The 115,343-nt window shown below is 48.6% G+C and carries 98 protein-coding genes and 1 pseudogene (2 of these 99 cut by a window edge); 66 read left to right on the top strand and 33 right to left on the bottom strand.

What is annotated here, in order from left to right:
* Together PIL01S_RS10680 and PIL01S_RS10675 are read right to left on the bottom strand one after the other, a co-directional pair.
* Positions 1-35, bottom strand: the 5' end (the start) of a protein-coding gene (locus PIL01S_RS10680; protein ID WP_127537518.1) for a cellulase family glycosylhydrolase. It extends 1,726 nt beyond the left edge of the window; only the first 35 of its 1,761 coding nucleotides appear in the window; the start codon lies at positions 33-35; the stop codon falls past the left edge of the window.
* Between the two features lie 111 nt (positions 36-146).
* Complete coding sequence (locus PIL01S_RS10675) at positions 147-611, bottom strand: DUF4385 domain-containing protein (protein ID WP_127537517.1); 465 nt, start codon at positions 609-611, stop codon at positions 147-149.
* A 159-nt stretch (positions 612-770) separates the two neighbouring features.
* Here PIL01S_RS10675 and PIL01S_RS10670 point away from each other — a divergent pair, with 159 nt between their 5' ends.
* The 3 genes from PIL01S_RS10670 to PIL01S_RS10665 all read left to right on the top strand — a co-directional run bounded on the left by PIL01S_RS10670 (position 771) and on the right by PIL01S_RS10665 (position 3,166).
* On the top strand, positions 771-1,238 hold the full coding sequence (locus PIL01S_RS10670) for a YfbM family protein (RefSeq protein ID WP_127537516.1): 468 nt from the start codon (positions 771-773) through the stop codon (positions 1,236-1,238).
* Between the two features lie 118 nt (positions 1,239-1,356).
* Positions 1,357-1,482, top strand: coding sequence for a hypothetical protein (locus tag PIL01S_RS30030; RefSeq protein ID WP_281280784.1), 126 nt, complete (start codon positions 1,357-1,359; stop codon positions 1,480-1,482).
* A 253-nt stretch (positions 1,483-1,735) separates the two neighbouring features.
* Positions 1,736-3,166 carry a copper amine oxidase N-terminal domain-containing protein gene (locus PIL01S_RS10665; RefSeq protein WP_246058165.1) on the top strand — a complete coding sequence of 477 codons (1,431 nt, stop codon included), beginning with the start codon at positions 1,736-1,738 and terminating at the stop codon, positions 3,164-3,166.
* Between the two features lie 139 nt (positions 3,167-3,305).
* On the opposite strand, the gene PIL01S_RS10660 is transcribed toward PIL01S_RS10665, so the two are convergent.
* From PIL01S_RS10660 to pdxR, 3 genes are read right to left on the bottom strand one after another with little or no spacing between them, the layout of a single operon-like run.
* On the bottom strand, positions 3,306-3,764 hold the full coding sequence (locus PIL01S_RS10660; protein WP_246058164.1) for a GNAT family N-acetyltransferase: 459 nt from the start codon (positions 3,762-3,764) through the stop codon (positions 3,306-3,308).
* Positions 3,761-4,681 (bottom strand): D-alanine--D-alanine ligase, encoded by a 921-nt coding sequence (locus PIL01S_RS10655; protein ID WP_127537515.1) that lies wholly within the window; start codon positions 4,679-4,681, stop codon positions 3,761-3,763. Before PIL01S_RS10655 ends, PIL01S_RS10660 begins: the two co-directional genes overlap by 4 nt.
* Positions 4,682-4,713: 32 nt before the next feature.
* On the bottom strand, positions 4,714-6,165 hold the full coding sequence (pdxR, locus tag PIL01S_RS10650) for a MocR-like pyridoxine biosynthesis transcription factor PdxR (protein WP_127537514.1): 1,452 nt from the start codon (positions 6,163-6,165) through the stop codon (positions 4,714-4,716).
* Between the two features lie 247 nt (positions 6,166-6,412).
* On the opposite strand from pdxR, the gene PIL01S_RS10645 reads away from it, so the two are divergent.
* The 12 genes from PIL01S_RS10645 to PIL01S_RS10590 all read left to right on the top strand — a co-directional run bounded on the left by PIL01S_RS10645 (position 6,413) and on the right by PIL01S_RS10590 (position 26,044).
* Positions 6,413-7,648, top strand: coding sequence for an MFS transporter (locus tag PIL01S_RS10645; protein WP_127537513.1), 1,236 nt, complete (start codon positions 6,413-6,415; stop codon positions 7,646-7,648).
* A gap of 846 nt (positions 7,649-8,494) precedes the next feature.
* Positions 8,495-8,851, top strand: a complete 357-nt coding sequence (locus PIL01S_RS10640; protein ID WP_095290710.1) for a nucleotide excision repair endonuclease — start codon at positions 8,495-8,497, stop codon at positions 8,849-8,851.
* A gap of 262 nt (positions 8,852-9,113) precedes the next feature.
* On the top strand, positions 9,114-9,863 hold the full coding sequence (locus PIL01S_RS10635; protein ID WP_127537512.1) for a Bax inhibitor-1/YccA family protein: 750 nt from the start codon (positions 9,114-9,116) through the stop codon (positions 9,861-9,863).
* A gap of 278 nt (positions 9,864-10,141) precedes the next feature.
* Positions 10,142-11,356: an AraC family transcriptional regulator gene (locus PIL01S_RS10630; RefSeq protein ID WP_127537511.1), complete on the top strand. Its 1,215-nt coding sequence runs from the start codon at positions 10,142-10,144 to the stop codon at positions 11,354-11,356.
* 49 nt (positions 11,357-11,405) lie between these two features.
* Entirely contained in the window at positions 11,406-12,458 is a 1,053-nt protein-coding gene (locus tag PIL01S_RS10625; RefSeq protein ID WP_127537510.1) for an ABC transporter substrate-binding protein, read from the top strand.
* Positions 12,459-12,734: 276 nt separating this feature from the next.
* A complete protein-coding gene (locus tag PIL01S_RS10620) occupies positions 12,735-13,595 on the top strand; it encodes an alpha/beta hydrolase (protein WP_127537509.1) in 861 nt (286 codons plus the stop codon).
* A gap of 136 nt (positions 13,596-13,731) precedes the next feature.
* A complete protein-coding gene (locus tag PIL01S_RS10615) occupies positions 13,732-14,517 on the top strand; it encodes a 2,3-dihydro-2,3-dihydroxybenzoate dehydrogenase (RefSeq protein WP_127537508.1) in 786 nt (261 codons plus the stop codon).
* A 23-nt stretch (positions 14,518-14,540) separates the two neighbouring features.
* Positions 14,541-15,875 carry an isochorismate synthase DhbC gene (gene dhbC, locus PIL01S_RS10610; protein WP_127537507.1) on the top strand — a complete coding sequence of 445 codons (1,335 nt, stop codon included), beginning with the start codon at positions 14,541-14,543 and terminating at the stop codon, positions 15,873-15,875.
* Between the two features lie 5 nt (positions 15,876-15,880).
* A complete protein-coding gene (locus PIL01S_RS10605) occupies positions 15,881-17,494 on the top strand; it encodes a (2,3-dihydroxybenzoyl)adenylate synthase (RefSeq protein ID WP_127537506.1) in 1,614 nt (537 codons plus the stop codon).
* Between the two features lie 64 nt (positions 17,495-17,558).
* On the top strand, positions 17,559-18,554 hold the full coding sequence (locus PIL01S_RS10600; protein WP_127537505.1) for an isochorismatase family protein: 996 nt from the start codon (positions 17,559-17,561) through the stop codon (positions 18,552-18,554).
* Positions 18,555-18,568: 14 nt separating this feature from the next.
* Entirely contained in the window at positions 18,569-25,795 is a 7,227-nt protein-coding gene (locus tag PIL01S_RS10595) for an amino acid adenylation domain-containing protein (protein WP_127537653.1), read from the top strand.
* Between the two features lie 12 nt (positions 25,796-25,807).
* Complete coding sequence (locus PIL01S_RS10590; protein WP_127537504.1) at positions 25,808-26,044, top strand: MbtH family protein; 237 nt, start codon at positions 25,808-25,810, stop codon at positions 26,042-26,044.
* A 158-nt stretch (positions 26,045-26,202) separates the two neighbouring features.
* Here PIL01S_RS10590 and PIL01S_RS10585 read toward each other — a convergent pair whose 3' ends face one another.
* The 3 genes from PIL01S_RS10585 to PIL01S_RS10575 all read right to left on the bottom strand — a co-directional run bounded on the left by PIL01S_RS10585 (position 26,203) and on the right by PIL01S_RS10575 (position 28,381).
* Positions 26,203-26,517, bottom strand: coding sequence for a hypothetical protein (locus tag PIL01S_RS10585; protein WP_095360236.1), 315 nt, complete (start codon positions 26,515-26,517; stop codon positions 26,203-26,205).
* A gap of 222 nt (positions 26,518-26,739) precedes the next feature.
* Positions 26,740-27,426, bottom strand: a complete 687-nt coding sequence (locus PIL01S_RS10580; protein WP_127537503.1) for a 4'-phosphopantetheinyl transferase family protein — start codon at positions 27,424-27,426, stop codon at positions 26,740-26,742.
* Positions 27,427-27,511: 85 nt separating this feature from the next.
* Positions 27,512-28,381 carry an arylamine N-acetyltransferase family protein gene (locus PIL01S_RS10575; RefSeq protein WP_127537502.1) on the bottom strand — a complete coding sequence of 290 codons (870 nt, stop codon included), beginning with the start codon at positions 28,379-28,381 and terminating at the stop codon, positions 27,512-27,514.
* Between the two features lie 235 nt (positions 28,382-28,616).
* Between PIL01S_RS10575 and greA the strand changes: the two genes are divergently transcribed.
* The 3 genes from greA to rlmN all read left to right on the top strand — a co-directional run bounded on the left by greA (position 28,617) and on the right by rlmN (position 32,021).
* Complete coding sequence (gene greA / locus PIL01S_RS10570; protein ID WP_127537501.1) at positions 28,617-29,096, top strand: transcription elongation factor GreA; 480 nt, start codon at positions 28,617-28,619, stop codon at positions 29,094-29,096.
* A 297-nt stretch (positions 29,097-29,393) separates the two neighbouring features.
* Entirely contained in the window at positions 29,394-30,749 is a 1,356-nt protein-coding gene (locus PIL01S_RS10565; protein WP_127537500.1) for a sodium-dependent transporter, read from the top strand.
* 177 nt (positions 30,750-30,926) lie between these two features.
* On the top strand, positions 30,927-32,021 hold the full coding sequence (gene rlmN / locus PIL01S_RS10560) for a dual-specificity RNA methyltransferase RlmN (RefSeq protein WP_127537499.1): 1,095 nt from the start codon (positions 30,927-30,929) through the stop codon (positions 32,019-32,021).
* Between the two features lie 99 nt (positions 32,022-32,120).
* On the opposite strand, the gene PIL01S_RS10555 is transcribed toward rlmN, so the two are convergent.
* A complete protein-coding gene (locus tag PIL01S_RS10555; RefSeq protein WP_127537498.1) occupies positions 32,121-32,561 on the bottom strand; it encodes a GNAT family N-acetyltransferase in 441 nt (146 codons plus the stop codon).
* A 176-nt stretch (positions 32,562-32,737) separates the two neighbouring features.
* Here PIL01S_RS10555 and PIL01S_RS10550 point away from each other — a divergent pair, with 176 nt between their 5' ends.
* The 6 genes from PIL01S_RS10550 (at position 32,738) to PIL01S_RS10530 (ending at position 37,725) form a co-directional block, all read left to right on the top strand.
* Positions 32,738-33,214 carry a MarR family winged helix-turn-helix transcriptional regulator gene (locus PIL01S_RS10550; RefSeq protein WP_127537497.1) on the top strand — a complete coding sequence of 159 codons (477 nt, stop codon included), beginning with the start codon at positions 32,738-32,740 and terminating at the stop codon, positions 33,212-33,214.
* A gap of 101 nt (positions 33,215-33,315) precedes the next feature.
* The gene (locus PIL01S_RS10545; RefSeq protein WP_127537496.1) at positions 33,316-34,434 is read left to right on the top strand and encodes a glycosyl hydrolase family 8; all 1,119 of its coding nucleotides are present in this window, start codon (positions 33,316-33,318) and stop codon (positions 34,432-34,434) included.
* A gap of 113 nt (positions 34,435-34,547) precedes the next feature.
* Complete coding sequence (locus PIL01S_RS10540) at positions 34,548-35,423, top strand: diguanylate cyclase domain-containing protein (RefSeq protein WP_127537495.1); 876 nt, start codon at positions 34,548-34,550, stop codon at positions 35,421-35,423.
* Positions 35,424-35,445: 22 nt separating this feature from the next.
* Entirely contained in the window at positions 35,446-35,589 is a 144-nt protein-coding gene (locus PIL01S_RS29470) for a hypothetical protein (RefSeq protein WP_164764216.1), read from the top strand.
* Positions 35,582-36,877: a glycosyltransferase family 2 protein gene (locus tag PIL01S_RS10535; RefSeq protein WP_127537494.1), complete on the top strand. Its 1,296-nt coding sequence runs from the start codon at positions 35,582-35,584 to the stop codon at positions 36,875-36,877. Before PIL01S_RS29470 ends, PIL01S_RS10535 begins: the two co-directional genes overlap by 8 nt.
* Before the next feature lie 119 nt (positions 36,878-36,996).
* Entirely contained in the window at positions 36,997-37,725 is a 729-nt protein-coding gene (locus PIL01S_RS10530; protein WP_246058163.1) for a class I SAM-dependent DNA methyltransferase, read from the top strand.
* Positions 37,726-37,837: 112 nt separating this feature from the next.
* On the opposite strand, the gene PIL01S_RS10525 is transcribed toward PIL01S_RS10530, so the two are convergent.
* Positions 37,838-38,617 carry an ABC transporter ATP-binding protein gene (locus tag PIL01S_RS10525; protein WP_127537493.1) on the bottom strand — a complete coding sequence of 260 codons (780 nt, stop codon included), beginning with the start codon at positions 38,615-38,617 and terminating at the stop codon, positions 37,838-37,840.
* A gap of 167 nt (positions 38,618-38,784) precedes the next feature.
* Here PIL01S_RS10525 and PIL01S_RS10520 point away from each other — a divergent pair, with 167 nt between their 5' ends.
* The 3 genes from PIL01S_RS10520 to PIL01S_RS10510 all read left to right on the top strand — a co-directional run bounded on the left by PIL01S_RS10520 (position 38,785) and on the right by PIL01S_RS10510 (position 43,887).
* A complete protein-coding gene (locus PIL01S_RS10520; RefSeq protein WP_164764215.1) occupies positions 38,785-39,819 on the top strand; it encodes a pectinesterase family protein in 1,035 nt (344 codons plus the stop codon).
* A gap of 391 nt (positions 39,820-40,210) precedes the next feature.
* Positions 40,211-41,785 (top strand): chitinase, encoded by a 1,575-nt coding sequence (locus PIL01S_RS10515; protein ID WP_127537491.1) that lies wholly within the window; start codon positions 40,211-40,213, stop codon positions 41,783-41,785.
* Entirely contained in the window at positions 41,785-43,887 is a 2,103-nt protein-coding gene (locus tag PIL01S_RS10510; RefSeq protein ID WP_127537490.1) for a glycosyl hydrolase family 18 protein, read from the top strand. The genes PIL01S_RS10515 and PIL01S_RS10510 overlap by 1 nt, the downstream gene beginning before the upstream one ends.
* A gap of 152 nt (positions 43,888-44,039) precedes the next feature.
* Here the strand turns inward: PIL01S_RS10510 and PIL01S_RS10505 are convergent, their stop codons facing one another.
* Positions 44,040-44,885 (bottom strand): aldo/keto reductase, encoded by an 846-nt coding sequence (locus PIL01S_RS10505; RefSeq protein WP_095290736.1) that lies wholly within the window; start codon positions 44,883-44,885, stop codon positions 44,040-44,042.
* Positions 44,886-45,108: 223 nt separating this feature from the next.
* Entirely contained in the window at positions 45,109-46,296 is a 1,188-nt protein-coding gene (locus tag PIL01S_RS10500; protein ID WP_127537489.1) for an MFS transporter, read from the bottom strand.
* Positions 46,297-46,463: 167 nt separating this feature from the next.
* Here PIL01S_RS10500 and PIL01S_RS10495 point away from each other — a divergent pair, with 167 nt between their 5' ends.
* From PIL01S_RS10495 to PIL01S_RS10485, 3 genes are all read left to right on the top strand, one after another.
* Positions 46,464-46,862 (top strand): winged helix-turn-helix transcriptional regulator, encoded by a 399-nt coding sequence (locus PIL01S_RS10495; protein ID WP_095290738.1) that lies wholly within the window; start codon positions 46,464-46,466, stop codon positions 46,860-46,862.
* On the top strand, positions 46,859-47,536 hold the full coding sequence (locus PIL01S_RS10490) for a TIGR00266 family protein (protein WP_127537488.1): 678 nt from the start codon (positions 46,859-46,861) through the stop codon (positions 47,534-47,536). The genes PIL01S_RS10495 and PIL01S_RS10490 overlap by 4 nt, the downstream gene beginning before the upstream one ends.
* 82 nt (positions 47,537-47,618) lie before the next feature.
* Positions 47,619-48,074 (top strand): MarR family winged helix-turn-helix transcriptional regulator, encoded by a 456-nt coding sequence (locus PIL01S_RS10485; RefSeq protein ID WP_127537487.1) that lies wholly within the window; start codon positions 47,619-47,621, stop codon positions 48,072-48,074.
* Positions 48,075-48,218: 144 nt separating this feature from the next.
* Here PIL01S_RS10485 and PIL01S_RS10480 read toward each other — a convergent pair whose 3' ends face one another.
* On the bottom strand, positions 48,219-49,193 hold the full coding sequence (locus PIL01S_RS10480) for an aldo/keto reductase (RefSeq protein ID WP_127537486.1): 975 nt from the start codon (positions 49,191-49,193) through the stop codon (positions 48,219-48,221).
* A 112-nt stretch (positions 49,194-49,305) separates the two neighbouring features.
* Here PIL01S_RS10480 and PIL01S_RS10475 point away from each other — a divergent pair, with 112 nt between their 5' ends.
* Together PIL01S_RS10475 and PIL01S_RS10470 are read left to right on the top strand one after the other, a co-directional pair.
* Positions 49,306-50,352: an LCP family protein gene (locus PIL01S_RS10475; RefSeq protein WP_307720987.1), complete on the top strand. Its 1,047-nt coding sequence runs from the start codon at positions 49,306-49,308 to the stop codon at positions 50,350-50,352.
* Between the two features lie 172 nt (positions 50,353-50,524).
* The gene (locus PIL01S_RS10470; RefSeq protein ID WP_127537485.1) at positions 50,525-53,101 is read left to right on the top strand and encodes a DUF2339 domain-containing protein; all 2,577 of its coding nucleotides are present in this window, start codon (positions 50,525-50,527) and stop codon (positions 53,099-53,101) included.
* Between the two features lie 213 nt (positions 53,102-53,314).
* On the opposite strand, the gene PIL01S_RS29465 is transcribed toward PIL01S_RS10470, so the two are convergent.
* On the bottom strand, positions 53,315-53,470 hold the full coding sequence (locus PIL01S_RS29465) for a hypothetical protein (RefSeq protein WP_164764214.1): 156 nt from the start codon (positions 53,468-53,470) through the stop codon (positions 53,315-53,317).
* A gap of 211 nt (positions 53,471-53,681) precedes the next feature.
* On the opposite strand from PIL01S_RS29465, the gene PIL01S_RS10465 reads away from it, so the two are divergent.
* The 4 genes from PIL01S_RS10465 (at position 53,682) to PIL01S_RS10450 (ending at position 59,930) form a co-directional block, all read left to right on the top strand.
* Positions 53,682-54,353, top strand: coding sequence for an FHA domain-containing protein (locus PIL01S_RS10465; protein ID WP_127537484.1), 672 nt, complete (start codon positions 53,682-53,684; stop codon positions 54,351-54,353).
* 187 nt (positions 54,354-54,540) lie between these two features.
* Positions 54,541-57,393: a nuclease-related domain-containing protein gene (locus tag PIL01S_RS10460; protein WP_127537483.1), complete on the top strand. Its 2,853-nt coding sequence runs from the start codon at positions 54,541-54,543 to the stop codon at positions 57,391-57,393.
* Positions 57,394-57,407: 14 nt separating this feature from the next.
* Complete coding sequence (locus tag PIL01S_RS10455) at positions 57,408-59,240, top strand: DUF7017 domain-containing protein (RefSeq protein WP_127537482.1); 1,833 nt, start codon at positions 57,408-57,410, stop codon at positions 59,238-59,240.
* A gap of 111 nt (positions 59,241-59,351) precedes the next feature.
* Positions 59,352-59,930 carry a class I SAM-dependent methyltransferase gene (locus PIL01S_RS10450; protein WP_127537481.1) on the top strand — a complete coding sequence of 193 codons (579 nt, stop codon included), beginning with the start codon at positions 59,352-59,354 and terminating at the stop codon, positions 59,928-59,930.
* Between the two features lie 161 nt (positions 59,931-60,091).
* Here PIL01S_RS10450 and PIL01S_RS10445 read toward each other — a convergent pair whose 3' ends face one another.
* The 3 genes from PIL01S_RS10445 to PIL01S_RS10435 are packed head-to-tail and all read right to left on the bottom strand — an operon-like array spanning position 60,092 to position 63,954.
* Positions 60,092-62,425 (bottom strand): carbohydrate-binding domain-containing protein, encoded by a 2,334-nt coding sequence (locus PIL01S_RS10445; protein ID WP_127537480.1) that lies wholly within the window; start codon positions 62,423-62,425, stop codon positions 60,092-60,094.
* Between the two features lie 37 nt (positions 62,426-62,462).
* Positions 62,463-63,143, bottom strand: a complete 681-nt coding sequence (locus tag PIL01S_RS10440) for a DUF4956 domain-containing protein (protein ID WP_095290753.1) — start codon at positions 63,141-63,143, stop codon at positions 62,463-62,465.
* On the bottom strand, positions 63,136-63,954 hold the full coding sequence (locus tag PIL01S_RS10435) for a polyphosphate polymerase domain-containing protein (protein WP_127537479.1): 819 nt from the start codon (positions 63,952-63,954) through the stop codon (positions 63,136-63,138). The genes PIL01S_RS10440 and PIL01S_RS10435 overlap by 8 nt, the downstream gene beginning before the upstream one ends.
* A gap of 253 nt (positions 63,955-64,207) precedes the next feature.
* Between PIL01S_RS10435 and PIL01S_RS10430 the strand changes: the two genes are divergently transcribed.
* The 3 genes from PIL01S_RS10430 (at position 64,208) to PIL01S_RS10420 (ending at position 66,543) form a co-directional block, all read left to right on the top strand.
* Positions 64,208-64,885: a response regulator transcription factor gene (locus tag PIL01S_RS10430; RefSeq protein ID WP_127537478.1), complete on the top strand. Its 678-nt coding sequence runs from the start codon at positions 64,208-64,210 to the stop codon at positions 64,883-64,885.
* Positions 64,885-66,177, top strand: coding sequence for a sensor histidine kinase (locus tag PIL01S_RS10425; RefSeq protein WP_127537477.1), 1,293 nt, complete (start codon positions 64,885-64,887; stop codon positions 66,175-66,177). Before PIL01S_RS10430 ends, PIL01S_RS10425 begins: the two co-directional genes overlap by 1 nt.
* 81 nt (positions 66,178-66,258) lie before the next feature.
* Positions 66,259-66,543, top strand: a complete 285-nt coding sequence (locus PIL01S_RS10420) for a hypothetical protein (RefSeq protein ID WP_371859949.1) — start codon at positions 66,259-66,261, stop codon at positions 66,541-66,543.
* A 161-nt stretch (positions 66,544-66,704) separates the two neighbouring features.
* Here the strand turns inward: PIL01S_RS10420 and PIL01S_RS10415 are convergent, their stop codons facing one another.
* Positions 66,705-67,469 (bottom strand): SDR family NAD(P)-dependent oxidoreductase, encoded by a 765-nt coding sequence (locus PIL01S_RS10415; protein WP_095360204.1) that lies wholly within the window; start codon positions 67,467-67,469, stop codon positions 66,705-66,707.
* Between the two features lie 199 nt (positions 67,470-67,668).
* Between PIL01S_RS10415 and PIL01S_RS10410 the strand changes: the two genes are divergently transcribed.
* Positions 67,669-68,304, top strand: coding sequence for a TetR/AcrR family transcriptional regulator (locus PIL01S_RS10410; protein WP_164764213.1), 636 nt, complete (start codon positions 67,669-67,671; stop codon positions 68,302-68,304).
* 18 nt (positions 68,305-68,322) lie between these two features.
* Here the strand turns inward: PIL01S_RS10410 and cobA are convergent, their stop codons facing one another.
* From cobA to nirB, 4 genes are read right to left on the bottom strand one after another with little or no spacing between them, the layout of a single operon-like run.
* Positions 68,323-69,093 (bottom strand): uroporphyrinogen-III C-methyltransferase, encoded by a 771-nt coding sequence (gene cobA / locus PIL01S_RS10405; RefSeq protein WP_127537475.1) that lies wholly within the window; start codon positions 69,091-69,093, stop codon positions 68,323-68,325.
* Positions 69,090-69,971: a formate/nitrite transporter family protein gene (locus PIL01S_RS10400; protein ID WP_127537474.1), complete on the bottom strand. Its 882-nt coding sequence runs from the start codon at positions 69,969-69,971 to the stop codon at positions 69,090-69,092. The genes cobA and PIL01S_RS10400 overlap by 4 nt, the downstream gene beginning before the upstream one ends.
* A gap of 50 nt (positions 69,972-70,021) precedes the next feature.
* A complete protein-coding gene (nirD, locus tag PIL01S_RS10395; RefSeq protein WP_095360200.1) occupies positions 70,022-70,339 on the bottom strand; it encodes a nitrite reductase small subunit NirD in 318 nt (105 codons plus the stop codon).
* 16 nt (positions 70,340-70,355) lie between these two features.
* Complete coding sequence (nirB, locus tag PIL01S_RS10390; RefSeq protein WP_127537473.1) at positions 70,356-72,797, bottom strand: nitrite reductase large subunit NirB; 2,442 nt, start codon at positions 72,795-72,797, stop codon at positions 70,356-70,358.
* A gap of 597 nt (positions 72,798-73,394) precedes the next feature.
* Between nirB and PIL01S_RS10385 the strand changes: the two genes are divergently transcribed.
* Together PIL01S_RS10385 and PIL01S_RS10380 are read left to right on the top strand one after the other, a co-directional pair.
* A complete protein-coding gene (locus tag PIL01S_RS10385) occupies positions 73,395-73,988 on the top strand; it encodes an ANTAR domain-containing response regulator (RefSeq protein ID WP_127537472.1) in 594 nt (197 codons plus the stop codon).
* Between the two features lie 18 nt (positions 73,989-74,006).
* On the top strand, positions 74,007-75,083 hold the full coding sequence (locus tag PIL01S_RS10380) for an anthranilate phosphoribosyltransferase (protein WP_127537471.1): 1,077 nt from the start codon (positions 74,007-74,009) through the stop codon (positions 75,081-75,083).
* A gap of 8 nt (positions 75,084-75,091) precedes the next feature.
* Here PIL01S_RS10380 and PIL01S_RS10375 read toward each other — a convergent pair whose 3' ends face one another.
* The gene (locus tag PIL01S_RS10375; protein WP_127537470.1) at positions 75,092-75,640 is read right to left on the bottom strand and encodes an acyl-CoA thioesterase; all 549 of its coding nucleotides are present in this window, start codon (positions 75,638-75,640) and stop codon (positions 75,092-75,094) included.
* Positions 75,641-75,816: 176 nt separating this feature from the next.
* Positions 75,817-76,440 (bottom strand): acetate uptake transporter, encoded by a 624-nt coding sequence (locus tag PIL01S_RS10370; RefSeq protein WP_127537469.1) that lies wholly within the window; start codon positions 76,438-76,440, stop codon positions 75,817-75,819.
* 503 nt (positions 76,441-76,943) lie between these two features.
* Between PIL01S_RS10370 and PIL01S_RS10365 the strand changes: the two genes are divergently transcribed.
* Positions 76,944-77,120, top strand: coding sequence for an aspartyl-phosphate phosphatase Spo0E family protein (locus PIL01S_RS10365; protein WP_127537468.1), 177 nt, complete (start codon positions 76,944-76,946; stop codon positions 77,118-77,120).
* A gap of 138 nt (positions 77,121-77,258) precedes the next feature.
* Here PIL01S_RS10365 and PIL01S_RS10360 read toward each other — a convergent pair whose 3' ends face one another.
* Positions 77,259-78,188, bottom strand: coding sequence for a response regulator (locus PIL01S_RS10360; protein WP_127537467.1), 930 nt, complete (start codon positions 78,186-78,188; stop codon positions 77,259-77,261).
* Positions 78,189-78,622: 434 nt separating this feature from the next.
* Between PIL01S_RS10360 and PIL01S_RS10355 the strand changes: the two genes are divergently transcribed.
* Positions 78,623-80,059, top strand: a complete 1,437-nt coding sequence (locus tag PIL01S_RS10355) for an alanine/glycine:cation symporter family protein (RefSeq protein ID WP_127537466.1) — start codon at positions 78,623-78,625, stop codon at positions 80,057-80,059.
* 142 nt (positions 80,060-80,201) lie between these two features.
* On the opposite strand, the gene PIL01S_RS10350 is transcribed toward PIL01S_RS10355, so the two are convergent.
* Positions 80,202-81,044 (bottom strand): methyl-accepting chemotaxis protein, encoded by an 843-nt coding sequence (locus tag PIL01S_RS10350; protein WP_127537465.1) that lies wholly within the window; start codon positions 81,042-81,044, stop codon positions 80,202-80,204.
* 287 nt (positions 81,045-81,331) lie between these two features.
* On the opposite strand from PIL01S_RS10350, the gene PIL01S_RS10345 reads away from it, so the two are divergent.
* On the top strand, positions 81,332-82,024 hold the full coding sequence (locus tag PIL01S_RS10345) for a Crp/Fnr family transcriptional regulator (protein WP_127537464.1): 693 nt from the start codon (positions 81,332-81,334) through the stop codon (positions 82,022-82,024).
* Positions 82,025-82,135: 111 nt separating this feature from the next.
* Here the strand turns inward: PIL01S_RS10345 and pepT are convergent, their stop codons facing one another.
* Positions 82,136-83,374, bottom strand: a complete 1,239-nt coding sequence (gene pepT, locus PIL01S_RS10340) for a peptidase T (protein WP_127537463.1) — start codon at positions 83,372-83,374, stop codon at positions 82,136-82,138.
* 495 nt (positions 83,375-83,869) lie between these two features.
* Between pepT and PIL01S_RS10335 the strand changes: the two genes are divergently transcribed.
* The 9 genes and pseudogenes from PIL01S_RS10335 (at position 83,870) to PIL01S_RS10300 (ending at position 95,874) form a co-directional block, all read left to right on the top strand.
* Positions 83,870-84,904 carry an NADH:flavin oxidoreductase/NADH oxidase gene (locus PIL01S_RS10335; protein ID WP_127537462.1) on the top strand — a complete coding sequence of 345 codons (1,035 nt, stop codon included), beginning with the start codon at positions 83,870-83,872 and terminating at the stop codon, positions 84,902-84,904.
* 279 nt (positions 84,905-85,183) lie between these two features.
* Positions 85,184-85,606: an SRPBCC family protein gene (locus tag PIL01S_RS10330; protein ID WP_371859948.1), complete on the top strand. Its 423-nt coding sequence runs from the start codon at positions 85,184-85,186 to the stop codon at positions 85,604-85,606.
* A 234-nt stretch (positions 85,607-85,840) separates the two neighbouring features.
* On the top strand, positions 85,841-88,924 hold the full coding sequence (locus PIL01S_RS10325; protein WP_127537460.1) for a hybrid sensor histidine kinase/response regulator: 3,084 nt from the start codon (positions 85,841-85,843) through the stop codon (positions 88,922-88,924).
* A 126-nt stretch (positions 88,925-89,050) separates the two neighbouring features.
* Complete coding sequence (locus PIL01S_RS10320; protein WP_127537459.1) at positions 89,051-90,214, top strand: response regulator; 1,164 nt, start codon at positions 89,051-89,053, stop codon at positions 90,212-90,214.
* A 25-nt stretch (positions 90,215-90,239) separates the two neighbouring features.
* Positions 90,240-91,583 (top strand): cryptochrome/photolyase family protein, encoded by a 1,344-nt coding sequence (locus tag PIL01S_RS10315; RefSeq protein WP_127537458.1) that lies wholly within the window; start codon positions 90,240-90,242, stop codon positions 91,581-91,583.
* Between the two features lie 322 nt (positions 91,584-91,905).
* The gene (locus tag PIL01S_RS10310) at positions 91,906-93,081 is read left to right on the top strand and encodes an acyltransferase (protein ID WP_127537457.1); all 1,176 of its coding nucleotides are present in this window, start codon (positions 91,906-91,908) and stop codon (positions 93,079-93,081) included.
* Positions 93,082-93,276: 195 nt separating this feature from the next.
* Positions 93,277-93,432, top strand: a complete 156-nt coding sequence (locus PIL01S_RS29460) for a hypothetical protein (RefSeq protein ID WP_164764212.1) — start codon at positions 93,277-93,279, stop codon at positions 93,430-93,432.
* Between the two features lie 1,097 nt (positions 93,433-94,529).
* Positions 94,530-94,967 (top strand): annotated as a pseudogene (locus PIL01S_RS30230) (HNH endonuclease); the annotation flags it as partial.
* Between the two features lie 250 nt (positions 94,968-95,217).
* Positions 95,218-95,874, top strand: a complete 657-nt coding sequence (locus PIL01S_RS10300) for a TVP38/TMEM64 family protein (protein WP_127537456.1) — start codon at positions 95,218-95,220, stop codon at positions 95,872-95,874.
* A 131-nt stretch (positions 95,875-96,005) separates the two neighbouring features.
* On the opposite strand, the gene PIL01S_RS10295 is transcribed toward PIL01S_RS10300, so the two are convergent.
* Entirely contained in the window at positions 96,006-96,521 is a 516-nt protein-coding gene (locus tag PIL01S_RS10295) for a cupin domain-containing protein (protein ID WP_127537455.1), read from the bottom strand.
* A gap of 166 nt (positions 96,522-96,687) precedes the next feature.
* Between PIL01S_RS10295 and PIL01S_RS10290 the strand changes: the two genes are divergently transcribed.
* The gene (locus PIL01S_RS10290) at positions 96,688-97,689 is read left to right on the top strand and encodes an NAD-dependent epimerase/dehydratase family protein (protein ID WP_246058162.1); all 1,002 of its coding nucleotides are present in this window, start codon (positions 96,688-96,690) and stop codon (positions 97,687-97,689) included.
* A gap of 169 nt (positions 97,690-97,858) precedes the next feature.
* On the opposite strand, the gene PIL01S_RS10285 is transcribed toward PIL01S_RS10290, so the two are convergent.
* Positions 97,859-98,032, bottom strand: a complete 174-nt coding sequence (locus tag PIL01S_RS10285) for a CsbD family protein (RefSeq protein ID WP_082704104.1) — start codon at positions 98,030-98,032, stop codon at positions 97,859-97,861.
* Between the two features lie 681 nt (positions 98,033-98,713).
* On the opposite strand from PIL01S_RS10285, the gene PIL01S_RS10280 reads away from it, so the two are divergent.
* From PIL01S_RS10280 to PIL01S_RS10240, 9 genes are all read left to right on the top strand, one after another.
* Positions 98,714-99,160: a DUF1641 domain-containing protein gene (locus PIL01S_RS10280; RefSeq protein ID WP_127537453.1), complete on the top strand. Its 447-nt coding sequence runs from the start codon at positions 98,714-98,716 to the stop codon at positions 99,158-99,160.
* Positions 99,161-99,183: 23 nt separating this feature from the next.
* Positions 99,184-100,365 (top strand): NAD(P)/FAD-dependent oxidoreductase, encoded by a 1,182-nt coding sequence (locus PIL01S_RS10275; RefSeq protein ID WP_127537452.1) that lies wholly within the window; start codon positions 99,184-99,186, stop codon positions 100,363-100,365.
* Between the two features lie 313 nt (positions 100,366-100,678).
* Entirely contained in the window at positions 100,679-101,323 is a 645-nt protein-coding gene (locus PIL01S_RS10270) for an SDR family oxidoreductase (RefSeq protein WP_127537451.1), read from the top strand.
* Between the two features lie 48 nt (positions 101,324-101,371).
* Positions 101,372-102,115, top strand: coding sequence for a response regulator transcription factor (locus PIL01S_RS10265; RefSeq protein WP_127537450.1), 744 nt, complete (start codon positions 101,372-101,374; stop codon positions 102,113-102,115).
* Positions 102,112-103,500, top strand: coding sequence for a sensor histidine kinase (locus PIL01S_RS10260; protein ID WP_127537449.1), 1,389 nt, complete (start codon positions 102,112-102,114; stop codon positions 103,498-103,500). Before PIL01S_RS10265 ends, PIL01S_RS10260 begins: the two co-directional genes overlap by 4 nt.
* Positions 103,501-103,577: 77 nt before the next feature.
* Positions 103,578-104,369, top strand: coding sequence for a PepSY domain-containing protein (locus PIL01S_RS10255; protein ID WP_127537448.1), 792 nt, complete (start codon positions 103,578-103,580; stop codon positions 104,367-104,369).
* Positions 104,370-104,528: 159 nt separating this feature from the next.
* Complete coding sequence (locus PIL01S_RS10250; RefSeq protein WP_164764210.1) at positions 104,529-105,158, top strand: PepSY domain-containing protein; 630 nt, start codon at positions 104,529-104,531, stop codon at positions 105,156-105,158.
* A 251-nt stretch (positions 105,159-105,409) separates the two neighbouring features.
* Positions 105,410-106,195, top strand: coding sequence for an ABC transporter ATP-binding protein (locus PIL01S_RS10245; protein WP_127537446.1), 786 nt, complete (start codon positions 105,410-105,412; stop codon positions 106,193-106,195).
* 1 nt (position 106,196) lies between these two features.
* A complete protein-coding gene (locus PIL01S_RS10240; RefSeq protein WP_127537445.1) occupies positions 106,197-107,894 on the top strand; it encodes a hypothetical protein in 1,698 nt (565 codons plus the stop codon).
* Positions 107,895-107,986: 92 nt separating this feature from the next.
* Here PIL01S_RS10240 and PIL01S_RS10235 read toward each other — a convergent pair whose 3' ends face one another.
* Positions 107,987-109,087 carry a Leu/Phe/Val dehydrogenase gene (locus tag PIL01S_RS10235; RefSeq protein WP_127537444.1) on the bottom strand — a complete coding sequence of 367 codons (1,101 nt, stop codon included), beginning with the start codon at positions 109,085-109,087 and terminating at the stop codon, positions 107,987-107,989.
* Positions 109,088-109,402: 315 nt separating this feature from the next.
* On the opposite strand from PIL01S_RS10235, the gene PIL01S_RS10230 reads away from it, so the two are divergent.
* Both PIL01S_RS10230 and PIL01S_RS10225 read left to right on the top strand, forming a co-directional pair.
* Complete coding sequence (locus PIL01S_RS10230) at positions 109,403-109,918, top strand: DUF2179 domain-containing protein (RefSeq protein ID WP_127537443.1); 516 nt, start codon at positions 109,403-109,405, stop codon at positions 109,916-109,918.
* A gap of 293 nt (positions 109,919-110,211) precedes the next feature.
* Positions 110,212-111,639: a pectate lyase family protein gene (locus PIL01S_RS10225; protein WP_127537442.1), complete on the top strand. Its 1,428-nt coding sequence runs from the start codon at positions 110,212-110,214 to the stop codon at positions 111,637-111,639.
* Positions 111,640-111,776: 137 nt separating this feature from the next.
* Here PIL01S_RS10225 and PIL01S_RS10220 read toward each other — a convergent pair whose 3' ends face one another.
* The 3 genes from PIL01S_RS10220 to PIL01S_RS10210 all read right to left on the bottom strand — a co-directional run.
* Positions 111,777-112,790, bottom strand: coding sequence for a LacI family DNA-binding transcriptional regulator (locus PIL01S_RS10220; protein ID WP_127537441.1), 1,014 nt, complete (start codon positions 112,788-112,790; stop codon positions 111,777-111,779).
* Between the two features lie 202 nt (positions 112,791-112,992).
* Positions 112,993-114,177: a glycoside hydrolase family 130 protein gene (locus tag PIL01S_RS10215; RefSeq protein ID WP_127537440.1), complete on the bottom strand. Its 1,185-nt coding sequence runs from the start codon at positions 114,175-114,177 to the stop codon at positions 112,993-112,995.
* A 2-nt stretch (positions 114,178-114,179) separates the two neighbouring features.
* On the bottom strand, positions 114,180-115,343 hold the 3' portion of the coding sequence (locus PIL01S_RS10210; RefSeq protein ID WP_127537439.1) for an AGE family epimerase/isomerase. 18 nt of this gene lie beyond the right edge of the window; only the last 1,164 of its 1,182 coding nucleotides appear in the window; the start codon falls outside the window, past its right edge — the gene reads right to left on this strand; it ends in the stop codon at positions 114,180-114,182.

Here is a 115,343-nt window from a genome sequence, read left to right as displayed (position 1 = left end):
AGTGTGATGGAGATAGGGCGACTAGGTAATTTCATGAAGGCTCCTTTAGCTTAAGTGATCTCATTATGTTTTCGTCCTGTAGATCGACGTAAAGCATTATATCAAAAGGAGTATCGGGATGAGCCATGTATTTTTTACCCAAGTTTCTATTCGTTCTCCGATTCATACTTTTCCCGGTGCTGCTTCTTCATTTCAATATAATCCGGGTCAGTCTTGGCAATCTCCCACTGCGCCTTGAAGATGGCTGCAGCTTCCGCTTTCACTTTGTCATTCTGATAGGGAAGAATTGAACCGTCCTCTTTCGAATATTTGCGTCCACCTTTATGGTTTGTATATCTCCGGGCCCGTGTATATCCCATCTGCAGAAACTTGCGCGCCATATCCATGCCAACGAAATCATCCTTTTTCTTATATTCCAAAAAAAGCTCGTAGATCTTTTCCGATGATTCGGTCGCGATCTCGGGTGTTTTAAAACGCCAATAGGGCAGAATCTCGCTCTTGTAGGGTTCCACCATCAGCACGCCCTGCTCCCCCCGTCCGACGGTATATAGCTCTGGATGTTTGCGCAAATCGAGCTCTTCGTAATTCAAGGTGTAATCGAATTTTTTCATCGGTGTGGTCCCTCCTTGAGATAACATGTATGGTATTGCCATGCTTGATCATGGAATTTTGTAATCGTAATATGACTTCTACCTTTTTTACCCCGATTCTTTTGGAACATGCACGGTTAATGGGGGACAGAGGATTAAAATCATAGGAGGGATCATGATATGGGAATGTCCGGTAGATATCTTGTGGTGACTAACGAGTTGATTGAATCAATCAAGTCAGGCGAGATCAGTGTGCATGATTGTTCCGTTGATCTGGATATTGATAAAACGTGGCAGATGCTTCAGTTCACCTTAACTGGTAACCTGGTGGACGGAGAGCCGCCTCTCGGATATGTGGTGCCGATGTCAGGGGAACAATATTGGGGGAATTATTCGGACATGGATCTGTTTCTGCTCTCCAACGAACAGGTGCTGGAAGCCTATATGGCTCTGGAGCAGCTGGACCCCGATGAACTGAGGGCACGTTTTGACCTGGACCAAATGGTTACGGAGGGCGTCTATCCGGTCATGGAAGGCTGGGATGCAGAGGAGACGTTCAGGGAGATCGTTCAAACAATGAATGATGTTCAGGCCCTATATCAGGCAACTGCAGCCGCCGGGAATGGAATCGTCTTTTATATTTTCTGAAACTGGTCCAAATTGACGCCTCATCATGTTTGAGCTGCTTCGGTTCGGGTTATTGATAGAACAAGGCTAATGCCTAGAAGATAATCACGAAAATCCGCTAGAAGAGAGGGATTGCGATATGACACAGGACCAGAATGAAGAGAACAAAGCCATTCAAGACGACGAGCCGGATCAATTTGAAACCCCTGTAACGACAGAGGACAAGGAACCGACTGAAGAGGTTGCCGAGGAAACCAAAGAGTAATGTACGAAGTCGTCTAAAATAAATTCTTATCCAAAGGTCGGACACATTTCCGGCCTTTTTTGGCGTTTTTACGATCCACTGGTTTACAACATTTGCCTGATGGCCTCATAATAGGAATGAACCACATTTTTCCTAAGGAGGAGATCGTATCAAAAATCGAAGGTTAGCCAAGTGGATCGCTGTACCACTCGTTTTGATGATGGTTGCGCTTACGGGATGTCAGGCTGTTGGTGGGGTGGATATTAGTAAAGCCATGGCCAACAGTACAAACGTAAAATCCGGTGAATCGAAACAGTCCATGCACATTAACATAGAGCCGGCTAAAGAATTCGTTACCGAGAAAGACAACGAAATGATTGATCTTATTAATTCTGTATCCCTGGACATTGAAAATGCCAAGGTGAAGGATGCCCAAACGGCATCGATCCAAGGTTCTGTGAGTTTCCAAGGAACTAAATTGCCTTTCCACCTTTCCATGGACGAAACCCAAATGGTGATCGACCTGGACGGTGCGCAGAAGCCGCTGTACATATCACTTGAGGCTCTGGAAGGCGCGCAAACGCTTCCGATGATGGACACCAAGGCTCTGGAAAAGCAGATCGAGGAGCTCTCTCCCAAATTGCTTTCTTTTGTCCTGAAGCATCTGTCCAATCCAAAAAATATTTCCGTTACGCCTGTACAGGAATCGGTTAACGGTGAGTCCCTCAGCCTCTCCAAGCTCCATATGGAGATCACTGGAGAAGAGATTCTTGCTATGGTTAAACCGTTTCTGACAAGTGTTGCCCAGGATGAGCAAGGACTCAAGGATCTGATCGGCGATCTATATGAAGTGTTCTATCCACTGCTGACAGCAATGAATCAGGTGGAAGAAGTGGACGCTGGAGCCATAACCTCCTTGATGCCAGAATCCAAAGAGGCAGCTGTTGCAACCATGTACCCGATGATCAAGGCAGGACTCGACGAGCTTCTGGTTAACTATGATCAAGGGTTGAACGAATTGTTGAATGAAGTGCCCGAACTGAAGACGGTATTTGGCACAGATACAACGTTTAAGCTCGATTTCTATCTCGACAGTGCGCTGAACATCCGCAAGCAGAATGCTGAGTTGAAAGTGGCACTGCCTGCCTCCGAGGATCTGCCTTTGCAATCCGTGACGCTATACGCAGACAGCGAGCAGTGGAATATCGGTGGGCCGGTAACCGTGGATGCGGTTGATACAACAGGTGGCGTAATCGATCTGATGAAGGAAGACATCACTCCGGGACAGATGCTGCGCAACTTTGATTCCAATTCTGTCGTGTATCAGCTGCTGAAAGACGAAGCCGGCATCACTCGGAAGAGCATTATGCTGTATCCGGAAGATGAGATCTATGGTGCCATTACGGTGAAAAATACAACATTCGTTCCTCTGCGTTACCTGTCCGAGGAATTGGATGCTGAGGTGAAATGGACCAAGGGATCAGATACCATCGTTGTTATTGACGATATTACAGGCAATGAGATTGTTCTAACTGTGGGTTCCAAGAACGCAACGGTTGCGGGCAAGGAAGTAACCATGGTTGAATCGGCCTATGTGGGCAAAAATGGAAAAACTTATGTTCCACTGCGCTTCATGGCTGAGTCTCTTGGAGCGAGCGTGGATAAGGAAAAAGAAACCGGCTGGATCTTTATCGATCGACCATAAGTCATAACATCTGTACGACATCTGTATGTGCGAGAGGGGATTTCAGAGTATGCCAGATTCCTTGTAACCTCCGTCATCAGAAAGCGCCTGATCCCAGCAAGTTGTTGGGGACAGGCGCTTTTATTATTATGATCGAATATTAGGCAGGCTGAAGAGCCTGCGGCTTTTTGCTGAATCCAGTACTTCCGGCGGTAAAGCCCATCTGCCGATAGAACTCATGAGCTGCTTCACGGTCGGGACGGTTACCGCTGTTCAAAGAGAGCGAGTCTATGCCTTGGCTGGCGGCCCATTGCTCTGCTGACAGAATCAGCTGACGGCCTATCCCGGTGCCTCTGAACTGGTCATGCACGATGAGTGCAAGGATGCGGCAGTGCTGTCCGTTTTTCTCATACAGGTAAGATGTCTGCATGCCAATCAATCCGATCACACGTCCACGGACCTCGGCGACGAGCGTATTAAAATTTGCATCAGCTGCAATGTGGGCATAACGCTCCTGCATTTCAGCGTACGTCGTAGGATAGCCCAGTTGGTCCATGAGAATGACCATATCCTGCAGATCTTCCGTTGAACTGCTGCGCATTGTTACATCCTGGCTCATGATAGCTGTGCCTCCTTATTTCGTTCCTTCAGTGAGAGTTCAATGATGGTATCCAGCAGCTCCGTAAAGGAAATACCTGCAGCGGCTGCACTTTTGGGCAGCAGACTGTTTCGTGTAAGACCTGGAAGCGTGTTGACTTCTAGCACATAAGGCATGCCATCACGGATGATCATATCCACGCGTGCATAGACGCTGCATTTCAGCGCACGGTAACAGGCAAGTGCGGCATCTTCCACGCGCTGGTGAATGTCGGCAGGCAGCTGAATCACCTGTTCTTCGGCACCGCCATCATTATATTTGGAGCTATAGTCGAAGAACTCGGCGCTTGAACGAATGGAGATGATCGGGAGCATCTTGCCATCTACAATGGCACAGGTAATTTCATCCCCTGCGATATATTGTTCAATCATGACCGTGTCATCCCATTTGAGTGCGGCTTCAACCGCGGCTTGAAGAGATGAAGGCTCTTGAACAACCTGGGTGCCAATGCTGGAGCCGCCGGAGTTGGGCTTCACAACGACCGGATACGTCAACTGCTGCACCACCGTAGATGACAGTTCTTCCAGATGGTTCACCTGCACCCACGCTCCAGTAGGTATGCCCGCATGGTGCATGAGCTGTTTGGACATATCCTTATCCATACATACGCTGCTGGACAAGACGCCGCAACCGGTGTATGGAATGCCAAGCGAGTCCAGTGTACCTTGAACTGTACCGTCTTCGCCGTATTTGCCATGCAGCGCGAGTAAGGCCACATCAATACCCGCCGACTTGTCGATCAGATCCCGTTTGCTGCTTAGCTCAATGGGAATGACCTCATATTTATCTCTGTCCAAGTGGGCAATCATCTCCTGTCCGGTGAGCAGGGAAATATCCCGCTCGGAAGATGTTCCGCCCATAATCACGCCAACCTTCATGTGTAATCCTCCCATGTTGTTATTCAACCGTTTTAGCTCATCTGAGCCGCAGTCTCACCAATGATACGGATACCTTTGCGAATATTCTCATCGCTGACCCTGGAGAAGCCCAGGCGCATCGTATTTAACCCCTGACCTGGTTCCAGATAAAAGGTATCGCCGGGCGTGAAGGTCACACCCTTCACCTTGCAGGCAGCCAGCAATTCCCGGGTCCGGTATCCCGGGGGGAATTGTACAAATAAATGCAAACCGCCCTCGCCGGAGATCTGGCACATCGGCAGATGCTTGCGCAAGCAGCGCACGACCAGTTCGTATTTTCGCTTATATTCAGTGCGGGCCCGCTTCAGATACTTCTCAAAATTACCGTTGCTCAAGTATTGGTAGAGCAGGGATTGGTCCAGTGTTGAGGTGTGAATGCTGCGGGCCCGTTTCATGCTTTCCAAATAATCAATCAGTGCTGCATCTGCAATGACCCAGCCTACTCGCAGTCCGGGAAAGAGTACCTTGGAGAAGCTGCCCAGATAGACGAGTCCATTACCCTTGCCCGCACTAGCGATGAGAGGGGAGACGTGGGAACCGGAATAACGTAGTTCCTCATTGAACCCATCCTCGATAATGGGCACTTCGTATTGATTCATTAACCGGATAATCTCTGCCCGTTTGGCAGGAGAAGTCACCGTTCCGGTTGGATTGTGATATGAAGGTACCAAATAGGCCAGATCATACGGACTTGTGATGAGTTCATGCTCCAACTGCTGCAGATTGAGTCCGTCCGGCTCCATGTCCACGCCTGTGAGGCTGAACTCATGAAGCTTCAGATTTTTGATGGCCGTATGATGGGTAGGGTTCTCACATAGAGCTCTGCCGCTTTGTCTGCGCAAGGCACCAAGCACCAGATCGAAGCCTTCCGTGAATCCGTTGGTAATTAGAATATCCTTGCCGGTAAGGTCAACACCTTTGTTCTCCATGTACCGGAGCAGATAGTTCATCAAAGGACGGTAGCCTTGTGCATATCCGTAGTTCAGCAGCACTTCGCCTTCGAGAGACATGCGATCAAGGAAGGCCCGTTTCACATTATGCAGATCGAACAGCTTTTCATCCGGGGCAATACTGGTAAACGAGATCTCGCCACGTTCTGCACCGGAACCATGTTTCATCAGATCATATTGTTCCGCCTGAATTGCATAGTCGCTTACGCGGCTCTTCCAATCCAGCTGCCAGCCATTGGTTGGCTCAGGCGCTTCAATCAGGGGACTGACGTAGTTGCCTTTGCCTTTCACCGCATAGATCAGACCTTCTTCTTCAAGCTCGGCATAAGCGAGCAGAACGGTGCTGCGGCTAACCTTCATCAGTGTACTGAGTTCACGGGTGGAGGGCAGCTTTTGCTTCGCTTGCAGTCCGCCTTTGAGCATCAATCGCTTCATATAATCTTTGACTTGTATATATACAGGGCGGTCCTCCGTCAGTTGCAGATCGGAATACATCCCATCACTCCCTCTGTTTGCTATCTTGCCATATTATAAACCCGACCGAAAGAACCACAATACCTCTGTTTCCATCACGAGGTGGTTGGAACCTGGAACCGATAGCTGTCGTTCCATCCAGCCGCATTTAGTCACGTTAATTTTTTTTCAATGCCTCTATTTTTCATGATTTTTCTATAGTAACCTATATTTGAACATGACCCAAAATGCTTTAATTCCAATATGACGACACCGGAGGAAATCCCGCATGGCAAGAACGCTTTTCCCGAGACTTCGCGGCAACAGCCGGGGCTGTCTCGCTTTTGAACCGTTTTTCTTGATTCCGTACAGCATGATGGCAACTTACGCTACGCTGTACATGTATGAGCTGGGCGTTACCGAGACCAATATTGGCTGGATTACGACGCTCGGGCTGATCGTGCAGGTGCTGTCATCATTCATGAGTGGGTATTTGACCGACCGAATGGGACGCAAACGCGCCATCCTCACCTTCGACGTGCTTAGTTGGAGCGTGGCGATGCTGATCTTTGCCTTTTCCCAAAATGTCTGGTTTTTCGTTATCGCGACATTCATCAACGGGCTTCAGCGAGTTCCGCATATCGCCTTTTACTGTCTGATCGTCGAGGATACGCCAAAAAAGGATCGGACTTACGTTTTCACGCTGCTTCAGATCATCGGCGTCGTCGGTGGTTTGTTCGCTCCGCTTGGTGGTCTGTTGGTCGATTATTACGGACTGGTGGACGGCACTCGGATCATGTATGTGCTGTGTTCGGTGCTAATGACCTTTCAATTCATCGGGCGGCACCTGACCACGAAGGAAACAGAAATGGGCTATCGGAAAATGAAAGAGACGAAGGAACTCGGGCTTAAAAAGAGTTTGATCGACTACAGCGGCGCGATCCGAGACCTGTTTGCCAGCCGCAGCCTGATGCTGATCTTCGTCGTTTATATCCTGTTCAACTTCCAAATGACGCTAAAAACGACCTATCTTTCGCTGTATCTGGCCGACTATCTGAAAGTGGACAGCGGACTAATCTCGCTCGTTCCTGCTGTTTCCTCTATTATTATGCTGCTCGCGCTGTGGTTCATCATGCCGAAGATTCCAGCCGAAGGAGAAACGCGCTCGATGATGGCTGGCTTTGTACTGTCGTTGCTTTCGAACGTGATGCTAGTGCTGTGGCCGACGTCGAATCTGGTCTGGATTGGTTTGAGTACCGTGCTTGCCGCCGTCGGATTGATGATTAGCTCGCCGTACCTCGAAGCGGCCGTCCAGAACGCGATCGACGACGAAAAAAGAGCGAAGGTATTCTCGATGCTTTCCGTCGTCATCCTGCTGCTTACTTCCCCGGCCGGTATCGTGGGAGGCTGGGCATACGCGCTCGATCCACGGATTCCGATCTGGATCATTACAGCTTCTTTTGCCGCTGCGTTTGTGTTTTTAATGATTTATTTGAGTCGGGGAAGAGGAAAGGCTTATTTGTAGGGAAGCTGACGCGATCACCGCGCGTAGATGGACCTTTCTGAAGTAATTTAAGGGATGCCGCTTGGTCGGCGTCTCTTTTTTTCTTTTAAATATACTGCGAACTCAAGATTCAATGAAGGTAGATAGGAGTATACGGGGGCAGTTACAAATGGTTTAAGGCAGGGGGGAATTGCTTATGAAAAATAACGATGATCGGTTGATTACGAGGGGTTGGGATATCAGTGGGACAACGTAAAAAAGCCCTGGCTTCGTGCCGGGCTGTGGGTGTAGCTTGATCCAATTCTATATAGATCTGCTGTTATGAAGTTATGACTTACTAAGATTGCATGGCATGACCATTCTTCTCTTTGCTAGGATCGATAGCTATCGGTTCTTCTACGTGGATCTCGTTGGTCCTTGCTGACTGAATTGCAGGCTTTCTAATTCAAATCCACTTCTTACTTCTACATCTACTTCTTTTTCTACGTTACAATCTACAATGAATCTCTTCCTACATTTGCTTGCTGCAAGGGTCGTATTGATGATGAATCCTAAAAGCTACAGACTTGCAATACGTGCTAACTGTCCTCTTGTTGTGGTGCGCACATTACAGAATACAGTATGAAAAAGATCATGATTCATAGGGTACAATAGACTGAAGTAGATATAAAGACATATGTCTTAGTGCCCAATTTCTTCCTCATACCCCTATAGTACCACTTTGAATCAGGGAAGTTAACCTTTTTTTTGAAATTATTGTCGTAATAGTTGAAAATAGCGTGAATTGTGCATCTTATAGAATGAAATGGTTTCCTGTAATAATGTATGATAGGATGTAAGCCTATAGATAATGAGGAAGTGAGCCCAATGATTCAGATTACCGTACCAACACCGGATGTAACCATCACCAAGCAGGCAAACCCGCAGCTTAGCCACATCTATGGTTTCACCGATTTTCACCTGATCACACGTGAAAAGGGTGGAATCTTCATGTTTTACAATGCCGATGGGGAGCTGTTATTTGTCGGGAAAGCAAGAAAATTGAGACCTCGGATCAAGAAGCATTTTGAGGATACCGTTTCTCCAATGAAGAACCACCGGGAAGAAGTGGCGACCATTGAGGTTTGTCTGGTGGAAGATGCCGTAGACCGTGAAATTTATGAGACCTATATCATTAATACGATGCGTGCGAAATACAATGTAGACAAAGTGTTCTATAACTAAGTCTTCTGCCTAGTAACTGCAGCAACAACTAGCATTTAAATGTCTGTATCAAGCTAAAAAGAGATTTTACAGCCCGGGACATATGTCCTACAGGGTTATAACGATGGATAAGGATGTGATCGACCGATTGCATCCAAGTCTGTACTTGAACATCGAAAGATATGAATAGCAGTTCACTGGAAATGTAGTAGAACATGAGGAACGCAAAGAACGTAAAGAGTGGTTTCAAAGATTGACCCAATACATAGAAGAGGTGATTGTTTTGATCGGACGCAGTGGTAACCCCACACTCAAGGACAGTACATTTGAAAATGCCGGTGGATATGGAGATGACCGGTACCAGCGTTACATGACGATTAACGGCACAGTGAACAAGTCATTCATTACGCTGGTCATCCTGCTCGGCAGTGCATTTGCGACATGGATGATGTTTTTTAACGGTCAGGAAGTGCTTCCTCTCGCCATCGGAGGTGCCATCGTCGGATTTATTCTGGCATTGATTATCTCGTTCAAACCTGTGGCAGCACCATACCTGGTTCCCATCTATGCCATCGCGGAAGGCATGTTCCTTGGCGCACTCTCCGCAACCTACGAGTCATTGTACAATGGAATCACTTTGCAGGCTGCTTTGCTGACTATGGCAGTGTTCATTGCCCTGCTGGTCGCTTACAAAACGAGACTGATCAAAGCTACGGAGAACTTCAAGCTGGGAGTGGTAGCGGCAACAGGCGGCATTATGATCATGTATCTGCTCAGTTTCGTGCTGGGATTGTTCGGAATTACCGTTCCCTATCTGCATGACAACAGTCTGATCGGAATTGGGATTTCTGTCGTGATCGTTATCGTGGCGGCACTGAATCTGGTGCTTGATTTTGACTTTATTGAGAGTGGTGCTGAACAAGGTGCTCCAAAATATATGGAGTGGTACGGCGCATTTGGGCTTATGGTTACCCTGGTATGGCTGTATATCGAGATTTTACGTCTGCTCAGCAAGCTGCGGAGCCGGGACTAGGAACGAATAAATACAATTGAGATAACGAATTAAATCCAAGAGCTAACGCATGCATCTTCACGACGTTAGCTCTTTTTTGTGTATATGGATGACGATGATCATTCGAACTAAAACGGGTGCACATATTTCCATATATGGATTGACTGAGAGGAAAAGAGTATGATACCTTAATTGATAATGATTATCATTGTCGATAAATGATGAATCAGTCAACTGACCTCAACGTACGCTGTACGCTTCATATTAAGATAATCAAACAGATCGAGAGGAGTGGCCTCATGTTACTGGAGAATGAATTGCACCGTGCTGTGCGAGCCCCCGTTATGAGTCGCAGCCCCAAGACGGACCTTGCTGAAGTAAAAACCTATATGGACGAGCATTACAATGAAGCATTGTCTATTGCTGATCTTGCTCAGAGAGCAAATATCAGTCCGAAGTATTTTGTTGATCTATTCAAAAAAACCTACGGTCTCAGCGCGATGGAGTATCTGACAGATCTCCGTATTAACCGGGCCAAGCGTTATCTGAAGGAATCCGGGTATAAACTGCGTGATATTGCACTCAAAGTTGGATACAGCGATGAATATTATTTCAGCCGCAAATTCAAAAAGGAAGTCGGCGTTTCTCCTTCCGATTATGCCAAGAACGCCAGAAAACGCATTGCCACCGGCTCCTCCAGCGTCATCGGACATCTGCTGGCCCTCAATGTCATGCCCATTGCTGCGCCCATCGATCCGAAATGGACAGCGTATTATTATAACGCGCATCGCACGGAAATCCAGTCCCATCTTAAACTAACAGATCCTTATACAAGCTGGAGATTCGAAGCGAACGTGGAGCGGCTTGTGCACATAAGGCCGGACGCCATCATTGGTACCGATCAACTCAGTGAAGAGGATCAAGCTGGACTTGCCGAGATTGCGCCTTGCTGTTTTGTACCCCAGCATCAGACCGATTGGCGTGCACAGCTGCGCATGATTGCTGCGTTCCTGGAACGGGAGGAACAGGCAGAACAGTGGATCGGACTATATAACAAGCGGGTAGAGAAAGCGCGGGAATCGATGCAGAAGGAAGTGGGATGCGAGAAGGTGGCTGTGATCAGGGTATATGGTCAGCGCCTCTATCTCTATAGTAATCCGGGGATCGAGGAGGTGCTCTATGGCGCATTGCAGCTGGAGACCTTCCCCGATGTTAGTACCAATACACCGCTGACGCTGGAACAATTAAATGTAATGAATCCGGACCGGATCCTGATCATGGTATGTCCCGAGGCCGTATCTCGGGCATACTGGCTCAGTCTGCAGCACTCGCCAGTATGGAGACAGCTGAACGCTGTGCGTCAGTATCAGACACACCTGATCACCGGCGATCCCTGGTTCGATTATTCTGCAGTAGGCGTTATGCGCATGCTGGATGAGGCATTGCTCATTTTCACGGGATATTGTCCAAATATATATCTGGATAACGTCCATGGTGATTCACGAGCGACATGACATATAATCCATCTATCTAAATGAGAATGTTTATCAAGGGGGAACTATCATGCATCAGCAGGAAAAAGAGAACGGGCAGCGTTTCGCTCCAAGTAGATGGATTAATCATCGGCTGTCAGCCTTGATTGTGCTCGTATTAATGGTGGGATTACTGGCAGCCTGTGGCTCCACATCAGAACATGAAGGAGCAGCGCAGCAGGAGCAGAAGACAGCCGAGGCCTCCACAACAGCCTCATCAGAAACGGCCGTACAAGAAGAAGAGACTGCAGAAACAGCGGCTGGCGAACGGACTGTAAAAGACGAAATGGGACATGATGTGGTGGTTCCTGCCAAAGTGGAGCGTGTATTTGCACCTTATCTCGAGGATTCTCTGCTTACACTCGGCGTCAAGCCCGTTGCTCAATGGGCCAGCGGCACCCAAGGGCATGTTTACTTACAGGATCAGCTAAGTGACGTACCTACACTCGATTTCTCCAGTGGGCTGCCTTCGCCTGAAGCGCTGATGGCATACAATCCCGATTTTATTATCCTGCACACGGCGAATTATGCCGAGAATGGTGTATATGAGAGTTACTCGAAGATTGCACCAACCTATGTATTTAACAATGCATCGGGGGATGTAGAGAAGTCACTGGAGATCATTGGCGATCTGCTTGGCAAAACGGTTGAGGCAGAACAGGCCATCAAGACATACCACGCCAAGGTAGACGCTGCGAAGGCAGAGATCGCCAAGGTAGCGGAAGGCAAGAAAGCGGCCATTATCCGCTTTGCTCCCCGCGGAATCAGCATGATGGGCGGAAACTACTTCAGCGGCTATGTTGTATACGAACAGTTGGGACTCGGGAAGCCTGCGCTCGTCGAGACGGAGAACAGTGCGATTGTATCCACCGAAGTGCTGCCCGAGATTGACGCAGATTATATCTTCACCGTGGAACAGGGACCAGGAAGTATGAAGGAGATGACAGATACCAAAGTGTGGCAGAGCATGCCAGCCGTTAAAGCAGGAAATGTATACGCAGTTGAACCAGCACCATGGCTGGGCGGTGGATTGATTGCCTATGGTCATGTCATTGACGATACATTGAAGGCATTGACCCAATAATAGCGATGAATCAGCTCCTTCTCGGAGTGCCTCGAACCGGATATTATTTCTGTGTTTGAGGTGTCACGGGGAGGAGCTGTTGTTTTTTTGCCAAGGCAAAGTGGATCAAGAAAAATATGTAAATATGGAGATAATCAAAATGAATTCTGGATATCGTCCATGGGACAGCCGAAATCACTCTTTTATAATTGGTAATGAGAATCAATCTCATATAAAACAATATGATCTATATACACATAGCAATGTGAGTTGAACAACGAGGAGGATCCATCCGTAATGACGTTTCAGCATAATCAATCAGCCTCAGGGACCCTTGAGCAGATGACACGCAGTGCTGTTCCCATTCCCCGTTCAGAACAGTGGACGATGAAATCACGAGCGGGCAATCATGCCTATCAGATCATGGTATATCAGCCCGCAGAGGCCGCCCCGCCGTCTGGATATCCTGTGATTTACCTGCTCGACGCTAACTCTGTGTTCGGCACGATGGTAGAAGCGGCTCGCATACAGGGACGCAGACCCGAGAAGACCGGGGCACTCCCGGCCATCATTGTTGGAATCGGGTACCCGACTGCCGCCCCGTTCTCGCCTCATCGATATTACGATTTTACTCCGCAGGCCACGACGGAATATACCCACAAGTCGGATGGAACAATTTTGCCTGAGCAGGGGGGAGCTGATGCTTTTCTGCAGTTCATTGAAGAGGAACTGAAGCCGGACATGGAGCAGCAGTTCAACATCGATCGGAACAGACAGGCCATTTTTGGCCATTCACTTGGCGGGTTGTTCGTTCTGCACACCCTTTTTACCAAGCCGGACGCTTTCCGTTACTACATTGCTGGAAGCCCTTCGCTTCATTGGAACCAGAAGGTGATGCTGGCCGAGGAACAGGAGTTCATCGCAGGTCTGGAGCAGTATCCGGTCAACGTTAAGGTCTGGGTTGGCATGGGCGAAAGGGAGAAGAACCATCCTGCCCGCAACAATGACAAGGCATCGGCTTTAACGGAACGTCTAACTGCACTGAAACAGCCGGGGCTTGATATCCAATATACCGAGTTCGAAGAAGAGAATCATGTCTCGGTGCTACCGTTTCTGATCAGTCGTACGATACGTTTGGCCTGCAGTCCTGAAGCGTAGGGGCGGAGGAATAGATGTTTGTTTGATTAAGGTGTGGTAGGCCGCTTTCGGATTAGCTGAGATGTCATGGATGATCCAATCGAGTTCAACAATGAATCAACGTTCAACAGGCAGTAAGTCAGGGGAGGTATACAGCGTGAGCTATACAGGAATTCATGGAAAGGTGGCTCTGGTCACCGGTGCAGCACAGGGAATCGGCGAAGCGGTTGCCAGAGCTCTGGCTGAACAGGGGGCAGTTGTAGCGGCAGTAGATATTCGGGAAGAGCAGCTCGATCAGCTGGCTGTGGATCTAAATCATCAAGGCCATCAGGCAGCTGCTTATCCTGCTGATATTGTGAATCGCCAATCGGTAGACGATACCGTACAGCGAATCGAGGCAACACTTGGACCGATTGGCATTTTGATCAATGCAGCTGGTGTGCTGCATACAGGTACAGTGGCATCCCTGAGTGACGAGGAATGGACAAGAACGTTCGATGTTAATACCCACGGTGTATTTTATATGTCACGTGCGGTTGTACGAAATATGGCGAGGCGCCAATCGGGAACGGTGGTTACTGTTGGCTCGAACGCCTCGGGCGTACCCCGGATGCACATGTCGGCTTATGCAGCCTCCAAGGCGGCGTCCACCATGTTTACCAAATGTCTTGCACTTGAATATGCGGAGCAGCATATCCGCTGCAATATTGTATCTCCAGGGTCGACGGACACCCCCATGCAGCGGGCCTTATGGCAGGATGATCATGGCGCGCAGGCCGTCATTGCAGGATCGCAGCAGGCGTACCGTCTCGGCATTCCTCTGAACAGGCTGGCATTGCCTTCCGATATCGCGGATGCCGTACTCTTTTTGGCTTCAGACCAGGCGAGGCATATTACCATGCATGATTTGTGTGTGGATGGAGGCGCCACACTCGGCGTCTGAATCAAGATAAGGAGATGATGAATATGTCAAAAGCGGGTGCAATCGCAGCAACCTCCGCCTTACACCTTCTGGAACAATATCGGGAGGGGACGTCCTTTTTCTGGTCTTCACCGCAACATACCTTGCTCGCTCAAGGCGAGCGAATGAGGTTTCCTGTCTCCGCTGTTCAGCAGCAGGTGGTATCTGATTCCTCAGGAAACATGGATCATGCCCATGATTACCACGTGGAAGGAGTACATTTTGTTATCGAACAGGTTCGCCAAATGATTCAGGAAGCGCAGCAAACGGGCCTTCGGAAACCAATTGTGGTGGGAGCGATACCTTTTGATCCGAGTCAGTCCTCAGCCGAGCTGTTGATCCCGGAAACGGTGCAATGGGCAGAACCTCCAAGCCATGCTGCAAACGGATTATACGAGAGGCGCCCGGCTGCGGCTGGCTGCGAGATTGAGGAAGTGCCTGGGGCCGAGATGTATCAACGAAGTGTCAATCATGTGCTGAGGCAGATGGAGCAGGGAGAACTCGATAAAGTTGTGTTATCCCGCACACTGCGTGTGGTCTCAGAGGGTCTTGTGGATACACATCAGCTTCTGCGTAATTTGTTCAGGAATAATGCACACGGGTATACGTTTGCGGTTCCCATGAGGAAAGTATCCAAAACAGAAAGTATTATAACAACGGTAAATCGCGACGATGATAAAGTCAATCACCAAGGCACACGTACGTTTATTGGCGCAAGTCCGGAGCTGTTGGTTACTCGAAAAGGCACCATCATACGGGTGAATCCGCTGGCTGGCTCCGCTGCTCGTAGTGATGACCCTGCTGAGGATCGCCGCCGCGCAGAGGCACTGCTGGCTTCAGCCAAAGATCGGCATGAGCATGCTGTCGTCATTGATGCTGTTGCTGCTGCACTCCGACCTCTTTGCAAACAACTGATCGTTCCGGCAGAGCCCTCCTTGATCCAGACAAGCACGATGTGGCATCTGTCTACCGAGATTCATGGAGAATTGCTGGATAGAGATATTTCGTCACTGGAGGTGGCCTTTGCTCTCCATCCGACCCCGGCTATCTGCGGAACGCCTGTATTAACGGCCAAAGAGGCCATTGGGTTACAGGAACCGTTTGATCGCGGACTGTTCACCGGCATGGTTGGTTGGTGCGACAGCGAGGGAGACGGGGAATGGGCTGTGACCATCCGCTGTGCGGAAGTGGAGGGCAATGAACTTCGATTATTCGCTGGGGCAGGCATCGTAGCGGGCTCCACACCGGAAGCGGAACTGGCAGAGACCTCCGCCAAATTCAGAACAATGCTGCTTGCCATGGGTTTGGACTCCACCGTATCCCATTTGAAGGAGGAATAAAAAAGATGCTGCCAGGATATCAGGCTTGGCCTGAAGAGTTTGCAGAGTTTTATCGTCAGGAAGGTTGCTGGGAGGGCATTACATTTGGAGAAATGCTCCGGCAGCGTGCGGATGGTTATGGCAATCGTACTGCCATTATTAGCGGTGGAGAGCAATTAACCTATGCAGAGTTGGACAGACGAGTCGACCAATTGGCGGCAGGGTTGTATGCCAAGGGAATACGGCAATATGACCGCGTTATTGTGCAGCTGCCGAACATAACGGCTTTTGTTGAAGTGATCTTTGCCCTGTTCCGTCTGGGAGCACTGCCGGTGTTTGCACTGCCTTTGCATCGGAAAAGTGAAATCGAGTACTTCGCCCGCTTCTCTGAGGCTGTTGCTTATCTGATCCCGGATCAGGATGGGGGATTTGATTATCGCAAACTTGCAGCAGAAGTTCAGGCAGAGGTGCCGAGCCTTAGACATATTATTGTGGCGGGAGAAGCCGGTGCATTTACTAATCTGGAGGATTTATATATTGATCCCGTTCAGCTGCAGGATGATCAACCAGTCTCTTCGGATGTAGCCTTTCTTCAGTTGTCTGGTGGAAGCACCGGACTGTCCAAGATGATCCCGCGCACCCATGATGACTATATCTACAGTCTGCGGAGAAGCGTCGAGGTCTGCGGACTCGGCCCGGAAAGTGTATACCTGGCTGTTCTGCCTGTAGCGCATAATTACCCTCTAAGTTCGCCAGGAATACTAGGCACGCTATATGCAGGAGGTACGGTTGTGCTGTCACGGGGGTCAAGCCCGGATGAAGCTTTCCCGCTCATGAAGGAGCATCAGGTGACCATCACGGCGCTGGTGCCCCCGCTCGCCCTGATCTGGCTGAACGCGGCCGCTGCGAGAGGAACCAAGCTGACATCACTGAAGGTTCTCCAGGTTGGTGGAGCCAAATTCAGTGCGGAGGTGGCGGGACGCGTCAGACCAGTCTTGGGCTGCACACTGCAGCAAGTCTTTGGCATGGCCGAGGGGCTTGTGAACTATACCCGTTTGGATGATCCCGAGCACATCATTATTAACACACAGGGTAAACCGATGTCCCCCTACGACGAGGTAAAGATTGTGGATGACGAGGACATTGAAGTGGAGTTGGGGCAATCCGGGCATCTGCTGACCCGGGGGCCCTATACCATTCGTGGTTATTACAAGGCCGAAGAGCACAACGCGAGATCCTTCACCACAGATGGGTTCTATCGTACAGGAGATATTGCGAGCTTAACACCCGAGGGTTACCTCATTGTGGAGGGCCGGGCGAAGGATCAGATCAACCGTGGCGGAGACAAGGTAGCTGCTGAAGAAGTGGAGAACCATCTGCTGGCTCATCCGGGTGTTCATGATGCAGCACTGGTGTCTATGCCGGATGAATATTTAGGCGAGCGCTCCTGTGCGTTTATCGTACCCAGCGGCGAGAATCTGGCTGCTGCCGAAATCAAGTCCTATCTGCGCAGTCGCGGCCTGGCGAGCTACAAAATCCCGGATCGGGTTGAGTTTGTCCAATCTTTTCCCAAGACGGGTGTCGGCAAGGTTAGCAAGAAGGCACTCCGCGAGATGCTGACGATGAAGCAGCCCATATAACGATCTTGATGCAAGGCTATGTTGAAACGGTTTGAAATAAATAACGCTGAAAAGAGGGATATGGATGGCACTTCCAGTGATTAAGTCATATGCAATGCCTGCAGAGTCGGAGCTTCCGGTCAATAAGGTAGCGTGGACGCCGGATGCGAAGCGTGCAGTACTACTTATTCACGATATGCAGCAATATTTCATGGATGCTTTTACGGCAGGGGAATCACCTGTAGTGGAGCTGATTGATCATATTGGACAACTTCGTGCAAAGTGTCATGAACTGGGCATACCTGTGGTGTATTCTGCCCAGCCGGGTGGACAGACACCGGAGCAGCGCGGACTGCAGCTGGACTTCTGGGGAGCGGGCATTAATGGGGGACCTACGCAAAAGCAAATCATTGAACCACTGACACCTGCTCCGCAGGATACGTTTATGACCAAATGGCGGTACAGCGCCTTCCAGAAGACGGAACTGCTTGAATTGATGCAGGAGCAGGGCCGGGATCAGCTGATCGTATGCGGCATCTATGCTCATATTGGTTGTCTGATGACCTCCTGTGAGGCATTTATGAAGGATATTCAGGCCTTCCTGGTTGCTGACGCGGTAGCTGATTTTTCAGCTGAGAAGCACCGTATGGCACTTACCTATGCGTCCGAGCGCTGCGCAGTAACGCTGACCACCGGGCGATTGCTTGAATTGCTCGGGGCCTCTGCTAAAGGAAGCGATTCGGTCGGGGCAAGCTTCTCGGAGGCAAGATCACACACTGCTGCAGCGATGGAGTCTGCTGAGACGAGTACTGGCAGCGGTGCTCAGGCGAGACTTGACGCGCTGCGAGTACAGGTTGCCGAACTGCTGCAAGAGCAACCATCCCGGATCGGGGAGCATGATGACCTCATTGAGATCTGGGGGCTCGATTCCATACGCATTATGAGCCTGGCGGAGCGTTTTCGGGTGGAAGGAACAGAGGTAACCTTTGTCGATCTGGCCGAGCAGCCAACGCTAGCCTCGTGGGCGGTGCTGTTGAGTGCACAGCCTCATAGGGTCATGCCGAACGGAGATTACTTTTGAGCGGGGCGGTGAACTTGTCGCAGCGTCGGAATGGAACGTGGCCCATGTCGGCTGCCCAGTCCGGGATCTGGTTTGCTCATCAGCTGAATCCGGACAACCCCATGTACAACACAGGTGAATACGTGGTTATTCACGGGCATGTTGATGTACAACAGTTTGAACAGAGTGTTCGTCAAACCGTCTCGGAGGCCGAAACCTTAAACATGGTTTATGGCGAAAATGAACACGGCCCTTACCAAACCCTCAACCAGGAGGGCGATCATTGGACATTTCATATACTGGATGTTCGCGGCGAACAGGATCCCCATGCGGCGGCAATGGCCTGGATGCATCAGGATCTCGCCAGCCCCGTCAATCTAGCAACTGGACCGGTATTTACAGAAGCCCTGTTCCAAGTGAGTGAAGGGTGCTGCTACTGGTACCAGCGTGTGCATCATATTGCGATTGACGGATACGGCGTATCGCTAATTACCCGTAGAGTAGCAAGTCTGTATACTGCCAGGGTTAAGGGTGGATCAGGTGAGAGTGTCATGGAAACACGAGCATTTGGACCGCTTTCCTCTGTCATTCAGGAGGATGAGGCTTATCATGCATCTGCTGCAAGGGAGCAGGATCGCACGTTTTGGCTGGAACGTTATGCTGATGAACCGGACGTCGTAAGTTTGGGCGAAAAGGCTTCCCGGACAGCGGATCATTTCCTGCGGCAGAGGTTTGAACTAACACAGTTCGATCGGGATCGCCTTCAGGATGCGGCCGCCCGGTACGGGGTAACCTGGCCTGATCTGTTTATTGCAGCAGCAGCCATTTATGTGCATCGGATCACCGGCACGCAAGATGTGATACTGGCTTTGCCTGTCATGTGCAGGCTGGGATCGACAGCCTTGCGTGTGCCAGGCATGGTTATGAACGTGCTCCCGCTGCGCTTGAAAGTTGAGTCTGATATGCGTATATCTGCCCTGGCCGAACAGATTGTGCAGGAGATCCGTGCCGTTCGCAAGCATCAACGTTACCGGCACCAGGATCTGCGGCGTGATCTGAAGCTGCTGGGGGAGAATCGCCGACTATTCGGGCCGATGATCAATGTCATGCCATTCCTTCATGAGCTGAATTTCGCGGGTCAGCGCGGGATGATTCATAACTTGTCTACGGGTCCGGTCGATGACCTGTCCATCCATGTCGTGGACCAAGGGCACGGTCATGGACTTCAGATTGACTTTGATGCCAATCCTTCCGTCTACAGCGAATCGGATCTGCTGAGTCATCAGCTCCGTTATATGCAACTGCTGAATGTAATGATGCAGCAAGGAATCGAAGAGCAGTACGTAGGTCAAATGGAAGTGCTGTTACCTGAAGAACGAGACCAGGTCCTGAACGTGTGGAATCAGACACAGCACAAGGCTCCTGAGCGGAACTCGGCGGCCATGTTCGAACAGCAGGTTCGGCGCACCCCATCTGCCATGGCTGCAACGTTTGAAGCTGAATCTCTGACCTATGCCGAGCTTAACGAGCGTTCAAACCGTCTGGCTCACGAGCTGATCCAGCATTATAAAGTGGGACCGGAGCAGATCGTAGCCATTGCCATGCCGCGATCTCTGGAGGTCGTGGTTGCCATTCTGGCTGTTCATAAGACGGGAGCAGCTTACCTTCCGCTGGACCCGGATTACCCTGAAGAGAGACTAACCTACATGCTAGAGGATGCCAGACCGGCATGTCTGATTACGGTGAAGCACAATCTGTCCCATTTGCAGCACATGTCCGATGTCCCCATGTTGGCCTTGGATGAACCGAAGGTTGCGGCGAGAATAGGCCGTCAGTCCGGGAGCAATCCCGAACCAGAGGATCTCATAAAAGCTGCCTCGCAGCTGAACCCCTCCTATATCATCTATACCTCCGGATCAACAGGTAAACCGAAGGGGGTTGCCGTTACCCATCTCGGCCTGTCCAATCTGCTGGAAGATATGAAGCTGAGACTGAAGGTCGGGCCGCAGGATCGCTGGTTATCGGTCACTACAATTGCTTTTGACATTTCTGTTCTTGAGGTATTTCTGCCTCTTACGACCGGAGCAAGGCTGGATATAGCTCGCAAAGAAACCATTCTTGATCCGGTGGCTCTGGCTGCACAGATGAGACGGCAGGGGACAACGATCATGCAAGCCACACCAACGTTGTGGCAGTCTCTGGTGACCAGCAAGCCTGGGACATTTGACGGTTTGACGGTCATTACCGGCGGTGAAGCCCTCTCTGAGGAACTGAAGCTTTCCTTGCAGGAGATGGGATGTCACGTTCATAACCAATATGGACCGACGGAGACCACGATTTATTCAACGGCTGCTGCGATGGTTGCTGAATCAACGGGTAAACCCTCTATTGGCGGACCGGTTCGAAACACGCAGCTATTCGTGCTGGATGGGAGTCTGAATCCAGTCCCACCGGGTGTTGTCGGAGAATTATATATTGCGGGAGACGGGCTGGCACGAGGTTATCTGGGAAGACCCGACCTGACCGCCGAGCGTTTTGTTTCGAATCCCTTCGGACAAGCAGGCAGCCGCATGTATCGTACAGGAGACTTGGCGAAGTGGCTGCCTGACGGATCGATTGACTATTTGGGCAGGGCAGACCACCAGATCAAAATCAGAGGATTCCGCATCGAATTGGGTGAGATTGAATCCGTCATTTCCAGATATCCGGGCGTAGCCCAGGTTACTGTTATGGCACGCGAGGACCAACCTGGGAATCCGCGTCTCGCCGCGTATGTGGTTGCAACCTCTGAATACTCGTCAGGCCTGGATCTGTCGTTGCTTCGGGCACATGTGGCGGATGAACTGCCGGATTACATGGTGCCAGCTGCCTTCATGAACCTTGCCGAAATGCCGCTGACTCCCAATAAAAAAATCGACCGCAAGCAGCTGCCTGTCCCTTCCGTACTGTCCCATGCCAGCGGACGTGAGGCCAGAACCCCTCAGGAGGAGATGCTGTGCAGTTTATTCGCTGAGATTCTGGGTGTCGCTCGTGTAGGGATCGACGATGATTTCTTCGAGCTGGGTGGACATTCCCTGCTCGCAGGCCGTATAACAGCAAGGATTCGGGATGTGTTTGGAGCAGAGCTGAACATTGGCAGTGTATTCGAGTCACCAACGGCAGCAGGCCTCGCCAAGAAATTGGATCAGGTAGGGTCAGTCCGACCAGTAATAGAGGCTTTTGCCCGTCAAGGTGAGATTCCTCTCTCCTTTGCTCAGCGCCGGCTCTGGTTTCTGTATTGTCTGGAAGGACCGAGCCCTACGTACAATATTCCGCTTGTGGTGCGGTTAACCGGCAAACTTGATATATCTGCGCTCCAAGCCGCCATTCAGGACATTGTTGATCGCCATGAGACGTTGAGAACGTTATATCCGCCAGAGCTTGGTTCTGCAAGCCAGACCATTCTGGATGCCGAAGACGTTCGTGTGAACTTACATGCAAGCTACGCTGCAGAGAATGAGCTGTCGGAACTTCTGACCGAAGCTTCCCAGTACAGCTTCGAGCTCTCAAGCGAGCCGGGTATCCGTACGGAGCTGTTTACATCCGGTCCGGACGAGCATGTTCTGTTGTTACTGCTTCATCATATTGCTGGAGATGGTTGGTCCCTGTCACCTTTGATGCGGGACTTGTCCCAAGCATACAGGGCACGTGTTCAGGGGGCGGCGCCTTCCTGGGAACCTCTGCGCGTTCAATATGCCGATTACGCGGTGTGGCAGGATCGACTGCTTGGAGACGAAGGGCAGCCGGACAGCCTGATTGCAAGGCAGCTTGAGTTCTGGAGCCGTCAACTGGAAGGCTTGCCGGAACAAGTGACGTTTCCAGCCGATTATCCGCGTCCGGTGGTCTCCAGCTACCGGGGCGGAACGATCCCTTTTACCATTAGTCCGAAACTGCATGAACAGCTCTTGGCTGTGGCACGGGAAAACAAGGTCAGTCTCTTCATGGTTTTGCATGCCGTATTGTCGGTACTGCTTACACGTATGGGAGCGGGTACGGATATTGCGATTGGGACCCCGATTGCCGGCAGAAGCGACGATGCACTGGACGAAGTGGTGGGCATGTTCATCAATACCCTTGTGCTGCGTACAGACACTTCCGGGGATCCGACGTTCCGTGAACTGCTGGCACGTGTGCGGGAAGTGGATCTGGCTGCTTACGAACATCAGGACCTGCCTTTCGAGCGTTTGGTTGAAGTGCTGAATCCGTCCAGGTCCCGCTCCAAGCATCCACTGTTTCAGGTGATGCTGGTCCTGCAAAATACGCCAGACGTTCAGCTGGATCTGCCAGGTGTCGTATCGCAAATGAGTATGCAGGGCGTGGGTTCCTCCAAATTCGACCTAACTGTGGAGCTCACGGAACAACGCGAACACAATGGTTCGCCAGCAGGAGTCGAAGGTGTGCTGGAGTACAGTACGGATCTTTTCCGGAAATCAACGGCAGCAGAGCTTGTGGTCCGATTGATCCAGGTGCTGGAGGATGCCGTCCAGCAGACGGATGGGCACATTAGCTGCTTTGACGTGGTAACTCCCAAGGAACTTGCCCTTCTGGAGCAGCAGTGTTATGCCGCAGGGGATGAAGATTCTTTATCTGGAATGACTATTGTTGAACGCTTTGAAATTCAGGCTGCAGCTACCCCGGATACCCCTGCTGTGAGCATGGGAGACACGGTCATTAACTATCAAGAGCTCAATGCAAGAGCCAACAGGCTGGCAAGATTGTTGATTGCGGAAGGTGTGGGGCCAGAGCAGATGGTTGCTCTTGCACTGCCACGTTCCACTGAGATGGTGGTCGGTATTCTGGCTGTGTTAAAAGCAGGGGCGGCCTATCTTCCGCTTGATCCGAATTATCCTTCGGATCGATTGACGCATATGCTGACAGACGCAGCGTCGAGCGTGATGATTACAAACGAGGAAGTAGCGTTCCTACTGCCTCAGATGGAATCCGTACAACGGTTAAACCTGGACGACGCTCAAACCATTCAGCGGCTGTCTGCTCAGGATGAACGAAATCCCGCAGATGGTGAACGCAATGGATGCGTATCTCATCTCAGTCCGGCTTATATGATCTATACCTCGGGTTCCACAGGCAAACCAAAGGGAGTGGTTATTCCCCATGCTAATGTGATCCGGTTATTTGAGGCTACACAGCGCTGGTTCCAATTTAATGCGAGTGATGTATGGACGTTATTCCATTCTTACGCCTTTGACTTCTCGGTCTGGGAGATCTGGGGACCACTGCTGCACGGGGGCCGGTTGGTCGTTGTGCCGCATGAGATTAGTCGCTCACCAGGTGCATTCCTGCAGCTGCTTGCTGAGCAAGAGGTAACGGTGTTAAATCAGACGCCGTCAGCATTCTACCAGCTGATGCAGGCAGATCGGGAGCATCCGGAGTGGGGGCAGAAGCTTGGACTCCGCTACGTGATCTTTGGAGGAGAGGCACTGGAGCTCGGGCGATTAGAGGGTTGGTATGAGCGCCATCCAGATGATGCACCAAGATTGATTAATATGTATGGCATTACGGAGACCACCGTTCATGTCAGCTATCAGGAACTGCATGCAGGCAGTGCCGCAGAAGGAGCCAGCAGCTGGATCGGCTGTGCCATTCCGGATCTGCGCGTATACGTGCTGGATGATCATCTCCAGCCTGTGCCTGCAGGTGTGACAGGTGAGATGTATGTGGCCGGGGCAGGCCTTGCCCGCGGGTATTGGGGCAGACCGGATCTTACGGCAGAGCGTTTCGTCGCAGATCCATACGGTCCTGCAGGAACACGCATGTACCGGACGGGAGATTTGGCCAAACGACTTCATGATGGGTCACTTGATTACTTGGGCCGGGCGGATCAGCAGGTAAAAATACGCGGTTTCCGCATCGAGCTTGGCGAGATCGAAGCGGTGCTGGCCAGACATCCGGAGGTTGCACAAGCTGCGGTCATCGTCCGCGAAGACCAGCCGGGAGATAAACGCCTCGTGGCGTATATTGTGCCAAACTCGAAGACGGGTTCCGGACCAGAATCGGCTATGCTTCGTCGTCATGCTTCAGCGAGTCTGCCTGATTACATGGTTCCATCAGCGGTGGTCACCATGGAGGCTATACCACTAACGGCCAATGGCAAGCTGGACCGCAAAGCTTTGCCTGTACCGGAAATGCAGCTGACTTCCGGTGGCCGGGCACCGCGTAATCCGCAAGAGCAGATTTTGTGTGATCTGTTTGCCGAAGTGCTGGGATTGCGAAGTGTCAGCATCGATGATGGGTTCTTTGACCTTGGTGGACATTCCCTGCTCGCTGTTCGTTTGATGAGCCGAATCCGGGAGGCTATGGGCAAGGAACCGGGCATTGGCATTTTGTTTGAAACGGCAACGGTTGCCGGACTGGCTGAACGGCTTGAAATGGATTCGGATACGGGAACAGGTTCGCTGCAAGTGCTGCTGCCTCTTCGGACTCACGGAGCCCACCTCCCGCTGTTCTGTGTTCATCCTGCCGGAGGATTAAGCTGGTGTTATGCCGGGTTGATGAAGCATCTGGGTATGGAATACCCGATTTATGGATTACAGGCTCGCGGCATTGCCCAGTACGAGGATCTTCCGGCTACGCTGGAGGACATGACAGCAGATTATATCCGTCATATTCGCTCAGTACAGCCTGAGGGACCTTACCGATTGCTGGGCTGGTCTCTTGGAGGCAATGTAGCTCAGGCCATGGCTGTACAGCTTCAGTCGGAAGGGGAGGAGGTAGAGTTTCTCGCCATGCTGGACGCCTATCCGAGTCATTATCTTCCGATTCGCGGGGAACCGGATGAGGAAGAGGCGCTGACCGCCTTACTTGCCCTTGGTGGATATGATCCGGACAGTATTGGGGAAGGTCCGCTGGATATGGCAGCAGCCATGCGTATTCTGCGGAGTGAAGGAAGTGCGCTGGCCAGTCTGGATGAGGAGACGATCATGAAACTGCGGAAAACGTATGAAAATTCCGTGCGGATTCTGGGAGCATACACGCCTTCCCGATTCGAAGGGGATCTGATTTTCTTCCGTTCTACTGTCATTCCGGACTGGTTTGACCCCATTGAACCAGAGATGTGGAATGCCTATATTGGAGGCCAAATGGAAAGGCATGATATTGCCTGCCGCCACAAGGATCTCTGCCAGCCTGGACCACTGGCTGAAATATGCCGGACGCTGACGGCCAAGCTGGAGATGCTGAATCAGCGCCAAGTTCATCTTAAATAGGAGGATAAGCCGATGAGCAACCCTTTTGAACAGGAAGACAGCAATTATCTGGTATTAATGAATGAGGAAGGGCAGTATTCGCTCTGGCCTGCATCCATTCCAGTCCCTGCAGGCTGGACCCAGATGCTGGGCAAGGCCAAACGCCGGGTGTGTCTTGATTATATTGCGGAGCAGTGGACGGACCTGAAGCCACTAAGCCTCTGTGATGAAACGGGGATGCCGGGTGTGGTCCAAGAGGCTGGCGGATGAGACTCCGGCTGCATCCCAAGGCCATTGTCAGTATAAATAAATATCAAAAATCCCTGGCTTATTTGCCAGGGATTTTGGTGTTTCTACATACTTACTATTTACTATCTACAAGTTGAATCTAGAAAAACGGTATTGCTAAGCTTCTTTTAAAGGATAGATTAGGCTGCTGGGGCAACAATTTGAGTTCTCTCAAGAACGGCTTGAGATTCAGCATTTGCAGGGCGGTAGCCTTTTTCGAGCAATTCTTTGATATAAATTTTGTTGTAGACGAACGAGAATACGATTCCGCTAACCCAAGCCCCGATACCAAAAGTGAAGGCTCCGATAGCTGCAGCGATTAAAAACATAATAACAGCCCATTTCAAATCACCACGGAACAGAGCAGGGAGAAACCCGAAAAAGAATGTTGTCCAGCTGAAACCAACTTTGACGTTTTTGGTTACACCGGCACTGTTTTGCAAAAAGATATGCATTTGTCCACTTCCTTCTAAAATAATGAATCGGAGAGATAATCGGGGATCGACAAAAGTATGTAAGGTATAATCTAGTTATAAAAGCCTGATCTGTTTTTCCTATTTCTCGTCCAAGTGGTTCTATAGTACCATTAATTGGACAAGATGTAATCATTTTTTTTGAAAATTTATGTGTTTAAAGGTGAAAATAAAAAAAGAAGGAAGGAATGAAAATTCCCTCCTTCACAGTATGAATGAATATAATTCCTCAATCGTAATCACATCAGGCTGGGTTGGCAGTTCCATTGCCGCGGAACTGGTCGCTGCCAGCATATGTCCCTCATCCAGACGCTGGCTGAGGAATTGATACGTCGGTGCTTCGGGACAATACCAGTGACCGCCCATGTCACGCAGCATGGAAAAGGAGTCTAGCGGCATGGATAACCCCATACCGATGGCCTTGATATAACTTTCTTTCAGCGTCCACAGCCGATAAAAGGTTTCCAGCTGCTGATCCGCGGGCTCTGCTGCCAGATTTTTGCTCTCCAACGGAGAGAAGAAACGTTCGGCAATCGCCATATCAATGGGGGATATTTTCTCTACATCCACACCGAGTGGAGCGTGACCTCCTGAAATGACGGCAACCCAATCACCGGAATGGGATACATTGAAGGGCAGGTCAGGATGGCTGATAAGTGAAGGCTTACCGTATGTATTGCGGATAAAGGCAAGATCGCCCGGTCTCGCACCAGTCCACTTGCTGAGTGTCACACGAGCCAGCGTCTCCCCAAGCACCGAACGATAGGCGTCGGCCTGATGGACAAAACGTGACGCTTGCTGCCGCCGCTCAGCCGAGACGAGCGCGAGGAGCGAATGCCAAACTTCATTGGGAATTTCTGCTGGAATGCGCAGAACTTGAATGTTTATCATGATTTATCACCTGACAAGATATTCGGCATGTTCAGCGAGATTCCCTTTATATTCCTTTGTACTCCCGTTGAGTTTTCGCCTTCTCTTACACCTGTTGTGTTCTCTTCCACTCCTCATGTCCAGCTCGAATGCGTTCCCACATCTCCACGCGCTCCAGTTCACTGTAGCGTACCAACGGTTCATAAAAGACTCCTTCCAACACCTCTCTCCAGGCTGTATAGCTCTCTATTTCGGTTTTATGAATGCCTTCTGCGGTATGGGTTCGCAGCATGCATCCACGCAGCTCGTTGCTGGCCACAGCATTCCGCTGGCGAAGCAGGAAAACATTATGCCATGGCGATTCGGCTGATTGACTGTAGAAATGATGGTTGGTGATAAACTCATCCAGGGTATGGATTACCTCTGGAGCATAGTCTACGCCCTCACTGGGTCCATGAGGTTCGTATTCAAGTCGCCATCCCTCAGAAGCAACGCTGGATGAGGTTAAGTTGTAGGTGAAAGGAGCCTCTCCATAAACCTCATAACGAAGTGGCAGAGGCTCGAAGGGCATGCCACCCAGGCCAACATCGACGATCCAGCGTTCGGTCTCAGGTCCAGCTTCAGGTAGGAGTACGGACAGGCCAAGATGGAACGAATTCACACGCGGCTGCTCTCCATGGGGCTGCACTCCCGCGCGATGCCACTGTACTTCATAGCCGAGAGAACGAAGCAGGATGCTAAATGCGCCATTGAGATGGAAGCAGTACCCGCTGCGTCCTTGCAGGACAAGTCGGACTGAATTGACAAGATCGATTGCCTCCGGGCGTCCTGTAAAGATATCTATCGTTTGCCATGAAAGGTATTGTACATGTGCACGATGAAGTTCTGACAAAAATTCCAATGTTGCCGGTTTAATATCATCAATGTGGATCCGTTTCAGATAGGACTTCAGTTCTGAATCTGTCAATGTGTTCAAGCGGGATCACCTCAAATCGGTTAGTCGGCCATTCTTAAAGGAAGCGAAAAGGCCATGATTTTATTGTAGAAGTGACAAGTGAAAATGGATACTCACGTTTACTCAGATTGTACCGGTACAATTGAGACAGCATCTATATAGTGGAGGATGAAATTCTTTTTTCGGGGGTATGTTAACCGTTTGGAGGGGATATAGGTTAGAATATAGATAGAAAGCAGGATTAGGAGATGGAAAAATGGCTAATGATGAAGTAATTTTGACACAGGAAGGCTTGGAAAAGCTGGAGGACGAACTGAGGGAATTGAAGACGGTGAAGCGTAAAGAGTTGGCCGAGCGTCTGAAGCTTGCGATCAGTTACGGTGACCTGAAGGAAAATAGTGAGTATCATTCAGCCAAAGATGATCAGGCATTTATGGAAACCCGCATTTTGATTCTGGAGAAGATGCTGACCAAGGCAAGAGTGATTAGTTCGGATAATATCGACTCCAACAAGGTGAGCATTGGCTCAATCGTGCTGCTGAATGATATTGAATTTGCAGAAAAGATTGAATATCAACTGGTTGGTCCAGCCGAAGCCGATGTGGCAAATAACAAAATTTCCTACGAAAGCCCACTCGGCAAGGAGATTGTGGGCAAAGAAGTAGGCAGCGTCATTCATGTCAATGCACCGATGGGTGTTATCAAATATGAGTTGCTTGAGATCAGATCGAACTAACAACTGATCAAATAAGGATTACGTTGCTGCCATGTGAATGGCGGGCGCAATCCTTTTTTTGTGCCCAAAAACAGTCATTTAAAAGGTTATCGGAAGTCTTCATGATGTGTAATATAATGCAAGGGGTTGGAGTGTCTGAATTTATCCCATACTGATATGTAGGGGAATATTTAATAAAAATAACCTTTCTCTCGAATGTAAATAAATAACATTTCGATAAATTTCGATTTTCGAATGACCTGACACGAGGAGTGTTATATAATTACGGGAAAACTTTAAAGTGATGGAGTAGATACGATGAATTTTAGTAAGTCAAACCTGGAGCAAGACAATACTGGCAAAGGTGAGCGCTTCTCACGCGCCGGGTTTATCCTAGCCGCCATCGGTAGTTCGGTTGGTCTGGGCAACATGTGGAAATTCCCTTATATTACGGGGGAAAATGGGGGAGCTGCGTTTTTCCTGCTCTTTATCGTCTGTCTATTGCTTATTGGTCTGCCCGTTCTGCTTGCAGAGCTTGCCATCGGACGCAGTGGCAGAGGCAGCGCCGCTACGGCATTTATCAAGGCTGGTGGACATAAGGGCTGGCTTGCGGCAGGATTACTGCAAGTACTGACACCGTTTATCATCCTTTCCTTCTACGTTATTATTGCAGGCTGGACGCTGCAGTACGCTGTGACCTCTTTTAGCGGTACATTGTTTGATAATCCGGATTATGCCGGGCAGTTTGGTTCCTTTGTAGGCGGATATCTGCCGATCATGTGGCAGCTGATTTCAGTCCTGATTACAGGCTGGATTGTAGCCAAAGGGGTATCCAACGGAATTGAGAAATTCAACAAGGTGCTGATTCCAGCCATGCTGGTTCTGCTCATTATCCTGATGATTCGGGCAGTGACTCTGCCTGGAGCGGGTGCGGGAGTTTCCTTTTTCCTGAATCCCGATTTCTCGCAGCTTACGACTGAGTCAGCGCTGGTTGCGCTTGGACATGCCTTTTTCTCCCTGTCGCTCGGAATGGGTATCCTGGTGACTTATGGTTCCTATGTTGATAAAAATCAATCGCTGGGTGCGGCAACTGTCGCTGTCGGCGCGGGTGACCTGATCTATGCATTTATTGCTGGTCTGATCATCTTCCCAACGACATTTTCGTTTGGTATTGCACCGGACCAAGGGCCTTCGCTTATTTTCGTAGCTCTTCCAGCTGCGTTCTCGGCTATGCCGCTCGGGTTCTTGTTTGGTGGACTATTCTTCATCCTGCTGGCAATCGCAGCACTGACATCGGCCGTATCCTTGCTTGAGGTTCCGGTGAAATACTTCATGGAACGGTTGTCCTGGAGCAGAAGCCGTGCCGTATGGGTGATCTCGCTGGCTGTTTTCATCGTCGGCTTGCCTTCTGTATTGTCACTGGGCTTGCTGCCTGAATGGACCATTGGTTCGAAGAGTGTGTTCGACTGGATGGACTTTGTGGCGTCCAACATTCTGCTGCCTATCGGCGGATTGCTTGTGACGATCTTTGCGGGTTACTTCTGGAAAAAGGCTGCAGAGGCTTCAGGCCTGAATGCAGGCTGGTTCCGGATTTGGTTGTTCATGCTGCGTTATGTGGCACCCATTCTCGTCGTTCTCGTGCTGCTGCACACATCCGGTATCATTCACTTCTAATCGTGAAGACCGGGTAAGGGGAAACGATGTGCATTGTGCAGATTTGCCATAGCTAAAACCTCTTGGAAGAAATGCAAAAGCCCTTGTGTTCCCTCGATAATTTTGGGACAATACAGAGTAGAGGTTTTTTGGTAGGACCGATAAGCCATATGCTTTTTGCGAAAAGAGGACTATACAATGAACAAATCATCCATTTATGGATTAACATTAGAGCAACTTCGTTCCTGGTTACCGGAGCATGGGCAGAAGAAATCCCGTGCTTCCCGGATCTGGGAATGGTTATATCAAGAGCGCGCACATGATTTTTCCGAGATGAACGATGTGCGTCAGGAATGTCTGGATGTTCTCTCTGAACACTTCACGATGAACTCGATGAGCGAACACGTGAAGCAGGAGTCGGCAGACGGTACGGTGAAGTTTCTGCTGCGAATGCAGGACGGCAACCTGATTGAGACGGTATTGATGCGTCAAAAATACGGTCTTACCGTCTGTGTAACGACCCAAGTGGGCTGTAATATTGGCTGCAGCTTCTGCGCAAGCGGATTGATTAAGAAAAGCCGTGACCTGTCCGCAGGAGAGATTGTGGAGCAGATCATGCATGTACAGCGGCACCTGGATGTAGCGGGTCAAGGCGAGCGGGTAACCAACGTTGTCGTGATGGGGATTGGTGAACCGTTTGATAATTTCGAGAACATGAGTAATTTCATCGAAGTGATCAAGGATCGTAAGGGGCTGGCCCTTGCTGCCAAACGTATCACTGTATCCACAAGTGGTTTGCCTGACAAGATTAAGGAATTTGCAGACAGCAGTTTGCAGGTTAATCTGGCAATCTCCTTGCATGCGCCGAATAACGAACTGCGAACACACATCATGAAGATTAACCGGGCCTTCCCGATTGAACAGCTGATGGATGCAGTGGATTATTATTTGGCTACCACGAACAAACGCATCATGTTTGAATATATTTTGCTTCGGGATGTTAACGATCAACGGGAGCATGCAGCCGAGCTGGCTGAACTGTTGTCCAGCCGTAAGAGCATGGTTAGCGTCAATCTGATTCCATACAATCCGGTTGATGAGCATAGTCAGTATCAGCGGAGTACGGAAGAATCGATTCTGGGCTTCTATGACACACTTAAGAAAAATAACATCAACTCCACGGTACGTATGGAACACGGTACCGACATTGATGCTGCCTGCGGTCAACTGCGCAGTAAACAGATGAAAAACAATGCCGCTGAATCACAGCCAGATCGCCTGGCTATGGGGTAACTCCCCTTGAGATGATTGGTGCGGCATCGTTATAGTGCACGTAGGCAAAACGCCTCCGTATCTCACTGAAAAAGTGAGTACAGAGGCGTTTTTTAATATCTATTTGAGCTGTTTGGTCATTAACAGATGGGGAATGCCATCCTCCATAAACACATCGGAGGCTGCGGCATATCCAAGACGTTCATAGAACCCGGAAGCTTGAACCTGGGCATGCAGCTTGGCCTTCTTCAGCCCTTGATCCAGAGCCATTTGCTCGAGTTTATCGATCAGCACACGGCCGAGGCCATGTTTGCGATAATCCATCATCACACAGATCCGTTCCAGCTTGGCGACATTCTCCACAATGCGCAATCTGGAGGAAGCGGCGGGTACGCCGTCCACGTAGAGGAGAATATGACGGGCTTCAGTGCCGAGCGCATCATAGGCGTCGAATTCATCTTCGGCAGGAACCCCTTGCTCTTCCACAAAGATAGCGGTACGAATGCCGAAGCAGGCATCGAGCAGTTCCTGATTATCAACTTCTACAATAGTGGTATTCATGAATGTTTCTCCTTTGGCCGATAGTAATGTCATTCTGGCATGGTAAACTGGTACAAAAGCAAATAAGATCCTCAAAAGAAGCAAAATTTCATCGTTCACTTTTAAGATGAGTTAATTTTAGTTATATCACTAATTATGTTGCGAATGCAACAAAATGATAAGAGGGTGTGCGTACAATGATTGAGAAAAAAGAAGTGCTGCGCGAGATCGGCATGATCGCACGTTGTTTGGATTCCATCAGCAATGTTGAATTTCAACATTTGAACCTCTCTCGTGGACAGTATTTGTATCTGTATCGCATATGCGAGAACCCTGGCATCATTCCTAACCAGCTGGCTGAGATGATCAAGGTGGACCGAACCACGGCAGCCAGAGCGATCAGCAAGTTGGAGGCGGACGGGTTTATCGTCAAGAAGTCGGCATTGGGTAATAAAAAGAACAAGCAGTTATATCCAACAGAGGCCGGACTGGATGCCTGGGCTTTTATTCAAAAAGAGGGAGTGCATTCTGACCAGGTTACGCTGGAGGGACTGACAGAGGAAGAGATTGAGCTGGCGGTCAACCTTCTGCGGCGGATGCGTCATAATATCGAAGTCGATTGGAAGTTTGTCAAAAAGGGCGGCCGCCGGGCCTACATGAACGAGTCCGAATGAGCAGAGCCCCTATCCTTGATTCCTGCATCCCAGACCATAGCCGAGCTTATTTCAAGGAAAAGAATCAACATTCCACAGGATTAATCGCACAGGAGGCAATCATGAAGAGCATCAAGCGTAGAAGACTGACGTGGCTGGTGGCACTATCCGTTATTGCAGTCAGTATTATTGCCTTGTCATTTCTGTACATGAAGGAGAGGTTTGTGATGAACGAGGTGTCCCCGACGGTGGCATTTGTTCAGAACCATATGACCAATCCGAACAGCACGCTGGCTTCCTATTTGCAGGATGCTGCTTCAGAGCAGGCAGACATTGTTGCCGGCAGGGAGGCATTGTCGGAATCACTGGGTTTGTGGATGCAATATGCGGTGGCCAAGAACGATCAGTCATTGTTTGAACAGAGCTATGATCTGCTGACGACTTACTTTCTGATGCCTCAAAAGTATATTGCCTGGAAACTGGACAAGGAAGGCAAGTCCCACGTAACGACGAATGCACTTGGTGATGATTTTCGAATTATAGACGCCTTATTGAAGGCTGCGGATAAATGGCAGCAGGGCAGAGATGCGAAGTTGACCACGGCTGCCGAGATCTCCCGTACCTTGAGCCAATCTGTACAGAATGAAGGATATTTTGTTGATTTTCATGACTTTGCAGGAGGGTATTCCCCGGATACGTTGAGCTTGGTATATGTGGACTTGCCGGCACTCGAGCAGATGGAAAAACACGAGATGCTGCAGCCTGGGACATACGCCAAGTATGAGAATTTGCTTCAAAATATGCCCGATGACGGAGTGTTCTATCCCAAAACATTCAACGTTGTAACCCAGGAGTTTACATATGATGACAAGGTAAACCTGATTGATCAGCTCATCGTAGCGAACCATCTAGCCCAGACCAGCCGGAAACCGGATAAGCTGATTTCTTTTTTGAAAAAGGAATTCCAAGACCGTCATCAGCTGCCCGGACAGTATGTTCGTACCAATCGTACACCTGCGGTAAACTATGAATCGCCTTCCGTATATGGACTCGCCATCTTGCTTGCCGTGCGCACCGGTGATCCAAAATGGGCCAAACAGCTGTATAACCATATGATCACGATGCGTGGTCAGGATGGGGCTTATCCGGGAGGATATGTGTTTGATGGGAACACCCATATGTTTGATAATCTGTTCCCTTTACTTGGAGAGACTGAATTACAGAAGTTCCTTAAAAAGTAATAGATTTGTATTCTTATTTGGGTATAGATATGGTAGGATACCATTGTCTAATGATGTCATATATTGGCGGATTACTAGAGGACATAACTTAAACCATCGGAGAGAAGGAAACTATGAGAAACAAAGCACCTATCCAGCGTATCGCATGGGGATATGCCAGTCTGATTGGATTAGCTGTTATTCAGCAGCTCGTCATTTATCTCAAAATCTACATGAATCAGAGCTTTACCACGCTTGATGTCATGCTTAGCATTGTGTCGCTTGGCGCGCTGGTCCTTGGTTTTGTGATACCTGTCGGAGTGTCTGTTGTTGCCGGGTTTGTATACCTGGTTTCTTATTTTGTATGGCTTGTGACCTACGCGAACGTGGATGTACTGACGTTCTCATGGTGGCTGTTAATTCCGGCCAATGTGGCGGTTGCCGCCTTCATTAAAGCCAGTCTGGTTCGAAGCGCACGTGTGATGGAGCGGCTGCAGGAACTGCAGGATCGCAATCCGGAGCTGGATCTGGATACCACCCTCGGCAATAAGGAGGCCCTTGCAGATACGGTTATCAAGCAGAGTAACCTGGCAAGAAGATACTCGGAGCAGTATGGATTCAGCATGGCCATGTTCAAGATTGAGTTTCTGCCGCTGGTTCTTGAATCACTCGGATCCGTCCGGTATGCACAGTTTCTGCTTGAGCTGTCGAACACCATTCAGAAGCAAATTCGGTTCGAAGATTATAAATTTTTTGTAGACCGGGGACGGTTCGTCATTATCTGTCCGATGACCAATGTGGAATATTTGCCTGTGCTCACAGCACGGATCAAGAAGGCCATGATGGATCTGCAATTTATCGATAAAAAGGGAAACGAGCTGCAGACGGTTATTCGCTCCGGTGCACTAGTTTTCCAGAAGGAACAGTTCAGTAAGTACGAGGATATCGATGCTGTAATTGCTGCACTAGAACGGAATACAGAGACAGATCTCATTGGAGAATACATCTAGATGCAGGAGGAGGCATAGTCCGGTGAATTATTTAACATGGTTTGTTCCGCTCTGCATTATCGTCAGCAGCTTCTTCATGATTACCATACTTATTTTAACCGTTGCAACGCTGCGTTTTCGAGGGAAAATCAACAGGAAATATGATCGGAGGAAGTTGAATGGCTGATTTCCTGCTGCTGATGTCCATTCTTAGTATCTGGATATCGGTCACTGAATCTATTGTCATTATGGCCGGGGCTATTCGATTCATTAATAAACAAGAGAAAAAGGGAATTCAAATCCCGGAGAGCATGGATGACTATCCAACGGTAACGGTTATGGTGCCTGCACATAATGAAGGCGTAGTTATCGTTTCCACGGTTGAGCATATTCTGCGTCTGAACTATCCCGAACATAAAGTTCAGGTCATCGTCATCGCAGATAATTGCACGGATGATACAGCTGAACGGCTTAAGGAGCTCAAGGCAAAGAGTAGCTATGCAGACCGGGATTTCACGATTCTGGAGCGGAAAGGCACTGGAGGGAAATCCGGTGCACTGAATGATGGTCTCGAACTTGCCTGGGGTGAATGGATCTGCATTTATGATGCAGATGCGGCGCCTGAACGAAATGCATTAATGTTTCTGACACAGAAAGCGCTGGAGAACCCAGAGAAGCATGGTGCTGTATTTGGACGTAATAAGGCTCGTAACCGGGGGCAGAATTTTCTCTCCCGCTGCATTAATCTGGAGCTTGTAACCGTTCAGCGCGTTCACCACACCGGGCTATGGGAGTTATTCAAGCTCGGGACGATTCCAGGCACCAACTATATCATTAAGGCCAATCTGATACGTGAAATTGGCGGATGGGATCCCGATGCCATTACTGAAGATACGGCTGTGTCGTTTGATATCCTTACCCGTGGTCAGCTTATTGCATTGGCGCCGCAAGCGGAAGCCTATCAGCAGGAGCCGGAGCAGCTGAAAGTGTATATGAAACAGCGCCAGCGCTGGTCCAAGGGAAACTATCAGGTCGTTATTGATAATATTAAGCATCTGTTCGACCGTACAAGCTGGAGAATTAAACTCCATGTCCTGTACTATGCTGCGAGTTATTTCTGGTTTATGATCGCCATTATTGTTTCGGATATTATCTTTGTTTCTAACCTTGTATACCAAGTTATCGCACTGTTTAATCCCAACGTTATTTCTCCATTTCAATTCTCCGGGGACGTATACGTGTATCTGGTTATCGCTTGGGCACTTATGTATTACATTTATGTACTGCAAATTAATCTGGCACTCTCCGCGGATATTGGACAGAGCAATACCCAAAACTTCATTGTGGCTTGCCTTTCCTACTTCACATATGCCCAGTTGTTTCTGGTTATCTCTGTTAAGGCATTTGTCTCTCTCATTGGGGACAAGCTGTTCCGCAGAGAAACCAAATGGTATAAAACGCAGCGATTCGGCTGAGTCCATTCATACTATGATAAGGACTGTTTCTGACCTGTTCAGAGGCAGTCCTTTTGTTATGGAAGATCACTCGTACAATAGGTATAATCTTTCGGAGAATGGAAACGGAGGGCTGCGCAGTGAGCGAACATGGATCCGATTTTTATGACAATAACGCCAACTTTGAAAAGTATATGGAACGACGCCAGTGGCAGGAGAATGCCAATGATACGCTGGAGAAACCCGTCATGCTGGAGCTGATGGGAGACGTTACAGGTATGAGCATCTTGGATCTGGGCTGTGGCGATGCGAGATTCGGGACAGAATTACTCAGTTCTGAGCATCTCGCTTCGGAATACACGGGGATTGAGGGATCGGACAATATGTTCCGTACAGCCGTAGAAACGGTTAAGGGCCAAAATGCACAGATTGAACAGGCATTTATGGAAGACTGGACGTACCCGCCGAATCAGTATGATCTGGTTATATCCAGACTGGCTATTCATTATGTAGAGGATGCGGACCTATTATTTCACAATGTACATAACACGTTGAAGGAGAAGGGGAGATTCATTTTTTCGGTGGAACACCCGGTGATTACATCCACACTGCAGCCATCCGGGATGCGAACCAACTGGATTGTCGATCAGTATTTTGTGGAGGGATATCGCGAGCAGCAATGGCTGGGAGGTTCAGTGAAAAAGATGCATCGCTCCATTGAATCGTACTATATGGCCTTGCAGAAGGCGGGCTTTCAGGTAGAGCATCTGCGAGAGTCCAACCCTCAGCGCCAATATTTCGTGAATGAGGAAACCTATCTGCGCAGACAGCGAATTCCGCTGTTTTTGTTCCTCTCTGCAAGCAAATAACACACAGCATGCTGTGGATAGGTGGAATAACCTAAAGCAGCCAAGAAACCTATCCACATGTGGATAAGTTTCTTGGCTTTTTAAGTACTCAGGCTGTGTGCAGAGGAGCTGTTTATTTATCGGCAGCCCTCACATAGACACGATCCCCATGTTGTTCCACATCTACAGGCGCTTCAAAAAAGTTACTCAACACTTCGGTGTTCATCACCTCAGAGGTTAACCCACTGCTTACAACCTCACCTCGCCGAAGTAGGAGACTGTGACTGAACACGGGCAGAATCTCTTCGGTATGGTGGGTTACGTAAATTAGAGAAGGTGAGTCTGGTCTTTGTGATAATTCACTGATACTCTCCAGCAGCCGCTCACGGGAGAACAGATCAAGCCCATTGCAGGGCTCGTCCAAAATAAGAATACGCGGATTCGCCATCAGGGCTCTGGCAATAAGAAGCTTCTGCTTCTCGCCCTGGGAACAGGTTCGATATTCGCGATCCCACAAGTGCTGACAGCCAAGAGTGGTCATCAGTTCCCGGGCCTGATCCAGATCCTCATCGGATAACTTATCATATAAACCGATCGTGGCATGCTTGCCGCTAATGACGACATACTGAGTACGATCCGTCCCATGTAATTTCTCCTGGAGGGAAGAACTGACCCAACCGATGGTTTTACGCAGTTCACGCAGGTCGACCTCTCCATACGGATGTCCAAGCACCGAAATCGAGCCTTCGGTAGGCCAGAGGTAACCGGTGATCATGTTAAGCAGCGTGGTCTTGCCGGAGCCGTTGAGGCCAAGCAGTGCCCAGTGTTCTCCATCATTAACCCGCCAGCTGACATCGTTCAGCAGGGTGATCGGTCCCCTTTTCCAAGTCACGTGTTGTACATCAATAATCATGTCATATTCCTTCCTTCTGTTTTCCGCTTGTATATCCTATTAGTATTGTAGTCACAGATATTTTGATATTGTCAAGCCACGTGGACTCTGCTAAGATGGGACAAATTTGTTGTAAACGCATTCAATGTGAAGTGTACGGACCTTGAAAAATAAGGAGGCCGATGGTCATGAAAGTGCCGATATCCAAGGATAAGAACAATCGCTTATATACGGTTTCACTCGATGGGAGCGGTGATTTCCCCACTATCCAGGCTGCAATCGACGCCATACCGGAACCTTGTACCGAGATATTCATTATTCGTATTAGACAAGGTGTCTATGTTGAGAAGCTGCACATCGAGAAACCAGGGGTTCATCTGATCGGTGAGGGAGCAGACCAGACCCTTATTACTTATGATGATTATGCCCTCAAGACGTTCCCTAACGGGGAGCCCTATCATACATTTCATTCGTATTCAGCCTTCGTTGGCGCGGATGATTTCACTGCAGAGGGGCTTTCCTTTGTAAATTCGGCCGGTCCCGGCAAGGATGTTGGGCAGGCTCTTGCTGTGTACGTGGATGGGGACCGGGCCGTTTTTCGCAAATGTCGTTTCATCGGACATCAGGATACGATCTTCACCGGGCCGCTTCCGGACCAGCCGATCGACAGAAGTTCTTTCGGTGGTCCGCGTGACGGGGCAGAGAGGCGGAAGCTCCGGCAGTACTATGAGGATTGTTATATCGAGGGCGATATCGATTTTATTTTCGGCTCGGCTACAGCCGTATTCAAGGGTTGTGAGATTTTTGCGAAGAAACGCTCGTTTGATGACACTACTGCCTTTGCAGAGGAAGTTCATGGCTGGATCACTGCGGCTTCTACACCAGAAGATGTCCGGTACGGTTATGTGTTCATCGACTGTTCCCTGACCAGCGATGCACCTCCGCAATCGGTATACCTCGGCAGGCCGTGGAGAAATCACGCCAAAGTATGTTTCCTGCATTGCTGGATGGGTGCTCATGTGAAGCAGGAGGGCTGGCATAACTGGAACAAACCTGATGCAGAGGCCAGCGTGGTGTTCGCCGAATATAACAGTAAGGGTCCGGGAGCAGGGAGCTGGGCGGGGCGAGTGCCGTGGGCAACCATTCTGAATGAGCAGCAGGCAGAGGAATATTCATTATCTCGGGTGCTATTCGGAGAGGATGAATGGCAACCTTTTGGCTGAAGCTTAACAATCCCTAGTGCCTCAGGGGGCAACGTTTTACTGCCTGTTTGCAGGAGCTTATGCAAGGCTGTCTTTCAAGTCCGTTAGGGGCTTGGCAGACAGTCTTTTTTTGCAGCATATTCAATTTTCGCCCTCCAAAAGAATAATTTATCCCTTATCTCATTTGCAGTTTACTGATTAAATACAGATGAGGATCTGTAAATTCCCTGTAAAATCTGGATGTCATAAATCTTAAACGTAAATGGAGGGCAGATCCGATGTCGAAGAGAGAGGGGGAAGCTGCAAACGTAAATATGGATCACGATTAAATTCCTACAGTCGCAGATCACATGCCAGTGCACGGAGAAGCTTTTGCAAGGTGAAAACAAGCTGAGTACAGGAGGGATTTTGCTTGAATCAAGCTGTTCGAGTCCGCCCGGTTATCATAGTCGCTTTGGCATTTCTTCTGATCATTTCGTGGTTTGCACCAAGAGCAGACGCCGCTGCCCAGTGGCAGGCCGGCACCGCATATAAGAAAGGAGACCTCGTAACATATCAAAACAAGAATTATGAATGCATTCAGTCCCATACGGCTTTGAACGGCTGGGAGCCTCCTCTAGTTCCTGCACTGTGGACTTATGTTGGGGATGGTCCCGGGGAGGGAGGAGAGACACCTGTTCCGGATACAACCCCACCCTCCATTCCTGCAGGCTTAGCCTCATCCTCGATTACGGGGACCTCAGTCCAGCTTACCTGGAACGCATCCACGGATAATGTGGGGGTGAGCGGATACGACGTGTACCAAAATGGGGCTCTTGTGACGAGTACCTCAGCTGTAACAACGACAATAAGTGGGCTAACCAGCGGCACGGCTTATGTTTTTACAGTAAAAGCAAAAGATGCTGCAGGCAATGTGTCTGCTGCAAGCAATCCCCTGAGTGTAACAACTTCCACTGGAACTCCGAATCCGGGGCCAATCGGTAACAAATGGCTGATCGGCTACTGGCACAACTTCGACAATGGCTCTACCAATATCAGACTTCGCAACGTATCCACCGCCTACGACATCATTAATGTCTCCTTTGCCGAACCGGTTTCGCACGGCAGCGGCACGCTCGCTTTTACTCCATATAACGCAACGACAGCCGAATTCAAATCGGATATTGCCTATCTTCAGAGTCAGGGAAAAAAAGTACTGCTGTCCATGGGAGGAGCCAATGGAACGATTGAGCTTACCGATGCAGGCAAGAGGCAGCAGTTCGAGGAGTCACTGAAATCCATTATTTCAACTTACGGTTTCAATGGTCTTGATATCGACCTAGAAGGAAGCTCCCTCTCCCTGAATGCAGGGGATACCGATTTTCGTAATCCGACGACACCCAAGATCGTTAATCTCATCCAGGGTGTAAAGGCGGTCAAGTCACACTTTGGCAGTGAGTTTATACTTACAGCAGCACCGGAGACGGCCTATGTCCAAGGTGGTTATCTGTCCTATGGCGGTCCCTGGGGGGCATATCTGCCGGTAATTCATGCCTTGCGTAACGACCTGACGTTGCTCCACGTGCAGCACTACAATAGTGGCTCCATGGTCGGGCTGGACGGACGCTCCTACGCTCAAGGGACAGCAGATTTCCACGTAGCCATGGCCGAGATGCTGCTTCAGGGCTTTCAAGTAGGTGGAAGCTCGGGTTCATTCTTCAGTCCATTGCGTCCGGATCAGATTGCGATCGGTGTACCGGCATCCCAGCAGGCAGCCGGTGGGGGCTATACAACACCTGCCGAGCTGCAGAAGGCATTGAATTACTTGATCAAGGGTGTATCCTACGGTGGTTCTTATACCTTGCGCCAACCCGCGGGATATCCGGGCCTTAAGGGCATTATGACCTGGTCCATTAACTGGGATGCATATACGAACCATCAATTTTCAAACGCACATCGTTCGTATTTGAACGGGCTCATGCAAACGACGAAGGAGGTTGTGTACTAATGTCATATAAAGCCAAACACATGGATTTCAAAAAAGTCGGTAAGGTTCTTCTCGGTCTGGTCCTGCTCTTATCTGTCATCATCCCTTCCTTCACACTTCAATCTCGAACGGCCGAAGCAGCAGATGCCTATAAAATTGTCGGTTACTATCCTGCCTGGGCGGCATACGGACGAAACTACAATGTAACGGATATTGATCCCACCAAGGTGACGCATATCAACTATGCCTTTGCCGATATTTGCTGGAACGGCATTCATGGAAATCCAGATCCTTCTGGTCCCAATCCGGTGACTTGGAGCTGCCAGAATGAGAAGAGCCAGACAATCAACGTACCGAATGGAACGATTGTTCTTGGAGACCCCTGGATCGACACAGGCAAACAATTTGCAGGGGACACCTGGGATCAGCCCTATGCAGGGAATATCAATCAGCTTAACAAGCTGAAGCAGATCAATCCGAATCTGAAAACGATCATCTCCGTTGGAGGATGGACGTGGTCCAACCGTTTCTCTGATGTAGCCGCAACATCAGCTACCCGTGAGGTCTTTGCAAACTCTGCCGTCGATTTCCTGCGGAAATACAACTTTGACGGGGTGGATCTCGACTGGGAATACCCGGTATCAGGCGGGCTGGACGGTAACAGCAAACGTCCTGAAGATAAGCAAAATTATACCCTGCTCCTGAGCAAAATCCGCGAGAAGCTGGATGCTGCGGAAGCCGTTGACGGCAAAGAGTACCTGCTTACGATTGCAAGCGGAGCATCTCCAACCTATGCTGCCAATACGGAGCTTGCGAACATCGCTTCCATTGTTGACTGGATTAACATCATGACCTACGATTTTAACGGAGCCTGGCAGAAAATCAGTGCACACAATGCACCGCTGAATGCGGATCCTGCCGCTGCAAGTGCAGGAGTACCGGATAGCAATACATTTAATGTGGCTGCCGGAGCACAAGGGCATCTGAATGCAGGAGTACCGGCTGCCAAGCTGGTGCTGGGTGTTCCATTTTACGGTCGAGGCTGGGATGGATGCGCACAGGCGAGTAACGGCCAGTATCAAACATGTTCGGGTGGTTCTTCTATTGGAACTTGGGAGGCAGGTTCCTTTGACTTTTATGATCTGGAAGCGAACTACATTAATAAAAATGGATACACACGCTATTGGAACGATACAGCCAAAGTACCGTTTCTGTATAACGCCTCCAACAAGCGCTTCATCAGCTATGACGATGCAGAGTCCATCGGACACAAAACCGCATATATCAAGAGCAAAGGGCTTGGCGGAGCGATGTTCTGGGAGCTCAGTGGGGACCGCAACAAGACACTCCAAAACAAGTTGAAATCGGATCTGTCGACCGGGGGCACAACGCCTCCTGCGGATACGACGTCACCGAGTGTGCCGGGCAATGCCCGTTCGACAGGAGTAACGGCAAGCTCGGTAACCTTGGCCTGGAATGCTTCGACGGATAACGTTGGCGTTACCGGTTATAACGTCTACAATGGCACTAGCCTTGTGACTTCCGTTACCGGAACAACCGCAACAATTAGCGGGCTTGCACCAGGTACTTCCTATACCTTCACGGTAAAAGCAAAGGATGCCGCAGGCAATCTATCCGCAGCTAGTAATAGCGTTACAGTAAGCACTACTGTTCAGCCGGGGGGAGATACCCAAGCACCAACCGTGCCGACGAACCTCACATCAACTGCAAAAACCTCATCCACGATCACCCTTAGCTGGGCAGCCTCCACGGACAACGTTGGTGTATCCGGATATGAGGTATACAACGGAACCGCTTTGGTGACAACCGTTAGTGGAACATCGGCGACTGTTACAGGCCTGGCGGCAGACACCTCTTATACGTTCACAGTAAAAGCGAAGGATGCGGCAGGCAACCTGTCTGCTGCGAGCAGTGCCTTGACTGTGAAAACCGATGTGGGTACGACGAATCCCGGCGTTTCCGCTTGGCAGGCTAACACGGCTTATGTCGTAGGGCAGCTGGTTACGTATAATGGCAAAACGTATAAATGTCTGCAATCCCATACCTCCTTAACGGGGTGGGAACCTTCCAATGTGGCTGCACTGTGGCAGCTTCAATCGTAACAACCTGTAAAAGAGGACACTCCTGATAAACTCGGGAGCGTCTTCTATGTAATAAGCCTTCCATCATACCCGAAGGATTCCATACCGCAACACACAAAAGCCCCCATACCCCGCATATAGCGAGGGAATGGAGGCTTTTTGCTTCATTTAAATTAGAAATCAAAGTTGTCCGGGTCTGGTCCCACACGAACATCTTCGTTGAGGGCGCTGATCCGATCCATCTCATCGTTGGACAATTCAAAGTCGAAGATGGAAGAGTTCTCAATGATCCGATTTTCCTTAGTGGACTTCGGAATGGTGATAACACCGTTTTGCAGATCCCAGCGCAGGATGACTTGTGCAACGGATTTGCCTTTGGCAGAAGCAATCTCGGTAAGCACCGGGTTGTCCAGCAGCTGACCTTGCATCAGCGGGGACCAGGCTTCAAGCTGAATACCATGTTTCTCGCAGAAGGCTTTCAGTTCAACCTGAGTAAGGCGAGGATGATACTCGACTTGGTTAACCATCGGTTTCACTTTGGCATCCTGCATCAGGTCTTCGAGGTGATGGATCTGGAAGTTGCTTACACCAATCGCTTTGATTCGGCCTGCAGCATAGAGCTCTTCCATCGCTTTCCATGCACCTTTGTATTTGCCTGCTTTTGGCCAGTGAATCAGGTACAGATCCAGATATTCCAGACCGAGCTTGTTCAAAGTTGTATCGAAGGCTGCAAGAGTCTCTTCATATCCAAGGTCTGCAGTCCAGGCTTTGGATGTAACAAACAGTTCTTCGCGCTTCAGGTTGTTTTCTTTCAACGCTTCGGCAATCGCCTGTCCAACACCGGATTCGTTACCATATATAGCGGCAGTATCAATGCTGCGGTAGCCATGCTGGATTGCTTTTTTGACCGCTTCGATCAATTCTGCGCCTTCTTCTACCTTGAATACTCCTAGTCCGAACCAAGGCATTTGAACGCCGTTATGCAAAGCTACTGTAGATTGTAAGTGTTGTGCTGTCATGTGATGTCCTCCTAAGTGTGTTCGTAATTCACAGAAAGTAACTCTCGAATCGTTCAATCCGATCCCCCAAAATTAAATGAGGGTAGATTAAATAGGGTCCAACGTACTATAATACTATACCATGCGAAACCGGTTCCTTTAAATAAGGGCTTCATGAGTCACTGAACGTGATCAGTCTGGGAATTCAATTTTTTCAGGTGCAGCCTGTTCTTATATCGAATGCTTATGCGGCTGATGATCTGCGTTCAAGTACTCTGGCCCATCCTGTAAGAAGAACGGCGGCAAGAACCATAATTGCACCAACCCAAGTCGTATGCACGAGCCCAATGGAGTCGGTAATGACCCCACCCAGGTAGGCGCCTATGGCAATACCCGCGTTAAAGGCAGCGATGTTGAAGGCAGAAGCCACATCCTTAGCCTGTGGCGCATAGCGTTCTGCAAGTGTGACGACATACATCTGAAGTCCGGGTACATTCATGAAGGCAAGCAGACCCATGCCGAGAATGGTGAGCAGTGCTGCCAGCTTGAATGGTACGGTAAAGTACAGTATGCCCAGAATGATGGTCTGAACGATAAACATATAAAATAATGCCTTCAACGGATTACGGTTGGCGGCTTTGCCCCCAATGATATTGCCGATCGCGATGGCGATTCCGTATAACAACAGAATGGCTGCCACGGTTTTCTCGGAATATCCGCTGATATCATGCAGAAGCGGAGACAGGTACGTGAAGACGACGAATGTACCTCCATACCCGACCGCTGTGATCGCAAACGCCAGCAGCAGCCTTCCTCCTGTTACAAGCTTCAATTGGTCACGGAATGCTGTGCGTGTTCCGCGCTGCAGGGTGGAAGGAACAAGTACCATATTACCAATAAGGGCAATGATGCCGACAATAACAATGAGAATAAAGGCAGCACGCCAGCCTAAATGTTGACCGATGAGCGTACCGAGAGGCACCCCGGTAACGGTAGCGATGGTCAGGCCCGAGAACATAATCGCAATGGCACTGGCCCGGCGGTTTGCTGGCACGAGGTCAGCCGCAATAGTGGAACCGATGGACATAAACACCCCATGTGACAGGGCTGAAATAATCCTGGCTATAAGCAGCATGGTGATGCCACTGGATAGCGCGGCCATCGTATTGCCTGCAATGAAAACAACCATGATGGCCATCAACAGTGTCTTGCGTGACACGGTTGAAGTTAATGAGGTCAGGATGGGCGCCCCGAAGGTTACACCGAGCGCATATAAAGTAACGGTCAGTCCCGCTGTAGTTACGGAAATGCCCAGGTCACCCGCAATGAGTGGCAGCAGTCCAACACTGATAAACTCAGTGGTGCCGATGGCAAACGCACTAATGGCTAGTGCGAGCAGGGCCCAGGTGCTGCGTTTTGAATCTTGTACCATGTTTCTTGTTCAACTCCCCGAATGTAGATTTACGTACCGGCAAATGCTATTATGAATTATTCGATATAAAATGAATAGTACGTACTTTTTAGTACCATACGTACTTTTTGGTGCCTATATAAATAAGCTCGGCAAGTTCATCAGATGATTAGGGGAGGAAGCATATAATGAACAGAAAAAAATACAATATCTCGGTCGAGGCAACGCTGGAGGTGATCGGCGGTAAGTGGAAGTGTGTCATTCTCTGTCATCTCACACATGGCAAAAAACGCACCAGTGATCTTAAGCGTATTATGCCCGCCATTACCCAAAAGATGTTAACCCAGCAGCTTCGTGAGCTGGAGGATGACGGAATCGTGAACCGGATCGTCTATAATCAGGTCCCGCCCAAGGTAGAGTATGAGCTCAGTGAATATGGCTGGAGTCTGGAGCCGATTCTGAATGCACTATGCAATTGGGGAGAGCAGCACATCGTGAAGGAGTACGGAGACAAATCCGCAATGCTCGAGGATAATGGGCTGAACCATTTTGATTCGGATGAGAACAAGGAGCTGATCAAGCAATGAATTACGAGATTTTGCATGAGGGTGCTTTTGCCATGCTCAAGGTTCGTTTACAGCGCGGAGAGCGATTCAAGGCTGAGAGCGGCGCCATGGTATCCATGACGCCGACGGTTCAGCTAAAGGGATCTGCGGAGGGTGGCATGTTTGCCGGAATTGGAAGAATGATCAGCGGGGAGAAGTTCTTCTTTCAAGAGTTAACCGCTGCAGGAGGACCTGCAGAAATCTTGCTGTCACCTTCCACCATGGGCGGTGTGGAGGCTGTTGAACTGGATGGCTCCTATTCGCTGTATGTGCAGAAGGATGGCTTTTTGGCGGGGACGGAAGGCATCCAGGTAAATAGTAAAATGCAAAACCTGAAGAAGGGCCTCTTCTCGGGGGAGGGTTTCTTCATTATTGAGATCAGCGGAAGAGGCACGGTATTCCTGTCTTCTTATGGTGCAATTCACGCCATTCATCTGGCAGCGGGAGAAGAAGTCATTGTGGATAACGCGCATCTGGTTGCCTGGCCTCAATATATGGAGTATCATATCGAAAAAGCATCGCAGGGCTGGTTATCCAGTGTGACCAGTGGTGAAGGACTGGTATGCCGATTCAGAGGTGAGGGCACAGTCCTGATCCAGAGCCGCAATCCGCAGGGATTCGGACAATGGGTGAAGCAGATCATCCCTTCCCGCTGACGATCAGTCAGTCATCCGATTATCTCTACAATGCACGGCATACAACAAGTCCCAAGGCATCAGTGATGGAGGAATAAATGAGATGAGTTCACAGTATAAAAACGCACATGAAAGTCCAGGACACCTGCTGTGGCAGGTTACAACGATGTGGCAGAAGGAAGTGCGCAGGGTGCTTGATCCATTGGGATTAACCCTGCCGCAATTTGTACTTCTGCATGGCTGCTTATGGCTGAATGAGAGAGATACGGAAGGGAAGGGCGTAACGCAGGTTCAGCTTGCGCATTTTGCCAACGTGGATGTGAATGTGACCTCTCAGGTTCTTCGAGCGCTTGAAAAGCGGGGATTGATCCATCGCAGTCGCCATCAGACCGATACCCGTGCGAACATTATTACTACAACGCCCGAAGGCACGGAACTGGCCAATCGGGGAATCCAGCTAGTTGAAGAGGCTGACAGACAATTCTTTGACCTGGTAAGCGATCATAAGGAAGAGTATATGGAGATTATGCGGGAGCTTATCAAACATAAATCGGAATAGTCGCTCTATGGCATCCCACCATTTATTGAACTCATAGATGATATACCCATCGAAGCAAGGTAAGATGAGTTGGCACCTGGCCTTCTACATACAGACAATGAAAACCTCCCCGAGAGTGAGCCGGGGAGGTTTTTTTGTAAACTTCTATTCCAGTCGATATGCCGCGAACGGCTCGCCATGACGGAACGAGTCACTAAGTTGATCCAGCTCCGTGATCATGTCTGGCGTAAGCTCCAGGCTTAAACTAGCCAGGTTATGCTCCAGCTGCTCGGTACGCGTGGCCCCAACGATAACCGTTGAAACAGCTGGCCGAGCCAGCAACCAGGCAAGTGATAGAACACTTGGAGAGCAGCCGTATTCTAATGCTTTCTCACTTATCTGCTCTCCTAATCTGACATTGTGTTCCAATAGGAACCGGTTGAAGGATGGATCCGTATCCGCTCGGGAGCCCGAAGGAATACCTGCTTGTCCATTATATTTGCCAGTCAGAATGCCGCCCGCAAGTGGGAAATAGGGAATGATTCCGACACCTTGATCAAGACACATTGGGACAAGTTCCAGCTCTGGGGTGCGGTCTGCCAGGGAGTAGCTGGTTTGAGTGGAAATATAGCGCACATGACCTTTCAGTTCGCTGATGCCAAGAGCTTTCATGAGTTCCCAGGCTGCATAGTTGGAGGCCCCGATATAGCGAACTTTACCGGAGGACACCATATCGTCCAGCGTTCGCAAGGTTTCCTCCAGCGGAGTGTGCGGATCAAACGTGTGGATCTGATACAGATCCACGTAGTCCGTCTGCAGACGCCGGAGGCTCTGTTCCAGTTCTTGCTGCAAATGATAGCGGGAGGAACCCCGCCCATGCGGACCATCATGCCGGGGAAGTCCGGCCTTGGTTGCAAGCACAGCGTTTTCCCTCCGCCCCTGCAGGGCCTGTCCAATAATCCGTTCCGATTCGGTTCCGGCGTAGATGTTGGCGGTATCGATAAAGTTGATTCCCTGATCCAGTGCTGCATGAATAATACGGGTCGAAGCCGCGTCATCTGCACGTTTACCAAAAGCATTCGTGCCGAGTCCAAGTGCAGATACACGCAAGCCGCTGTTGCCCAAACGTCGATATTCCATTCATCATCGCTCCTTCTGTGTCAGTTCTTGTATAGCAGATTATAACGCAATCTATTGAAAACGTGTTATTAATATAGTTAAATGATTCTAAGAACCCGTTATTAAAGGAGATATGATGGAAAACAGTGCTGCACATTTAACCCGCCGGAAGCCGAAGAAACCGAAGAAGAGATGGAAGAAACCTCTAATCATTACCCTAAGCGTGCTGATCGTGCTGGGAGGACTCGGATATGTCTACCAAAAACAACTTGTACTGCTGGCATTTAACCTATTTGCCTCCGGTACGGTGAAGGAAGCGCTTGATGATTCCTTCAAACCGGTTGGAGATCAGAACGCAGAAGTCCCTGTGGTACAACACACTGACCCTTTCTCGCTACTGCTGCTGGGGATTGATCAACGGGATAATGAACCAAGCCGTTCGGATACAATCATCTATTCCGTCGTGCGTCCGGAAGACAATAAAGTGCTGCTGCTGTCCATTCCGCGAGACTCCTATACCGAGATTGTCGGTCGGGATGTGAAATCGAAGATTAATTCAGCCTATGCCCATGGCGAAGCCAAGATGGCTATGGATACGGTGGAGAATCTGCTGGGGAACAAGGTGGACTTCTATGCCGCGATTAATTTTAACGGACTCAAGGATATTGTCGATGCGGTTGGCGGCGTTGAGCTGCCGATCAAGAAAAATATCGAGAACAAACTCAAGAGTCATGAGAAGCTGTTTGTGGAAGCAAACAAACCCATCTATAGCGGCGAAGAAGCGCTTGGCTATGTCAGATACCGGGAAGACTCCGATTTTAACCGGACGATGCGTCACCGGATTTTCCTGAGCGCGTTCATGAATCGTGCATTGGAGGTCAAAAATCTGACCAAGATCCCGGACGTCATCAAGATTGCCGGATCGAATTTTACAACCAACATGAGCTCGGATTTCATCGTGAACTTTGCCGAGTCCTTATATATGAAAGACAGCGCGCCAACAATCAGCAACTATATGCTGAAAGGTGAAGGCTCAACCCGCAGTGGAACTTGGTATTATGATCTATCGGAGGATGATCTGCAGCATGTACGGACCATGCTAAGCAATTGGCTGGACCCGGATGCCACCGAAATCATCGAACCCGAATCCGCAGATGGGGAAGAGAAAGATGCCGCATAAAGCGTTTATCATGTAGAATTATTTTAAATGGTGTAACCCCGAGAAGCGTGCTTGCTTCCCGGGGTTTTTGCTGTGCATTTATTGCACCAATCTCAATCTATAAGATCATTTCATGGCATATATATAGTAAAATATAGGTAAACACATCAACATCAACCAATGGAGGAGCCTTATGAAGGACTTCAAGGACCGACTTCGCCAGGTTCAGCAACAGCAAAGGCAGCTGGTGAAGGAATACAACACGCTGCTTCAGGACTATGAGTCGGATGACCTGATTGTGCAGAATGAACAGCTTCGTGAGCAGGTGGGTGCACACGAGCTGAAGCTGCTTCAGATCGAGGCACGTGCACGCAAGATGGAGGAAGAGAATGCCCGGCTTCGGATGGCGTTGTCCGAACAGATGCTGGATGAGAAGCTGAATCTTATTCGCGTATCCCAGGAGAAAATGGAGACATACTTCCGCGGAAAAACAGGTGTACATAATGACCGGTTGGAAGCTCACGAACATCGTACCCAAATCAACATGAACGCTCTATTCAATAAGGCTTCGGAGGAGCTTCAGGAAGATGCGATGGAGTTCAAGGAGAGGATTGCTTATCTTGCCGCAGAGGTGAAGGAACGCATCGAACGGCATAGACAAACGCTGCAGGAACGGGAAGAAGCGGTTCGGCAGCAGATGCAGCTTGGCTATGAGCATATGGCGGAGGAAGGTTTGAGTGAAGAAACCATTCAGCGCCGGATTCGTCAGAACCGGATGGAGATGAAGATCGGGCTAAGCTGGATCAACAAGGTCGCCATCCTGCTTATTATTCTTGGCGTTGGTGCAGCGTTCCAGTATTCGTATTCCACGTGGTTCAATGATGAAATGAAGGGCGGTGCGTTCTTCCTGCTCGGCATGCTGATGCTCGCCGGGGGAGAGTGGCTGTTTCGGCGGAAAAGTCAGACGTTTGCGATGGGCTTGCTTGGAGGCGGAATTTCGGTACTCTTCGGCTCTATTTTTTACAGTTATTTTCTGCTCCATATTATCGGTCTATATACGGGTCTTGGACTTTCTGTCCTTGTATCGGCGGTGTCCGTCCTGTTATCGCTAAGATATAAGTCGAGGACGATCTGTTCACTTGGTCTGGTAGGCGGTTATCTACCTTTGTTCTCGTATATGGCCTATTTCGGTCTCAGCGGGAACTCCGTATATGTTGCCATGGTCTATTTGCTGCTTCTTAACGGCATTATTGTACTTATTTCCTTCGGCAAACGTTGGCCGATCGTGCATTATATCAGTTTTCTGTTTAATACACCGTCCATGTTAATCCTCTTGTGGCTATCGCCGAACAACATTGTGGGCATGGTGTATTCGGTTGCTACGTTTGCATTATATCTGGGAATTACACTCGCGTATCCATTCAAACATCGGGTTAAGCTGACCTGGTGGGACTTCGCCCTGCTGGCCATGAATACGAGCATCAGCTGTCTGATGCTGTATGTACTCTTTGACGCAGAAGGCTGGGAGGATGCGCAGGGATTGCTGGCGCTTATATTCTCCCTGGTGTATCTTGGACTCGCCGGGTGGGTACAGCGCAATATGGTTCAGGAGAAACAAACCATACTATTGTTCTATATCACGTCTTTGACCTTTGCCATCCTCATGATTCCGTTCCAATTTGGGGCAAAGTGGCTGTCCATGGGATGGCTAATTGAGGGGATTTTGCTTGTTATCCTAGGTCATCTGAAACAGTTCAGGTCGGTAGAACGTGCAGGATGGGGCGTTGTGCTCCTGTGCGTGTTCACTTTCGTATATTATGATGTGCTGGTGCTGTACATGGTGGGAGAGCAATCCTATTTTATGCTGAAATACTCCTGCATTACACTGGGTGCGCTTTTGATTACATCGTATTATGCCATGGTTGGCAGCGGGAAAGGGATATTGTCCAAAACCAATATTCATCACAGTGTGTTGGAGCTTGGCGCGCTGAATATATTCAAGTACGTTACCCTCGGCAACCTGTGGATATATGTTCTATACGAGTCTAATGAACTCTATACCCGAGCGGTGGATGGGACCTTCCTGCTCTACTTGTTCTACAAATGGCTGATGTTTGCTGCATTAACCATCGCGCTGGCATATGGCTTAAGCAAAGCTAAGTTATTTCATGACCAGATGGTGAGGTACTACACAACCTTTCTGCATGCAGCAGGCTGCTGTATTGCACTTGCTGTAACGTTGTCCATGCCGGCACTCGGTCCGGGAGCTGAGCAGCATACGGCTGCGGAGATTGTGGGACTGCTGGTTTTGATTATTTTTAATATTGGTGTGTTTTTCGCTGGAAGAGACTTGCTGATTGCGGGCATACGCGGACAGTTCAAGAGCGTGGAGTGGTACCCGGTCATTGCGGGAATCTACCTGCTGGGTGTCATCACGGTCTTCCTGACGGTGCAGTTTCAATGGGGAGACATCGGTCTGATGTTCAGCTTGATGTATCTGCTGCTTGCGATTCTCTATATTGCGTACGGATTCCGTAGAAGGTACGTCATGATTCGTCGTCTCGGACTCGGTCTGACCTTGTTCTCCACGGGGAAAATGGTGTTCTACGATGTTGGTTTGCTGACAACGGGCAGCAAAATCATCGCCTACTTTAGCTTCGGTGTGTTATTGCTGGGCATTTCGTATCTGTATCAGAAGGTATCCAGTCGGATGGAGGAAGCTCAGGCCAAAAAGACCCCACAGGTGGAAGAATCCGATCGGGCTGAGTAATTACTTTTTTTAAATATGAACAATCTTCAGAACGCATTTTCAATTGTACAATTCTAAGCAAACAGGCCTCTTCCCGCTGCGATGTCAGCGTGTAAGGGGCTTCTTCATGTGGACTTATACGATTATGCGGGCAGGGAGTTATGTTCTATCCAAGCGGTGATTATGACATTGGTGAAACGTTTATGACATGGATCGCGTTATAATAGAGTAAGCTCACGGCTGTGTGTTCAGTTGCAGCCATGATGTTTCAGAGGCTGGCGTGCCGTTCAATAATTCGCTGCGTTCGTCTGTCATGCGTGACAGGACAGTTAGTGTAATGGACAGGGTAAAAGCGAGCAGTACGTATATGAAAATCTTCTTTTTGTTCATGATGATAACCCTCTCTTGTTGATTAGGCTGGATGAAAGACCGTTATGAGAAAAAAAGCACAACGTCTGGTATAGTAGAGAAACGAATACATCATTGCCTGTATACACTATATAAATAGTCAGCAATGCAAACAATGGAACAAATCTGATGAAGTTATCATTATTGATGAAACTTATAGAGCTAGAGTGATAATCGAAGGTGGGAGATGAACATGCGGGAGACGGCAAAAATCGTCATTCGTACACCTGGGCAGGAGAGTGACGGTTCATTTGCTTACGTAAGCCAGGGACGCTCCATCACGGTGGGACGTTATACGGGCGGCGGTGAATCGGACTTGTCCGTGTATAATCAGTTGATATCGAAGCGGCACTGCCGCATTCATTATGATGCACAGCGTCAGCTGTGGGTGGAGGATCTGGATAGCAAAAATGGCACCGAATTGAACGGGCAGCGGCTCGTTCCCTATGAGAAATACCCGTTTGCCGAAGGAGACATTCTGACCATGGTCAATGGCTTGATTCAGCTTCGTACGGAGGGTGATCTCGAAGAAACACGCGAATACCGCATATCCGATCTGCTGGGTGAGGGAGTCCGGGTGCATGATCACCTGCAGACTGTACAGATTGGCGAGGTGGAAATTCCGCTGTCGAAGAAGGAGTTCCAGCTGTTCAAGCTGCTGTACAGTCAATTGGATCATTTTGTGACGAGAGAGCAGATCGTTGGCCAGGTATGGCCTGAACGAAGCATGCTGGAGAGCGATTCGGTAGGAATCGATGAGATCAACTCGCTGATCTATCGGACCAACCGCAAGTTGGGTGTCCATTTTACGATCAAATCCGTTTACAAAAAGGGTGTATACATGAAGTCACATGTGCCACTATAAAAACATACAACAAGTACAAAAACTCATGATCTTTAATTGCCTAATTTGTTAAGACACCTTTAATATGTGAATTAGGGGTGTCTATTTTTATCTTAGAAAAGGAAATTAATACATACAGTATCATTCTAAATTAAAAATCATTCAGTCTACAATTGGCAGGTTGAATGAGGAAAGAAGGCAAAATGATATGTTAGAGGTTCGCAAAGGCAAATCTTCAAAATCGTACGAAAATGAATTTTTTAGAAAAGTATCGGTTGAGTTGTCGCAAGTTTTTGAGCAAAGACATTGGGATGGTATTTTACTTGGAATGCCAGAGTGTCTTGGAAGAGAAGATTTGCAAATTGACTGCTTATTGGTTACTCAAAATCAAATTATTATTATTGATTTTAAAGATTATAGCGGGACGCTAGAGCTTCCATCTGAAGAATATTTTGGATTTGGTAGATGGGTGTTAAATGGTGATGTAACTGTTAAAGGAGGGAGCTCTCCGAATCCGTTTAGTCAACTTGGCAAGCAACGGATAAAGCTGATTGATGAACTTAAATATCGTTTATACGATTTTAAACGTAAGTCTATATCAACTGTAGTTTGTTTTCACGATAAAGTAGAAATCGTAGGTGGAATTCCTAGACAGTTCCACATCAGTTTTTCGATTGTTGATTCGAACAACTATCTCAACAAAATTGTCGACATCATTGATGTCGTGGTTGATGGGGATATGAATTATTTGTCGGAAAAGGGAAGACAAACTTTTACAGAGACTTTGTTTGTTGCGAATAAATACCAGTTTGATGTTCAATCCGAACTAGAGATACATGAACCGCGTGTTGAAAAACGAACTACAAATAGCGATTGTCTGCAGCAAATTCAAGAATTTCTATTATCTGATAGCAAAATTATGACATTAACAGGTAATACGAGAAGTGGAAAAACTGCGCTTATTCCAGATATTAGAGAACTGGCTTTTGATTTAGGTTATACTGATGTCCCGGCATTTGCTTACTCTAATCGGTTGAGAAGGAAGATGTTGAGGAGCAATCCACAACTGGAAGAAGTGGATTCACTATTTAATTCGGTATTTGATTTCAAGGGTGAAACAATAGATGAATTTTACAAAAAGAATATTCCTTTAAAAGGACATGATGAAATCCATGATCAAGATCGAGCCTTGTTTATTATCGATGATAGTCAGCTGATTACTAATTCGAGTGCAGGTTCAGATCTGCTACAATTTGGTTCTGGGCATTTATTAGATGATGTCTTAAATTATATCGATTTGGAGTCCAATCCCAAGAGAAAGGTTATTTTCATTGGAGACAAAAATAAACTGAGTTATGGGTCGAAAATTGAAAATGCACTTAATCCAGAATACTTGAAAGCAATTCTTGAAAGTAAAAAGATTTCTTCAGAGATAAGGAATACAGCGTTGCCAGATCATGCCGGGGAATCCGAAATCATTAAAGTATGTAATAAGATTTCAAAGAATATATGGGCTGATCAATACAATGAATTGTTAATTTTTTCTAGAAAAGAGATTACAGTTTGCGAAAAAAAAGACCAAACAAATGTCTTGAAGGAAGCTTATTTGAATTCAAGTAGCAGTAAAATTCTAGTTTTTTCCAATGAGCAAGCGAATCAAGTGAATATTTGGATAAAGAAGCAACTAATTAAAAATGGCGGAGAAATAGGAGCGAAGGATTACGTTGTCTTTCATACAACAGTTCAAGCTTATGGACCAACATTGATGGAAAGTGATTTGTCGCCATTTGATAATATGGAGCAACCTTTTTCTTTTGTTGAGCCTAAAAGGGTGGACAGTGGATATTTTGGAGTAGTTATCCATGTCGATAATGATAATATAATCCAAAAAGTTGTTGAAATAGAAGGCGAAAAAGTAATATTGCGATTTATTCCTTGTCAAATAAAGCTTCAAGATGAAAGTATTATTGAAACTCTTGTATTTGATAATTACTTGAAAGCTACAAAAAGTGAGCTGGACAAAAACGAGATTATTGCATATCAAATTGTTTTATCGAGTTATGAAAAAGATATTTTCGATAACGAACCTTTTGAAGGAAGTGCAGAATATCAAGAAATGTTACTACATCCTGACCAATATACTAAAACCAAAATAGATGAGAAAGAACTTTATAGGGATTTCAAAGACAAACGGAGGTTGACTCGTTTCGAAAAAACATACAGAGATCGAGTATTAAAAAAATTAAAAGCACCAACAAGCGAATACTTTAAGCTTTTAAATGCATCGAAAGTAAAGTTCGGTTGGGCGATGACAGTGAATAAGGCAATGGCTTATTCGTTTGAAACGGTGTTTTTTAATACAAATCAAGGAGAAAATCGAGGTAGAACAAATAAGGAATATTTCAAATGGATCTATACTGGGATATCGAGCGGATTAAATAATGTTCAACTGATAAATTGGAAACCAATCTCTCCTTTTTTGAAGACGGAATTTAGTGAGTCATCATCCGTAAAAACCCCAAATAAAAGTAACATCATTTTATTGCTCTCCAATGGAAAAAAAACTTCTACCGAGCAGCTCCAAAGCTATTTGGAAACCAAGCTGTCAGGTGTGGCAACTATCTTAAATATAGCTCCAAAAAAATATTTAGAGATTGTCACTTTGGAGATAAATGACCGAAAAATTGAATTGTTCTTCGACTATAATGGGAAAGGAGAGATGAAGATTCCAAGGTTGAAGTCAGGTGAAGGGGAGGATTTTGGAATTATATTGCCGTTATTGGAACCAACTCCAAAGGATGTTCCAAATGAAATCGGAGTAATGAAATCGTTTTTGCAAGAGTTTGCTTCTATCTTAGAAAATTATGATATTCAAATGAAGGTTTTGGGCTATCATAAATGGAATTTGATATTAAGTTTTGCCAATCAAAACAATAATGTAGGTATCCAACTTTGGTATAACGGCGATAGAATGATTTCTAAATTCAGTTACATTGATGGAAGTAAGGAACTTTTCTCAGAAATTGTTAGATTGATAAAAGAAATTTATGTTCTTGATTAAAGGAGGTGCAAAGAATGTACACAACAAAAAACTATAATGATGACTTGTACCGAATTTGCACCAAGCACTACGTGAAATACAAATGGTTGCAAGACTTTGCCTATAATCGTATCGACCAAAATCTTTTTGTACAGCAATTAAAACTAAATAAAGAGGATTCGGAAATAACTGAAATATTAACTGAATTAAAAAAGTTGTCTGAGAAAATTTATCGAAACGATGGGAAACTGGATCAAGATCCGATTGATAAAGCAAAGCAACTGAGGAAAGATGGAAAACAACAAGAGGCCTTTAATGCAATTCTTCCGTATCTTCAAGCAAATAATGAAGATGAAGAAGCAGTAATTACTTTTGGCTGGATAATGTATGATTTTTTGAAGATGTCTGAAGGGAATATTGACAATTATTTCAACAATTTAGTGATTTTTAATGATATTGCAGTTATATCTTTTGACAGCAGTCCTTTTGATGGTTTAAACGATTTCACGAAAACGTTAGTAAATTCAATCTTGTGGTCAATTCGACGGGTTATGATGCAAGGAGAGCAGTTTGCTAATCAAATTTTTCCGCAGTTGATGAGGTTTTGTGGAAATGAAGCCAAGTTTATTGAGAACAGACGGTCTTATGATAATAATGAGGCCTTAGCATCGCGTTTACTTATTAAAGAAATTCGAAGCAAATTAAATGATACTAATTATCTTATATTTATGGATACTATTGGATTCAATTGGTTTGACAAAGGAGATTTTCAAAAGGGAAATTTCACTAATGATAAAGGTGAGAATGTAGAAGTTAGGCCATTGGCAGAAGTTGTACTGAATTTTCATGCAAAAAAACTGTTATCATTGAATATTTCTATAGCAACGGCACAAAGGATCAATTCATTTATCGATGTGCTGAATTCTCAAATACAAAATAATCCTTCTTATGAATGGCTCCCGTATTATAAAGCGAAATTATTGATGAAGGTAAACAGAGAAGATGAAGCACTAGAAACAGTTACGTCATTTGCAAGAACTAAAAGCAAGGATTTTTGGGTTTGGGATTTAATTAGTGAACTTGTGGGTGATGATGAAAAATTCAATTGCTTATGTGCAGGATTACTTTGTAAGTCAAAACCAGATATGATTGTTGGATTGCAGGAAAAGATCATACCTACTCTTGTGAGTAAAGAGATGTTTTCAAATGCAAAATTTGAATTGAATGAATTAATTTTGACTCGAATGAAGAATTGGGGAAAAATATCCCAGAAACTTGAAGGATGGAAAAACGAAAGTTGGTATATTGAAGCGGAGTCGGCTGAAAGTAGAGATGCTTTTAAGGAGTATGCTGACAAAGCTGAAGAAATTCTTTATCGAACGCTTCCGTTTACCGATATTTTTGTTACATATATCAACAAAGATAAAGGTGTAATTAACTTTGCATACATAGGAAATAGCAAACTTTCAAATATAAAAGAAGGATATTTCTACATCGATTCCATTAAAGAGGCTCATAAATGGGAACCCGATGAAGTTTTGAAAGTAAGGATGTTTGCGGATAATAAAAGAACGAATTTATTTAAAATTTATAAGATTGCACAAGGGGATGCAACATTTATATCTAATTTTATTCAAACCGGAATCGGTTATGTTGACAAAGAAAACACGAACCCATTCGCATTTGTAAATGATGTTTATATTTCTCCTAAATTGGTTGAAGAATATAAAATTCAACCTTATGATAAGGTGGTTTATATTCAGAAGAGAAGGTTCAACAAAAAGAAAAATACATGGGGTTGGACAGTGGAAAAAATAACTTCTGTAGAGAAGAATGAACAAACGGATAATTTTGATGAAGAATACTAGGGTTTATTCCTGCATACTGAGAGGGGAAAAATACCTGTTTGGGATGTTTCTCAGACGTACATTTAAACCATCATCGATGTAACCAGTCTGTATGAACAAAGGGATGAGGCCATGTTGATCATTCAATTCATTCCATGGCTGATTGCCGTGGTGACGCTAATCGCCGTAATATCCATTGTGCTGGTCAGCTGGAAAAATGGAATCTCGCCCATGCCCACATCCAGAATGGTCCGGCAGGTGGTCATTCAGGAGGTTAATCGCATTCCGGGTTATGGGGATATCATTGAGGCAGGTTCCGGCTGGGGGACGCTGGGCGTTGACATCGTCCGTCATTGTCCGGGCAAGCGTGTTACGGGCATTGAGAATTCGTTCATTCCTTTCTGGTTTTCACAAGTCATGTCCAGCATGATGATTGGATTCAGGAAAGCCAAGGGCGAGCGGAATTCACTGAAGGGTCGGCTGCGGTTCATACGCGGCGATATCTACAAGAGCTCCTATGAACACGCAGACGGTGTGGTCTGTTATCTGTTTCCTGGTGCCATGACCCGGCTCGAGGACAAGTTTAGCCGGGAGCTTCCACCGGGGGCACGGGTTATCAGTATATGTTTCGCACTTCCGGGGAAAGTGCCTCTGCGAACCATTACGTGCAAGGATGCCTTGCGTACGAAGGTTTATGTATACACATTTTGAAGAGAACGATGGTTATACCTTTCCCCAAGGGAAAGCAGTGTGATCCAGTCACTATAAGGATAACGAAAGAAGGCGCCGAACCCACTTCTAAAGTGAATTTGGCGCCTTCTATTGTTATGCTGAACAGGCGTTTTATTAAATACCGCTCAGTGTATCCTTGTTTATTTTGCGGAGTCTGTTGTGCTTGTACTTGTTCCTTCTGTAGTTGTGCCATCTGTTGTTGTTCCGGACTCTGTTCTGTTTCGTCCGCCTCCGAATCCACCTTGGCCGCGTCCTCCACCTGGACCACCCATACCTGTATTGGCAGTCGTCACACCGGATTCATTCACCCAAGTGACGTTGCTAGTAGATTGGAAAGCAACCACTTTGGTACCGCCACTGTAGGTACCGTCTGTGTACAGGCCATCAGTGGCTGTACCAGTCGATGTTCCGCCGGAGTAGATCTCATAAGAGCCGTCTTCTTTCAGGTCTGGAGAGCTGATGACAACGGATTGATAATCTTTTGCCGGAGCAAAGGTCAGGATGTTGTTGCCATCACTGTCTTGTACGTGAACCAGGGTTCCTGCTTTTTGCGTTTCAGGGAATGTCATGACGATTGTGTTCTGAGTCGAACTCTCGGATGTCCCTTGAGCCATACCGGAACTGCCGGCTGCGATCAGGTAACCACCACTCAATTCAAATGTGCCATCATAGTCGAGCGGGCCATTGCCATCATTGGTTGGACCGTTCACAATCACGGTTCCACCGGTCATGTAGATGGAACCATTGGAGTCAAGTCCATCGCCACCTGCATTGACGGTAAGGGATCCACCGTTAATGTGAAGCTCACTGTTTCCAGCAGATTCGCCCGGCATACCGCCTGGAGCGCCACCTTGTGGGCGAGTATTGGTATTTGCGTCCGTGCTTTGATCTGCTTGATCCGTATCTGTAGTTGTTGATGTTGTGCCAGTCGTCTCGGTTACAGAGATGTTGGAAGCAGTAGTTGTGTCTGCTGCTTGAGTGCTGTCTTCTCCTGTCGTTTCCGCAGGATCCGCAGTTGTTGCAGTGATGTCACCCGAAGCATTGACACCATCATCTGAAGAAGTTACGTCCACATCACCATCATTCAGTGTAATGGATGCTCCTTCAAGCCCTTCGTAGCTCTTCGCAATGTTGATTGTCCCACCGTTAATGGTGAGCGCCAAGTCAGCATGAATGCCGTCATCGCCGGATTCAAGGGTAATCTTGCCATCGTTGATCGTTACATTGCTATTGCTGTGCAGGGAATCATCCATGGAATCAATGTTGTACGTACCGCCGTTAACGGTAAGATCTGCCCCTGCTTTAAGTGCTTTGGCACTTGTCGATTCTGTTTCGGTTGTAGTTGTCGTCGCAGCATCTGCATCCGAAGCAGTAGTCGATGCCTTATCAACGGAAGTTGCCGGTACTTTACCTGCTGCATTCGTTCCATCCGCTGCCGGCATATCAGCAGGCGGTTCACCATCTGGTGGAGTACCCATGTCGGTTGGAGGTGTTCCACCACCCCAGCCACCGCCACCGCCACCGAATGGTCCTTCTTCTGCTTTGGCTGGTGCATTGGCGCTGCCTCCGCCAGTGACGATGTTAAATGTGCCGCCGTCGGTAACGAGTGCAGTCTCAGCCTGAATACCATCGTTACCACTTTGGATATCGAATGTACCACCGGCAATGGCTACGAATCCTTTTTCGGCATCGGTATCGTTGGTCGATTTCATACCGTCGCCTTCAGCATCAACTGTAATGGTACCTTCTTGGACAGCAAGCATATCCTTACCTTTGATGCCGTCATCTGCTGCCTTGACGTCAATGGTGCCACTTACAATGATGAGATCATCTTTACTTGTGATCCCTTCGTTGTAGTTACCTGTTACGTTGAGTTTGCCTGTGCCGTTAAACGTCAGATCTGCTTTACTGAAGATGGCTGCATCGGGCTCATCCGTTGCATCATCAGCGTATACATAGGTCGTACCATCCGAAACGGCATTTTCCGTTCCTTCCTGCAGGGTAATCACAGCTTTGCCAGCTTCCTTAATATAGATGGCCGCACTGTCGTTATCGTGAATGGTTGCCCCATTCAGCACGAGGTGAACGGTTCCTTTATCGGTTACATTAACTACAATCTGTCCGTCTGTCAGTTCCCCGCTAAGCACATACGTACCTGCCTCGGAGATGGTTACCGAGCCGTTCGCCGCTTTGGCTCCGGAGCCAGTAACGGTTGCTGTCTTCCCGCTCAGTTTAATGGTTGTAGAGTCGGTTTCACTCCAGCTTACATTGGTATCGTCCGCATCCAGGGAGACCAGATCCGCATATTTGACGGAGGTCTGCTCACTAACGGAAACCGTTTTGGTGGTGCCTGTTGTTGATGTTGCGGCGTTGGCGGTGGAGTTGGTTGCTGCTGGAGCACTGCATGCTGCAAGCATTGCAGTAATCATCGCTACGGACCATAACTTGCTGCCTGTAATCCATTTTTTATTCATAATATATCGTTCCTCTCGTTTTATAAAATGTCTCGAATTAATACTCTGGCGTAGGTGCCATGTTGAGGGAGATATCCAGATTCCCGTTACGTGTGCGAACGGCATCAAGGAATTCCTTCTGATTGACGTGTTGGCCAAGGTGAACCAGGTAGACCAGTTCGTACAAGCTGCCAAGTTCGGTTGTTCTCACTTTGTTCAACTGATACTCAACATTGAATTTTTTGAATACTTCATCAAAGGCTTCTTCATAGCTCAGGTTTTCAGGAATGGTGACTTTAAGCAATTTTTGTTGACTCTTTTTGGCTCCGAATTTGAAATGGCTCAGAACAAACATCAGTACACACAAGATGATGGTGAACAATACCGCGTATCCAAATGCGCCGACGCCGCAGGCAAGACCGGAAGCCATGGTGAACAGGACGTAGGAGATATCTTTGGGATCACCAGGCGCGCTTCGGAAACGGATGATCGAGAAGGCACCGGCCAAGCTGAAGGCGCGGGCTACGTTGCTGCCGATTAGCAGGATGATGATCGCAACGATAACAGGCAGGACAACCATAGTTAATGTGAAGCTTTGTGAGTATGTGTTTGCATTGGTTTTCATGTATGTGAGACTGATAATTGCACCCATAAGGATGGCTAGGCCAATCGTGATCACAGCGCTGCTGAATGTCAGCGTTGTGTCGGTTAGAGCAGAACTGAAAATGGAATCAAGCATATACTACACTCTCTCTTTCTATGATCGTTTGGTTTGGTTTCATGGCAGGATCGAAGTCGGTCCCTGGAACGAGGATTCGTTCGCCCTGGTAATTCAGGTTCGTCGTTCTGACAAGGCGTTTGAATTCGTTGCCGTATTTGGAGAAGCCTACACGGTACAAGCCGTGTTCAGACAATAGCTGGGACAGCCAGAACGGAACGGTTTTCTCCGCCTTGACCTCCATCAGCCAGCGACCGTCCTCCACCAGTGGTTCACCGTAGTCTCCCTGCTCCAGCTTCAGATCGTATCTGCGGCTGCGGATATTGGTGTCAAAGGTGATGCGGAGATCGCGGCTGTTCTTATCGAACAATGCTTTGCGTTCATAGGCTAGATACACTTTTGGTTCCAGGTTGTATAAGCGAAGGAAGTATTCGATCTCATCGACAACCTGCTTGTTCATGTAGTCTGCCAGCTCAGGCGCCTGTCCCGTACGAACGAATTCATAAGCCTCATCCAGCATCAGGGCCGTTCTTCTTTTGTTCACCAGGCCAAACAATTTCTTTTTGATCTCCAGATACACTTTGGCATTTTCTTCAGGTACCCCGTAAGCCCGCAATCTCAGCTTCTCCTTATATTTGGGCTTGGAGAGGCTTGCTCGGATCAGGGAATCCTGCGGAGTATCGAAGTACAGGTTGCTGATGGAGTAGAACTCGTGTTTCTTGTTGTACGCATCCAGTTCCATATACTTCAGCAGATCACGGTAGAAACGTTCATATTGCTCATCGGTCAGAAGATACTTGCTCTCATATCGGTTGAATACTTCAATCGCCATTTAAGATTCATTCCTTTCATCCATGGGTTGTATGTTTTGTTTCATCGTGTATCGCTTCCATGTCTGTATCTTAGAGCGCCAACCTTGAATGAATCTTAAATGATTTTACATTCCGTTGATCTTTTTTTACCTTCCTATAATACTTCTCGTAAATTCAATGAATTAAGATTGATTCAAGGTTCCGCAGGTAGAATGATTGATATAATAAAAGAAAGTCGCGACGAACAATTCAAGGCAGAGGAATGAATAGATCATGAGAATATTAATTGCGGAAGATGAGGTTCATTTGGCAGAGGCCGTATCCCAGATATTGAAGAAAAACAATTACTCCGTGGACATGGTCCATGACGGCAGATCAGGACTCGATTATGCGTTAAGCGGTATATACGATCTGCTGCTGCTCGACATCATGATGCCGGAGATGGATGGGATCAGCGTGCTGAGGAAGCTGCGCAGTGAGGGAAACCACACGCCTGTCATCCTGCTGACTGCCAAGGGAGAGCTATCGGACAAAGTAACCGGACTCGATTATGGGGCGGATGACTATATTGCGAAGCCGTTTGCGACAGAGGAACTTCTGGCCCGGATTCGGGCAGCCCTTAGAAGAAAAGGCGAGGTTGTACCTGAGGATGGGTTGAAGTTTGGCGATATTGAACTGAACACAACGCAGCTGAAGCTGGCCGTGCAGGGCAAGGAGATGAAGCTTAATCTGAAAGAGAATGAGCTGCTGGAGCTGCTAATCACACGTAAACAGGCCATCACATCCAAGGAGCAGATCATCGAGAAGCTGTGGGGGTTCGATTCTGAAGTGGAGTATAACAATGTGGAGGTATATATCTCATTTTTGCGCAAGAAGTTGACCTTCCTGAATTCCAAGGTCCGCATTAATACCATCCGGGGTGTAGGTTATGTACTTGAGGTGACGGCCTAATGTTTAAGAGACTTCGAAACCGGTTTTTGGTCGTCAATCTGGTATCGATCTCCATCATGATGCTGGTTGCCTTTGCGACGATCTATGTCATTACGTACCAGAATGTGCAGCGGGAAACCAATATGGAGCTCTTCAAGGTATCCGATTTCTATCACAACCCATATAATTCGTCCAAGATGCCGCGTGGGGATGATGCAATCGCGGGTAATCCGCCAACGGACATGCAGCAGAACGGACCAGGCGGAGATCCCAATTCGCCGCCAGGGCGTTCGGTCTCGTTCATGGTTAAGACGGATAATGAGTGGAATATTACGGATTCACAATCCAGATTCAGCATGGAGGAACCATTTTACGCAGAGGCACTGGAGAAGGTGGACAAGGCTGATCTATCAGAGCGTAAGACCGGACAATTTGCGCTAAATGGAACGAACTGGGCGTATGTCATTGATCCGAGCAGCGATGGACATATGATTGTGTTCATTGATGTAACTGCCCAGCAGGGCATTCTTACGAATCTCATCTATACCTTTACCATCGTAGGCCTGTTCATGTTAATCGTCATTTATTTCCTGAGCCGTTACTTTGCCAATCGTTCCATTGCTCCGGTCAAGGAAGCGTTTGATAAACAGAAACAGTTCATCGCGGACGCCTCCCATGAGCTGAAGACACCTCTGGCCATCATTAATACCAACACCGACGTGCTGCTTGCCAATCGGGAGGATACTATTGATAACCAGTCCAAATGGCTGCATTATATCAAGTCGGAGACGGAGCGCATGTCCCGGTTGACAAGTGATCTGTTATATCTGACCGAGATCGATGATTCACGTTCCACGATGATCCACTCCAAGTTTGATATGAGCGATGCGGTAGAGACCATTATTTTGACGATGGAAGCCGTTATCTTTGAGAAAAATATATCTCTCGACTACAGCATTGAGCCGGAGCTCATGGTCCATGGCAATAGTGAACAGATCAAGCAGGTCATTCTGATTCTGCTGGATAACGCCGTGAAATATTCCAAAGCCAAAGGCGCGGTTAATGTTTCACTGAAGAAGCAAAATCATGAGGTAGTACTAGCCGTCTCCAATACAGGGGAAGGTATTGCGCCGGAGCATTTGGACCGTATCTTCGATCGGTTCTATCGTACGGATGCATCCAGAGCACGCAAGCATGGTGGACACGGTCTCGGTCTAGCGATTGCCAGATCGATCGTGGACCAGCACAAAGGTCAGATCTATGCTCGTAGTGTAGTAGGAGAGGGAGCGACGTTCTATGTTCGTCTAACTTAGATCTGAATAAGGCATGTCTGTTATGGGTTAACCTATGCTACAATGGCAACAGTATGTATGAACCAAGGAGCTGAACTGAACGTGACGGAAGCGAATTCGATTAATGAGCAGGAAATGATGCAATATATCGCAGACAAAACCAAAGCGAGCCAGGCGAATATTTCGCTTGTGCTGAAGCATGAGCAAGCCTACATCAACAAAGCGCATGAAAATGCCAAAGGCGAAGTGGACATCGACGGCGATGATCTGGCCGACTATATCCTGAGCCGCAAAGATGTGAAGCTCGATGAATTGACGGTAGAAGGTATTCTGGATGCCGAAATGGATTATCTCATGGAAAAAGGCCACGCTGGATACGTGGATTAAGATCTGAATTATTGTAGGTACTATCCACATCGTAAACAAGGTACCCAAAAAAAGACCCCAACCTCCACGTAACAGTGGATGTTGAGGTCTTCTTTTATATTACTGTGAAGGGGTCTTTAATGGATAACCCGATCTTAATGGTAAAACATTCGTACAGCTTATTATTGACCCATCATGCCGCCATCTACAGTGTAGAGGGAAGCTGTTACATAGGAAGCTTCTTCAGACAAGAGGAAGTTCATTACAGCTGCCACTTCTTCTGGTTCGCCATAACGTCCCATTGGAATGCTGGCTACAGTAGCATCTTGATAGTTTTCCACGTCACCGGAGTTTGCTTCGATTTGACGCATCATGCGAGTGTTAATCGTTCCTGGCAATACCGCGTTTACTCGGATATTGTAAGGTGCAAGTTCATTTGCTGCAGTACGTGTGAGACCTACTACGGCATGTTTGGACATAATATATGGGGATACGGCTGGAGCACCCATCAGACCTGCAAGGGAAGATGTGTTTAGAATCGCACCGGATTTTTGTTTTTTCATTACTGGAATGACATTTTGCAGACCAAGGAATACGCCACGAACGTTAACGTTATATACCGTATCCAGTGCTTCAACGCTGAGGTCTTCGATCAGGCCGGTAGGACCTTCGATACCCGCGTTATTGGCAAAGTAGTCGATTCTGCCAAAAGCATCGAGTGCTTTTTGAACATAGTTTTTCACGTCTGCTTCTTGGGATACGTTTGCTTTTACCGCAATCACATGCTCTTTGTCGAGGTTCAGTTCAGTGATTGTTTTTTGAATGGCTTCTTCGTTCAGATCCACCAGAACCAGATTGATTTTACGTTCAGCCAGTCTGCGTGCCAATTCTTTACCAATGCCTCCGGCAGCTCCTGTAATAACTGCTGTATGTGTATAAGTACTCATGATATATTCGCTCCTTATTTATTATTGGCAGGTTTTTCTTTAAAAAAAGTTTCAACCTGTCGTCTATCTTTCCTGTCTCAATGTTAAGATATACATAACGGTGTGACAATAATCATTGACAGCGTATATGTCTGGTATCGGACACAGATGTAAGCGGTGTTCATTTAGGTTACAATAATGGACAAAGGAGGCGAAAATGTTGATTATCGAACACCCCCAGGACCGGAGAGCACGAAGAACGCAGGATGCGATTATCGCTGCGACGGTTTCATTAATATTGGAAAAGGGAGCCGACGCCGTCACCATTCGTGACATTACAGAGCGTGCAGATTACAATCGGGGCACCTTTTATTTGCATTTTCCTGGCAAGCCGGAACTGCTTGATTTCATTTTGGAGGATTTCATGCAGGGAGTAGGCCAAGCCTATGCCAAACCGTACGCTGAATTAACGGAAGTGGATATGACCGGACTATTGCCTTCTACTATGCCGGTATTTGAGTATATCGAAGCTCATCAGGATGTCTTTCGCGCCTTGATGACCATGCATGGTGATATGGCCCTAAGGCTCTGCAATATGTTCAGGACTTACTTGACCGAGGATTTCGTGCTGGTAACTGAAGATAGTGAGTATACAATCAATTACGATATTATGCTGAGCTACCTGATATCTGCGACAGTGGGTGTCATCATGCACTGGGCAGAGATTGGATTCAAATATTCTGCACATTATATGGGGGAGCAGTTGACGGCATTAATAAACATCAAACCGACCCGTCTGCTGATAGAACCAGGACAGAAGGGTCGGACTATTCACGAACGTATGCTGTTGGATTGAGAAAAGGGAAGCAGGCAGCTATCCCGTCATAGAGGTGTCTGCTGCTCGCTGGAGCTGAATCAGTTGTTCGCGTACGAGAACGGCTTCGCCAATGATGATTAGCGCGGGATTATTAACCTTTTCCGAAAGGGAAAGAGCGTGAAGCTGGCCGAGTGTGCCGGTAATGATTCGTTCGTTCGCGGTGGTTCCGCGTTCAATCAAGGCTGCTGGTGTACTGCTGCTTTTGCCGGATTGCAGCAATTCACGTTGAATGAGGGGTAATTGGCTGATACCCATGTAGATTACCAGTGTGTCAACACTATGGGCGAGCAGATCCCAGCGAACGGAAGATACACGGCCATCACTGCCTGTACCCGTGGCACAAGCGAAGGTTGAAGCCACTCCCCGATGGGTTAACGGAATCAGGGATGAGGCGGATGTGCCCACAGCGGAAGTGATGCCAGGAATGACCTCAAAAGGAATTCCGGCTTCAGCCAGCACGAGTGCTTCTTCACCGCCGCGCCCGAAGATGAACGGGTCACCGCCTTTGAGCCGAACCACCTGTTTGCCTTCCGCAGCGTGAGCAACCAGTAACCGACCAATCATCTCCTGACTCATGGAATGCAGCCCAGGGGCCTTCCCACAATAGATCCGGAGTGCTGCTTCAGGAGCTTCGGCAAGCAAGTCATCGTTCACCAGTCGGTCATACAGCAGTACATCTGCCGTTTGAATGCGTCTCAGAGCTTTCACCGTAATGAGCTCCGGATCCCCAGGTCCAGCGCCTACGATACTTACCAGGCCCCGGCTCATGATCGTGTCCCCAGTTTGGACGCAGACTCTGCATTTGCCAATCCTGAACGACCGCCATGGATGGTTGCGAGTTTGGATGCCATCGGGATGGGGCTTCCCCAACGGTGTGCAGCGTACAGCCCTAATCCGGTAAATAGGGCACCACCAATGAAGTTACCAATCAGCACCGGAATCTGATTCCACAGCCACCAGTCGGCAAGACTGACATCAGCACCCAGCATCATGCCTGCCGGGATGACAAACATATTTACAACAGCGTGTTCGAATCCTTGAGCAAAAAATATCGTAATCGGCAGCCACATGGCCACGATTTTACCGAGTGTGGAGGTGGACGTCATCGCCATGACTGCACCTAGTGTCACCATCCAGTTACATAAAATAGCCTTAATGATGACTAAAACAATACCTGCACCGCCCAGATGCTGATATCCGAGCGTCTTGGCTTCGCTGGTCTGAATCAGCGTTTGAACGAGGGGACTGCTCATATCGGTTCCCATCTTCGTCAGCGTGAGTTCATATAACAGAGCGTAGAACAGGCATCCCAGTATATGGCCTGCAATTACCCAGAAGTAATTACGCAGCATATCCATCAGTGTGACTCTGCGTTTCATCACCGCGAGTGGTATCATGGCGAAGCTGCCTGTCACCAGCTCAAGTCCGAGCAGAATAATGATCACGAACCCTGCAGGGAATATCAGTGCACCTGCCAAACCAACGGAAGTTTGAGATACAGCGGTATATGCCAGCGTTGTTGCAAAAGCGAGAATCGCCCCGGCCAGAAAACCACGGATTAACATCTGCACCCGGTTCATTCTGGCTTTAGTCTCACCTGCGTCCACCATCGATTGCAGTACTTCTGCCGGTTTAACAAAATCCATCGTGCACACCTCCCTGATTCATGATGTCAGACATATGAAATGGTTAAAGACTAACCTGCTATGGTAATGTAGATCTCACCGCTGTGATCATCGACCTCGGTTTTATATGTGTTCAGACATCCATCATCCGGCTCATGTACCTTGCCACTGCGAAGGTCGATTTTCCAGTCATGCAGCGGGCAGTGGACAGCCGTTCCGCATACCATGCCTTCTGACAGCCTGCCGCCCTTGTGAGGGCAGCGATTCTCTACGGCGTGCAGCGTTCCATCACTCAATTTGAAGACGGCAATCTCGGTATCCAAGACCGTAAACGTCCGAGCTCCCTTTTCGTCAATATCTGCCAGATGTCCAATTCGCAATCGATTCATCGCTGATCCTCCTCTTCTAGTGAGCTGCCGGCTGGGTGCCAGCGAGTGGGGTGAAGTTTTTAAGCAATTTTTCGTCTTCAATAATTTCCTTCCAAGGGTCAACGGTGCGGCCCAGTGTCAGTTCAAGCCGTTCGACCAGAGCCAGGCGCTCTTCACGGTCCTCGAGTGCCTTCTTCACATGGTCCAGACCGACACGTTCAATCCAGGCTGCCGTTCTCTCATTCCAGCGTGCGTTTTCTCTATAATATTGAAGGTAAGCATAAGTCCACTCTTCGACTTCAGCATCGGTTTTTACGGTGCACAGTAATTCTGCTGCGCGGACCTTGACCCCGCCGTTGCCGCCAACGTGCAGTTCCCATGCACCGTCAATCGCGACAACCCCCAGGTCCTTAATGGTGGCTTCCGCACAGTTCCGCGGGCATCCAGAGACTGCAAGCTTCACTTTGGCTGGAGCAACCATTTTGTCGAGTTTCTTCTCCAGACGAATGCCCATCTCAATGGAATCCTGAGTTCCGAAGCGACAGAAGGTGTTGCCGACACATGTTTTCACCGTACGGAGCGCCTTCCCGTAGCCAAATCCGGAAGGCATATCGAGCTCTTCCCAGATCTTCGGCAGGTTTTCCTTTTGTACACCGAGCAAGTCAAGCCGCTGTCCACCTGTGAATTTCACCATCGGCACATCATATTTCTCGGCAACGGTTGCGATCTTGATCAGTTCTGCCGGGGAAGTGACACCTCCGTAAATTCTCGGAATAACCGAATAGGTTCCGTCTTTTTGAATATTGGCGTGGTAGCGTTCGTTCGTGAACTTGGATACCCGCTCATCCTCGTACTCAGCTGGCCAGATCATGCCAAGGTAGTAGTTAAGGGAGGGACGACATTTGGAGCAGCCCTCCGGTTCATTCCAGCCAAGCACATTCATGACTTCCTTGACGGTTTTCAGCCCCATCTCTTTGATCTGGGCAACGATCTCATCGCGGTCGTAGGAGGTACAGCCGCAGATGCCTTCCTTCACCTGTTCCAAGGCAGCATCCCCTGCATAATGGACGAGCAGCGATTCAACAATGGGCTTGCATCCCCCGCAGGAGGCGGAAGCTTTGGTACAGGACTTGATGGCCCCAAGGGTGTTGCATCCTTTGTTCAGCACCGCGTCTCCGATGGCAGCTTTGGTAACACCATTGCAACCGCAGACGATCTCATCGTCTGGCATAGCTGCCATCCGCTCGGCTACCGACGGGCCGGACCCTGAACCGCCGGCGGATACCCCGAGCAAAATTTCCTTTTCACGTCCACTGATATTCTCTCCACTTTTAATGAGGGAAAAGAGGGAGGCACCGTCTGAGGTATCTCCGAACAGTACAGCTCCGATAAGCTGTCCGTCCTTCATAACCATCTTTTTGTAAACCCCGTCTACGTCATCCTGTATACGAATGCTGCGGGTATCTGCCGCATCCTTGAATTGGCCTGCAGAGAATACATCCACACCGGATACCTTCAGCTTGGTGGACGTCACAGACCCTTCATATCCTTCGGTTGCTGCACCTGCCAGGCGTTTGGCCAGAACCATGCCCTGTTCATACAGTGGGGCTACCAATCCATACGCGATGCCGCGGTGCTCTGCACATTCACCGACTGCGGAGATGCCAGGAATACTGGTGTTCATGTAATCATCCACGATGATGCCGCGGCTCACATTCAGGCCTGCCTGACGGGCCAGTTCAACCTGAGGGCGAATGCCGACAGCCATAACAACCAGATCGGTCTCGAGCACTGTCTGATCCGTGAAGCGCAATGATTTCACGCGATGTTTGCCCGTAATTTCTTCCGTATGTTTGTTGAGAAGAAACTTCATGCCCTGCTCCTCAAGCTCCCGTTGAAGCATCAGGCCTGCAGGCAGGTCCAGATTCCGGTCCATCAGATGTCCGTTAATATGAATCACCGTGACATCCATTCCCAGATTGAGCAGCCCGCGTGCGGCCTCCAGTCCAAGCAGTCCACCACCGATTACGGCCGCTTTGCGATACTTTTGCGAGGCTGCCATCATCGTCTCACAGTCCTTGATATCACGGAAACCGATGACACCTTCCTTGTCTGCTCCGGGTAAAGGCAGAATGAATGCCTGTGATCCGGTAGCCAGAATCAGCTCGTCATATGAAGTACGGACACCAGCCTGGGACACCACTTCCTTGCGCTCGGCATCGATCCGAATCACGGGATCACCTGGGTGCACCCGAATGCCGTTATCCTCGTACCAGCTCCATTCGTTGATTACGATATCTTCAATGCTCGTGCCGCCTGCAAGTACAGAGGAGAGCATAATGCGATTGTAGTTGGGGTGCGGCTCAGCACCAAAAACCGTAATTTCATAAGCATGCGGAGCGAGTTTAAGAATATGTTCAATTGTACGAATACCTGCCATACCATTGCCGACCAGCACCAGTTTTTTCGTTGTACTCATTGTGATTAGCCCCCTTGGATCCATTCTGCGAACTGCTTCGCTTTTCGTTCCGGAAAAATAGAAAAAGCCTGTTATGCCTCGGAGGACTGCGCATATGCATACGCATGCCATGGATCCGAGATTGCAAAACAGGCTTCATTGCCGTTTCAACCAGCTACGCCGTTGTAACTGTGATCGTTTAAATATGGAGTTGTTATGGCCTAACTATAAAAGATCCTTCCATTCATGTCAATATAGTTAACACAAAAAAGTATTTGAAATTTGAAGTTAATTATGTTTACATGTGTGTAATAGAAACAAGAACTGAACGATGAACGAGCAGCGTGTGTACCATAACATGAAGTCAACAGCCGCAGCGGTTACAGGGAAGAAGAGGCCTGCAACCCCTCGGCAACAACAAGAGACGGAGTTAGATAAGAACCCTATTTATCATCATGGAAATTAGCCCGGTAGGTTACCGACATGCATAATTGGTTTCAAACTTGTATATTTTTAACTTAAGATATTGTCAGGTTATATAACATGTTAACTTGATGAACTATTTTAGGTGCTTAAGCTAACCATTCTGCCTATGCATTAGGGAGGGATTGATCCATCATGCGATCATTATTGGTCATCCGTGTAGAACCAACGATAGCGGCCTCATCCGATGCAATCCCTCTAACTCCTGAGAGATTGCTGGGGGCGAACGGGTACCATGTGCAGGTGACAGACAGTGAGACGGAGGCTCTGAGGCTGGCAGCTGAAGCAGAGGCATCCATCCTGCATCTGTCGCTGGCCGATGTGGAATATTGGGTACGCTGCCTGGGAAAGGGGAAGGTGAACACCCCATTGATATGGTGGTGCGCACCGGATACAGCCTCTTCCTCGGTGGAATCCTGCGAGGTAGAGACTTCAATGGATGGAATACTGACCCCATCCATGATTGGGCCTGAGATACACTGGACGCTGCACTTTGCCGCCAAGCGTTATATGGAACGCAAGCAGTGGGAGCAGGAACGGAAACAGCTGCAGTCCCGGCTGGAGGATCGAAAGTGGATAGATATGGCGAAGGCCATTTTATGTGATCTGAAGCAAATCTCCGAGTCGGAAGCTTATGACTTGTTACGCAAGAGAGCCATGGATGAACGTAAACGGATGGTGGATGTCGCCACGGCAATCGTAAAGGCGCATCAACTGCTCCAGTCGTAATTGAAAGGAGGATGCATCATGGATATGTCTGAGATTCTCAGGGAGGTTGGACGTGGAAAACGTGGTTCACGTGATCTGAATTATGCCGAAGCGCTGGCTGTTGCCGAGCATATTCTGAGAAAGGAGGTATCACCTGCTCAGACGGCCGCTTTTCTTATGGCGGAGCGGATGAAAATGGAGAATGTCGAGGAGCTGGAGGCCTTTGTCCACGCATGCCGGAACAGCGCAGATCGCCTGTCCGTATTCCAGGATGGACTGGACTGTGCAGGTCCGTATGATGGACGGACCAAATCGTTCATGGCTACCTTTCCGGTTGCCTTTGTACTGGCAGCAGCCGGGCTTCCGGTGACATTGCACGGAAGCGAACCTCTGCCGCCCAAGTGGGGGGTAACCCTGTCCATGCTGCTCAGGGAAGCAGGTATTGATACAAGGAAAATGAATCGGGAAGAAGCCAGAGTGGCTGCGCAAAGAACGGATGTTATGTACGTATCTTCCGAAGACTGGTGCGCTTCGCTTCGGCAGCTAAGACCGCTTCGAGAAGAACTTGGCTTTCGTACCGTGTTTAACACAGCGGAGAAGCTGATTGATTTTAACCATTCACCGTATCTTGTTTTTGGCGTATTTCATAATACATTTCTGGATCGGATCGCGAAGCTGCTAACTCGCTTTGGATACCGCCGAGCTTACGTGGTGCAGGGAATGGAGGGTTCGGAAGACCTCTATATTGATCGGCCTACACGTGTGTATGCTGTGGAAAACGGAGATACACGACTGGAGCTGGTGGACCCTGCCGCTTATGAGCTGGATATTCCTGTACCCGAGATGGCATGGACAGCTGCGAAACAGCTTGAAGTGGCACAATCGGTGCTCAGCGGAGAGGGGCATATCGCTTTTGTGAATCAGGTGTTGTTGAATGGTGGCTTCCGTCTGTATGCGACTGGCCGCGTCGATTCGATTGAAGAGGGTATTTATACCTGCCAAAGTCTACTGGATAGCGGAGCAGCATACCGGAAGTATCAGCAATGGACTGTCTCCATGGGTGGGGAACTACCGGATAGCAGAGCAGTGTCCACGTATCCGGCTACCTCCAGCTGATGTTGTAACTACTCCCAAGGATAGGTAACGGTAAGGAAGTCGGCAAATTTCTTGCTCTCTTCCCGCCGCTGCTTCCGCATGGCCGCCCGATCCGGAGCGGTCTCATATAGTTTCTTCTCTTCTTCCGTTTCCGGAATAAGTCGGGGGACAATGAGTTTTCGATTATTTTCATCCAACGCCACAAAGGTCAGAAATGCTGTTGCTGCAATCTTTTTCTCTCCTGTCTTCAAGTCCTCACGGATTACCTTCACAAATATCTCCATAGAGCTGCGTCCCGTCCAGGTAGCAAAGGATTCCAGTGTAACGGAATCGGTTGGGTTAATGGGATACAGAAAGTCGACTGAGTCGGTTGAAGCCGTTACTGTATTGACCCGGCATAGTTTGGAAGCGGCAATGGATGCAATATCATCAATATAGGACATCAACTTGCCGCCGAATAAAGTGTTATGGTTGTTCACATCGGTCGGAAATACTCGTGCAGTCTTGAAACAGCGCGTCTCGCGCACATATTTTTTCTCCGCCTGTTCGAACTCCGTAGCTTTAGGTATCTCTCTCATGTTTCTTCCTCCTGACCCTCTGGCTGCTGCGTCTCTGAAGCATGTGCCAGGTCTATCGTCTATTCATGTTATTCCTAGTATAGGTGCCCACCAAGTTCATATTCCAATGATTGCATGATTGTCAAAAAAACCGCCAGGCGCGGACCGGCGCGCGGGCGGTTTGGTGCTGCTGTATATTAAGCCTTGGCTTTGAAAATGCCGGACGGTTTGCCGATGGGCAAAAACGTATAGCCAAAGTGAGCGTTCAGTACAGAAGCTCCTGTGCCGTAGAGCGACACGATACCGATACCCATTTCAGCATATGCTGCGATGGTATGGAACACGTGAGGAGCTACGCCGAAAGCATCGAACGTCAGGCCAAGGAACAGGAAATCAATCAGAATGAAAATGATGAGCAGTACTTTATTGGCTTCCACAGCGCCCAGTGTCATGAACAGGGTGAATACGAGGTATCCGGCAAAAGCAAATCCGAGCTGTTTACCGTCAGCCTGTTCTGCCAGGGTGGAGCCAAACACGCCCATTTTGATCAGCCAGTTGGCACCCATCGCAAACCAGAAGAATGCGTATGCGCCAAAAGCAGTCGTGCCAAATGTATTATTGCGTTTGGAATCTTGGATACAGGCGAACAACTGTGCAAATGCACCCAGGAAGATCGCCCATGGGATCGCATAGCTGAGCCCGTCTGTAATGCCAAGTTTCTGGGAGGATGCGACCAGGGTCACAATAGCCAGCCCAAATAATCCCATTGCGCTGGGATCGGCGTTTATGATTTTAACTTGAGTCCGTGAATCGGTTTGCATGGTGTTGATGAGCCTCCAATGATATCAAATCAGGATGTAAACAAGAATACAATCCTCTAGTAACTTTCGTATCCGCCGGGTCCGGACACACACATCGCCCTATTGTACCTGAATGGCCCGGTTATGGAAAGGAATTTGTTCACCGCACGAATCTGATATCCTGAACGCTCAAACACCCCTCAATAGCATGCAGGTTGGCCTCTTTTGCTCAGTTTGCCTGCCAAAGGGGTGTTTTTGTTGTTCATTTTCCAAAATACACAATAAAGACACATTCATACAAGAAGTAGGATAGGGGGAGAAAATATGGATGCTTAACATTCATCTCACTGTAAAAATGGCTTGGCAGCGCCACTTTTGCGGCATCCGGGCAAACATAGTCATTCATGACCTTCAAAAACTGGGGAAGGATACAAAACATCCATGCCGACTATGCCATATGTTAATCCAACTATAGATTGACAGTAAAAACTAAAATATAACACAGAAATAAGGAGGTCAAAGGCATGGTTATGAGTTTGGATTTAAAAAATCAAATCGAAAAAGCCAGACATAACCTTCATATGTTGGTAGAACATCACGAGGGTGGGCTTGGGCATCCGGATGTCATCAGACAATCCATGGCATTGGATGAATTGATTAATGAATATAATCGAATGAATCGAAACCAGACAAGAGCTTGAGGGATTCATATAATAGTAGGACAACCATAGATGAGTACATACGACGATGCGGGCATGAACATAACCGGAAGGACAGCTTTTTTCTCGAAGCTGCTTTGATTCCTGTTAATTCATGCCCGCATGTATTTTGGCAGCTGATCAGTGCAAAAGCCGCTTGGCTTCCATATACAGTACCTGAACAAATTTTTTGGTATTTATTCGAGTCTGGGACAAGGAAGGCTCCACATTGTTCTGCAGCTCCAGCATTTTCTTGCGAATTTCCGTGAAATCGAAGAATTTAGACGCATAGTTCTCGAATTTGGGATGTGTATAGTCGGTTAATCCCAGAGACACCACATGACTTAAGGTCTGAAATATCGCCCGGCGAACACGCTGCTCTGAGGCCTTGACCTCTTTGGTTATCTCGGTGGCCGAGGCATCCGTTCCCAGTTTGCGTATGGCGATATTCTGAAAAATATCCTTGAGCGACGGGAATGTATAAGGCGAGATGGTGTGATCTTCAGCTTCAATCTGTTCCAGATATTCGAGCATGTCCAGCAGATCCTTGCTGCCTGCTTCACCAATCATGCCCATTTCCGAGAGAAGGAAATGTCCTGCGGTGGCAATTGTTTGGTTAGGGGCAGGCACGGTTTGGCGTCCGGCAGATTGAATGCCGGTCAATCCCTGCAATGTCCGCTGAATATCCTGAATGGACTGCTGCATCCGCAGACGTTCTTCGACCAGACGGAGAACGGATAGAATCTCCAGCCGATTAATCGGCTTCGTAATGTAGTATTCGATGCCTAACGAGTAGGCTTCACCGATCATGTTTTTCGATTCAATCTGGGAGATCATCACGATCTTGCCCTCGAATCTTCCCTCCAGTGCGCGTACGGTCTGAATTCCGTCCCGATGGGGCATGAGCAGATCAATCAGCAGTACGTCTACCTTCTGTAATTCCAGCAGCTCGGCATGAATGTGAGCTCCGTCCTCTGCTTCTCCGGCAATCTCACCCAATCCTTCATCTTCAATAATATCCATCAGCATGGAACGAACGCCAGGATCATCATCCACGATAAAATAACGCATATTTTCGGTATCCTCCTCTCCTCAGCGGATGTAATTGGGCCAATGTATGTTCAGACAGATGAACTGCCCTGAGTCGTGGTCAATTTAATTCCTATCATACTTCGTTGTTTCCTTTCTGCATAGAACCAGCCATGCAGTAATAAGCCAATATGTCAGATAACGTAACAGAGTTTCGCTGAAAACAGCCTTTTCATAAAAAAAATCCAATGTTTGTTGTAGGAAAGTGTCGTTTTTCGTAGATAGGACTGTAGTATAAGTAACATCTGAATGAGCTGGCTATGAATTGTGTGGAATGGTACAAATGCTAAACGGAACGAAAGATCATCATTCAGAAGTATGCCATGAGATTCTATATGCAATAGTATGGGAATTTTACGCTCAGACATGCAAATGGAATGGTGTTTAACAATAGTTGAATAAAAGGAGTATTGCCAATGGAGCAAACGATACAAGATATTGTCGTTGTTTTCAACGATTTTTTATGGTCCAAGCTGTTGATCCTATTGCTGGTAGTATGCGGGATTTACTTCACGACCAAGACCCGTTTCATGCAGTTCCGCATGATCGGAGACATGGTCAAGGTGCTGGCTGAGCCCAAGAGCAAGGAAGCGGATAAAATCTCGCCTTTTCAGGCGTTCTGTATTAGCATGGCTGCCCGTGTAGGTACCGGTAATATTACGGGAATTGCGCTGGCTATTGCTCTTGGGGGACCGGGTGCTGTGTTCTGGATGTGGATCATTGCAATTATCGGCTCAGCCTCCAGTTTCGTAGAGAGTACACTCGCACAGATCTATAAAGTGAAGGATAATGGGGGATTCCGCGGAGGACCGGCTTATTATATGGAACGTGGGCTAGGCAAACGGTGGATGGGGGTATTGTTTGCCATTCTCATCACACTCTCGTTCGGCCTTGTCTTTAACGCTGTGCAGTCCAATACGATCACTGTGGCATTCCAGAATTCGTTCGGCCTCGATCGGTTGACGGTAGGTATTGTAATGGCGGTGATCTTTGCCGGAATCATTATGGGCGGTGTGAAACGGATTGCCAAGGCTTCCGAATACATTGTGGTGGTCCTTGCTGTGCTGTATATCGGGGTTGCTGCATTTGTAGTGCTGGCGAATATCACCCAGCTTCCAGCCATGATCGTGCTAATCGTAAAAAATGCCTTCGGCATTGAGCAGGTCGCCGGCGGTACATTGGGTGCTGCGCTGATGAACGGCGTCAAGCGTGGATTGTTCTCCAATGAGGCGGGGATGGGTAGTGCGCCTAATGCCGCAGCTACGGCGGATACGACACATCCGGTCAAGCAGGGACTTATTCAGGCTTTTGGCGTCCTGACCGATACACTTGTCATCTGTACAAGTACGGCCATGATTATATTGCTGTCCGGAGTCTACGAAGGCTCCAATCTGGGGGGCATCGAATTGACCCAGGCGGCATTAAGTGTGCATATCGGATCTTGGGCATCAGGCTTTTTGGCTGTTATGGTATTCCTGTTTGCCTTCAGTACACTCATCGGGAATTATTATTACGGGGAGACCAATATTGAGTTTATCAAGTCCAATAAAATGTGGCTGTGGGTGTACCGGATTGGCGTTATCGCCATGGTGCTGTTTGGTGCAATAGCCAAAGTCCAGCTGGTCTGGGATCTGGCGGATCTCTTTATGGGGCTGATGGTCGTCGTCAATCTGATTGCGATCCTCATGTTGTCCAAGGTCACGTTTGAGGCGCTGAAGGATTACAAAAGACAGAAGGCTGAGGGGCGTGACCCTGTCTTTACCCGTGACCTTATTCGTATTCCGGGTGAGGTGGAGTGCTGGGAGTCTGAAGCGGGCGTAACAGGAACCCAAGAGATGAAGATTGCAAAATAGGATTAGTGAAGCTCGGGTGATAAGAGCCGGGTAATATAAAAAAACAAAAAACAGGACACCGACGATGCCAATAGGGCGCGCGGGGTCCTGTTTCATTATTCGATATATTTTTAGTACTTATTGATCGCTCAGGATACCATTTTTACTTTGTATGAACAGAGTAACTGATCAGTTGATCCGCCAGCATCTTCATGCGGTTACCTGTTTCATTCAGTTTCTCAATGACATCGGTGAAGGAGGATACAAGGGTAGCTTGTTCCTGGGAAGAGGCAGCAATCTGTGAAACTTCCACTTCCATCTGTTTAATGACCTGTTGGACGTCTTTCAGACTTGCATCAATATCGGTTGTGGCCTGTTTGGCGTCCACGGAGAGCTTGCGCACTTCGGAAGCAACAACGCCAAAGCCTGCACCAGCCTCACCTACACGTGCTGCTTCAATAGCGGCATTGAGGCCGAGCAGATTGGTTTGTTCGGAGACTTCCCGGATGAATCCGGCAACCTTATTGATTTGAGCGGAGTTTTGGACTGCAAGGCGTGTGTTCTCCAGAATTTGTTCACTGGTCGCCTGCAATTCCTCGGCATGAGCTGCCACATGCTGAACCATCTCCACCAGGTTGCTATTAATGGTTTGATTTTCTTGTATAATGGCTTCTAGCTGATTCTGATTGGATTGATCGTAAGATATGCAGAAAATGGCGACAACTTCATTATTGTCATCAAAGATAGGAATGTTCAAAATATCCAGCTCTATTCCGTAGACTTCTGCGGGCAGTTTGGTGAGCGAAGGTTCGCGCCCGTTGGTCAGAGCTGTAAAGTTTTTATAATCATCCAGCAGTGGCTCTCCTTTTTGAAAACCGAGATTGAATCTCTCAGTGGGGACTGCGTACAATACTTTCTCATGATCATACACGGTCAATCCGGCTGGTTCTCTAAGAATCAGGCTAATATAAGGCATAACTTTCAGAAGTGCATCTACAACATTCATGGGGTCGAACCATCCTTTCATTATTCCTAATTTGCGATTAAATTCATAAAACGTACATAATGCTTTAATTATCATCGGATAAGATTGCGCTATCATTAACTCCATTTTGAAATAAAATGATGACGAATTACGGACGAAATCTGAGAATTTTCCCATGTAAAATGATTTACTGGATATAAGTGCTAGTTGTAACTATTTTTATATCAGGATATTTGAGCCGTCTGATGCCGAAATTGGGACATATGTCCATTTCTATACGTTAAATACTTGGGTGGGGGTTACCGGGAATGAGAGAAATCATGGATTTTGGGCGAATGCGTCAGCTGGCACGGGAACATGGCTTGGATCAGGTGCTGGATGAGCCTGCACTTGCGGAATTAAGACTACTGGAAGCGTCCAAAGGTGAAATTATATGTGCGAAGGGAGAACGGCCGGAACGGTTCTATTTTCTTGTTGAAGGCAAACTGAAGATTTATACGACACTGCCAAACGGCAAGTCACTGCTGCTCCGTTTCAGCACGCCGCCAGCCCTCGTAGGCGATCTGGAGCTGGTCAATGGAAAGGAAGCCAAGAATACAGTTGAATCTGTCAACAAAAGTCTGCTGCTGGGCGTTAGCTACCGTTACCTTCAAAACACGTATGCAGATAATCCGAGATTCCTTCATTTCATGCTTAGTCATGTGACCCATAAACTGTATACGTTCTCCAATTTATCAAGCCTGAATCTGCTGTACCCGGTGGAAAGCAGGTTTGCCAGCTATCTGTTGTCAACGATGGAACAGGGCGAGCAGGTGACGGAAGAGATCCAAACGTCCAAGCTGACAGAGCTGGCAGATATGCTGGGGACGAGCTACCGACATCTGAACCGGGTAATTCATGACCTCTGTGATCGGCAGATTATCCGTAAGGAACAGCGCAAGATTGTCATCTGCCATCTGGAGGAACTGCGCGAGATTGCCGGAGGGAACATGTATGAATGAGATCGGTCCCATGGACGTGAAAGTCTCAAATGTAGCGCAAAGAGCACCCTATGCTTCAAGCAATGGGTGCTCTTTGCTACTAAACAGTGTAATCCATGGACGGTGCGATGATTAAATGTCGCCGCGTTCTTCAAATAATTGAGCGATCCCCACGATAACCTGAGTGGCTTTCACCATGTTATCAACCGAAACATATTCAAATTTGCCGTGGTAGTTTTCGCCGCCTGTGAAGATATTTGGTGTAGGCATGCCCATATACGAGAGCTGGGAACCGTCAGTTCCTCCGCGGATGGGGCGAATAACGGGCTCAATGTCCAGACGAGTCATGGCTTCATGCGCAATATCAACAATTTGGCGCACAGGTTCGATCTTCTCACGCATATTGTAATATTGATCATTCAGCTGAACGGTGATGCTCTTCTCGCCATACTTGCCTTGGAGTTCTTCCGCAACCTTCATTACATAGGCTTTGCGCTCTTCGAACTTCGCCCGGTCAAAATCACGAATGATATAGCTGAGCTGCGTTTGCTCAACATCGCCTTCAATGGATATAAGATGGTAGAATCCTTCATACCCCTCCGTGAATTCGGGAGCTTCTTCCGCAGGCAGACGGCGGTTGAATTCCATGGCGATTTTGGCCGAATTGACCATTTTGTTTTTCGCGGTTCCAGGGTGAACATTCGTACCTTTGACTGTAATTTTGGCTGCAGCCGCATTGAAGCTCTCATATTCAAGCTCTCCCAGTGGTCCGCCATCTACCGTGTAGGCATACTTGGCTCCAAAAGCAGGCACGTCGAACTTATGCGGTCCGCGTCCAATCTCTTCGTCGGGAGTGAAGGCAACCCTGATCTTTCCGTGTTTGATCTCCGGGTGATCGATCAGATAGGCCATTGCCGTCATGATTTCAGCAATACCTGCCTTGTTGTCCGCACCCAGCAAGGTTGTCCCATCTGTTGTCATGAGGGTGTGGCCCTTGTATTCACGCAGTTCGGGGAAGTCAGTGGTAGACAGTACCACATCCAGCGCCTGGTTCAACACGATATCCTGACCATCATACTGGTCGATGACCTGTGGCTCTACATTTTTGCCAGTGAAGTCTGTCGCTGTATCCAAGTGAGCCAGGAAGCCAATTACGGGAACCTCTTTGTCAGTGTTGGATGGCAGAGTAGCCATGACATAGCCATTCTCATCCATCGTTACGTCCTGTAAACCAATGGCTTTGCATTCCCCTACAAGGTATTCGCCCAAGGCGAGTTGGCCCGGTGTGGAGGGGCAGGTTTCACTGTTTTCATCGGATTGAGTATCCATTTGAGCATACGTTGTCAGTCGCTCGATTAAAATATCTTTCACCATCATCGCTCCTTCAGTTTGGGTTGATATATAAGTTATCACTAATCTTGGAACGAATCACTACGAGGTCAGAACAACCCTCTGATCGCAGTTATCCCCAGATTTTTTGATTAAATATAAAGGTGAAAATCCGGTTATAAAGGCGAGCGCTTCGCTTCTACAGGTTGTTTCTGCCCTCTCCGTTTTCGTCTAAGGGTTAGATACAACTTATATTATAGGTTGGGTATATTATCTTCTGTGTATGAAAGTATCATATCATGTTTTGGATCAACTTCGTGTAGGGGCTGAAAGTGCCGCGGAGTAGTTATAGGTATAAAAAAGGGTACTATGGCACAAAAATGTACGTACTTGCATTCAGGGGAGGCTGCTTCATAATAGAGAATGGTCGTCGGATTGATGAGAAAAGACTGACAAGATTGGGTAACTGTTTTTCATGTTGAAAAACAAGCGATTGCCTCAACATATATCAATATATTGAATAGGAGATGTAACCATATGTCAGAGAAATTATTTTCCCCCTATCAGTTCAAGGGGCTTCAACTGAATAACCGTGTAGTTATGGCGCCAATGTGCCAGTACTCGGTAACGGCCAAGGATGGTATCCCGAATGATTGGCATCAGGTTCACTATGTAAGTCGTGCGGTTGGGGGTGCAGGTCTGATTGTTATCGAAATGACAGACGTTGAACCGGATGGCCGTATTACCGATAACGACCTGGGCATCTGGTCGGACGAGCACATTCCGGCTTTTGCCAAGCTGGTGGATGGCATGCATGCCCATGGCTCGAAAGTGGCGATTCAAATTGCACATGCTGGGCGAAAAGCGGAGGATGCAGAGCAGCCGGTAGCTCCATCCGTGGTCACTTTCCCGGGTGAAGACTTTAGGGAGCCTCGTGCGTTGACTACCGAAGAAGTAGAAGCTATGGTTCAGAAATTTGCGGACGGTGTTCGCCGCGCAGTGCAGGCTGGAGTGGATGCCATTGAGCTGCACGGAGCACACGGATATCTCATTCACCAGTTCCATTCCAAGCTGATGAATCATCGTGAGGATGTATATGGACAGGATCTGGCTCGATTCGGCGTCGAGATTATTCGTGCAGTGAAAAAGGAAATGCCGGAAGACATGCCGCTCATCATGCGCATATCTGCAGTTGAATACGCTGATGGCGGCTACGATATTGAGCACACCTTGGATATGGCTCGTGCCTATCAGGCAGCAGGGGTAGACATATTCCACATCAGCTCTGGCGGAGAAGGACCTGCAGGACAACGGAAGCCGGGTAACTACCCAGGTTATCAAGTTCCATTTGCCCGTCGTTTCCGCGAAGAACTGAATGTTCCGGTGATTGCAGTAGGGCTGCTGGATGATGCAGCTCTCGCTCAAGCCGTTATTGGCAACGGCGATGCCGATCTGGTTGCAGTGGGCAGAGGCATGCTGCGCGATCCGTACTGGGCTAACCATGCGGCTCTGGAGCTTGGTGTCAGCAAGGATAAGGCAGCGATTGCGGAGCAATATTCCCGCGGTTATTAATTTTATCTAAAACATATATCAGCTCGTAAGACAGGCCGCGGCAAGGGTGAACCTTAGCTGCGGCCTGATTTTGCATTTTGATAGCCAATCGGTGACGGTTGGGATTCCATCGTTCAGTGCAGACTAAGACGGGAGTTACACATCTTTTATATATGCGTTTCAAGATGAGGTTCGTTTAAGAGGAGATCCAATGCTAGATTCGGTTGTTAATTGAATTCATTTGACACCTATCTTCATATCCCGAACAATGAGTAATATCTATTAAAGGAGGCGATGGTTATGACATCATCATCGAGCGCACTGCCGGACATTCGGCAGCAATTGGTACTTCATGCACCGCTGGAAAAGGTATGGGAGACCGTCTCAACAGCAGAAGGCATGGAAGCCTGGTTTATGCCAAGTAATCTGGAGCCGGTGGAAGGACATGAATTCGTGCTGGAGGCTGGCCCTTTTGGCAAATCACCATGCCGGGTTACGGAAGTTCAGCCGCTTCATAAGCTATCCTTTCAATGGGGCAAGGATTGGGCACTTACCTTCGAACTACAGGAACAGCAAGAAGGTACGGCATTTACGTTGATTCACAGCGGTTGGGATGCCGATAAACTGACTGAATTTGGACAGGCTCATGCCATCGTGCGCGAGCGAATGGAGCAGGGCTGGTCAGGCATCGTGCAGAAGCTGGCACAGGTTGTAAGCGAGTAAGAGAGGATTGTCAGTTGCGATCAGGGTCATTTCCTGATTGAACAGCTGGCAGTCCTTTTTTTATTTTTTGAGCTTTTAATGGAGAGTTCACCCGAGATGGTGAACCGCCTTAAAAAATGTGATTCTTTTTAGTTTCCTTCTATTTCCGTGGGCAGCAGAAACGTGTAACATGGATCATGAAGATAAAACGACAAAAAGTGACGCCTATCGTCACGTGTCAGAAGGATTTCATCGATGAAAAAACACTGGATTATGCTGACGATTAGTTTCATTTGTATTGTTGTCTTCCCTGTGGGGTGGATTGTGCAGAGTATTATAACTGAACGCGGGAATCCGGTAGTTAAACAAGGCCTAATCGATTTGACCACATGGGATTTCACCAAAAAGGGTGCAGCCACATTGGACGGAGTCTGGGACTTCTACCCGAACCAATTACTGACCCCGGTTGATTTTGAGGCTGATGTGTCCGGACGCAAACCACTTGGGCCACCTGCAGCTCTTCAAGTCCCGGCCAGGTGGAATAAGACGATGGGTGAAGCTCATGGCTACGGAACATATCACCTTCGTGTCAAACTCAGGCCCAGCTCCGAGAAGAATGACTATGGCATTCGTACAAAGAATATTCGTATGGCACACCGTATTTTTATAGATGGCAAAGAGATCGGAGGCAAGGGACTGCCTGGCGAAACAAGGGAAACGGATCTCCAGTACAACTTGCCGTTCACCGGGTTTACCTCGATTGAGGGAGACCGTGCAGATATCATCATTCAAGTTTCCAACTATACATACTCTTCCGGAGGAATTGTAGCTTCACTGTTATTTGGAGATGAACATAGCATTCTGTACAGCCAGCAGTGGGACTGGCTCAAGGATCTGATGACCCTTTTCGGATTTATCCTCCCTGCGGCGTTTTTCCTGCTGCTGTTCAGGCTGCGCCGAAGTGAGAAGGAGCTTCGATACCTGGGCTTATTCAGTCTCTCCGGAGCCATGTATGCACTGACGCATGGGGAGAAACTGCTGGGCACCTTTGTGCCGTTTCTACCGAATACTGAAATTCTAAGGCTTCAATTAATAAGTTCGGCACTGGCCTATTACTATTTGCTTCGCTATATGGATGCGCTTGTTCCGGGTGCAATTCACAAATGGTACGTACGTCTGGGAATTACACTGGTGATTCTGCAATGCGCTATCGGCCTGACCTTGTCTCCGGTAATATTCTCGCAACTGGAGCCTCTAATGCTGATGGTGTCGCTTAGCGTCATTGTATACACTCTTCGAGCGATGTTTTATTGGTTGAAAAAGAGGCCCAATGACAGCCATTATGTGCTGATCAGCATGATGACCATCCTCATGGTTGTTATTTTGTATACCATCGGCGCATTCACGACGCAGGATACGGCCTTTCTCGCCCTGTATGAGCTATTGTTATTTGTTTTTGCTCAGATGATTCTTACGGCGATCCGGTTCGCGCAGTCCTTTCGTGAAGTTGAGGCATTATCCGAGCGCTTGCTTGTGATCGATAACCTGAAGGATGAATTCATGGCCAATACGTCGCATGAACTGAGGACCCCGCTGCATGGCATCATTAATATTGCCCAGTCCATGCTGGAAGGAGCGGCAGGGGCTGTGACGCCGAAGCAGGCCAGAAACCTGTCCATGATCACGTCTACCGGTAAGAGGCTTTCACTGCTGGTCAATGACATTCTGGATTTCTCCAAGCTCAAGAATAGTGAGATCGAGCTGAAGCGGGAAGCGGTGGATCTGGAGTCCGTTGCCCGCACCGTGGTTGAAGTTTCGGGATTCACCTTCGGGGATAAGCCTATTGTGTTAATACAGGACTGGCCTCCATCCCTGCCATTGGTCGAAGCAGATGAGGATCGGTTACGGCAGATTCTCTATAATCTGATTGGCAATGCATACAAGTACACGCAGCAAGGCGAGATACGGCTATATGCAATTGTGCAGGGGGATCAAATTCGAATGTCTGTGGCGGATACAGGGGTTGGCATTGCTCCAGAGAAGCTGGAGGATATATTCCAGTCCTATGAGCAGGAGAATGGTACAAGTGGAAGAATTAACGGCGGGACAGGGCTTGGTCTCAGTATTACGCGTAAACTTGTAGAGCTGGGCGGAGGCATGATCTGGGCCCAGTCAGAACCGGGTCAGGGGTCTATTTTTCACTTCACCCTGCCAGTTGCCAAAACGCCGCTGCTTCATACGGTTTCCAGACCGACTGCAGCGAGCTACGTGCCTGCCGAGCGTGCTAATCCATCTGGAGGGCTTCCTACAGAACTCGATGAATCAGAAGAGGGCCCTGCAGCAGAGCATACGATTCTGATTGTGGATGACGATCCGGTAAATCTCCAGGTATTGTACAATCTGTTGTCAACAGAGCGATACCGGGTCATTTCTGCCGATAGTGGTGCTGCAGCATTGAAAATGCGAGAACAACACCCGGGAATCGACTTGGTGATTACCGATTGGATGATGCCGCAGATGTCCGGAATTGAATTATGCCGCAAACTGCGTGAGCGTAATTCCCTGTCCGAACTGCCGATCCTGATGCTGACGGCGCGTGGATTGCCTGAGGATATCAGGCTGGGTTTCCAGGCTGGTGCTAATGATTTCCTAAGCAAGCCGGTGGATGCGGGGGAGCTTCGTGCGAGGGTCCGCACCCTGATTGAAATGCGGGCCTCCGTTCAAGGCGCCATTCGCACAGAGATGGCTTTTTTGCAGGCACAGATCAAGCCCCACTTTTTATATAACGCACTTAATGTCATTATCGCTACTTGTGCCGTTAACCCGGACAAAGCTACAGATTTATTGATCGAACTGAGTCACTATCTGCGTGGGAGCTTCGACTTTCAGAACCGGGATCAGCTGGTACCGCTGACCAAGGAACTTGAGCTGGTGGAGTCCTATGTACATCTGGAACAGGCCCGGTTTGAAGAGCGGCTGGTGGTCAACTATGAAGTGGAACCGGACGTTCGGATCTATGTTCCGCCTCTCAGCATTCAGCCACTCGTTGAAAATGCCATTCGTCATGGTGTGATGGAGCGGGCTGCGGGTGGAACCGTGACTCTGAAAATTGCCAGAGAGGATGATCGTATCATCGTTCAGGTTGAAGATAATGGGGTGGGCATCCCTCCGGAGCGTTTGGCCCAGGTTCATTCGGGAAGGACGGAAGGACCGGGAGGGGTGGGCTTGCAAAATATCAACCAGCGTTTAATGTCCTTATATGGCGAGGGATTGAATATTCAAAGCCATGTGGGCAAAGGAACGCAAATTCGTTTCCGTATTCCTCTGCCCAGAGGTTAATTATCCCAGAATTGTGCCGATACCGATCATAATGGTTAACAGACTAATAAGTTGATAAAGTCTATTCTGTAATTCCTTTGATATAGAACGAAGAAGAATAAGTAAGGGCAGGAGGCTGGAAGAACAGTGAGAGCCATTGTAATCGATGACGAGAAGCCGGCGCAGCTCCACCTGGAGCGCCTGTTATTGTCGGACGGACGGATTACACCCGTGCAGTGTTTTTCAACAGCTCGTGATGGACTGGATTTTCTGGCAAAAGAACGTGCCGATGTGGTGTTTCTGGATATTGGCATGCCAGAAATGAACGGACTGGAAGCGGCTGAGTATATACAGCAGCTGGATAACAACATTCGAATTATATTTGTAACAGCGTACGCCGATCATGCAGTCGAAGCATTTGAACTGCATGCACTGGATTATGTTCTGAAGCCGGTAAGCTCGGCAAGATTGGGCAAAACCATTGACCGGATTGCTGCTTGGAAGTCTGCTATGCCGGAAATGGCAGCGGCTGCTGAAGTAAAGGAACCCGTTTCCAATGCTGCCGAGGATGACATCCAGTTACCGGGACTGCTCACCTTCAAACATTTGGATATCTATAGAAGCCTGAAACCGGAGGCAACCAAGCATAAATGGAGGACGACCAAATCCCAGGAGTTATTCGCATTTCTGTTTCACCATCGTGGAGAATGGGTAAGCAAAGAGATTCTGCTTGATAAATTATGGGCCGATGTCACCTTGGAAAAAGGGCTAACCCATCTGCATACATCCGTATACCAGATTCGAAAACTGCTGAAGGAATGGAGTATGACAGGCAAATTGGAATACAACATGAATCGTTACCGTTTGCTGCCCGGCAATCTGGTGAGTGACGTGGAGCAGTTTGAATTGGGAGCGGGATATGCAGAAGTCACTTCTACCAATGTGGAAGAGCTGCGGGAGATCATGTTGTTATATCGCGGAGATTATCTTGAAGAGCATGACTACCCTTGGGCACAATCGAAGGCCCGTGAGCTAAGACGAAAATATATACGATTGGTCATGGACCTGGCTGAATGGAACATGAAGCATGGACGCGGCAAGGACGCCATTGAGCAGTTACTCGATTTACAGGAAAGAGAGCCTTATGCTGAAGAGATTTGCCGGTTAATGATGAAGGTGTATGCATCCATGGGTGATGGATCAGCCATACTCCAATTATATTCATCATTTGCCAAGACACTCTTGGAGGATTTGGGGCATCAGCCGGAACCGGAAACGAGCCGCCTCTTTCGGGAACTAACGGCGAAGTAGGCACAGGCCGGGCGGGAGGATTGTAGTGAAATTATTCATACATCGCAAGGATTTGCGTACAGAGGATCTGCACGCTTTTGATTATTTGCAGAACCAGGAAGATGAGAGTTTGCACCTTTTTATCTACGACCCCTTTTTGCTTCGTCAGGGACGCGATAAGGAACATAGCGGCATCAACTTTCTGAGGCATGCAGCCGGGCTTGCCAGACAGTACCGGGAGGCAGGCAAGCTGCTGCATGTGGCACATGGCAAGCCAGCAGAAGTTGTGGATTACATATTGGGCCACACGGAAGAAATCATCGATGAAGTGGTGGTTCACCGGGATATGACACCTTACGCGATCGAAAGGGATCGGAGTATACGCAAGGTTGTGGACAAATACCAGGCCAAGTTCACACAGCTGACGGATCATCTGCTGATCGATCTTCCGCGGTTCGCTGACTTTACAGGCAAATCGGAGCCCTATAAAGTATTCGCGGCTTTCCACCGACGCTGGGTGGAGTTTATGAATGAATTCCCAAACCCTCCTTCGGTACTAACGGTAGCTGATCTTAAGATCAGTAAGCTGTCCATCGAGTTTCCTGATTCGTTCAGGGTTCCCGCAGCGCTTATGGATGTCGACCCTGCAGAAGAGCCTTATAGGCTGCTCGATGCGTTCCTGAAGGAGCGTATCGCCGAGTACGGGGAGCAACGGGATCAATATGAAGCATACGAGCCAAGCCATTTGAGTTCCTATGTGGCGGTAGGTGCCATCTCGATTCGCAGGATGTACGATGCCGCTTACCGGGCAGAACAGCCGGATGAATGGATTAGACAGCTGTGCTTCCGTGACTTTTATCTGTACCGTGCAGTATATGAGAGTCACTATTTTACATACGAAAAGGTATACGATCTGTCACCGTTAAGTGATTATCACTTCGAACGCTGGTGCAAAGCAGAGACGGGAATACCGATTATTGATGCTGCGATGACCGAGCTGAATGAGACGGGGCGCATGCCCAATCGATTGCGTATTCTGACGGCAATGTTCCTGACCAAAAACCTGCAGTGTCCGTTTCCCCTGGGTGAGGCCTACTTCAGACGCAAGCTGCTGGATTATGACAACATTCAGAACCGGGGGAACTGGTTATGGTGTGCATCCCTTGGTGAAAATGCTGCTCCGTATTTCCGGGTAAACAATCCGGTAACACAGTCGGAGAAGTATGATCCCCAGGGAGATTATATCCGGAAATGGCTGCCTGATCTGAAGGATCTGCACAGCAAGGATATCCATCAACCACGCGAGGGTGCGATTGTGGATCTGAAGGCATCCAGGCAGGCGGCTATAGAGGTCTATAAACAAATTCTGGCGAGTCGTCAGAAGGATTAGAAGGAGACAGGATGGAACAATCCCGGCCTGATTAGGGAGACCCAAGATGTGTGTTCACACAGACAGGGAGCCCGAGTTTACCATTTTCATCCCAGTGAACCAGAAATAAATACTGCCGAGGCAGCATTGCTCGAAGACCGCATTATAGCGGTCTTTTTTACATTTATAGACATGAAAATAGTGTGAAATCCACTGAAAATTTAGGAATTGTTAAGAAAATGGACTACCCATCTTAAGCATTATGCCTTTTAATAGATAGTGAGCTTATCGTACTAAGTCATATCTGACATATTGACGAACACATTAAGGAGAAACGCTAAACATGAGTGAGACATTGAAAAGAGAGCGAATACCGGAGCTGAACCTGGTACGTGCCATGGCGATTATCGGCGTGCTGTGTGTGCATTCCACGTCTTATGCGACAGTGGACATGACGGGTTCGGGCTACTACTGGCTGTACAACTTTATTAATATCTTCATGAAATATGGTACGCCAACTTTTATTTTCATGAGCAGCTTCGTGTTGTTCTATAACTATTATTCACGTCCCTTGGACAAGAAATTGGTCAGCAATTTTTATAAAAAGAGATTCGTTTACATTCTGCTGCCGTATTTCCTGTTTTCCCTGTTTTATTTTGTTATTCTGCATTTCACCCATTATCAAGGCCGTCCGTTTGGTGAATCTGCCATCAGCTTCATTACCAAACTGTTCACGGGTAAGGCATATACGCATCTGTACTTTGTATTCATCAACATGCAATTCTATCTGTTATTCCCGCTTGTTCTGTGGCTGCTGAAGAAGTATCCTACGGTGGTAAAGTGGTCTGTACCGATTGGCCTGCTGATCCAGTGGGCATTTATCGTAAGTAACAAATACGGCTTCCAGGTGCCGAACAAGGGAAGCTGGGCCTTCTCATACTTCTCCTATTTCATGCTGGGAGCGTTCATCGGGGTCTATTTTCCAAAGATCAAGCAATGGTTTGTCATCAGCCGTGAAAATGCAACCAAAGGTCGCGTAGCATCCTGGATTCTGCTGTGGGCAGTCTGGATTGCTGCCGGACTCGGACATGTATATATTTATTACCTGCTTCGTATGAAGATTGCCACGTATAACACACTGTGGTATGAGTTTTTCTGGAATTTGCATACCTTTGCTTGTGCGCTCGTACTGATTCAGATTGCATACCTGTTGTATCGCAAGGGGCCTGCATTGATTGCCAAGCCGCTTAATCGACTTGGTGCGCTGTCCTTCGGAATTTATCTGATCCATCCATTTTTCCTGCTGTTGTATCGGGAATTCCCACCGCAAACCGGGGTGTCCTGGCTGGTTCACCTATGGTATGCCGGAGGCTTTGCTGTAGCGCTGTTCGCTTCATGGATTGTAGTAGGGCTGACTGCAAGGTTTGTTCCGTTTGCCTGGGTCATCTTCGGCAATCTGCCGAAACCAAAACCACGGGTTATCCCGCAATCCAATTCGGGCCAGCTCGATGTTCGTTAATATTTAATTGCCATTATAGGAATAATAAGCCGTTTCTTGGTCGACCTTAGGGTTGAGCGGGGAACGGTTTTTTTCATGCGATCAATGAGCATCATGTGGGAACGAATGTTTCTTTTGGAGCGGCCAGGGGTAATGAGAAGGCGGAACACAAATCAAAAATGCAGAGACTTACAGAACAGGATCAAGGTGAGATGAATGAAAACATGTGAACAATGCGGGAAACCGATGCAAGATATATTGGAATATGTAGAGCACATTCTTCATGAATGCAATGGACAGACAACAGAGTACAGCACAGATGGCTATCCGGCACAGACACAGGGGTATGAGTGCGTCCGCGAGCAGATGTGATACAATAGAAAGAAACCGGATTCATACGGAACCGAGGTGACAACATGGAGACGGGCTCAGCCCCTTTCCGGCAGGATATGACGGAACATGAAGCGCAACAGACCAAGGTATGCATGCATTGCGGGCAACAGCGTCCGTTGTCTGAATTTCGGCGCAGAACCGGAAAGAGGGCGGGTCCCGGTTCCAGACGAGGAGCCTGTCGTCGCTGTCGTCAGCGCAGTGGACAGGCTGACGTTAGCGGCATCCCGGTGCAGCAGGGTCAGAGTCTGCACATACGGATGCCAAGACCGGAGAACATTACAAATGAGTCGAGTGCTGCAGCCAATCAACAGGTGATTCAAGAGACAGTGGATGAAGGTTCTCAGAAACAGCACAGTGAAGCTGAATCTCTATCTTCAGCCTCCTCGGAGCCATCAGGTGATCGGAAGAAAAGGAGACGGAGACGAAAGTCCAAACCGCAGCAGGCACAGCCAGTCCTTGAGCAGTCTGAACGGATCACGGAATCAGGCGCCGCAGGCCAGGAAGATCGTGATCCGAAGGTTGGTGGACACACCGTATCCAATGTGCGTGCTGAACAGGCCGCCGCTCAGGCTGCTGTAGCGGCCAGCGAGGCTTCGCTGCCGGAAGATCCGCAGGATCCGGCAGCGGGAACAGCAGCTGCGGGTCAGCAGACTGCAGCGGGGCGCAAGCGCAAGCGGCGCCGCAAACGCTCGGCGCCGCCTGGCGCTGGCACTGGACCGGACCGCATCGCGGTCAAGTCCGAGGTGCCAGCAAGCGACCGTGGCGCTGCGGCCACGGTCGACGGGCCCTTGGCGGCAGCTGCACAGCCTGCCGCTCCAGGGCTGGACCCGGGCCAGGCAGCTTCTGCTGCGGCCGGGACAGCTGAATCTGCTCCCATGCGGCCACAGGGTCCGCAAGGGAGCAGGGCACGGCCAATGCGCAAAGAACGTGCGCATAAGGCCGCCAGTGAAGACGGCGCCCGGGCAACGACTTCCGGGCACCGTCCCCATTCCCACCATGCCCGCAGCCGAAGTGCGGGCGCAGATGGCCGGCCGCGCCGTCAGACTCCGGCGGTTCCGGCAGCCATTGATCCGGAAGATCCGTCATCGCTCCGTACGAACAGGCAGGGCATGGTCCGCATGCGTGGCAAGACGGATAAAGGCCGCCGCTGGCATCAGGAGATTGACATGGAGCTTGCGGTCACGCTGGTCAAGGAAAAAGCCGCAGTTGTTGTTAACCGGTACACCATTCGCAGATTATTCAGCAACAAGGATTTCAAACGGTACATCATGACCCGGGATCAGTATACCTGCTACTTCTGTGGATCATATGGTGATACGATCGATCATCTTCTGCCTCGGGCCAAAGGCGGTCATACAACTCCGCTAAACTGTGTATGTGCGTGCAATCTGTGCAACCAGTCCAAAGCTGCAATGGATGCAGACGAGTTCATGCGGTCCGGCATACCTGAATGGAATGCCGCTCATCAGGAGGAACTGAACGAACTGCAGATACAGGAAGCGCAGCTGGAATAGAATATGTTTATTTCTTCTCCTGTTAGGGGGAGGGATACCAATATAGCAAAGCACATCAAGACTTGTTGTACAGGTCAGGGTGTGCTTTTTGTTATGTTGGTCTCATCTGTGAATATTTCTTCAAATTAACAACGGTTTGGTGTGGATTCGTACGTTATACTGTGAGAAGAAGATGAACTGTACCCAGATCATTCGAGCACAGGAATTGCGGTGTAAACGGATGGAGACTGAATAGATTGGAAGGATGCACATGACCCCGGTACCTCTGGACATCATGTCCTATTTTACGGAAGAGAATATTCGTTATTGGCTGGAGCAGTTTCGTTCCCTGGGGCCGCTTCCGGGTATACTGCTTACCTTTATGAAGTCCTTTGTGCCACCGCTGCCAACCCTGCTGATCGTGGGGGTTAATGGGGCGGTGTACGGACTATGGGCGGGATTTTTGTACTCGTGGATTGGGATGGTGCTGGGTTGTACCCTGACCTTCTTGCTGGTCCGGGAGATTGGGAAATCTGCCTTCGTGGAACGATGGTCCAGCAAACCGCGTGTTCAGCGGAGCATGGTATGGATTCGGCGGAATGCCTTCAGTTATGTATTTTTGCTGAGCATCTTTCCGGTCGGACCGTTTGTCATCATTAATGTGGCGGCAGGTATTGCCCGAATGAGACTCATGTCTTTCCTGCTCACCGTAGGGTTTGGTAAGGGCATCATGATATTCTGCGTGACCTACATTGGCTCCAATGTGGCCCAATTCCTGGAACATCCTGTAAGGTGGATCGGTGTACTGCTGTTTATCGCTGTATCATTGTGGGCCAGTCGGAAGCTGGAGAGACACTTCACCCGTTCATCGTCCGAGGAGAAACGGAACGAATCCAATCCCTCTTCAGGGAATACCATTTCTTCCTGATCAGCAGCATGCATATACGGTTCTACGGCATCCGGTTACGCGCATAAGCTAAACAGACTGTTATCGAGGATATGATTTTTCTCGTTAACAGTCTGTTTTTCTGTTTGGTTCACTCATATGCAGGCACCCTCTTATTTGCCTTTATTCCATAATTCCAACAAGGGTCCCTCGTTCCCGTAGACTGGATCTGTATCAGGGAGGGGCACACCCTGAATCTCCCGGAGCACTTCAGGACGTTCTCCCGGATCACCTGTACGGGTATTGTAGCTTGTGCCGCCAGGGTAAGCACCTGCTATACGAAAATCAGAGCTGGCTTCCAGACGCTTATGTCCTGTTCCTGCAGGAAGCACAACAATATCTCCCGTTTGCAGATAAACTCGTTGTCCCTTTTCCCCGCCCAGAATCAGCTGAACGAAACCGCTAACCACTGCTAGTGCTTCATGGGCATTGCTATGAAAATGATGATAGTCAAACACACCATTAATCCAGCTGTTTCCCCAATGATTTCTGTTCAACAGCGACTCTGCTCGGGAAGGGTCTTTTGCCCATACCCCTTTATACAACAGTACTGGCAAGTTTGGATTGTTGGGAATCACGCCATCGTCTTTGAAGTAAAAGGTCTCTATATTCTCTCTGGGTTCATTCATTTTCATCACCTCACTGATTATTACCCTCATTAGCTGTCTGCTCTGCGGAAAGAAAAATAAAAAATGAATGGAAAATGATACAAAACGTATCAATTTAGGGTTATACTCAATACATACGCTCGCCTCAAGAGCCTGCCTGAGTAAAAATCCAAGGAGGAATGGTTTGGTGAACATTGTCATTACAGGGGCTTCCGGATTTGTGGGATTCAATCTTTCTCATTATTTGGCGCAAAAGGGCCACTGCATTACCCTGATCGACCGGGATGACTATTGTCAGAGACTTGTTCACAGCTCCCCGCTGCATGAGATGACCTTCACTTGTTGTGACCTCGCTTCAGACCGCTTCAGCTTGCCCCAGGGAACCGATTATATTATTCACCTGGCAGCCATGCCGCATGTGGATTATTCCTACCATCACCCAGGAGAAGTGTTTCGTAACAACACGCTAAGCACACAGGCCGTTTTGCAATATGCAGCCGATCATCGTATTCCGGTTGTACTGGCCTCCTCGGTAGAAGTCTATGGAGGCGAGTTTGGCAGAGTGTACTCCGAATCAGACGTATATGCTCCAGTATCACCCTATTCGGCATCCAAAGTAGCCTGTGAGACGCTGGCTCATTCCTATGCCCAATGTTACAACCTCCCCGTCAAAATCTTCCGCTTAACCAACCTTTATGGGCCATGGCAGCTGCCTGACCGAATCATTCCCCGCAATTTTGGCCGGATGATGGATGGCTTGCGGCTGGATATTCAAGGATCTGCTGTACGTGATTTTCTGTATATCGATGATGCAATGAAAGCCATTGAACAGATTATGCTGCATGGACAAGATCGGCATACGTATAACATCTCGACAGGACAAGGCACAACGATGCAGGAGATCGGCGAGCTGCTGCAATCACTGCAGCGCTCCACAGGAGATGTCGAGATTCGGGATCAGGAACCGACCCAGTCCAGAGGCTCCAGTTTGGTCGTTTATTCGGGCAAGTTAAGAGAAGAACTGGGCTGGAAACCGCAGATTACATTGGAACAGGGGCTGGAAAAGACATACCGCTGGTATCAGGAGCATCCGGATTGGGTGCGACAATTCAGCAGACATTATCAAACATCGAGAGGAAGTCATGAGTTTATCGTGGATATGGCTAGATATGTGGCCCCAGCGATTTGATACAACGTATTACAATCAAAAAAAGCCAGGGAAGGGTGATTGGAATAGCACCTTCCTTGGCTTTTTTCTGCCCCGTAGGTACAGGCATGTTCATGCTGTATGTCTACGGGCCGACATCATGACGTATATAGTGCACGACTTGATCGTGCGAAGCATATGAGACCAAATCCTAGTGGCGATCTTTTACATCGGCAATTTTATCTTGAACCGCGCCTTTCGCCTTGTCCTTTTTACCCTCAGCCTGAAGGGATCTGTTGTTTGTTGCGTTACCGATCTGATCCTTCACTTCGCCTTTAGCTTTATTCACGCCTGCTTTGATTTTATCGCTAGTTGAATTACTCATATCGAACATCTCCTTCATTTCTGGTGTAGTCCTTATTAACCGGGTTCCTGTAATTTTAAACTTCGTCTGTCAGAAGAAGCTTTCGTAAGGACCTGAAATAAGGTCAAGATTCTCATCGGGAAGAATTGAGCGAATAGGGAATAAGCCAGCATGACAAGCTGCATAATAACGATAGTGACCAAATTCGTTGCATGGAATTCATGATTTTGGAAAACACTTCCTAAAAATAAGACTGAAAAAATCCTCTATATGTACTTTTTCGCACATATGGACGTATGTGATCTTGTCTTAATACCACATGTGGTAGGAATGCAGATCTGGAACAGAACGATAAGCGGTTACATTCCGACCGCGAAGCTTGACAAAAAAATCGGATTTGTTACAATGTTCACAATATCTTCACAAGTGTAAAAAATTTCTTTTTCATGTTCATGTGTAAGAGGTGTAATATAAGGGTATAGAGTTCGGTTTCGGCCTGCTTGTCGTTTTGCGTCAACACATGTTGTCCGCAATAGACCCAATACAATACATGATCCGAGAGCGGCCCTTGGGCTTCGCTCTTTCTATTGTGTGAAATTTGGTACATTTCAATGTATCCCTTGTATTCGTGGTTCGGCTCTGCTTGACAGGCATCATGAAAGTCGCGGACTTCTATCCCAAAGTAAAGGAGGACTTTCTCTTATGTCACAATCGCCTACTCAACAAGAGGTGCCAGTTACAGAAGGTGCCAACGTTTCCGAGCGCCAGTCCTTGGACGTGCTCGATCAACTGATGAAGCCTGAGGTACAGGAGTCTCTGACCGTTTTGGTTGAAAACCTGCCTAAACTGGCTGAAATGGTTACTGCCATGACCAAAGCTTATGACTTTGCACAAAGCGTAGCTACAGACAAAGTTCTGATCAGCGACACAATGAGCGCAATGGGTGAATTCGCTAAACCAGTTGTAGACAAAGCCAAAGGTGTAGCTTCCGCTGCAATCGAAGCAAATGACCGTGCGCAAGCAGAGCAAACTTCGGTTGGTCTGTTCGCTATGCTCAAAATGCTTAAAGATCCAAACGTACAACAAACGCTGCGTTTTGCTCAATCATTCCTGAGCATTCTGAACGAGCGTCAACAACAGCAACGTTAAGATTAGAAGAACGGAGGATGGATATGTCGAAGCAAATTTTGATCTTGGGCGGAGGTTACGGTGGTCTTTTGACTGCGCTGACTGCGCGTCAATACCTGACACCGGAAGAAGCGACAATTACAGTCGTTAACCGTTACCCTACGCACCAAATTATTACGGAACTGCACCGTCTTGCAGCAGGAAGCATTGCTGAAAAGGCAGTTGCTCTTCCGCTTGAAAAATTGCTGCGTGGTAAAAACGTGAACTTGAAAATCGATACGGTGGACACAATCAAGCCGGACGAGAAAAAAGTTCTGATGACCAGCGGCTCTACTTACTCCTATGATGCACTCGTCGTTGCCCTGGGTAGCGAAACGGCATTCTTCGGAATTCCGGGATTGCAGGAGTACAGCTTCACGCTGAAATCCGTTAGCGATGCTAACCGCATTCGTGCACACGTTGAAGCACGTCTGGATGCTTACAAACAATCCGGCAACAAAGCAGACGCAACGTTTGTTATTGGCGGCGGCGGTTTGACAGGTATCGAGCTTGTCGGCGAATTCGCAGACCTTCTTCCAGGCGTATGCCAAGAGAAAGGTATCGATTTCAACGATATCTCCCTGTACACAGTTGAAGCAGGTCCTTCCATCCTGGCAGGATTCCCGCCCGAACTGGTTGACCGTGCAAAATCGAGTCTCGAGAAACGTGGCGTTAACTTCATCGTTGGCGTAGCGATCACAGAGATGAAAGAAAACGAAGTATTGCTGAAAGACGGCAGCTCGATTCCTACGAACACACTCGTATGGACAGGTGGCGTACAAGGTAATGCGGTTGTTGCTAACAGTGGAATTGAAGTGGATCGCGGCCGTGCAAAAGTTACGGAAGTTCTGCAATCCACATCCCACAAAGATGTGTTCGTTGCTGGTGACAGCGCAGTGGTCTTCCCTAGCGAAGGCGCTCGTCCATATCCTCCAACTGCACAACTGGCTTGGCAAATGGGTGAAACCATTGGTCACAACCTGGGCGTAATGTTCAAAGGTGGCGCAATGGAATCCTTCACACCAGTATTCTCCGGTACACTGGGAAGTCTGGGTCGTAAGGATGCTGTCGGCATGATCGGTGGCAACCAGACTCGTCTGAAAGGTCTGCCAGCAACCATGATGAAAGAAGCAAGTAACATCCGTTACCTGTCTCACATCCACGGATTGTTCGCACTGGCTTACTAATTTAGTAGCTATCCATATAAGGGTGCCCTAGGGGCACCCTTTTTGCGTTGCTTCAGCCAGGGTTAAACGCTAAGGAGCAGGTGAGGTTAAAAGGGCTGCAGAACTGGATGGATACGTTAGGTATAGACAGTACAGGGTGTATGGTATATTAAGATGTATATGGAAGCATGATTTATGCGCTGACAATGCGCTAAACGGATGGGATCACAGCAGCCGGCGCTTAGAAGCGCCGGCTTTCGTTTAAATTAAAGACAAGTCCAGAGAAGGATAAAGCTACACGGGGTTACCCGTTTAACCGAGAGGAGCATGACATATGAATGTATTGGTTATTGGTGCAAACGGACAAATCGGCAAGATGCTTGTGGAACAGCTCGCCCAGGAAGGCAAGCATCAGGTGACGGCAATGATTCGCAAACCGGAACAGGCAGATGCACTCAAACAGCTGGGTGCAAATGTAGTCATGGGTGATCTGGAGGGCAGCGTGAATGATCTGGCTGAAACAATGAAGGATCATGATGCCGTCGTATTCACAGCAGGGTCCGGTGGTTCTACAGGTGCAGACAAGACACTCCTTATTGATCTCGACGGGGCTGTAAAAACAATGGAGGCCGCGCTGCAGCAGGGCATTTCCAGATACATTCTGGTCAGTGCTTTTGGTGCAGATCAGCGGGAGAAATGGTCGGATGCCATTAAACCATATTATGTGGCGAAGCATTATGCCGATCGTGCGCTGTTTGCGAGTGAGCTGAATTATACGATTATTCGTCCTGGTGGCTTAAAAAATGAACTAGGAACAGGCAAAATCGCCGTAGGAACAGACTTGAAACCAGGAAGTATACCGCGTGAGGATGTGGCTCGTGTTATCGCAGCTTCCCTGCAGGAAGAGAAGACATATCGCATGGCATTTGACCTGATCGCCGGGGACGACCTCGTGGAGGATGCATTGGGCAAACTGTAGAGTTCTATTGTAAGATATCGGGAGAATGGAACGAGGGGGGAACTCGGTATGAATGAAGCCGTGCTGGTGATTGAAGATGAACCCAAAATCGCACGCCTGCTTGAACTTGAATTACAGTATGAGGGTTATCAGGTGGGTAAGGCAGGGAGCGGTACGGAAGGGCTCGAAATGTATCATGGCGGTCAGTGGGATCTGATTCTGTTGGATATTATGCTGCCTGGCCTGAGCGGAATTGAGGTGCTGCGGCGAATCCGTGCCAAAGATGCCTTGGTGCCCATCCTGATGCTAACTGCGAAGGATTCAGTCGAGGACAAGGTGTCGGGACTTGATCTCGGTGCCAATGATTACATTACTAAACCCTTCCGAATCGAAGAACTGCTTGCCAGAGTACGGGCAGCGCTCCGGCTGAGTGCCGCAGCCGCTTCTTCATCCGGGGTAATACGACATGCCAATCAAGACACAACAAGCCATATGACTGAAGAAGAAACAGGCTGGCTTACTGCCGCTGGGTTGAGGTTGAATGAGGGTACAAGGGAGGTATCCCGGGATGGAATACCTATCGAGCTTACTCCACGTGAGTTCGATCTTCTTGTGTATCTGCTGCAGAATCAGCGTCAGGTATTGAGTCGTGATCAGATTGTGCAGGCAGTCTGGGGTTACGATTATTATGGAGATACCAATGTGGTGGATGTGTATATCCGTTATGTGCGCAAAAAGGTAGATAACGGATTCACTCCACCCTTAATACATACCGTTCGTGGTGTTGGATACGTTCTGAAGGAGCAATTATGAGTCTGCGGAGCAAAATTTATGGATACTCCTCGGTTTTGTTTGCGGTACTGCTCATCGCTGTAAACCTGTCCGTGTATATCGTTTTTGAACGAATTTCAATGTCTAATGAGATCAAGCGTGTCGAAGCTGAGGCCGGCTCGATCGTAACAGGAGTGCGCGATTCTGCCGAATCCATTCCACCGGACGATCTGCTGCGTGCCTATGCGCCGGTGGAAGGAATGCTCCGCATTGTCAATGAGGATGGTACCAGTTCCGATCCGGTAACGACAGCGACAGAGCCCCAATTGAACGAGATGCTGAGCAAGCTGCCGTATAAGTACGAGAGTCAAAAGAAATCAGAGTATACCCGGGTTGGACAGCTGGAGTATGTCTGGGTGTCTGTGCCGGTAATCTGGCCTGATGGTGAAGTGGTGAATGTACAAGTCACTGAAAGTGTTGCGGATACCGAGAATGGCCTGTCCGTGCTGCGTACGGTTCTGGTCGTTGTAACGATTATCGCATTGATCCCTGCGATTATCTCCAGCCGAATTTTGGCGAACCGGATGACAAGGCCGATTCAGCAGATGACCCGTACTATGAGTGATATCCAGTCAAGCGGCCAGTTTAAGCGGCTTCCACTCGCTGCCCAATCGAAGGATGAACTGAGTACCATGGGGCAGACGTTTAACCGCATGATGGATTTGCTGGAATCCAACTTCGAGCGGCAGGAGCGTTTCGTATCGGATGCCTCGCATGAGCTTAAAACGCCGCTGACGATTATTGAGAGTTATGCCAGTCTGCTGCAGCGACGGGGCAAGGAGCGACCTGAGGTGTTCGATGAGGCTGTTGAAGCCATACTGTCCGAATCCGTTCGCATGCGAGAGATGACCGAACAGCTGCTCTTGCTGGCCAAGCAGCCAGAGCAATGGAACATACAGCTGGAAAGGCTTGATATCACACGTTTGGCTCAGGAATCTACTCGAGCCTTCCGGGAAGCCTATCACCGGGAAGTTTATTGTGATGATCCAGGCAGTATCTGGGTGATCAGTGATGAAAGTAAGCTGAAGCAGATGTTGTTTATTCTGCTGGACAATGCCCGTAAGTATAGCGAGGATGCCATTGAAGTCAGACTGGAATCCAGAGGACAGGAGTGCCGGATATGCATCGTTGATACGGGGATTGGAATGCGGGAGGAAGAGCTAACCAAAGTATTTGACCGTTTTTACCGTGTGGACCCGGCAAGAACCCGCAGCGGCGGAGCAAGTGGATCGGGCTTGGGATTGTCTCTCGCGAAGGACATCGCAGGGGCTATAGGGGCACGTGTTGAACTGAAGAGTGCCGAAGGTGTAGGCACCGAGGCTTCGATTATTTTGCCAGTATCCGTTCAGACGACCCTGTTCTCATGAAATTCTCATTCTTCTCTTGTATACTGATGCCAAGAGTGTCACGGGAGCAGATGCACGTGTGAAAAGGGGGAGGCAGATTGGAAAAGTCACAAGTACCACCGGAAATGAAACGGGAACAGCAGCAGACGAGCGGAAGGTCAAAGCGACCGATATGGTGGGGGGCAGGTATTGTGGCTGTGCTGCTTGTCACAATCGTAGGCTGGTGGCAGCCATGGCAATCCAGCCGTGTGATGCTGAGTGCGGATGCAGCAGCGCAGGCAGTATTGGAACAATACCCTGGAGAAATTGTGAATTCCACATTGAAGGACGGTACGTATATCATGCAGCTTCGATCCGAAACAGGGCTATATGATGTACAGCTGGATGCGGTAACTGCTACAGTCAATGCCATCAAGAGGCTGGAATCCAATCCTGAGGCTGAAGAAAAAACACTGCTCAGCCGGGAGCAGATCAAGACGGAGTTGCGGAAGCAAACCGATGAGCAGCTGGTATCCCTGGAACTGGTGGAGCAGCAGGGAAGTCCGGTTTATCTGGCTGTATTGAAAATGAAGGATAATCGCCGTGAACAGTGGACAGTTGACCCATATAACGGGGAGAAGCGATCTTCCAAGACGCTGGATGCTCCAGCTTCGGAACCGGGAAAAGAGAATGATGCTCCGCAGTTTCTTAGTGAGAAGGAAGCTGAGCAAAAGGCACTTGCCAGAGTTCCCGGGGAAGTGGATGACACGGAGCTCCGTGGAACGAATAGTGGAAATCCCTATTATCTGGTCGAGATTGATCTGGAGGACGGCAGGGAAGCTATCGTGCAGGTGAACGCTATATCCGGAGCGATCCGGTCCGTGACCTGGGATGAAGACGAAGAAGATTAAGTAACTTCAACAATAGAGATGCAATAATGCAATAATACTGTGAATGTTCGTCTCATTTTCTCATCAAATTCTAATCTGACTCTCGCTGATCTCTCATACGCACAGGTTATTCTATAACTGTAGACGAGAACGAGAATAACAACGAGGAGATGAAACATGATGAACAAACACAAACTATGGATTGGCAGTATTTCGGCAGCGGTACTTCTTGGAGGGTCGGCGGTAGCAGCGAGCAGCAGCGTAAACGGACAGTCGGTACAAACCACACCATCATCGACTTCGCAGTCGGTCACACAGGATCAGAGCAGTACTGGCAAATTGCTGACTGGAGCGCAAGCCAAAGCAGCGGCATTAAAAGCGGCTGAGGGTAAAGTTGACGATATTGATCTGGAGCGCAGAAACGGCCAAACGTTCTACGAAGTCGAAATTGACCGCAAAGGAAGCAATGACGTTGTGGTACGTCTGGATGCCTACACAGGCAAGATCCTGGCGGTTGTGGATGATGAAGACTATGACGACGATGATGATTATAATTACAATGGCTCTGCCACAAGTACTTCCAACCAGTCTGCCGCAAAACAGGTTAAATTGACCGAAGCACAAGCCTCTGCGATTGCCCTGAAACAGGTGACAGGTGGAAAAGTAACCGAAATTGAGCTCGACCATGATGACGGACGTTATGTCTATGAGATCGAGATCAGAACCGCGGATGGGGAAGCAGATGTTGATGTGGATGCCAATACAGGTAAAGTGCTGTCCTTTGACCAGGATTTTGACGACGAGGATTAAATGAAGGACCGTTAAGACACCGATTAAAATAAATACAAGTTAGCATGCTCACACACCTTAAGAGAACATCTCTGGAAAGCTGCATGCTCATGGTAAAGGACGCTTCATATGAAGCGTCCTTTTTGCTGCCTTTTCATCATAATCTTAGAGTTCTGTTGCTAGATATGATAATCATCCAGATCACAATATCCTAAACTGTGGTAAACTAGTAGAATTATAGAAACGGATAGAGACAGGAGCTGGATAACGAAGTGAACGAAGAACAAGTACTTTCCATTGAAGGCTTGCGGATGCGTTATAACGGACGTTATGTCCTGAACGGAATTGATCTTGAGGTGAAGCGGGGAGAGATGATTGGGTACATCGGTCCGAATGGGGCCGGCAAAAGCACCACGGTCAAAATCCTGCTGGGACTGGTTGAAGGATATGTGGGCAAGGTTTGCATCTTTGGCAAGGATATCGCAGATGGTGATACGGAATATAAACGCAGAATCGGTTATGTCCCCGAAGTTGCAGAGCTGTATGAACAACTGACTCCAGCAGAATACCTGACGTTCATTGGAGAACTGTATGGGTTGTCTTATGCGGATGCCGATTACAAGGCGAAGCTGCTGATGGATTGCTTTGGACTCGAAAAATCCTATCATTCCCGCATTGCCTCTTTCTCGAAGGGGATGCGCCAGAAGGTGCTGCTCATCTCAGCATTGCTGCATGATCCGGATCTGCTGTTTTTGGATGAACCGCTCAGTGGGCTCGACGCCAACAGCGTGATGGTGGTCAAGGAGATTTTGTCGCAGCTGTCGGCCAAAGGTACAACCATCTTCTATTCCTCGCACATCATGGACGTGGTCGAGAAGATCAGCAGCCGGATCATCCTGATTGCGGAAGGAAGAGTGATGGCAGACGGAACATTCAGGCAGCTGCAGCAGCAGTCCATGGAAGGCACGCTCGAAGAGGTGTTTAACCAATTGACGGGCTTTAATGAGCATAAGGCGATTGCTGAACGCTTTGTATCGATTGTGCAGGAGGTGTATTGATATGGCGGAATCCTCCGAATTCCGTACGCTGAAGATCCTGGATCATTTTCGCCATATCATTGCCAAGACAGGGGCGGATTATGATGTGCTGCGGCTCATTTTGCGGGTGAAATTTCAAATGGATCAGCGCAGGGTACCGACTGTATTGTCGGCGCGCAGCGGTAATAAGGAGCAGAAGGAAGGGAACCTGTACCTTCGATCCCTCTGGTTGTACGGATTGATGGGTTTGCTTCTGGTGCCATTTGTCGTCTGGGATACCGGTCATTATATGCTCCAGATGGGTCTGGTCACCGCTGTGCTGATGTTTATCATCATGACATCCATGATCTCGGACTTTTCCTCTGTGCTGCTGGATATCCGGGATCGGAATATCATTATGACCAAGCCGGTGAATGCCCGTACGGTTGGCATGGCCCGGGCTATTCATGCCGGAGTGTATTTGCTGCTGCTGACAGGTTCCCTGACAGCCGTACCACTGGTTGCGGGCTTAATCACACATGGCATCGGATTCTTCCTGTTATTCATCGCGGAACTCATTCTGATCAATATGTTCATTCTGGTCACTACATCTCTAGTTTACTTGTTCATGATGAAGTTTCTGGATGGAGAGAAGCTGAAAGACATGATCAACATGGTACAGATTTTGTTATCCGTTGGCATCGCTGTTGGATATCAGCTGGTTGCACGGTCATTCAGTATCATTGATTTTGACATGGTCTTCACGCCAGCCTGGTGGCAGCTCTTACTTCCTCCCGTGTGGTATGCAGCTGTATATGAATGGCTGTTCGCTGGTGGTGGGGATGTATGGCTGTATACCTTCAGCACGTTGGCTGTTGTTGTTCCAATGATCAGTTTGGTTATCTATGTGAAGCTGATGCCTTCCTTTGAATTGTATTTAGAGAAAATGGCCCATTCAGGATCGACCTCGGGACGAAGAAAAGGGTTATGGGATCGTACACTTGCCAGGGTATTCTGCCGTTCCGGGGAGGAGCAGGCCTGCTTCCGGTTGTCAGCAAGCATGATGCGAAGTGAACGGGAATTCAAGCTGAAGGTATATCCATCCATTGGATTATCCTTTGTTTTGCCTTACGTCTTCTGGTTCACCCAGCTGCAGTCATCCACGTGGGCGGAACTTAGAGAGAGCTCGTTCTTTTATACACTGTACATCATGCTGATTCTCGTGGTTTCGGTAATCATCATGCTGAAGTATTCGGGCCATTACAAGGCATTCTGGACCTTCCGGGCTGCCCCGATTGCGAATGAAAATGTGCTCTATATGGGTGCACTGAAGGCATTTATGTGCAATATGTTCTTGCCTGTTTTTCTGCTGAATGCCATTGTATTTGCCTGGACATTCGGGCTGCGGATTCTGCCTGATCTGGCTGTGATCCTGCTGGTGGGTACGGCGCTGATTCCGTTAACAAGCAAGCTGTTATTGCGCAAGCCGCCGTTCTCTCTATCCTTTAGTATTGCCCAGCAAAGTGATGGCTGGTTTGTATTCGCGGCATTTCCGGTGATTGCCTTGTTATGGGGGATACATGTTTTCTTTCGTACACTGCCAGGAGGCATCTGGATCTTCGGTGGAGTTCTGATCGTGGCTAATTTTCTGCTCTGGAGCATGTTATACCGGGTCAAGCGGGTGAATGTTCAGGTTTCAAGTGAGTGGGGAGCAAGCAAGGAACAGAACAATTCACGATAGTACACCATAAGAATGAAGGCCAACCCGTTCATCTGAACAGGTTGGCCTTTTGCCTTTGAAGATCATTCGCTTAAGGAAGAGGAAGGGGAAATTCATGGCTGAGCAAGTCGGGCCTCAGCCATCCGGTCTGCTGCATCAGCAGTGGAGATGCTCGATGCTGCAGCTAGTTGGTAGACCTGGGTGAGTGTATCCGCGATTTCCGCCACCCGCTGGCGGATCTGGTCCGGCACTTCACCCTCCAGCTCGTAGGCGGTGCTGATGATGCCGCCTGCGTTAAGCACATAGTCAGGCGCGTACAGAATGCCCCGCGCCTGCAGGCGGCGAACAACCGGCTCCCGCTCGCTGAGCTGGTTGTTCGCCGCCCCGGCAACAATGGAGCAGCGAAGCTCCTCCACCGTTGCCGGGGTCAACACGCCCCCCAGAGCACAGGGGGCGAACACCTTGCAGTCAGCGGCGTGAATATGGGCCGGATCGGCCGGGGTAGCGCCGCTGAACTGCACAAGGGCACGTTGTACACGTTCCGGTACAACGTCTGCCACAATGAGCCGTGCCCCGGCTGCATGCAGGTGGCGGCACAGGGCATGCCCAACCTTGCCCAGTCCCTGGACGGCCACGGGAATGCCCTGAAGAGAAGTGACCCCCTGATGCTGCAGCGAGGTCACAATGCCTGTATACACCCCGTAGGCAGTCATCTCGGCGGTGAAGTCATTTTGTGCCCCCAGTGACCCGGTCGTATCCGTCACATAGGTGGTCTCCAATCGGATCTGGTCCATGTCCGCTGCCGTAGTCCCCAGATCAAGGCCTGTAACATAGCGTCCATTCAGCCGTTCCAGGAAACGTCCCAGCGAGCGGAAGATATGCGCACGTTGTGAGACACTCAGGTTCAAGCTGTTATTGCCTGATGGCTCCACTCCCGATACTCGCTCTGCCGCCGGCAACTCCCAGACCACGGCTTTTCCGCCGCCATACGGCAGATTGGAAACGGCATTCTTGTAGGTCATGCCTTTGGCCAGCTTGATTGCATCGCGTATGGCCTCTTCCTCCGAAGCATACGCCCAGTAGCGGCATCCTCCCAGCGCCGGCCCGAGCACGGTGCTGTGGATGGCAATGACAGCCTTTAGCCCACTTTGCGGATCATGACAAAATAGGAGTTCTTCCAGGCCTTCACGCTCCATCTCCTGCCATAGCTGCATGGCCCTTCCCCCTTATGTCACCTTGTACCCATTTTGTCGTCTGAGCATTTGCTCTCCATTTATTGACCCTTCATTCTATTCACAAAAACCTGGTTTCGCCCCTGGGTCTTCGGCCGGGTTGATAATCGGGACAAACGGTTCTATAATGGCAATTCCAGTGTGTCATTCGACAGGAAAGAACCGAGATTTGCATTTAACGGTTTAAAATGATCGCATAACGTCCAATGATGGAGATATGGAGAAACGTACAGGAAACAGACCGAAGCTCGTATCGCGGGTCCAACCGGTGTACGTGCCAGGAAAGAGGGATTGCCATTGCTTAAAATATTGTTGTTTATCTTCTTGATCCAAATCGTCTATGTGTCGGCCTATACACTGCGGATGATTCTGACGCTCAAAGGACAGAAATATATCGCTGCCCTCATCAGCATGGGTGAGATCATCATTTATGTGTTAGGGCTGAATCTGGTCCTCCAGTACTTGAAGCAGCCATCCGCACTGATCGTTTATGCCGTGGGCTACGGCCTGGGTGTATTGCTGGGTGCCTGGATCGAAGAGAAAATTGCGCTCGGTTACGTTACGGTTAAAGTGATCTGTAATCAGATGGGCGGGAACGTAGCCAATGCTCTGAGGGATAAAGGTTATGGTGTCACCGCATGGGTGGGCAGTGGACGTGACGGAGATCGTTTGGTCATGGAAATTCTGGCGAAACGGAAAAATCAGAAATTGCTCTACCAGACCATTCTGGAACTGGATCCGAAGGCATTTGTTATTACCGTAGAACCGAAGCAGTTCCATGGCGGATTTTGGACACGCTCGATCAAAAAATAGGATAAGACAGGCATGCCGTGCTGCAGGCCTGTTTTTTTTGTGAGCAGTTTGGTTTCTTTGCTTTTTCCTTACCCCTGAAAAAAATTCCTTAGAAGTTAATTGCGTACGATTGGTGGTTGCCTAGAGTACACTCCATGCAGCATCCATGCAGCTTCGACAACGGTTATCACGAACCTAAAATAGGGATTATTGTTGTAATCGCTTCCAGGATGTACATTGTGGACATGTTCTTCATGAGATGTGCTGGCAGCAGTGGAGGAACATATCATTATAATTCAGGGAGGAATGGTTTGATGAAAAGCAAGATTCGAACATGGTGCAGTGCCGCACTGGCTCTTACGTTGGGGCTGACCCTACTGTCTGGCCCAGCAAGTGTACAGGCAGCAGGAAACGCAGATTACAATCTTACAGGTTTCTCCCAAGGGAACACGGGCGGGGGTTCCATCAGCGAATCGGATACGTCCAAGTATAAAAAGGTCTATAATGCAGCGGATCTGGCTGCGGCGCTAAAAAAGAACTCCGGTGTCAAAGTCGTCGAGATCATGAACGACCTGAATCTGGGATGGAACGAAATTCCGAGTGCCGCCCAGACATCCCCTTTTGCGAAGCATAATGATGCACTAACTCACCCAGTACTGAAACAGACGGGTGTCAGCAAGCTGACGATCGACAGCTTCAATGGCCTAACCATTTTCTCCGCTAACGGGGCGAAGATCAAACATGCAGCCATCAGCGTCAAACGCAGCTCCAATGTTATCATTCGTAACCTTGAATTTGACGAGTTATGGGAATGGGATGAAGCAACCAAGGGCGATTATGACAAAAACGACTGGGATTATATCACCCTTGAAGAGAACAGTAACGTGTGGATTGACCACTGCACATTCAATAAAGCCTACGACGGGCTTGTTGATTCGAAAAAGGGAACCAGTGGTGTGACTATTTCCTGGTCTCTCTTCAAAGGAGATGACGGCAGCGCGAACAGCTGGGTTACCCAGCAGATTAACGAATTGGAAGCGAACAAGGCTTCCTATCCAATGTACAATTACCTGCGGAGCAGTGCGGTTGGACTCAGCAAAGCCGATATCATTGCCATTTCGTCCCCTCAGAAAAAAGGGCATTTGGTCGGCTCAACGAGCTTCGAATCAGCGAATGCCAACCTGTCCATAACCCTGCACCATAACCTGTACAAGGACATTCAGGATCGCATGCCACGCCTGCGTGGAGGGAACGCACATGCCTACAATATCGTGATGGATGCGACAGGAGCGCGTGCAGCCAAATCCAAAATCACGTCGGCGATGGCCGCTGCGATCTCATCCAAAGGCTATCATTTTGATATCATCAGCAACGGGGCCATCTCCACAGAGAGCGGAGCGGTGCTGGTGGAGAAATCGGTGATCCAGGACGTACAGTTCCCGGTCCGCAATAACCAGACCGATCCGGCCGATGCCACGTATACAGGCAAGATTCGGGTGACGGATACGATGTATTCGCTGGATGGAAGCTCATTCCGCGGCAGCAGTGATACTTCAGGCAGTCCGCTCAGCCCGGTACCGGCTGCAGTGAAGAGCTTCTCATGGAACGGATTTTCGTCCCTTCCTTACAGCTATACTACAGATGATCCGGCGACGCTGAATGCCCGACTAACGGGATCAAGTGGAGCGGGTGCAGGCAAATTAATCTGGTCCAAAGACAACTGGCTGAAGACGAGCTACTAGATAACCCAATGCAGCAGGTAATGAGATGTGTGACTGAGCGGAGGGGGGATGTCAACCGCTCCACCGCTTATAAACAAAGAGTGCTCCTGCAGCCACCATGGCCGGGAGCACTCTTTTTAAGCAACAGAAGTCCTTAGTTAAACCAATCCATCATCCTGAGAGGCAGGTGCAGCACTCACGGAATCACGATAAATGATGTTGCCCTTCACGTGTACGCGGCCGAAGCTGCGACTTGGGTTATCAATCTTTTTGAGCATGGATTGAACTGCCGTGCGTGCCATCTGTTCCACGTCAACCTCAACCGTAGTTAATTGGGGATCGGAGAGGGTCGCATAGATATCATTATCGAACCCAACCACGGAGCATTGTGCGGGCACCTGTATCCCCAGGGAGGTCAATTTCTGAACGAGTAAATGAGCGACCTGATCGCAGTTGCATACAAAAGCCGTAGGCAGTTGCTCTGGCAGATCGATCTCAATGAACGTACCTCGCTCATCACGGTCGTTAAGCACAAGATCCTGATTCATCGGCAACCGATGCTCCAGCAAGGATTTATAATATCCAAGGAATCGATCCTGAATGCTGCTTGTAGAGTACAGATTCCCGACATATGCAATCCGGCGGTGTCCCTGCTGGATCAGAACGTTGGTCAGCTCGTACGCAGCGTAAAAGTTATCGGTAACGACCGAATCGATATCCGAGTGCTCATCGTAGAAATCGAGAAACATTTTGGGAACGTCCATCGATTGCACCAGTTCAATATACTCTTTGCTGATCTGCCCAAGCACAATGAAACCATCCACTTTGCTATCGCTGTATAGTTTGGGCAGTGTTAAATCTTCTTCGTCCTGACCATTCAGAATGTGCAGAATACCATAGTATCCTTGGTCCTCCAAATGCTTGGTGATGCGCTGGAATACACGTACGTAGAACGATTGGGTAGGACCGGTAAAACGCTCCGGGATAATAACGCCTATATTATGAGTCAAGCCTTCCTTCATCGAGCGGGCTGCGGCATTATACCGGTAGCCCATCTGGACGGCAAGCACTTTGATTTTTTCCTTCAATTCGCCACTGACGCCATCTTTGTCATTTAATGCTTTCGAGACCGTCACACTGCTAACTCCGAGCTTGTCGGCGATATCCCGCATGGTGATATTGTTCTTCAGCTTTGGTCGCCTCCTTCAAGCCGGTTTAAGTACAATGTGCAGCCATTATGATTAGCGCTTACTTAACCATAATAACCATTCATATTAGTATACATCGTTACCCACATGGAATAAAGGCATTCTGGCCAGGCTAGCGCTAATTTTTCAGCATGCTGCACTTTGCGGTCGAAGGCTGCTCTTCACATTAAACCAGTTGTTTTTGCAGGAGCTCTTCATTCCGCTGGATCAGGTCACCACGCTGACTGGCACAATCCAGGGAACGATACGGATCGGCCGGTGTATTGAAGGTGTAATCGACCAGTTGATCAAGCGTTGTAGTGGCCACATGACAGCGGGTATCGCTGGATGCGTAATAGATGAAGACCTTGCCTTGTTCATTGACCACTGCACCGTTGCAGAAAATAACATTGGATACATCGCCTACGCGCTCGTCGTCATAAGGTGCAATGAAATGCCCGCTCGGCTTGGCGATGATTCGTGCCGGATCATTCAGATCCGTGGCGAATGTGTACAGTACATAACGCAGACCCGCCGCCGTGTTGCGTACCCCGTGCGCAATGTGAATCCAACCGCGATCTGTCTTAAGCGGGGCAGGTCCCTGGCCGTTTTTCACTTCGTATACCGTATGATATTTGCGCTCATCGATAATGGTTTCTTTGGCAATGACCGGATTCAGAATATCATCGCATAGACCGAAGGCGATCCCGCCGCCGCTGCCGGTGGAGATGAATCCGTCCTGTGGGCGAGTGTAAAACGCATATTTGCCATCTACAAACTCCGGGTGCAGAACCACATTCCGCTGTTGTGGTGAGCTTGTCGTAATGTTGGGCAGGCGCTCCCAGCTAACCAGATCGCGTGTGCGAACAAGACCTGCCTGCGCCACCGCGCTGGACGTATCAAATGCCGGAGCTTCGGGATCTTTGCGCTCAGAGCAATAAATGCCGTAGATCCAGCCATCTTCATGCTGCACCAATCGCATATCATATTGGTTGGTCTCTTCTGCATCGATGTCTTCCCACACTAATGGCTTGCCCGTGAAACGGAATCCGTCGATGCCGTTGTCGCTCTCAGCCAAAGCAAAGATCGATTTGCGGTCCAATCCCTCGGTTCGGATGACCATCACGTATTTGCCATTGAAGTAGATGGCTCCCGGATTAAGTGTAGCGTTAATGCCCAGGCGCTCCATGAAATGGGGGTTAGTCGTTTCGTCCAGATCGAACCTCCAGTGGAGCGGGACATGGTGGCGAGTAATCACCGGATAACGATATCGATCATATACACCGTTGTAGAATGTAGGATCGATCTCATTTTGGCGTGTAAGCAGCTGCTCCTGTTGCTCCAATAACTCCTTGTATTTGGGGTGTATCATCGTTATCCCATCCTCTCGATTAGTTCAATACAAAACCTGCTATTGTGATACGGGCATTTCCATGGTCCTGCAATTTCACTCTGATCCGGAACGCCGTCCCCATCCACCGACCAGTACCACTCCCCGCCAGCACGGTGATCAATAATATGTTCCTTCGTATATGTCCACAAGCGGTTCACTCTCTCCAGAAACATAGGGTCGCCTGTACGCTGATAGGCGTTATAGAAGCCGACCATCGCCTCTGCCTGCACCCACCATATCCGTTTCTCATCCACATGAGTTCCCTCTTGTTCGTTCATAAGAGAGCCGTCGGTCTGTACGGCCACATTGGAGATGTTATAGGCAATATCCGTCACCATCGCGGAGTACTCCGGGTGTTGATCCAGCCCCAGCACTCTCAACGTGTCGTCAATTAACCAGCTGGCTTCAATGTCATGCCCGAAGGATTTCAGATCGATAATGGATTCCCATGCCTTGTTGAAAAATACCCCGAGAAACTTCGTGTCCTTGTTATACACGCGTTCATATAAGATGCCGAGCAGGCGTTCCAGTGCCGCTCTCACCTGTTGATCTGGCCACACTCGGTAGAGGGTGGTGTAGGCCTCCAGCACATGGATATGCGTATTCATCGTGTAATCGGCAATCACGCCGTTCTCGCTCAGCATTTCATTCGGCTGTTCATTCCAGAAGCGGTCGAATTGTTCCTTATACGCAGGTAATTCGGCATTCAGGCCTTGATCCTCAATCAGGACAAAAAGCGTTTTCGCTAATTCCAATGCAGAGGTATCCCCTGTTGCGCGGTAGTACTCGCTGAGTGAATACACACCGAAGGATTGCGTATAGACATGTTTGCTTGTATCCAGTGGTTCTCCTTTGGCATCAACCATCCAATACATACCGCCATATTCCGTATCAATGATATGGCCCGCAAGAAAACGGTAGGCGTGTTCTGCGTGATCGCGCCAGACTTCATTTCCGGTCACCCGGTAAGCTGCTGCAAAAGACCACAGCTGTCGTGCTGTAGCGATGCCGCCTTTGGGAGCGAGAGGGTCAACCTGAAGATCATTGCCGACCCACCCGTAGAATCCGCCGTGGTTATGGTCTTTGAGGGCAGACCAGAAGGGCAAAATATGTCCTTCCCAGTGTTCTTTTATTTCAGTCCGGAT

It is taken from the genome of Paenibacillus illinoisensis NBRC 15959 (assembly GCF_004000925.1).
GTDB lineage: Bacteria > Bacillota > Bacilli > Paenibacillales > Paenibacillaceae > Paenibacillus > Paenibacillus illinoisensis.
This window is presented reverse-complemented; position numbering and strand designations above follow the sequence as displayed.

Bases quoted from the DNA above. Each gene is read 5' to 3' on its own strand.
- PIL01S_RS10345 (WP_127537464.1), top strand. From the start codon at position 81,332: ATGAGAGAAATCATGGATTTTGGGCGAATGCGTCAGCTGGCACGGGAA.
- PIL01S_RS10565 (WP_127537500.1), top strand. From the start codon at position 29,394: ATGAATTTTAGTAAGTCAAACCTGGAGCAAGACAATACTGGCAAAGGT.
- PIL01S_RS10655 (WP_127537515.1), bottom strand. From the start codon at position 4,681: ATGAAGGTTGGCGTGATTATGGGCGGAACATCTTCCGAGCGGGATATT.
- PIL01S_RS10535 (WP_127537494.1), top strand. From the start codon at position 35,582: ATGGCTGATTTCCTGCTGCTGATGTCCATTCTTAGTATCTGGATATCG.
- PIL01S_RS10580 (WP_127537503.1), bottom strand. From the start codon at position 27,426: ATGATAAACATTCAAGTTCTGCGCATTCCAGCAGAAATTCCCAATGAA.
- PIL01S_RS10540 (WP_127537495.1), top strand. From the start codon at position 34,548: ATGAGAAACAAAGCACCTATCCAGCGTATCGCATGGGGATATGCCAGT.
- PIL01S_RS10215 (WP_127537440.1), bottom strand. From the start codon at position 114,177: ATGATACACCCCAAATACAAGGAGTTATTGGAGCAACAGGAGCAGCTG.
- PIL01S_RS10435 (WP_127537479.1), bottom strand. From the start codon at position 63,954: ATGGCGATTGAAGTATTCAACCGATATGAGAGCAAGTATCTTCTGACC.
- PIL01S_RS10525 (WP_127537493.1), bottom strand. From the start codon at position 38,617: ATGATTATTGATGTACAACACGTGACTTGGAAAAGGGGACCGATCACC.
- PIL01S_RS10660 (WP_246058164.1), bottom strand. From the start codon at position 3,764: ATGAGCCAGGATGTAACAATGCGCAGCAGTTCAACGGAAGATCTGCAG.
- PIL01S_RS10590 (WP_127537504.1), top strand. From the start codon at position 25,808: ATGAGCAACCCTTTTGAACAGGAAGACAGCAATTATCTGGTATTAATG.
- PIL01S_RS10455 (WP_127537482.1), top strand. From the start codon at position 57,408: ATGTACACAACAAAAAACTATAATGATGACTTGTACCGAATTTGCACC.
- PIL01S_RS10300 (WP_127537456.1), top strand. From the start codon at position 95,218: ATGACCCCGGTACCTCTGGACATCATGTCCTATTTTACGGAAGAGAAT.
- dhbC (WP_127537507.1), top strand. From the start codon at position 14,541: ATGTCAAAAGCGGGTGCAATCGCAGCAACCTCCGCCTTACACCTTCTG.
- PIL01S_RS10630 (WP_127537511.1), top strand. From the start codon at position 10,142: ATGTTACTGGAGAATGAATTGCACCGTGCTGTGCGAGCCCCCGTTATG.
- PIL01S_RS10555 (WP_127537498.1), bottom strand. From the start codon at position 32,561: ATGAATACCACTATTGTAGAAGTTGATAATCAGGAACTGCTCGATGCC.
- PIL01S_RS10505 (WP_095290736.1), bottom strand. From the start codon at position 44,885: ATGACAGCACAACACTTACAATCTACAGTAGCTTTGCATAACGGCGTT.
- PIL01S_RS10485 (WP_127537487.1), top strand. From the start codon at position 47,619: ATGAGTTCACAGTATAAAAACGCACATGAAAGTCCAGGACACCTGCTG.
- PIL01S_RS10365 (WP_127537468.1), top strand. From the start codon at position 76,944: ATGGTTATGAGTTTGGATTTAAAAAATCAAATCGAAAAAGCCAGACAT.
- PIL01S_RS10325 (WP_127537460.1), top strand. From the start codon at position 85,841: ATGAAAAAACACTGGATTATGCTGACGATTAGTTTCATTTGTATTGTT.
- PIL01S_RS10425 (WP_127537477.1), top strand. From the start codon at position 64,885: ATGTTTAAGAGACTTCGAAACCGGTTTTTGGTCGTCAATCTGGTATCG.
- PIL01S_RS10470 (WP_127537485.1), top strand. From the start codon at position 50,525: ATGAAGGACTTCAAGGACCGACTTCGCCAGGTTCAGCAACAGCAAAGG.
- PIL01S_RS29460 (WP_164764212.1), top strand. From the start codon at position 93,277: ATGAAAACATGTGAACAATGCGGGAAACCGATGCAAGATATATTGGAA.
- PIL01S_RS10355 (WP_127537466.1), top strand. From the start codon at position 78,623: ATGGAGCAAACGATACAAGATATTGTCGTTGTTTTCAACGATTTTTTA.
- PIL01S_RS10640 (WP_095290710.1), top strand. From the start codon at position 8,495: ATGATTCAGATTACCGTACCAACACCGGATGTAACCATCACCAAGCAG.
- PIL01S_RS10440 (WP_095290753.1), bottom strand. From the start codon at position 63,143: ATGCTTGATTCCATTTTCAGTTCTGCTCTAACCGACACAACGCTGACA.
- PIL01S_RS10600 (WP_127537505.1), top strand. From the start codon at position 17,559: ATGGCACTTCCAGTGATTAAGTCATATGCAATGCCTGCAGAGTCGGAG.
- PIL01S_RS10445 (WP_127537480.1), bottom strand. From the start codon at position 62,425: ATGAATAAAAAATGGATTACAGGCAGCAAGTTATGGTCCGTAGCGATG.
- PIL01S_RS10375 (WP_127537470.1), bottom strand. From the start codon at position 75,640: ATGAGAGAGATACCTAAAGCTACGGAGTTCGAACAGGCGGAGAAAAAA.
- PIL01S_RS10260 (WP_127537449.1), top strand. From the start codon at position 102,112: ATGAGTCTGCGGAGCAAAATTTATGGATACTCCTCGGTTTTGTTTGCG.
- PIL01S_RS10585 (WP_095360236.1), bottom strand. From the start codon at position 26,517: ATGCATATCTTTTTGCAAAACAGTGCCGGTGTAACCAAAAACGTCAAA.
- PIL01S_RS10545 (WP_127537496.1), top strand. From the start codon at position 33,316: ATGAAGAGCATCAAGCGTAGAAGACTGACGTGGCTGGTGGCACTATCC.
- PIL01S_RS29465 (WP_164764214.1), bottom strand. From the start codon at position 53,470: ATGAACAAAAAGAAGATTTTCATATACGTACTGCTCGCTTTTACCCTG.
- PIL01S_RS10240 (WP_127537445.1), top strand. From the start codon at position 106,197: ATGGCGGAATCCTCCGAATTCCGTACGCTGAAGATCCTGGATCATTTT.
- rlmN (WP_127537499.1), top strand. From the start codon at position 30,927: ATGAACAAATCATCCATTTATGGATTAACATTAGAGCAACTTCGTTCC.
- PIL01S_RS10460 (WP_127537483.1), top strand. From the start codon at position 54,541: ATGTTAGAGGTTCGCAAAGGCAAATCTTCAAAATCGTACGAAAATGAA.
- PIL01S_RS10480 (WP_127537486.1), bottom strand. From the start codon at position 49,193: ATGGAATATCGACGTTTGGGCAACAGCGGCTTGCGTGTATCTGCACTT.
- PIL01S_RS10350 (WP_127537465.1), bottom strand. From the start codon at position 81,044: ATGAATGTTGTAGATGCACTTCTGAAAGTTATGCCTTATATTAGCCTG.
- PIL01S_RS10620 (WP_127537509.1), top strand. From the start codon at position 12,735: ATGACGTTTCAGCATAATCAATCAGCCTCAGGGACCCTTGAGCAGATG.
- PIL01S_RS10415 (WP_095360204.1), bottom strand. From the start codon at position 67,469: ATGAGTACTTATACACATACAGCAGTTATTACAGGAGCTGCCGGAGGC.
- PIL01S_RS10275 (WP_127537452.1), top strand. From the start codon at position 99,184: ATGTCGAAGCAAATTTTGATCTTGGGCGGAGGTTACGGTGGTCTTTTG.
- PIL01S_RS10225 (WP_127537442.1), top strand. From the start codon at position 110,212: ATGAAAAGCAAGATTCGAACATGGTGCAGTGCCGCACTGGCTCTTACG.
- PIL01S_RS10520 (WP_164764215.1), top strand. From the start codon at position 38,785: ATGAAAGTGCCGATATCCAAGGATAAGAACAATCGCTTATATACGGTT.
- PIL01S_RS10430 (WP_127537478.1), top strand. From the start codon at position 64,208: ATGAGAATATTAATTGCGGAAGATGAGGTTCATTTGGCAGAGGCCGTA.
- nirB (WP_127537473.1), bottom strand. From the start codon at position 72,797: ATGAGTACAACGAAAAAACTGGTGCTGGTCGGCAATGGTATGGCAGGT.
- PIL01S_RS10310 (WP_127537457.1), top strand. From the start codon at position 91,906: ATGAGTGAGACATTGAAAAGAGAGCGAATACCGGAGCTGAACCTGGTA.
- PIL01S_RS10220 (WP_127537441.1), bottom strand. From the start codon at position 112,790: ATGCGGGATATCGCCGACAAGCTCGGAGTTAGCAGTGTGACGGTCTCG.
- PIL01S_RS10235 (WP_127537444.1), bottom strand. From the start codon at position 109,087: ATGCAGCTATGGCAGGAGATGGAGCGTGAAGGCCTGGAAGAACTCCTA.
- PIL01S_RS10380 (WP_127537471.1), top strand. From the start codon at position 74,007: ATGGATATGTCTGAGATTCTCAGGGAGGTTGGACGTGGAAAACGTGGT.
- PIL01S_RS10510 (WP_127537490.1), top strand. From the start codon at position 41,785: ATGTCATATAAAGCCAAACACATGGATTTCAAAAAAGTCGGTAAGGTT.
- PIL01S_RS10490 (WP_127537488.1), top strand. From the start codon at position 46,859: ATGAATTACGAGATTTTGCATGAGGGTGCTTTTGCCATGCTCAAGGTT.
- PIL01S_RS10465 (WP_127537484.1), top strand. From the start codon at position 53,682: ATGCGGGAGACGGCAAAAATCGTCATTCGTACACCTGGGCAGGAGAGT.
- PIL01S_RS10450 (WP_127537481.1), top strand. From the start codon at position 59,352: ATGTTGATCATTCAATTCATTCCATGGCTGATTGCCGTGGTGACGCTA.
- PIL01S_RS10670 (WP_127537516.1), top strand. From the start codon at position 771: ATGGGAATGTCCGGTAGATATCTTGTGGTGACTAACGAGTTGATTGAA.
- PIL01S_RS10625 (WP_127537510.1), top strand. From the start codon at position 11,406: ATGCATCAGCAGGAAAAAGAGAACGGGCAGCGTTTCGCTCCAAGTAGA.
- greA (WP_127537501.1), top strand. From the start codon at position 28,617: ATGGCTAATGATGAAGTAATTTTGACACAGGAAGGCTTGGAAAAGCTG.
- PIL01S_RS10605 (WP_127537506.1), top strand. From the start codon at position 15,881: ATGCTGCCAGGATATCAGGCTTGGCCTGAAGAGTTTGCAGAGTTTTAT.
- pdxR (WP_127537514.1), bottom strand. From the start codon at position 6,165: ATGTATTCCGATCTGCAACTGACGGAGGACCGCCCTGTATATATACAA.
- PIL01S_RS10250 (WP_164764210.1), top strand. From the start codon at position 104,529: ATGAACAAACACAAACTATGGATTGGCAGTATTTCGGCAGCGGTACTT.
- PIL01S_RS10285 (WP_082704104.1), bottom strand. From the start codon at position 98,032: ATGAGTAATTCAACTAGCGATAAAATCAAAGCAGGCGTGAATAAAGCT.
- PIL01S_RS10665 (WP_246058165.1), top strand. From the start codon at position 1,736: ATGGCCAACAGTACAAACGTAAAATCCGGTGAATCGAAACAGTCCATG.
- PIL01S_RS10475 (WP_307720987.1), top strand. From the start codon at position 49,306: ATGATGGAAAACAGTGCTGCACATTTAACCCGCCGGAAGCCGAAGAAA.
- PIL01S_RS10550 (WP_127537497.1), top strand. From the start codon at position 32,738: ATGATTGAGAAAAAAGAAGTGCTGCGCGAGATCGGCATGATCGCACGT.
- PIL01S_RS10335 (WP_127537462.1), top strand. From the start codon at position 83,870: ATGTCAGAGAAATTATTTTCCCCCTATCAGTTCAAGGGGCTTCAACTG.
- nirD (WP_095360200.1), bottom strand. From the start codon at position 70,339: ATGAATCGATTGCGAATTGGACATCTGGCAGATATTGACGAAAAGGGA.
- PIL01S_RS10295 (WP_127537455.1), bottom strand. From the start codon at position 96,521: ATGAATGAACCCAGAGAGAATATAGAGACCTTTTACTTCAAAGACGAT.
- PIL01S_RS10495 (WP_095290738.1), top strand. From the start codon at position 46,464: ATGAACAGAAAAAAATACAATATCTCGGTCGAGGCAACGCTGGAGGTG.
- PIL01S_RS10330 (WP_371859948.1), top strand. From the start codon at position 85,184: ATGACATCATCATCGAGCGCACTGCCGGACATTCGGCAGCAATTGGTA.
- PIL01S_RS10280 (WP_127537453.1), top strand. From the start codon at position 98,714: ATGTCACAATCGCCTACTCAACAAGAGGTGCCAGTTACAGAAGGTGCC.
- PIL01S_RS10400 (WP_127537474.1), bottom strand. From the start codon at position 69,971: ATGGATTTTGTTAAACCGGCAGAAGTACTGCAATCGATGGTGGACGCA.
- PIL01S_RS10370 (WP_127537469.1), bottom strand. From the start codon at position 76,440: ATGCAAACCGATTCACGGACTCAAGTTAAAATCATAAACGCCGATCCC.
- PIL01S_RS30030 (WP_281280784.1), top strand. From the start codon at position 1,357: ATGACACAGGACCAGAATGAAGAGAACAAAGCCATTCAAGACGACGAG.
- PIL01S_RS10385 (WP_127537472.1), top strand. From the start codon at position 73,395: ATGCGATCATTATTGGTCATCCGTGTAGAACCAACGATAGCGGCCTCA.
- PIL01S_RS10270 (WP_127537451.1), top strand. From the start codon at position 100,679: ATGAATGTATTGGTTATTGGTGCAAACGGACAAATCGGCAAGATGCTT.
- PIL01S_RS10675 (WP_127537517.1), bottom strand. From the start codon at position 611: ATGAAAAAATTCGATTACACCTTGAATTACGAAGAGCTCGATTTGCGC.
- cobA (WP_127537475.1), bottom strand. From the start codon at position 69,093: ATGAGCCGGGGCCTGGTAAGTATCGTAGGCGCTGGACCTGGGGATCCG.
- PIL01S_RS10360 (WP_127537467.1), bottom strand. From the start codon at position 78,188: ATGCGTTATTTTATCGTGGATGATGATCCTGGCGTTCGTTCCATGCTG.
- PIL01S_RS10500 (WP_127537489.1), bottom strand. From the start codon at position 46,296: ATGGTACAAGATTCAAAACGCAGCACCTGGGCCCTGCTCGCACTAGCC.
- PIL01S_RS10265 (WP_127537450.1), top strand. From the start codon at position 101,372: ATGAATGAAGCCGTGCTGGTGATTGAAGATGAACCCAAAATCGCACGC.
- PIL01S_RS10645 (WP_127537513.1), top strand. From the start codon at position 6,413: ATGGCAAGAACGCTTTTCCCGAGACTTCGCGGCAACAGCCGGGGCTGT.